At 51.9% G+C, this 102,397-nt stretch carries 81 protein-coding genes and 1 riboswitch (1 of these 82 only partly in view); of the genes, 42 read left to right on the top strand and 39 right to left on the bottom strand.

From position 1 onward, the window contains the following. The coding region (locus tag BN4_RS17885) for a cadherin-like domain-containing protein (protein WP_041720423.1) at nt 1–7,007 on the top strand (7,007 nt) is incomplete at its 5' end. Between the two features lie 131 nt (nt 7,008–7,138). Further along, nucleotides 7,139–8,464: a TolC family outer membrane protein gene (locus BN4_RS14210; RefSeq protein WP_015416103.1), complete on the top strand. Its 1,326-nt coding sequence runs from the start codon at nt 7,139–7,141 to the stop codon at nt 8,462–8,464. 492 nt (nt 8,465–8,956) lie between these two features. Here BN4_RS14210 and BN4_RS14205 read toward each other — a convergent pair whose 3' ends face one another. Genes BN4_RS14205 through BN4_RS14190 form a run of 4 tightly spaced genes read right to left on the bottom strand, consistent with a single transcriptional unit; the run spans nt 8,957 to nt 12,928 of the window. Beyond that, entirely contained in the window at nt 8,957–10,327 is a 1,371-nt protein-coding gene (locus BN4_RS14205; protein ID WP_015416102.1) for an MATE family efflux transporter, read from the bottom strand. 14 nt (nt 10,328–10,341) lie between these two features. Then, on the bottom strand, nt 10,342–11,142 hold the full coding sequence (locus BN4_RS14200; RefSeq protein WP_015416101.1) for a sulfite exporter TauE/SafE family protein: 801 nt from the start codon (nt 11,140–11,142) through the stop codon (nt 10,342–10,344). 46 nt (nt 11,143–11,188) lie between these two features. Continuing rightward, nucleotides 11,189–12,211 carry an alpha-hydroxy-acid oxidizing protein gene (locus tag BN4_RS14195; protein WP_015416100.1) on the bottom strand — a complete coding sequence of 341 codons (1,023 nt, stop codon included), beginning with the start codon at nt 12,209–12,211 and terminating at the stop codon, nt 11,189–11,191. A 21-nt stretch (nt 12,212–12,232) separates the two neighbouring features. Further along, entirely contained in the window at nt 12,233–12,928 is a 696-nt protein-coding gene (locus BN4_RS14190) for a FadR/GntR family transcriptional regulator (protein WP_015416099.1), read from the bottom strand. 302 nt (nt 12,929–13,230) lie between these two features. On the opposite strand from BN4_RS14190, the gene BN4_RS14185 reads away from it, so the two are divergent. Continuing rightward, nucleotides 13,231–15,015: an SLC13 family permease gene (locus tag BN4_RS14185; RefSeq protein WP_015416098.1), complete on the top strand. Its 1,785-nt coding sequence runs from the start codon at nt 13,231–13,233 to the stop codon at nt 15,013–15,015. Between the two features lie 97 nt (nt 15,016–15,112). On the opposite strand, the gene BN4_RS14180 is transcribed toward BN4_RS14185, so the two are convergent. Next, nucleotides 15,113–16,300, bottom strand: coding sequence for a metallophosphoesterase (locus BN4_RS14180; protein WP_015416097.1), 1,188 nt, complete (start codon nt 16,298–16,300; stop codon nt 15,113–15,115). Between the two features lie 767 nt (nt 16,301–17,067). On the opposite strand from BN4_RS14180, the gene BN4_RS14170 reads away from it, so the two are divergent. From BN4_RS14170 to lon, 14 genes are all read left to right on the top strand, one after another. Beyond that, entirely contained in the window at nt 17,068–17,751 is a 684-nt protein-coding gene (locus tag BN4_RS14170; protein ID WP_015416095.1) for an anaerobic ribonucleoside-triphosphate reductase activating protein, read from the top strand. Then, nucleotides 17,699–19,756: a ribonucleoside triphosphate reductase gene (locus tag BN4_RS14165; RefSeq protein ID WP_015416094.1), complete on the top strand. Its 2,058-nt coding sequence runs from the start codon at nt 17,699–17,701 to the stop codon at nt 19,754–19,756. Before BN4_RS14170 ends, BN4_RS14165 begins: the two co-directional genes overlap by 53 nt. 302 nt (nt 19,757–20,058) lie before the next feature. Beyond that, entirely contained in the window at nt 20,059–20,787 is a 729-nt protein-coding gene (locus BN4_RS14160) for a glycosyltransferase family 2 protein (RefSeq protein WP_015416093.1), read from the top strand. A gap of 160 nt (nt 20,788–20,947) precedes the next feature. Beyond that, nucleotides 20,948–22,231, top strand: coding sequence for a diguanylate cyclase (locus tag BN4_RS14155; protein WP_083863111.1), 1,284 nt, complete (start codon nt 20,948–20,950; stop codon nt 22,229–22,231). 243 nt (nt 22,232–22,474) lie between these two features. After that, complete coding sequence (locus BN4_RS14150; RefSeq protein ID WP_015416090.1) at nt 22,475–23,686, top strand: bifunctional 3,4-dihydroxy-2-butanone-4-phosphate synthase/GTP cyclohydrolase II; 1,212 nt, start codon at nt 22,475–22,477, stop codon at nt 23,684–23,686. A gap of 176 nt (nt 23,687–23,862) precedes the next feature. Then, nucleotides 23,863–24,330 (top strand): 6,7-dimethyl-8-ribityllumazine synthase, encoded by a 468-nt coding sequence (gene ribH, locus BN4_RS14145; RefSeq protein WP_041721124.1) that lies wholly within the window; start codon nt 23,863–23,865, stop codon nt 24,328–24,330. Nucleotides 24,331–24,529: 199 nt separating this feature from the next. After that, the gene (nusB, locus tag BN4_RS14140; RefSeq protein ID WP_015416088.1) at nt 24,530–24,976 is read left to right on the top strand and encodes a transcription antitermination factor NusB; all 447 of its coding nucleotides are present in this window, start codon (nt 24,530–24,532) and stop codon (nt 24,974–24,976) included. Nucleotides 24,977–25,002: 26 nt separating this feature from the next. After that, the gene (gene leuS, locus BN4_RS14135; protein ID WP_015416087.1) at nt 25,003–27,504 is read left to right on the top strand and encodes a leucine--tRNA ligase; all 2,502 of its coding nucleotides are present in this window, start codon (nt 25,003–25,005) and stop codon (nt 27,502–27,504) included. A gap of 156 nt (nt 27,505–27,660) precedes the next feature. Further along, entirely contained in the window at nt 27,661–28,635 is a 975-nt protein-coding gene (wtpA, locus tag BN4_RS14130; protein WP_015416086.1) for a tungstate ABC transporter substrate-binding protein WtpA, read from the top strand. Between the two features lie 138 nt (nt 28,636–28,773). Beyond that, nucleotides 28,774–29,268, top strand: a complete 495-nt coding sequence (gene lptE / locus BN4_RS14125) for an LPS assembly lipoprotein LptE (RefSeq protein WP_015416085.1) — start codon at nt 28,774–28,776, stop codon at nt 29,266–29,268. A gap of 15 nt (nt 29,269–29,283) precedes the next feature. Beyond that, nucleotides 29,284–30,282, top strand: coding sequence for a DNA polymerase III subunit delta (locus tag BN4_RS14120; protein WP_015416084.1), 999 nt, complete (start codon nt 29,284–29,286; stop codon nt 30,280–30,282). A 50-nt stretch (nt 30,283–30,332) separates the two neighbouring features. Beyond that, nucleotides 30,333–31,016: a RadC family protein gene (gene radC, locus BN4_RS14115; protein ID WP_015416083.1), complete on the top strand. Its 684-nt coding sequence runs from the start codon at nt 30,333–30,335 to the stop codon at nt 31,014–31,016. After that, entirely contained in the window at nt 31,017–31,298 is a 282-nt protein-coding gene (locus tag BN4_RS14110; RefSeq protein ID WP_015416082.1) for an acylphosphatase, read from the top strand. A gap of 89 nt (nt 31,299–31,387) precedes the next feature. Next, nucleotides 31,388–33,931, top strand: a complete 2,544-nt coding sequence (gene lon / locus BN4_RS14105; RefSeq protein ID WP_015416081.1) for an endopeptidase La — start codon at nt 31,388–31,390, stop codon at nt 33,929–33,931. 125 nt (nt 33,932–34,056) lie between these two features. On the opposite strand, the gene BN4_RS14100 is transcribed toward lon, so the two are convergent. The 4 genes from BN4_RS14100 to BN4_RS17320 form a co-directional block, all read right to left on the bottom strand. Beyond that, the gene (locus tag BN4_RS14100) at nt 34,057–35,088 is read right to left on the bottom strand and encodes a tetratricopeptide repeat protein (RefSeq protein ID WP_015416080.1); all 1,032 of its coding nucleotides are present in this window, start codon (nt 35,086–35,088) and stop codon (nt 34,057–34,059) included. Between the two features lie 73 nt (nt 35,089–35,161). Beyond that, entirely contained in the window at nt 35,162–36,184 is a 1,023-nt protein-coding gene (locus tag BN4_RS14095; protein WP_015416079.1) for a tetratricopeptide repeat protein, read from the bottom strand. 22 nt (nt 36,185–36,206) lie between these two features. Further along, nucleotides 36,207–36,803, bottom strand: a complete 597-nt coding sequence (locus tag BN4_RS14090; RefSeq protein ID WP_015416078.1) for a hypothetical protein — start codon at nt 36,801–36,803, stop codon at nt 36,207–36,209. A gap of 12 nt (nt 36,804–36,815) precedes the next feature. Next, a complete protein-coding gene (locus tag BN4_RS17320; protein ID WP_231856544.1) occupies nt 36,816–37,784 on the bottom strand; it encodes a tetratricopeptide repeat protein in 969 nt (322 codons plus the stop codon). A gap of 275 nt (nt 37,785–38,059) precedes the next feature. On the opposite strand from BN4_RS17320, the gene BN4_RS14080 reads away from it, so the two are divergent. The 3 genes from BN4_RS14080 (at nt 38,060) to BN4_RS14070 (ending at nt 39,750) form a co-directional block, all read left to right on the top strand. Next, complete coding sequence (locus BN4_RS14080; protein ID WP_041720420.1) at nt 38,060–38,305, top strand: FmdB family zinc ribbon protein; 246 nt, start codon at nt 38,060–38,062, stop codon at nt 38,303–38,305. Between the two features lie 36 nt (nt 38,306–38,341). Next, nucleotides 38,342–39,274, top strand: a complete 933-nt coding sequence (gene hemC / locus BN4_RS14075; protein ID WP_015416076.1) for a hydroxymethylbilane synthase — start codon at nt 38,342–38,344, stop codon at nt 39,272–39,274. A gap of 278 nt (nt 39,275–39,552) precedes the next feature. Further along, nucleotides 39,553–39,750: a hypothetical protein gene (locus tag BN4_RS14070; protein WP_015416075.1), complete on the top strand. Its 198-nt coding sequence runs from the start codon at nt 39,553–39,555 to the stop codon at nt 39,748–39,750. A gap of 88 nt (nt 39,751–39,838) precedes the next feature. Here BN4_RS14070 and cobT read toward each other — a convergent pair whose 3' ends face one another. Then, nucleotides 39,839–40,909 (bottom strand): nicotinate-nucleotide--dimethylbenzimidazole phosphoribosyltransferase, encoded by a 1,071-nt coding sequence (cobT, locus tag BN4_RS14065; RefSeq protein ID WP_015416074.1) that lies wholly within the window; start codon nt 40,907–40,909, stop codon nt 39,839–39,841. A 161-nt stretch (nt 40,910–41,070) separates the two neighbouring features. Between cobT and BN4_RS14060 the strand changes: the two genes are divergently transcribed. The 3 genes from BN4_RS14060 to BN4_RS14050 all read left to right on the top strand — a co-directional run bounded on the left by BN4_RS14060 (nt 41,071) and on the right by BN4_RS14050 (nt 45,278). Beyond that, nucleotides 41,071–41,904, top strand: coding sequence for a WcbI family polysaccharide biosynthesis putative acetyltransferase (locus tag BN4_RS14060; protein WP_015416073.1), 834 nt, complete (start codon nt 41,071–41,073; stop codon nt 41,902–41,904). Further along, nucleotides 41,894–42,895 (top strand): glycosyltransferase family protein, encoded by a 1,002-nt coding sequence (locus BN4_RS14055; RefSeq protein WP_015416072.1) that lies wholly within the window; start codon nt 41,894–41,896, stop codon nt 42,893–42,895. The genes BN4_RS14060 and BN4_RS14055 overlap by 11 nt, the downstream gene beginning before the upstream one ends. Nucleotides 42,896–42,989: 94 nt before the next feature. After that, nucleotides 42,990–45,278, top strand: coding sequence for a bacteriohemerythrin (locus BN4_RS14050; protein ID WP_015416071.1), 2,289 nt, complete (start codon nt 42,990–42,992; stop codon nt 45,276–45,278). 121 nt (nt 45,279–45,399) lie between these two features. On the opposite strand, the gene BN4_RS14045 is transcribed toward BN4_RS14050, so the two are convergent. Together BN4_RS14045 and BN4_RS14040 are read right to left on the bottom strand one after the other, a co-directional pair. Then, complete coding sequence (locus tag BN4_RS14045) at nt 45,400–46,782, bottom strand: sigma-54-dependent transcriptional regulator (RefSeq protein ID WP_015416070.1); 1,383 nt, start codon at nt 46,780–46,782, stop codon at nt 45,400–45,402. Then, nucleotides 46,783–49,077, bottom strand: a complete 2,295-nt coding sequence (locus BN4_RS14040; protein ID WP_015416069.1) for an ATP-binding protein — start codon at nt 49,075–49,077, stop codon at nt 46,783–46,785. It abuts the gene before it with no gap. A gap of 335 nt (nt 49,078–49,412) precedes the next feature. Between BN4_RS14040 and BN4_RS14030 the strand changes: the two genes are divergently transcribed. The 3 genes from BN4_RS14030 to BN4_RS14020 all read left to right on the top strand — a co-directional run bounded on the left by BN4_RS14030 (nt 49,413) and on the right by BN4_RS14020 (nt 51,896). After that, nucleotides 49,413–49,982, top strand: a complete 570-nt coding sequence (locus BN4_RS14030) for a cytochrome c3 family protein (protein ID WP_015416067.1) — start codon at nt 49,413–49,415, stop codon at nt 49,980–49,982. Nucleotides 49,983–49,991: 9 nt separating this feature from the next. Continuing rightward, on the top strand, nt 49,992–51,353 hold the full coding sequence (locus BN4_RS14025; protein WP_015416066.1) for a multiheme c-type cytochrome: 1,362 nt from the start codon (nt 49,992–49,994) through the stop codon (nt 51,351–51,353). Between the two features lie 189 nt (nt 51,354–51,542). Continuing rightward, on the top strand, nt 51,543–51,896 hold the full coding sequence (locus BN4_RS14020; RefSeq protein ID WP_015416065.1) for a hypothetical protein: 354 nt from the start codon (nt 51,543–51,545) through the stop codon (nt 51,894–51,896). On the opposite strand, the gene BN4_RS17315 is transcribed toward BN4_RS14020, so the two are convergent. The 4 genes from BN4_RS17315 to pyrR all read right to left on the bottom strand — a co-directional run bounded on the left by BN4_RS17315 (nt 51,893) and on the right by pyrR (nt 55,642). Next, complete coding sequence (locus tag BN4_RS17315; protein WP_162138615.1) at nt 51,893–53,782, bottom strand: ABC transporter substrate-binding protein; 1,890 nt, start codon at nt 53,780–53,782, stop codon at nt 51,893–51,895. The genes BN4_RS14020 and BN4_RS17315 overlap by 4 nt on opposite strands. Nucleotides 53,783–53,949: 167 nt before the next feature. Next, nucleotides 53,950–54,564, bottom strand: coding sequence for a hypothetical protein (locus BN4_RS14010; RefSeq protein WP_015416063.1), 615 nt, complete (start codon nt 54,562–54,564; stop codon nt 53,950–53,952). Further along, nucleotides 54,561–55,097 (bottom strand): homoserine kinase, encoded by a 537-nt coding sequence (gene thrB / locus BN4_RS14005; RefSeq protein ID WP_015416062.1) that lies wholly within the window; start codon nt 55,095–55,097, stop codon nt 54,561–54,563. The genes BN4_RS14010 and thrB overlap by 4 nt, the downstream gene beginning before the upstream one ends. A 2-nt stretch (nt 55,098–55,099) precedes the next feature. Beyond that, a complete protein-coding gene (pyrR, locus tag BN4_RS14000) occupies nt 55,100–55,642 on the bottom strand; it encodes a bifunctional pyr operon transcriptional regulator/uracil phosphoribosyltransferase PyrR (RefSeq protein WP_015416061.1) in 543 nt (180 codons plus the stop codon). 163 nt (nt 55,643–55,805) lie between these two features. Here pyrR and BN4_RS18190 point away from each other — a divergent pair, with 163 nt between their 5' ends. The 3 genes from BN4_RS18190 to BN4_RS13990 are packed head-to-tail and all read left to right on the top strand — an operon-like array spanning nt 55,806 to nt 56,596. Then, a complete protein-coding gene (locus BN4_RS18190; RefSeq protein ID WP_083863108.1) occupies nt 55,806–56,150 on the top strand; it encodes an IscA/HesB family protein in 345 nt (114 codons plus the stop codon). Further along, on the top strand, nt 56,083–56,235 hold the full coding sequence (locus BN4_RS17785; RefSeq protein WP_157871402.1) for a hypothetical protein: 153 nt from the start codon (nt 56,083–56,085) through the stop codon (nt 56,233–56,235). The genes BN4_RS18190 and BN4_RS17785 overlap by 68 nt, the downstream gene beginning before the upstream one ends. A 31-nt stretch (nt 56,236–56,266) precedes the next feature. Next, a complete protein-coding gene (locus BN4_RS13990) occupies nt 56,267–56,596 on the top strand; it encodes an IscA/HesB family protein (RefSeq protein WP_041720417.1) in 330 nt (109 codons plus the stop codon). Nucleotides 56,597–57,035: 439 nt separating this feature from the next. Here BN4_RS13990 and BN4_RS13985 read toward each other — a convergent pair whose 3' ends face one another. From BN4_RS13985 to BN4_RS13970, 4 genes are all read right to left on the bottom strand, one after another. Continuing rightward, complete coding sequence (locus BN4_RS13985) at nt 57,036–57,692, bottom strand: CBS domain-containing protein (RefSeq protein ID WP_015416058.1); 657 nt, start codon at nt 57,690–57,692, stop codon at nt 57,036–57,038. Between the two features lie 142 nt (nt 57,693–57,834). Then, nucleotides 57,835–58,821: a 4Fe-4S binding protein gene (locus BN4_RS13980; RefSeq protein ID WP_015416057.1), complete on the bottom strand. Its 987-nt coding sequence runs from the start codon at nt 58,819–58,821 to the stop codon at nt 57,835–57,837. Nucleotides 58,822–58,937: 116 nt separating this feature from the next. Continuing rightward, nucleotides 58,938–59,150 carry a hypothetical protein gene (locus BN4_RS13975; protein ID WP_015416056.1) on the bottom strand — a complete coding sequence of 71 codons (213 nt, stop codon included), beginning with the start codon at nt 59,148–59,150 and terminating at the stop codon, nt 58,938–58,940. Then, nucleotides 59,143–60,645 carry a hypothetical protein gene (locus BN4_RS13970; RefSeq protein ID WP_157871400.1) on the bottom strand — a complete coding sequence of 501 codons (1,503 nt, stop codon included), beginning with the start codon at nt 60,643–60,645 and terminating at the stop codon, nt 59,143–59,145. Before BN4_RS13970 ends, BN4_RS13975 begins: the two co-directional genes overlap by 8 nt. 151 nt (nt 60,646–60,796) lie before the next feature. Here BN4_RS13970 and BN4_RS13965 point away from each other — a divergent pair, with 151 nt between their 5' ends. The 5 genes from BN4_RS13965 (at nt 60,797) to BN4_RS13945 (ending at nt 65,698) form a co-directional block, all read left to right on the top strand. Continuing rightward, nucleotides 60,797–61,675: a YitT family protein gene (locus BN4_RS13965; RefSeq protein ID WP_015416054.1), complete on the top strand. Its 879-nt coding sequence runs from the start codon at nt 60,797–60,799 to the stop codon at nt 61,673–61,675. A gap of 24 nt (nt 61,676–61,699) precedes the next feature. Continuing rightward, the gene (locus BN4_RS13960; RefSeq protein ID WP_041721110.1) at nt 61,700–62,500 is read left to right on the top strand and encodes an SAM hydrolase/SAM-dependent halogenase family protein; all 801 of its coding nucleotides are present in this window, start codon (nt 61,700–61,702) and stop codon (nt 62,498–62,500) included. Beyond that, nucleotides 62,501–63,238 carry an adenosylcobinamide-GDP ribazoletransferase gene (locus tag BN4_RS13955; protein WP_015416052.1) on the top strand — a complete coding sequence of 246 codons (738 nt, stop codon included), beginning with the start codon at nt 62,501–62,503 and terminating at the stop codon, nt 63,236–63,238. Nucleotides 63,239–63,422: 184 nt separating this feature from the next. Continuing rightward, nucleotides 63,423–64,400, top strand: a complete 978-nt coding sequence (gene sppA / locus BN4_RS13950; RefSeq protein WP_015416051.1) for a signal peptide peptidase SppA — start codon at nt 63,423–63,425, stop codon at nt 64,398–64,400. 101 nt (nt 64,401–64,501) lie between these two features. Continuing rightward, complete coding sequence (locus BN4_RS13945) at nt 64,502–65,698, top strand: pyridoxal phosphate-dependent aminotransferase (protein ID WP_015416050.1); 1,197 nt, start codon at nt 64,502–64,504, stop codon at nt 65,696–65,698. Between the two features lie 196 nt (nt 65,699–65,894). Here BN4_RS13945 and BN4_RS13940 read toward each other — a convergent pair whose 3' ends face one another. The 5 genes from BN4_RS13940 to BN4_RS13920 form a co-directional block, all read right to left on the bottom strand. Continuing rightward, entirely contained in the window at nt 65,895–66,773 is an 879-nt protein-coding gene (locus tag BN4_RS13940) for an Mrp/NBP35 family ATP-binding protein (RefSeq protein WP_015416049.1), read from the bottom strand. A 110-nt stretch (nt 66,774–66,883) separates the two neighbouring features. Further along, nucleotides 66,884–67,348, bottom strand: coding sequence for a NifB/NifX family molybdenum-iron cluster-binding protein (locus BN4_RS18185; protein WP_015416048.1), 465 nt, complete (start codon nt 67,346–67,348; stop codon nt 66,884–66,886). A 145-nt stretch (nt 67,349–67,493) separates the two neighbouring features. Continuing rightward, a complete protein-coding gene (locus BN4_RS13930) occupies nt 67,494–68,828 on the bottom strand; it encodes a sigma-54 interaction domain-containing protein (protein ID WP_015416047.1) in 1,335 nt (444 codons plus the stop codon). Nucleotides 68,829–68,963: 135 nt separating this feature from the next. Beyond that, the gene (gene hypB, locus BN4_RS13925; RefSeq protein ID WP_015416046.1) at nt 68,964–69,626 is read right to left on the bottom strand and encodes a hydrogenase nickel incorporation protein HypB; all 663 of its coding nucleotides are present in this window, start codon (nt 69,624–69,626) and stop codon (nt 68,964–68,966) included. A gap of 19 nt (nt 69,627–69,645) precedes the next feature. Next, complete coding sequence (locus BN4_RS13920) at nt 69,646–70,002, bottom strand: hydrogenase maturation nickel metallochaperone HypA/HybF (RefSeq protein ID WP_015416045.1); 357 nt, start codon at nt 70,000–70,002, stop codon at nt 69,646–69,648. 100 nt (nt 70,003–70,102) lie between these two features. Further along, nucleotides 70,103–70,249, top strand: a riboswitch (FMN riboswitch). Nucleotides 70,250–70,368: 119 nt separating this feature from the next. On the opposite strand from BN4_RS13920, the gene ribB reads away from it, so the two are divergent. The 3 genes from ribB (at nt 70,369) to BN4_RS13905 (ending at nt 73,500) form a co-directional block, all read left to right on the top strand. Further along, nucleotides 70,369–71,034 carry a 3,4-dihydroxy-2-butanone-4-phosphate synthase gene (gene ribB / locus BN4_RS13915; protein ID WP_015416044.1) on the top strand — a complete coding sequence of 222 codons (666 nt, stop codon included), beginning with the start codon at nt 70,369–70,371 and terminating at the stop codon, nt 71,032–71,034. A gap of 251 nt (nt 71,035–71,285) precedes the next feature. Then, the gene (locus BN4_RS17310; RefSeq protein ID WP_015416043.1) at nt 71,286–72,602 is read left to right on the top strand and encodes a DUF697 domain-containing protein; all 1,317 of its coding nucleotides are present in this window, start codon (nt 71,286–71,288) and stop codon (nt 72,600–72,602) included. A 172-nt stretch (nt 72,603–72,774) separates the two neighbouring features. Then, complete coding sequence (locus tag BN4_RS13905) at nt 72,775–73,500, top strand: substrate-binding periplasmic protein (RefSeq protein WP_231856543.1); 726 nt, start codon at nt 72,775–72,777, stop codon at nt 73,498–73,500. Nucleotides 73,501–73,944: 444 nt separating this feature from the next. On the opposite strand, the gene lepB is transcribed toward BN4_RS13905, so the two are convergent. Next, nucleotides 73,945–74,565 (bottom strand): signal peptidase I, encoded by a 621-nt coding sequence (gene lepB / locus BN4_RS13900; RefSeq protein WP_015416041.1) that lies wholly within the window; start codon nt 74,563–74,565, stop codon nt 73,945–73,947. Between the two features lie 123 nt (nt 74,566–74,688). After that, nucleotides 74,689–76,494 carry a translation elongation factor 4 gene (gene lepA / locus BN4_RS13895; RefSeq protein WP_015416040.1) on the bottom strand — a complete coding sequence of 602 codons (1,806 nt, stop codon included), beginning with the start codon at nt 76,492–76,494 and terminating at the stop codon, nt 74,689–74,691. 309 nt (nt 76,495–76,803) lie between these two features. Here lepA and BN4_RS13890 point away from each other — a divergent pair, with 309 nt between their 5' ends. Both BN4_RS13890 and BN4_RS13885 read left to right on the top strand, forming a co-directional pair. Further along, nucleotides 76,804–78,072: an alpha/beta fold hydrolase gene (locus BN4_RS13890; protein ID WP_041720415.1), complete on the top strand. Its 1,269-nt coding sequence runs from the start codon at nt 76,804–76,806 to the stop codon at nt 78,070–78,072. Next, nucleotides 78,069–78,866, top strand: a complete 798-nt coding sequence (locus tag BN4_RS13885) for an MlaA family lipoprotein (protein ID WP_015416038.1) — start codon at nt 78,069–78,071, stop codon at nt 78,864–78,866. Before BN4_RS13890 ends, BN4_RS13885 begins: the two co-directional genes overlap by 4 nt. Before the next feature lie 76 nt (nt 78,867–78,942). Here the strand turns inward: BN4_RS13885 and argC are convergent, their stop codons facing one another. Next, nucleotides 78,943–79,998 carry an N-acetyl-gamma-glutamyl-phosphate reductase gene (argC, locus tag BN4_RS13880; protein WP_015416037.1) on the bottom strand — a complete coding sequence of 352 codons (1,056 nt, stop codon included), beginning with the start codon at nt 79,996–79,998 and terminating at the stop codon, nt 78,943–78,945. A 118-nt stretch (nt 79,999–80,116) separates the two neighbouring features. Next, the gene (locus tag BN4_RS13875) at nt 80,117–80,404 is read right to left on the bottom strand and encodes a DUF1844 domain-containing protein (RefSeq protein ID WP_015416036.1); all 288 of its coding nucleotides are present in this window, start codon (nt 80,402–80,404) and stop codon (nt 80,117–80,119) included. A 236-nt stretch (nt 80,405–80,640) separates the two neighbouring features. On the opposite strand from BN4_RS13875, the gene BN4_RS13870 reads away from it, so the two are divergent. Together BN4_RS13870 and BN4_RS13865 are read left to right on the top strand one after the other, a co-directional pair. After that, the gene (locus tag BN4_RS13870; protein WP_015416035.1) at nt 80,641–81,849 is read left to right on the top strand and encodes an efflux RND transporter periplasmic adaptor subunit; all 1,209 of its coding nucleotides are present in this window, start codon (nt 80,641–80,643) and stop codon (nt 81,847–81,849) included. A 2-nt stretch (nt 81,850–81,851) separates the two neighbouring features. Next, nucleotides 81,852–84,980, top strand: coding sequence for an efflux RND transporter permease subunit (locus tag BN4_RS13865; RefSeq protein WP_015416034.1), 3,129 nt, complete (start codon nt 81,852–81,854; stop codon nt 84,978–84,980). A gap of 126 nt (nt 84,981–85,106) precedes the next feature. Here the strand turns inward: BN4_RS13865 and BN4_RS13860 are convergent, their stop codons facing one another. The 10 genes from BN4_RS13860 to BN4_RS17305 all read right to left on the bottom strand — a co-directional run bounded on the left by BN4_RS13860 (nt 85,107) and on the right by BN4_RS17305 (nt 100,348). Further along, nucleotides 85,107–87,188, bottom strand: coding sequence for an HD domain-containing phosphohydrolase (locus tag BN4_RS13860; protein WP_015416033.1), 2,082 nt, complete (start codon nt 87,186–87,188; stop codon nt 85,107–85,109). Nucleotides 87,189–87,236: 48 nt separating this feature from the next. Continuing rightward, nucleotides 87,237–88,310 carry a transglutaminase-like cysteine peptidase gene (locus tag BN4_RS17565; protein ID WP_015416032.1) on the bottom strand — a complete coding sequence of 358 codons (1,074 nt, stop codon included), beginning with the start codon at nt 88,308–88,310 and terminating at the stop codon, nt 87,237–87,239. A gap of 9 nt (nt 88,311–88,319) precedes the next feature. Continuing rightward, complete coding sequence (locus BN4_RS13850) at nt 88,320–89,648, bottom strand: HlyD family type I secretion periplasmic adaptor subunit (protein ID WP_015416031.1); 1,329 nt, start codon at nt 89,646–89,648, stop codon at nt 88,320–88,322. 7 nt (nt 89,649–89,655) lie between these two features. Beyond that, nucleotides 89,656–92,067 (bottom strand): type I secretion system permease/ATPase, encoded by a 2,412-nt coding sequence (locus BN4_RS13845; RefSeq protein WP_015416030.1) that lies wholly within the window; start codon nt 92,065–92,067, stop codon nt 89,656–89,658. 261 nt (nt 92,068–92,328) lie between these two features. Next, entirely contained in the window at nt 92,329–93,324 is a 996-nt protein-coding gene (locus BN4_RS13840; RefSeq protein WP_015416029.1) for a zinc-binding dehydrogenase, read from the bottom strand. A gap of 51 nt (nt 93,325–93,375) precedes the next feature. Continuing rightward, nucleotides 93,376–94,521 carry a GAK system CofD-like protein gene (locus tag BN4_RS13835; RefSeq protein WP_015416028.1) on the bottom strand — a complete coding sequence of 382 codons (1,146 nt, stop codon included), beginning with the start codon at nt 94,519–94,521 and terminating at the stop codon, nt 93,376–93,378. Nucleotides 94,522–94,528: 7 nt separating this feature from the next. After that, nucleotides 94,529–95,074 (bottom strand): GAK system XXXCH domain-containing protein, encoded by a 546-nt coding sequence (locus BN4_RS13830; RefSeq protein ID WP_015416027.1) that lies wholly within the window; start codon nt 95,072–95,074, stop codon nt 94,529–94,531. Nucleotides 95,075–95,223: 149 nt separating this feature from the next. Beyond that, nucleotides 95,224–96,807, bottom strand: a complete 1,584-nt coding sequence (locus BN4_RS13825) for a sigma 54-interacting transcriptional regulator (RefSeq protein WP_015416026.1) — start codon at nt 96,805–96,807, stop codon at nt 95,224–95,226. 177 nt (nt 96,808–96,984) lie between these two features. Further along, nucleotides 96,985–99,423 carry an acetate--CoA ligase family protein gene (locus BN4_RS13820; RefSeq protein WP_015416025.1) on the bottom strand — a complete coding sequence of 813 codons (2,439 nt, stop codon included), beginning with the start codon at nt 99,421–99,423 and terminating at the stop codon, nt 96,985–96,987. Nucleotides 99,424–99,661: 238 nt separating this feature from the next. Further along, nucleotides 99,662–100,348 (bottom strand): substrate-binding periplasmic protein, encoded by a 687-nt coding sequence (locus tag BN4_RS17305; RefSeq protein WP_157871398.1) that lies wholly within the window; start codon nt 100,346–100,348, stop codon nt 99,662–99,664. Nucleotides 100,349–100,630: 282 nt separating this feature from the next. Between BN4_RS17305 and BN4_RS13810 the strand changes: the two genes are divergently transcribed. Next, nucleotides 100,631–102,397, top strand: partial view of a glutamine--tRNA ligase/YqeY domain fusion protein gene (locus BN4_RS13810; RefSeq protein WP_015416023.1) — the 5' portion only. The gene runs 9 nt beyond the window's last position; the window shows 1,767 of its 1,776 coding nt (coding positions 1–1,767); its start codon is at nt 100,631–100,633; its stop codon lies off the right edge, out of view.

Below are 102,397 nucleotides of genomic sequence, written 5' to 3'. Positions count from 1 at the left end.
CCGTTTCCGATGGCGCGGCTTCAGACGGCGCAACCCTGACAATCACCGTCAACGGAACAAACGATATCGCCCATATCAACGTGGACACGGGAGACTCGGCCGTAGGGTCGGTGACAGAGCTTGGAGCGAATGTTGATCAGGATGTTTCCCTGACGACCTCGGGCACTCTTTCCATCAGTGATGCGGATTCCGGCCAGGCCCTTTTCGACACCAATGTAGATGATTCTGATAATCTGGGACACCTGACCATTACCGAAGACGGGCAATGGACCTACACCATCGACAACACTCTCTCTGAAGTGCAGCAGCTTGGGACCGGCGACTCATTCACGGAGACCTTTACCGTGACTTCGGCCGATGGCACCGACTCACAGACCATCACGGTCACCGTCAATGGGACGAATGATGCACCACAGATTACGGATGTTGTTTCTTATGCAAATGATTTCGAACACGGGGCAACAGGATGGAGCAACAACACAGTCACCGAAACCGATGGAGTCTTTACCGACTTCCTCGGCCGATTCGGGACAGGAGATTCCACGGTCAAGACCTTTGATGTCGTGGACGGTGCTGATTCAGTCACCATTGACTTTGACATGTACGAAATCGATTCATGGACCCAGACCGACAATGCATGGGGGCATGATGATCTCATCATCACGGTAGACGGCAATGATATCACTATCCCGCTGGAACGCAGCAACATGGACTACAGTGATGAAGACAATGCCGTGGTCAGGACCGGAACGGTAGAAACGGAAAGCGGCACGATAACCTGGACCTTCACTGCCACCGAACCAGGGACGACCAACAAGGGATTCGGCAGCTATGAGGATCAAATTCATCATGTCACCCTCACTATCGAAAATCCTGGAGACTCCGTTACTTTGGGGTTGGGGTCAACGCTCAACGAAGCCCTGAACAACGAGTCATTCGGAATAGACAACATCGTCGTCAACGCTTCGGATGATGCAGGCAACCCGGTCTTCAGCGTTCTTGAAAACATCACTGACGATACGACTGTTGCACAGTTGATCTCCACCGATGTCGAAGGGCACGATGTAGTCTATCAAATCGTCAGCGTCATTGACGCCGATGGCAATGATGTCAGCGGTATGTTCACCATCGACGGTGACAAGGTCGTGGCTGTGGGGGATTCCGGGTTTGATTATGAAACCAACGCCAGCTACACCGTCACGGTAGTCCCCACCGACACTCCTGCCGAAGGAGCTTTGTCCGGCGATCCCGTCTCTTTCACCGTCCGTATCGGCGACGTCAATGAAGCCCCTGATCTCGATTTCAGCTCTCTGGATACAAGCACGAATTACATCGTCAACGGCAGCTTCGAAGATGTTGCCATCGATTCCGGCGACTGGGCGCAAGGGCACACCCCAGAGGGGTGGACACTGGTCGAGGGCGACCGATGGGAAGTCATGAGCGGCGACCGCTTCGGTATTGACGGCGCATCTGATGGCAACAACGTCATCGATTTCGGTGTCGGCACCCATGAAGCCCTGGTCATTTCCCAGGAAGTCACCGGTCTGAGCGAAGGTGACTATGTCCTGACTCTGGACATGTTCGACAGAAGTTCCAATCTGGGTGGAGATGATGGCGGGGCCATCAATGTCTACTGGAACGGAGAATTGGTCGGCACTTTCAATCCAGGTGATACCGAGTGGGAAACCGGCACTATCAACATCACCGTTGGCGCAGATGAAACCTCCGGCACACTGGTGCTCGAATCCTCCGACAATGACGGATATGGCAATGTGGTCGACAATATCAGCTTATATGCTGTTTCTGATGATGCAGGATCAGGTGTGACCATTACCGAGAATTCCGCAGCCGGAACCTATGTGGCCACGGCGCTCGGAACCGATGTCGATACCCCGGACGAAGATCTGCGCTTCTCCATCGCAGACGGTACACCTTTCGTCATTGATGCTGTCACCGGTGTCATCACACTGGCCGAGGGCGCGACTCTCGACTATGAGAATCAGGATTCCTACTCCGTGGATATCACGGTTACTGATGGAGACCTCTCCACCACCAAGACCCTGACCATCAATGTCGGGGATGTGAACGAAGCCCCCACTGCGACTGATATCGATCTTGGACATATGAGTGAGGACGGTATCGGTGGAGACGGTTCCATTACCTTCAGTGCAGACCAACTGCTGGCCGGAGCTTCCGATGTGGACGGCGATTCCCTGTCCATTGACAATTTGAGCCTGGCAGATGGGCATGGCACACTGACTGACAACCATGACGGAACATGGACATTTACCCCCGACGCTAACTGGAACGGCGATGTCGAGTTCAATTATTCGGTGACGGATGGAACACTGTCCACGGAGCAAACAGCCAGCCTGACCGTTGACGCGGTGGATGATCCCACGGTCATCGACTTTGCAACCGGCGTCTCAGGCCACAACCTTGTCATCAACGGCAGCTTTGAAGATGTCACCATTGATTCGGGCGACTGGGCACAGGGACACACCCCTGAGGGATGGACTCTGGTCGAAGGCGACCGATGGGAAGCCATGAGCGGCGACCGTTTCGGCATCATAGGCGCATCCGATGGCGACAACGTGATTGACACCGGCGTGGGTGGGAACGAGGCCTTGGTCATCTCACAAGAGATTTCAGGCCTGAGCGAAGGACAGTATATTCTTGAGCTTGACCTCTTCGATCGAGGCTCAAATCTCGGCGAAGCGGACAGCGGCAATATCGAAGTTTACTGGAATGGTGAACTTGTCGCTACGTACAACCCGGACGATGTGAACTGGGAAACCGGTACTGTAGTCATAACAGTAGGAGAAGGCGAAACCTCGGGAGAACTCGTTCTGGCGTCCTACAATAACGACAATTACGCAAACGTCATTGACAATATCTCACTTCATAGCGTCGATTCAATCGAATCCGGGCCGGTGGAAATTAACGAGGGAGTCGCCAACGGCACATATATAGCCACGGCTTTTGCCTCTGATGTGGACTCCACAGACCTCAGTTTCTCCATAACCGATCCTGACTCACCATTTTCGATTGATTCTGAAACCGGAATTATAACCGTCTCCGACTCTGCTGATCTGGATGGAAACAACAATTACGACATCGTGGTGACCGTAACAGACGGCGATGGGCATACTGTCAATGACGTCTTGAATGTGGTCGTCAACGAACCGCCTACCAGCACAGACTTCACGGTCTCCGGTGACACCATGCATGCACCTATTGCCATCGACTTCACGGAAGATGTCAATATCCAGGACATCGACGGCACTGTCACTGACGTGATTATCACCTCCCTGCCGGACGCCGATTCAGGGACTCTGTACTTCAACGGTGAACCGGTGGTGGAAGGCAACACCTACTCACTGTCCGAAGGGTCCTTTTCCTTCCAGGCGGAGGAGACCGACCATTCCACAATCCTGCTTGGGAGCAAGGAAGGGAACGATCCGGGACTCACCAACTGGGGCGCGGACAGCGACGATGTCCGCACAACAACCCTGTCACAAGAAGTTGACGGACACACCGTAACTGTCACCAGCGGCACGGGCGAACTGGTTCAGGACGGCGATGGCAATTATTCCATCGTCAACGCCGGAATAGGGGACGCCCTGCAACAGTACGATGAAAATGATCCCAGTCACATCGGAAGCGGCATCGCTGATAATGATGGAAACGGTATTGAATCGGGAGAAACCATCTCTGTCTCGCTTGGCGGCGTGGTCTCCACGGCCCAAGTCGGTCTTGACGGACTCGGCAGCCACTTTGAAGCAGAGAGCGGAGAACAGGCCAAGGCGGTCTGGATCGCAACTCTTGATGGTGAAGTTGTCGGCTCTGGCGTGGTGGAAAATGCCGTCGACAATGACACACTCTTCGAACAGCTGACCATCACGACTGACATGATCGACGGAGGACTGTTCGATACCATCACCTTTACCACGGACTCGTCGTCCGGTTCCAACTGGGAACTGCGCTATGTTGAGGCTGAATACGGCCTGGACACCTCGTTTACCTATGTCCCCGTCGATAATGACGGTCTGGCTGGAAACGAGTCCTCGGTTTCCATTGAAATTACGCCGGATGTCCTGACAACCAACGAGCCGACAAGTGACAGCTTTGCCACCCATGTTGATCACGGGCAATCCGTTGCAATCGACTTCGGCGGCCATGTGCTCGACGTGGAAGACGGTTCGGTGAACACCGTGGTTATCAAGAGCCTGCCCACTGACGGTTCCCTGGTCGATGATCACGGCAATGCCATCGTGGTTGGACAAGAATATAATGTAAACGACATCAATTATGTCGCTTCCGACAGTACCGACGGACCGGATGCTACGGGAGTTTTCCTCGGCACCCGCCATGAGGGCGACCAGAGCATTGACAACTGGGGAACGGAAGTGGATGCCAACACCCGTGTCCTGCATGTATCTGACACCATCTCCGTGACCGTCTCCAGCAACGATGGAGCCTTGACCCAGTACAATGCTGAGAATCCCAACCACATGGGGGTCGGCATCGGTGACAATGACGGAAACGGCATCAACAGCGGCGAAGTGATCACAGTTGCCTTTGACGGAGCACAGGTCTCTACCGCAGAAGTCACTTTTGACGGTCTCGGCTCTGACTTTGCCGAGGGAGGCAGTGTTGGAGCCACTGCCACATGGGTTGCCTACAACGGAGACACCATCGTGGCCCAGGGCGAAGTATACGCCCCTGAATCGGGGCTGGAAAGCGTCGTCACCATCGGCCAGGATATCCTCAACGGTCAACTCTTTGATCGTATCGAATTCTCCACGGATTCCGACTCTTCTTCAAATTGGGAGCTGCGCTCCGTCGATGCTGAATTCGGCAGCGGGGATTCCTTTGAGTACTATCCTGTTGATTCCGATGGCCTGACAGGGAACGCCTCCACAGTCACGCTCACGTATGATGCACCGGATACCATCACGCATGAAGCCCCGGTCTTGGATCTCGGTGACGGCAGTCAGGTCGTTTACGATGGCGAACATGCCGGCTACACCAATATGCTCGGCATATACTTTGTGGAAGACGGCACTCCGAGCAATCCTGAGATCATTCTCACTGACAGCAAGGATGTGAGCATTCTCAATAATGTGATCGCGACCTTCGAAGGAGACCAGGACGTCCATTTCTTCCTGGTTTCCGATGCAGGCGGAGAATTCTCCGCCGACCAACTCGGATCGGAAATGCATTTTGTGATGGATAACGGGAATTGGGCACTGGCCATGGGCAACGACACCGTGGATGTTCAATTCGACATAGCCCAGTTCAACCCGAACGGCGAAGAAGCCTCCTTCCGGTTCGAAACCAACGCCGACGGCTCCCTGTCGGTGGAAGTTGATGACCAATTGGGCACATGGGACGACGATGATTTCGATGATATCTCAGCCACTGTGAATCTTGTGGATGACGGCACATCCGACTACGCCACCACATGGGTTGAAAATCACGAAGGCGTTTCCATTGCCGGAGACGTGGCCATCAGCGATGAGGACTCCAGCCGGATGTCCAGCGCGACCATTATCCTCACCAACGCCCACGATGGTGACATTCTCAACACGGACGCCCTGCCCGACGGCATCACCGCACAGGTTGTTGACAACGGCGACACCATCACGGTCACGCTGTCCGGAACCATGCCCATCAGCGATTACCAGGAAGCCATTCACTCCATCACCTATGAGAACCATGCCTCATCTGACCCCGACGTGACGGACCGTGTCGTTGAAGTAACCCTCTTCGACGAATCCGGCACTTCCAGCAACGTGGCAACAACGACAATCTCTGTCGTTGACGTGGATGTCTCGAGCCAGATCGTGCTCAACCCGAGCTTTGAATCCTCAGACAGAATTTACGGCAGCTGGACACAGACTGATGGCGTTGACAACTGGAGCAATCCTTCTGACGGCGATATTGAAATCTGGAATAACCATATGGGCAAGAACGCAGCTGACGGGAACCAGTTCATTGAATTGGATTCCGCCAATGACGTGGACTCCCTGTCACAGATCATCGCGACCAAGGCAGGAGAGATGGTCAACCTGAGCTTCGCGTTTGCCCCGCGTCCCGGGACAGCTGGTGAAACCAACGACTTTGATGTCTCATTGGGAGGCGTGCTGGTTGCCACTGTCGCCTGGAATGCCGTTGACCATGTCTTTGAGGTCACACAACCCGGTTCCACAGAGGTCACAACCTTCGATTACGACGGTTCCGACTCCGGCTGGAACACCATAAGCCTGGATGTCCAGGCACCGACCGATCATGCGGAGCTGCTCTTCACCGAACATGGCGATCATAATGACACATTCGGCATTCTGCTAGATGATGTTCAGGTTCACCGCGAATTCGATTCCGAAATCCTCGGCACCCATCATGCGGATACGCTGCTCGGCACCCCCGGAGATGACTTCATCATGGCTGTGGACAATACCAGTGACAGCGGACACCACAATCACTACGGCTCTCATATGACAGGTGATTACATAGATGGTGGAGCCGGACACGACGCCATATACGGCGGAGATGGCAACGACATTCTGATCGGCGGAGAAGGAAACGACTTCATATACGGCGGAGGCGGCAACGACACCATTGACGCTGGCTCCGGCAATGACTTCATCAATGCCGGAAGCGGCCATAATGTCGTCACCACTGGCGATGGAAATGACACACTGTTCATCGACCAGTCTGCTCTCAACCAGTCGCACAGCGAAATCGTGGTCAATGACTTCGTTGTCGGCACCGATGCTCTGGAAATGGGTGACGGAATGTCGGTCAAGGATATTACCACGGTAACGGAAAATTCCATCCAATATACTCAGGTTCTGGTGGGTGACGACCACGATAATAATGTCATCGTCAAGCTCCTGGGTGTGACTCAGACCGATCTTGACAGCCACTCCACCGGGGTTGATGCCGCAACCCATTCAGATGACCTCATTCAGTACATGATCGACTCCGGTCACAACTCATAAACCCGCTCATACCAAAGCCCGGCTCCAAATGGAGTCGGGCTTTTTTTGGGATTGAGGTTGATTTTTCATAGAAATAAAGCTAAAAACCTTTTCAATATTCACGGACACTTTTACAAAACATCGGATAACCTATGAAAAGATTTATATTTGCTGCTCTATGCGCTCTTGTTATAACAACTCCAGCCTTAGCCGATGTTGATGGAACAACCTCCGTCAAGGAGAGTGTTATCGCAGCAGTCAAACATCATCCTCAGATCAAATCCTTGCTTTATAACCGTGAAGCGCTCTCCCGAAATCTTGCAGCCTCACTCGGTCGCTTCTTCCCGTCCCTCAACCTGAGTTCCGACATCGGATACCAGCGTTATGACAGTGCGACCACTCGAGCCAATAGCATCAACAATCAGTTCCGTAGCACTTCGGACACGACTGTCAGTCTCACGCAGAATGTTTTTGATGGAATGGACCGCTACAATGAGTATCAGGGGTCTGAAGCGCGTCTTGATTCTGCCAAATTTCGCCTCATTGACAATGTTGAAAGCGTCGGTCTCGATGCTATCAGAGCGCATATCGATATAGTTCGTGAGCGCAAGCTCATGGAATTGGCCAAAGTCAACATTGCCGCCCACCAGGACGTCCTCGGGTCGATTGTCGAGCGTGTGGAAGGCGGAGCCGGAAGCAAGGCCGACGAAATGCAGGCCAGAGGCCGTGTTGCTCGAGCTGAAACGACGTTGATCACCTACAAAGGAAGCCTGGCAACTGCAGAATCCGAATACTACCGCATCACCGGCCTAACACCGACGGTTCTTGACGATGCCACTTTCAGTCCTGATTTCATTCCCGCAGCCTTTTCCGACGTGTTGGAAAAGACATTGGACAACAACCCCAAGATCAAAACGTACAAAGCAGAAGTCGATGTTTCCGAACGGGACAAGGGAAGAACTGAATCAGATATGCTCCCCAATGTAGACGTTCAACTCAGCTCGCGCCATACTGATCATCTGGACGGTTCGGAGACGCATCTCAGAGACGACAGGGCCATGCTGGCTGTCTCTTGGAATCTTTTCAACGGCGGTACCGACTATAATGAGATCAAGGAAGCCGATGCCCGTGTCAATGAAGCCAAGGCTGATTTGGAAAACATCATCGACGATCTCACCCGTCAGGTGAAGACGGCTTGGTCCGATTATGAAACATCAATCGAAACAATTGAAAAACATACAGAAGCGCTTCAGTACAGCATGGAATCCCGTGATATGTATCTGATGCAATTCAACGTTGGTCAACGCTCATTGCTTGATGTTCTTGACTCCATCAACGAGGTCTTTAGCAACTCTGTCCTGCTTGAAACCGCCAAGTCAAACCGTACTTTTTCCCTCTACAAGTTCCTTGCCCTTGAGGGTGAACTGGTTAAGACACTCGAAGTCGCAGACACGACATACGACACCCTGCCCCAATAAAACGAACTGATAAGAAAACTAAAAGAGATGTGGCTGATGCCACCAAAACGTTTTCCATAATTATTGACGAATAAAACGAATCCCCCGTAGACATCGGTTTCCGGGGGATTGTTTCTGGAAAAATATTTTTCATAATATCTAGCGCTTTCACCGAAAGCGTGAATACAATTCTCAAGAGAATATTTCTTAAGTCGAAAACGAAGTCATCTGACAATCCCGCCCTGACGGTCGCCCCTTCTGTCTTTTCATCATTTATAGAAAACATATTGAGGGCATCCACCACAACCCATTTCCTCTTCCATAGGAAAAGACTTGTGCCCGTATAAAAAGCATTCTGACAGAATCACAAACTTGAGCAGAGACACGCTCACGCATAGATCGTGAACTGAGATGCAACAGCCCCAATGTGTTTTTTCCCCTTATACCATGAGAGCAGATGAGGTTGACAGTCACCCTTCTCTTCAAATCCGGGCTTCACCCATCCCGATCGTGTTACTCTATAACTTCCAGAGTCCGCCACGAACCTTGCCGAAATCGAACCATGAATGTCACAGCCAGAATCAGGACATAGGTGAGCAGGCACAGCCAAGGACCGTGAATGGACTGGATACCCAGCTGGTTCATGACCATAATGGGCAAAACAATACATCCAAACGAAGCGCAGCCCATGGTCAACATAATGAACCGGGTATCACCTGCTCCCTTCAAGGCACCGATATAAACGAGCGCCACGGCATCTATCAAGGTAAAGACAGCGACATACCGCAGAAGGACTGTCCCCATAGTGACAACTTCGGTAAAGTCCGTCCCTGAAGATTCATGGGTTCTGAAAAGCTCCATGAGCATTTCCGGCATGAGAAGAAACAATATTCCCATCCCACCCATGTATGCCAGGGCCAGGTGCAAAACAGAATGTGTCGCAAATGCGGCCTGGTCTGGAGATTTCCTGCCCATGGCCTGCCCCACCATGATGCTTGCGGCAATACTCATTCCTATGGTGGGCAGAAAAGCCAGCGTATCGATGGAGATAGCTATATTGGTTGCGGCAAGTTCTACAGGGCCAATCCGCCCGACCATGAATACAAAAAAGGAAATGCCGAACATATCGAGAAAAAACTGCAATCCTCCAGGCATACCAAACCGCAGGAAGCGGAGGAAAAGACGGCGATCCAGCTTGTAGGCAGACCGAACCCGGTACAGTGATTCATTCTTCTTGGTAAAAACCAAAAAAGCGAAACAGATGGCCGGAAAGGTAAACCCGCAAACAGTCGCTAACCCGGCACCGGCAATACCAAGCTCGGGGAATGGACCAAATCCATTTATCAGACAGTAATCCAAAGGGATATTAATTCCGGCCGCAATCAGGTTGATAAGCATGAGAGGCTTGGTCAACCCTCTCCCGGAAAAGAAACAGGAAAGACATATCCCGATCAGGGCTGGAATATTTCCAAGGATCAGGATTCTAAAATAAATGACCTCCAATCTTCGAATGGGCACCGGGTGCCCGCCGAAATCAAAAAGAGGAACAGCCAAAAACCAGAGAATCACCAACACCAGGCACGCAGGGAGACAAAACCAAAGTCCCTGCCAGAGCGCAGCCCCGACACGCTCCAGTTTCCCTGCCCCCGTGTACTGAGAGACAAAGACACCGGTGTATTCAACCACTCCGATAAAAAAAGACAGAAAAAGGAAAGCAAGAATACTTGCAGGGAGAGAGGCACCAAGTGCTTCAAGGGAATAATTTCCCAAGAATATCCGATCAGTAAAAGTCATCACTGTCGATGACATCATACTGACGACCAAAGGCATACCGAGAGTCAACGACTCTCGGTAGCCGTTACGAGCGTTCCATCGTGTGAGCATCCCGGTGGGATACGCTACATGAAGGCACTCCACAACATCTTCGTGCCTACGACATAGAGCAAAAGAGCAAAAATCCGCTTAAGCTTGTCTACCGGCAGGGAATGAGCCAATTTCGCCCCAAGAGGAGCGGTCAATATACTCGTGGATATGATGCCGAGAAAAGCCGGGATATAAATATATCCGACATGAGGACCGGGAATTCCTTCAACACCAAGACCATTAATTATGAAACCGGTTGTTCCGACCAAGGCAATGGGCAACCCCACCGCCGCCGCCGTGGCAATGGCCGTATGCATGGTTTGGTTGCACCAGGAGAGAAAAGGAACTGTCAGCGTACCACCGCCGATACCGACCAAAGCAGAAAATATCCCGATACCGTTTCCCACACCGAAAATTCCCGCTGCTCCGGGCAATTCCCGAGAAGCTGACGCTTTCTTGCCTGTGAGCATTTGCGTGGCTACGTAGAAAAGGAAAATTCCGAACAATGCCTTCAGAAACATGGTCGATAGAATCGAGGCAAACCACGCGCCAAGGAAGGTTCCGGTGATGATACCGGGCGTCAGCCTCCAAAAGGCCGAATAGTTGATGGCCCCACGTTTGTGATGAGCACGCATACTGGACATGGACGTAAAGATAATAGTTGCCAACGAAGTCCCCAATGCCACGTGCTGGATGTGAACATCCGGGAAATTCTGTAACTCGAAGGCGATATTGAGCATGGGCACAATGACAAGCCCGCCACCAATACCGAGAAGCCCTGCAAAGACACCGGCAAACGCACCAAGGATGATATAGAGGAGATAGGTGGTAATCATGATTCCCCATGGCCCGCTTCAAAACGAAACGGGCCGGATGTTATGGTTATCCGTTGAAAATGACGCGCGGAGTAATGTCCGCAATTGTCTGAGACCCCGTCAGGACCATAGCCTGGAGCAATTGCCCCTTGAGAGTGGCGTAATACTTTTCGACTCCATCCTGAAGCCCGCCAACGGCAGCCACGGATATGGGACGCCCTATCATGACGGCATCAGCTCCCAGAGCAAGCATCTTGAGAACATCCGCACCGTCACGAATACCGCCATCAACAAGAATATCAAGTTTACCGGAAACGGCCTGGGCCACACCGGGTAGAACCGCAGCAGTGCCAGGTGTATGATCAAGCACGCGTCCTCCATGGTTGGAGACGACAATGGCATCAGCGCCTACTTCAACAGCGAGTTTTGCTTCATCCGGCGTCATGATTCCCTTGAGAATAAATTTCGCGTCCCAATCGTGAACCAGATCAATAAGGTTTTTCAGTTCCTGAGGTGATTTGGGTGAGACAGGGCGTCCCATCTGACGCAGGGTGATGAGTCCGGCTGCGTCAACATCCATGCCAAAGGTCGAACAGCCGGTTTTACGAGCCACTTCGAACTTTTCCAGCATTTCATCCCCTTCCCATGGTTTGATGAAAGGAATTCCGTGGCCGTCGTTTTTCACGACAGCAGCGTTACCTGCTTCATGAATGAATGGAGGAACTCCATCCCCGACACAGCCAATGACACCGGCAGCTTTGCTGCCTCCGACCACAGCATCGGCATATTCCTCTTCACTCACCGCTCCACCCATATTGAAAGAAACACCGCCTATAGGCGCTGCAATCACGGGCATGGCAAGGTCATACCCAAGGACCGTACATCGACAGTCCGGCTCACTTGCAGCATGCAACAGGCGCATATTCAATCGAATCTGAGCCAGCGCTTCAATATTGTTCTTGAAGGAGGCTGCCGTATTGAGCCCTCCCATACCTGGAACCTCTCCGGCACACGCTTTGCCGTCGCAGACTTTACAGACCCGACAAAACCCCTTCATCAATTCCCGCGCTTTTTCCTTGATCTCTTTCATGTTTCCTCTCTGAGTGAAGTGTTAATCATGTTTGGCTAAAACTATTTGTTCTACCTCTTCAAGATGTTCCCGCATGGCCTTTTCAGCCTGCATCACATGCCCAAGTCGAACGGCGTCGATAATGGCTCGATGCGCGGCCAGCGAGGCCTCCTGCCTTTCTCTGGACTGAAGAGCCTCCACTCGACTTTCGGAAAGATCATCGTGCAAAGCCACAACCATGGCCAGCATGACTTCGTTTCGCGAAGCCTGTGCCAGCAACTCGTGAAGTCGCTGGTCCAGCCGACCGGCAGGCTTTCCCTCCCGCATGGCTTCTTCCTGTTCAATCAAGACCCCTTCCATCCTGGTCAACTCGTCCTGGGACGCATTCCGTGCGGCAAGGGCGGCAATTTCCGGCTCAAGGAGCTTTCTGACCTCAAAAACATCGGCCAGTCCAGGTTGCTTTCGCAAAATGGCCCCGGCAAAAGTCGTCAGAAAACTCTCCTGTTCCCCTTCGCACACAAATGTTCCAGCACCTTGACGGCTTTCAAGAATATTCTGCTCGGCAAGGGCCTTGATCGCTTCACGAACCGTATTCCGCGACACGGAAAACAACTCTGCGAGTTTGCGCTCGGGTGGCAATTTATCTCCGGGGGCAAGTTCGCCACGATCAATCATAGATCGAATCTGGTGAACGATATCCTCGTAGATGGATTTTCGATTGACAGGTTTGACATCCATAAACAGTTCTGCTCCATGCTTTTTTCTGGCCCGGCCAAGGCGAGGTACTCAAAGGACCTTACCACGAGAATCATCCCCGCCTCGAACCGGACTGGCCCCCTCTCAATATCTCGTGTCCCGACACCTCACGGTTCACGGCTTGATTGGTTGGACCACCTCTCCAATTAGACCTCTCAATACAAAGCGTCAAGCTCCTTTGCGAAAATCCGGGTATTTTACAAACAGCCAGCCTCACACTTGACATTCATAACACTGTGGCAGAGTCTCATATAAGACCCATAATTTCTGTTCGAGGACATGCCATGCCCACAGATATACTCATCGTGACCATCATTCTGGTCATTGCAGTCATCTTATTGATCAGTGAGAAACTGCCCGTCGATTTGACGGGACTCGGTATTATCGTGGTCCTGACCGTCACGTGCGAACTGACTCCCAAAGAAGCCATGGCAGGATTTGCCAATCCCGCTCCCCTGGCCGTCGCCGCCCTTTTTGTGGTCAGCCGAGGTTTGGTTCGCACAGGCGCGCTGACATTTGTAACACAATTGACAATAGCCCTGACAAAGGGAAGCAAGGCCCGACTACTTTTTTTGAGCCTGGTCCTGGTAGGAACACTTTCGGCCTTCCTCAATAATACGCCTGTGGTGGTTCTCTTCATGTCCATCATTATGGCGGTTTGTGTCCGCTACGGATTCGCACCCTCCAAGTTCCTGATTCCCCTCTCCTATATTTCCATCCTGGCCGGAACATGCACCCTGATCGGCACATCCACCAATATTCTTGTCAGCGACGTGGCCACCAATATGGGACATGCGCCAATCGGCATGTTCGAACTTTCAGTCCTCGGCGTTCCCATTGCCCTGGTCGGAGGTGTGTTCATGTTCCTCTTCTCGGATATCTTGATGCCCTCCCATGACAGCATGGCCGCCAGCAGCGAGACCGAGCAGGAAACATATCTGTCAGAACTGGAGGTAACCCCGGAGAGTCAACTCATCGGCATCAACCCGAATGAAGGACTTGGGCCTGACTATCAAAAGATCAAGGCCTATGAAGTCTATCGGAGCGGTCGCATCTATGACCTGTCCAGAAGTCGAGTTCTGCTCAAGGAAGGAGATTACGTTCTGGTTCGGGGCACAGTAGATGAAATATCCAAGATATTGGACAAAGGCGATGCGACTCTCCCCATGTGCAGTGATGCCGAATGCTTTCAGTCTCCCCACCTCAGCGGCACCAAGCTGGTAGAATTGCTCATTCCCGCAGGCTCCAGTGTCAGGGGCGTTCCACTCCACAATCTCTATCTCGCCTATTTCAAGGATGTTTCCATCATCGGCTTCATCCGCCGCCAGGAACACTATTCATGGAAGGTCGCAAAATCCCAGCGGCTCCGCATAGGAGACGTCCTGCTCGCCCAGGTTACGGAAAACTCCCTGGACGCAATCCGCCGCAAGGATGACTTCATCATCCTCAACGACAATGTTGTCAATGATGTCATAAACTGGAAACGAGCGCCCATTGCCCTCGGCCTGTTTCTGTTGATGATTCCGGCCGTGGCCACAGGTATGACAGACATACTGACTGCGGCATTTGCAGCCGCATTCGGCATGATCCTCTCTGGATGCCTAAGTATCCGAGAAGCCTATCGAGCTGTGGATGTCAAGATTCTGATGCTGATCATCGGGACTATCGCTCTGGGTGCCGCCATGCGGAAATCCGGCGCTGACGTCTATTATGCCGGAGCTTTTCTTTCCCTGCTGAGTGGGAGTGGACCGCAAGTGGTTCTGACGGGAATCATCGTGCTGACCAGTGTCCTGTCCCACTTCTTGTCCAACAACTCCACTGCAGTCCTCCTTGTGCCGGTCGCCATAGCCACCGCCGACTCTCTGGGGGTGGACCCACGTCCTTTTATTGTCGGAGTCGCCTTTGGCGCTTCTGCCTGCTTTGCCACGCCCATAGGATACAAGACCAATCTCATCGTCTATGGTCCCGGTGGCTACAAATTTTCCGATTTCCTGAGAATGGGGATTCCCATGGCTCTCATAGCCTGTGGCGGAGCCGCTCTTTTCATCCCGACATTCTGGCCTTTCTGAAAATGATCACCGCCACTCTTCCCAACGCCCATCTTTAAGAGGCACCAGGGAAAGGGCTCCGAAGCGTTCTCCAGACAAGCTGAACCAGACAAGAGCGCTACGCTTTACGCAAGGTATGCAGGGATATTTCCGGCTCGGTACCCAAACGCATGGGGGGGCCCCAATAACCAGTACCGACATTGATATACAACAAGGTGTTCTCATGCTGATTCAACCCGCGAACATAGGGCTGAAAAAGGTGGATGGCCAAAGTCCACGGAAAGAACTGCCCGCCATGAGTATGCCCTGATAATTGAACATCAAATCGAGCCAGACTCGCCTCATAAACCGAAACTGGTTGATGCGCCAAAAGGATGGAGACATCGTGTTCAGGAGCATTTGACTTAGCCTGCCCAGGAGAGGATTGATGCGCCGGATAGCGTTGTGCGCTGCGATAATCAGTCACTCCGGCCAACAAAAGACGTCCTTTTCCAGTGTCAATGATCCGATTCTCGTTGTTCAACGGGGTCATGCCCAGGCGACGAGCCTCTGCCAGCCATTGCTCCACCCCCGAGTAATATTCATGGTTCCCGGTACACATCCAGACACCGTATGGAGCCTTCAAATCCGCGAGAGGCCGAACCGAATCCTTCAACTGAGCCACTGAGCCATCGACCATATCACCAGTATGGACAATCATGTCTGCCCCGAGGGCATTGACGTCGTCCACGACCATACGAACCCAATCCCTCCCTATGGTCGGCCCGATATGGGTGTCTGAAATCTGGGCAATGGTAAATCCATCCAATCCATCTGGAAGCCCTATCACCTTTAATTCATTACGAATAACTGTTGGTTCTCTCCGAGCCTCATAAAAGGCGAAACCGGCCAGAGGCACTGCCGTGGTCAGGATCGCGGCATTTGTGGCATTGAGCAGAAAACGTCGACGCTCTCTGTTCGGCTCGATAAAGTATGGTCGTTTACTGCGCCTGACGGTCAATTTTCGAATGCCGCTCAGAGTTCTTTGTATCAAAATCGGAATGTCCCGGACCACCATCATCACGGCGACCAGGGAAACCAGACCGAGAAAGGTATAGCCTGCCCAATCGAAGAGAGTGAAAAGCACTCCCTCTCGCTGACCGGAGCGAGACAGAACCCAGACGAGGCGTTGTCCATACAGAAGAAGCGCAACGGTCAACCACCCCATCAGTTTCCACCGGAGGGGAAGGGGTGCCGGATTTATCAGCCGCCAGCCGAGATAGACAGTCAACAATGTTGCAACACTGAGGACAATAACAAGCCACATGGATATTCTCTTTTTGTTTCAAGGAAAATTCTTTTTCCCCCATGGTATGGAATCAAAACTTTGTCAAATCAGTGCAGAAAACAGCTTCACAAGGTGACTCACCTTCAGATCACCATTGCAGAACAAGATTCCACGGTCGGCGTATGAAAAAGGGGTAAGATACAGCACTCCCAATCACTCTCTTCCCTCGCGATACTCATGCCCTTGAACACCTCGAAAAGACTCAAAGAGCTTCCCCCCTTCCTCTCTCCCACTCCTTTTTCATGCGATCTCTGACACTTGATTGTAAGAGAAAAAGAGAGCAGCACCCTGCTGTGGAATTCGCCCGAAAATGTTCCCAACCAGCAACCCTTGTCAGAGTTCGCTTTCTGGCCCATGAGCATTCTTTTCCTGTTCTTATTCATCAGCTTCTGTCGAAAACCATTCTCAATTACGCATGAAAAAAAATTTTTCTAAACTTGTTTGAGAAAAAAGGTAGATATTATGGTCATCCTTATTTCTTCATCGATGTGGAAAAAATATTATAACCAATAAAAATCACCTTTAATTACCTCAAACAGCTAAATTCAACCTCTGTTGACAAATATTCACAGAATACCCCCTGTACAAAAAATGACTGGTAAGATATTTCTCAAAGAATGTGCTGCTTCGTTTCAAAGCATGCATATGAAAGTAAAATGACGGGTCATACCACCCGAAAAAACGGGAAACAGCGACCTTACCAACTGGCACGCGAGCCACACCCGACGAACATGGAGAAGCACAGGATGAACGAACCCGCTGGGGTCTGGGAATACGTACGTGGTTTTGAGAACCTCAGCCTCTGCGACTGGCCTGGCCGTGCGACCTGTATAATTTTTCTTGGCGGCTGCAACTTACGCTGCCCCACATGCCACAATCACCAATTGGCGTGGGACATGCAAAGCCTGCCCGTCATTGACCACGCACATATCAAATCATACCTGCGCGACAGAGCCGGATGGCTCGACGGTGTTACGGTGACTGGTGGAGAACCTACACAGATCCATGGTGTAGGAGAACTGTTGTACGAGATTAAAAGATTTGGTCTGCCCGTCAAGGTTGATACCAACGGAATGCGACCGGACATAGTCAAAGATCTTTTGCACTGTAAACTGGCAGATGTCTTTGCCGTTGACGTCAAAGGGCCATACGGCAAGTATCCGGCCCTGACAGGGCAGGCGGTTTCCGAAATCGCCGCCCGGCATAACCTGGAGCGCATCTTTGAAATGGCAGCGTCCCTGCCCGATGCTTTTTACTTCAGAACAACCCGCGTCCCCGGTCTCACTGACGGCGATATGGAAATAGCCCAGAGTTACCTGCCGCCCGAATTTGAACTCAAAATCCAACAGTACGTGCCCCCAAGGAGGACCCCGGAGCATGCCCAGCCAGATAATGAAACGAGACGGCAGATTGGAGACGTGGTCATCTGATCGCATCGCCCATGCAATTTTCAAAGCACTCTCAGCCAGTGGTATCAAAGACCCGATCCTGAGCAAACGGCTTGCAGCCAAGGTGGAAAAGAAACTCGACGGGGTCGAGATTCCCGAGCAGGAGCACGTACAAAATACTGTCGAACAGATTCTCATGGAATCACGGCAGTTCGAAATCGCCAAGAAATATATTCTCTATAGAGAAAAACGCAGGCAACTCCGCTCCCAGAAAGCGGCCTATCTTGATATCAAGGAAGTCATTGACACCTACCTTGATCAAGCAGATTGGCGCGTCAATGAAAACGCCAACATGACCCACTCTTTTCAGGGGTTGATGCTGCACCTGTCCGGCACTGTCCAGGCCCGGTACGCTCTGGAAAAATATCCTGAAGAGATTCGTCTCGCACACGAACACGGATATTTCCACGTCCACGACCTGTCCTTTGGCCTGGCCGGATATTGCGCGGGCTGGTCCCTGAGAGACCTTCTTCTGGAAGGATTCAACCTGGAAGGTCGAGCGTCTGCCGGTCCTGCCAAACATTTCGACACAGCACTGGGACAAATGAACAATTTTCTCGGCACACTCCAAAATGAGTGGGCCGGAGCCCAGGCATTCAATAATGTTGACACCTACCTTGCCCCATTTGTCCGTGAAGACGGATTGAACTACGAGCAGGTACGCCAATGCATGCAGAAGTTCGTCTTCAATCTGAACACCACTTCCCGCTGGGGTGGACAATCTCCCTTTACCAATCTCTCCTTCGATCTCGTCGCGCCCAAGCATATTGCCAATGAACCCATCATCATGGGTGGCAAACTTGATGATGAATTGACTTATGGTGACTTCGAAATCGAGATGGGCATGATCAACAAGGCATACATTGAAGTCATGCTGGAAGGCGATCACCATGATCGAATCTTCTCATTCCCGATCCCGACCTATAATGTCACCGAAGATTTCCCATGGGAATCCGAAATCGGCGAATTGCTCATGAAGCTGACGGCCAAATATGGCGTGCCCTACTTCCAGAATTTCATCAGTTCGGACCTCAAGCCTGAAGATGTACGCTCCATGTGCTGCCGCCTCCAGATGGATCTACGAGAGTTGCGCAACAAGACTGGCGGCCTTTTCGGCGCAGGCGACCTGACCGGCTCTATCGGAGTGGTCACCCTGAACTTGCCCAAGCTCGCCTATCTTGCCCAGAGCGAGGATGACTTTCTGGAGCTGATCACCGAATATGCAGAGTTGGCCAAGGACTCCCTGGAGTACAAGCGCAAGGTTATCAACAACAACCTTGATGCAGGTATGTTCCCATGGTCCAAGCGCTACCTGAAAAATGGCTACAAAGGACACTTCTCCACCATAGGCCTGCTCGGAGGCCATGAAGCATGTCTGAATTTGATAGGGCGCGGCATTGAAACCGAAGGCGGCGTCCGTCTCATGAGACGAGTGCTCAACCACCTTCGCCGTCTGACCTCACGCTTTCAGGAAGAAACCGGCTCCCTCTATAATCTCGAAGCCACCCCGGCGGAAGGGACCAGCTACCGTCTGGCAAAAATCGACAAATCTCTCTACCCGGATATCAAGACCCAGGGCAATGGAACACCGTATTATACCAACTCCACCGCCTTGCCCGTGGGTATCTCCGAGGATGTACTCTACGCTCTTGAGCACCAGAACCAGCTCCAACCGCTCTACACGGGAGGCACTGTGTTCCATACATTTCTCGGCGAAGCTGTGACTGATCCAGCCGCGCTCAGGAACTTCATACTCAAGGCATTCACCAAGACCAAAATCCCCTATATTTCGGTCACACCGACCTTTTCCATCTGCAAAGAGCATGGCTATGTGCTCGGCGAGCATTTCGAATGCCCGACCTGTGGCGAAGAAGCCGAGGTCTATACTCGTATAGTCGGGTACTATCGACCTGTGTCACGGTGGAACAAGGGAAAACAGGCAGAATACACGGACCGGGTCGTTTTCAGCGATTGTCTGTGCAATTAGATAGTTTCTCCTGTCCCGTTTGAGGAAGCGGGATATGAGGATAATGGGAATGTGAGGCCTTTGACGCACATGCGTCAGAGGCCTCGCACATTTTCAATGCCGATAGCTCTTCAGCCCCTCCGGCAGCAATGACGAAGAAACTTTCAATAATACATTGTCACCGACCTAAAGATATCTGTAATCCACGCCGATAACGACAATGAAAAGCAGAGTTCTTTTCATGAAAAGACAGCATAATCAGGGCGTCGCAAAGCGCCCATAGAACCCGCACAACTCGCGGGGAGGGAGAGGAGGTCACGGCCATGGAAGGCATACTCTTTTCGATCATCACCCCCTCCACAGGCCTGAGACCGAAGGCGCTGCAAAAGGCAGTGGATTCTGTCGAGCAAGCGGCACGGTTCGCAGGACTGGAAAAGGGACAACTGGAAATCCTCATAGGCTTTGACGGAGTCAAGGGGCGTGTGCCCACAAGCGTCTACCCAGTTCGAAGCTTCAACCTACCCATTGATAATGATTGGGGAAACGGCATACGCAACATGCTGCTCAAGATAGCGGGCGGTGACAAGCTCATATTCCTAGATGATGACAATGTCCTCAAGCCGCATGCACTGCGTACCTACCTGAAGCATTTCGACGCTGAAATGATCATAGGACGGATTGATACACAACTGGCATTCGACAAGCCTTTTCTGCCGGTGGAAGACGCAGGTTCTCTTGTTCGGCAAGGAAATATTGACCCCTTGTGCCTGTGTGTTTCCCGCCGACTGGTCGTCGACCGTTGCAATGGATGGGACTATCCAGGCAAGTACGAAGCCGATTACCTGAATATTCTGAACTGGCATCGCAAAGCGCACAGCATGACTGTTATTGAAGAGATTGTCGGCATCTACGATGCAGGCCGCAATCTCGATCATAACGCACTCTCGAGACGACAACAGAACCTGCTCGACAGGTTAGCCGGAGAACGAAGCATGGTACCGGCTTCCAAGGATTACAACTCATCTGCTCCCCTACGAGAAGTCACCCCCTGATGCACTTGATATAAAAAAAGCACTCGGCCCGGCATGATAGAATCGTGTCGGGCCGATATTTTATCACATATCGGAAAAGTGTTCTTTTCTTCCGAGGCACAATCTGCTTATATTTCTGACAACACGGTGGAAAATCTGACAGATTCGGGGTTGAAGGAACATGACGACATCACGGGAGACACGTCGTTTCAGGGACAGGATCACATTTATGGTCCAGGCAAGCCTGGTGGCGGTTCTTATCGCCATCGGATTGTATTCGGCAATCTATCAGCTTGACAGACGGCTTATTCAAAATCAATGGCTTGAAAGTTCGAGAGCACACTTCAAACATATCATGCTGACCCGCAAGTGGCATGCAGCTCACGGGAATATTTACGTCGAGCAATCAGCCGGCAACGGCATCCAGACACCCTGGAAAGGCGAAACCGTTACCACCCTCGACGGTCATGTCCTCACACGAAGTGCGCCAGCCTCCATGACCGGTGAAATTTCCAGACTGGCACATGCCAATGATCTTTTCAGCTACCACATGGCAGGCCTGAAACCGCTCAACGCGGCCAATGCCCCGGACTCATTTGAACGTACAGCACTCCTTTCATTTCACAACGGAGCACTGGAATCGACACAGAAAGAGACCAGGGACGGACGAACCCTCTTCCGCTATATGGCACCACTCAAAGCCACGGACGACTGTCTCTTCTGCCATGCCGGACAAGGGATCAAAATCGGTGATGTCCTCGGAGGCATCTCCCTGAATCTTGATATCTCCAATCAGCAGAAAGCCCTTCATGACAATCTGCTCATATTTCTGGCTCTCGGCGGGATGACGGCCGCCCTAATCATTGTCATCATGAACACTATGACCTTGCGGCTACGCCGACAATTGGCTCAAGCAGAACGGCGAATAAGCCGATTGACTGTCACAGATGAACTGACCGGACTCATCAACCGACATGCTTTTTTTGATCGATTGCGAGAGGAAGTAGACCGAGATGCCCGCTACGGAACAAACCTTTCTCTCATATTTATTGATATCGACAATTTGAGCGCATTAAATGAGATTCATGGGCACCCGGCTGGCGATACTGCTCTGACCGAAGTCGCCCGTCTGCTCAGTGCCAACATTCGAACCTCAGACATCATCGCACGATATGGCGGCGAGGAATTTGCGATCATTCTCCCTTCTCAAGGGACGGAAGACGCGGCCATCGCAGCCGAAAAGTTGCGCAATGTCGTTGAAGTCAACGACCTTGCCATGGAAGGGCCACGCCTCAATGTGACGATCAGCGCCGGGGTCGCTTCAGTCGGAGAACTTGAGCCGCACAATGGCAGTACCAAGAACATCCTGATCCAGGCGGCATGGTATGCGCTCAAACAGGCCAAGGAAAGCGGTAAAAACACGGTCAAGGTTTACACTCCCAGGACAGAGTCAACCACACTGTAGAACACGGGACGACTTGCCAAGCCGATTTCAATGCCTATCTCCCCTGAGAGATGAGGACAGAAAGCAGAGACTCCACACGAATAGACATCTCTAGCATACTGTTATGACACGTTTTTTTTGGGGAAAAATTCCCCTTCCTTACTCCAGATATTTACGATAAGTAGTTTGGTTCCGCGTTGACGGGTGGCATTTCGTGTCCTGCCACTGGTTTCGGGGAGAAATTTTTTTTACGAGGTAATGAACATGGGATTGTGCACAATCGAAGAGGCCATTGAAGATATCCGCCAAGGCAAAATGGTCATCATGGTGGACGACGAAGATCGCGAGAACGAAGGCGATCTGGTTTGCGCTGCGGAAGCGGTCACCCCTGAGATCATCAACTTTATGGCGACCTATGGCCGTGGATTGATCTGCCTGCCCATGAGCAACGAGATGGCTGACAATCTGGGCCTGCAACTGATGGCCCAGAAAAACGAATCCGGGTTCGGCACCAACTTCACGGTTTCCATCGAAGCCCGTGAAGGAGTGACCACAGGCATCTCCGCTGCCGACCGCGCGACCACCATCCTGACCGCAGTCGAGGACGGAGCAGATGAAACTTCCATAGTCACGCCGGGACATATTTTTCCCCTACGGGCCAAAGACGGCGGCGTCCTGGTCCGCGCCGGACAAACAGAAGGTGGTTCCGATATCGCCCGGCTGGCCGGGTTCAAGCCCGCAGCCGTTATTTGCGAAATCATGAATGAAGATGGAACCATGGCTCGCTTGCCCGACCTTGAAATTTACGCGAAAAAGCACGATCTCAAAATATGCTCTGTAGCTGACCTTATCGCTTACCGCATGAAATTCAACGGTCACTGCGTTGAAAAAATTGCCGAGGCCACCCTCCCGACCCGCTGGGGTAATTTCAAATCCGTGGCGTTCCACTCCGAGTGCGACGGCAAGACACATATCGCCTTGTACATGGGAGACATTACCCCGGACGAACCGACATTGGTTCGCGTTCACTCCGAGTGCCTGACTGGCGATGTGTTCGGTTCCCTGCGCTGCGATTGCGGCCCTCAGTTGGCCGACGCCATGTGCATGATTCGTAACGAGGGCAAGGGAGTTCTTGTCTACATGCGCCAAGAAGGCAGAGGAATCGGCCTGGGTAACAAAATCAAGGCATACCACCTGCAAGACCTGGGATTTGATACGGTCGAAGCCAACGTCAAGCTCGGCTTCCCGCCGGATATGCGCGAATACGGCACAGGAGCGCAAATTCTGGTTGCTCTCGGCGTCTCCAAGATGAAACTCATGACCAATAATCCTAAAAAGATGGTGGGACTTGAAGGCTACGGGCTGAAAGTTACCGAGCGCGTCCCCATTGAAGTGGACGCATGTGAGATCAATGTAAAATATCTTAAGACCAAGCGTGACAAGATGGATCACATGATCAAAGTTGACGAAAAGTAAAAAGAAAAACTATAGTATATCGCTGTATATCATTAGAGAGAAACACATCAGGATGGTGATGAGCCCAATTCTGAGACTGTGGAGAGAACACCCCCTTAACCAATTCGTGAAAATGAATGGGTCGGGAAGAAGCCACAGCGAAAAAGATTCATCACCTTTCTGGGGGAGACATGACCATGCCCGTAAAGACTATCGAAGGCCAACTGAACGCCCAAGGCGTCAAAATTGCCATTGTGGCTGCCCGGTTCAATGATTTCATTGTCGATCGCCTCATTTCCGGAGCCACGGACTACTTCGTCCGGCACGGTGGAAGCGAAGACAACCTGACTCTGGTCCGTCTGCCAGGTGCTTTCGAACTGCCCATCGCGGCGCAAAAACTGGCTCGTTCCGGTGATTATGACGGTGTCGTGGTCCTCGGTGCAGTCATTCGCGGAGCGACCCCTCATTTTGATTATGTCTGTAACGAATGCGCCAAAGGTGTCGCCCAGGCGAGCATGGAAACAGGCGTTCCCATGGGCTTTGGTCTGCTGACCTGTGACTCTCTGGATCAAGCCATTGAACGTGCAGGCTCCAAGGGCGGAAACAAGGGAGTTGAGGCTGCCTCAGCCCTGCTTGAAACCATCCGCGTACTGGAACAGATCTAGCCTGCTGACACAAGACATCACGGTGCCCGTTTGACAATGCGGGCATCACGAATGTCCCAATGCGCTTTCACAATCTTCGGGAAACGATTCACACGAGCTTTTCTCGATGGAATTGACCATACCCCGAAAACCACCTGTAACTATTGTCTGGAACACTTCATGATATTTTTCACTCAAACCACTCAGGATGCTGACATTCATGTCCGGTAAAAAAAAGGGCAACAGGCCCGGCATCCGCAGGGTTGGACGCACCCTCGCCTTTCAGGTGCTCTATGGTACGCAGTTCGTCGACGCGAAGAACCCCATGAGCATTGAAGACCAGTTCGATATCAACCCCCTTGTGCTGGAAGAAGAATCCGAAACTGCACGTCAGTTTGCACGAGATCTGGTACTGGGCGTTGATGCCAAACGTACCGAGTTGGACGCGACCATCCGTGACAATTCCCAACACTGGAAAATCGAACGAATCGCTCTAGTGGAGTTGTCCATTCTCAGACTCTCCCTTTACGAAATGATCTACACAGACATCCCGGTCAAGGCCGCCATCAATGAAGCCATTGAGCTGTCCAAAACGTTTGGGGATGAAAAATCCCGCTCATTCGTCAATGGTATGCTCGACGGAGCGGCAAAGAACCTCAAAAACTAGTACCCCATTCCCACAAGGACGCAGACATGGCCTTAGGCAAATACGACCCGGAAGCAATTGAGAAAAAATGGCAACAGGAATGGCAGAATTCCTGTTGCTTCGAAGTCGAGGTGGACGAGAGCAAACCCAAGTACTATGTGCTTGAAATGTTTCCCTATCCTTCGGGCAAGATCCATATGGGGCACGTCCGTAATTACTCCATCGGCGACGTGGTTGCCCGCTTCAAGACCATGCAGGGGTTCAATGTCCTGCATCCCATGGGGTGGGATGCCTTTGGTCTGCCTGCTGAGAATGCGGCCATCAAGAATGAAACCCACCCGGCCAAGTGGACCTACCAGAACATTTCCGAGATGCGTGAACAACTCCAGCGCCTCGGGTACTCCTACGACTGGCGACGCGAGATCGCTACCTGCCGCCCGGAATACTATAAATGGGAACAGAAATTCTTCCTCAAATTCCTGGAAAAAGGCCTCGCATATCGCAAAGACTCACCACAGAACTGGTGTCCGGACTGCAATACCGTTCTGGCCAATGAACAGGTCGAGGACGGATTGTGCTGGCGCTGTGATTCTGTTGTCGAGCAAAAAGACATGGAGCAGTGGTTCCTGCGCATCACCGATTATGCAGATGAATTGCTCAAGGATCTGGAAATGCTGGATGGCGGGTGGCCTGAACGTGTCCTGACCATGCAACGGAACTGGATAGGTAAAAGCTACGGAGCCGAACTGACGTTCCAGGTCAAGGACATGGCCGAAACCATCACGGTCTTCACCACCCGTCCCGACACCGTGTACGGGGCCACTTTCATGTCCGTGGCAGCCGAACATCCCATGGTCGAATCACTGATCGCCGAGGCGGAGAATAAGGACGAAATAGAATCTTTTATCAACAACATCAGGAATATGGACCGCATCAAACGCGGAGCCGATGATCTGGAAAAAGAAGGCATTTTCACTGGTAGATACTGTATCAATCCCGTCACAGGTGCAGAAATACCCATATTCATCGCCAACTTCGTGCTGATGGGGTACGGGACCGGAGCAGTCATGGCTGTCCCGGCTCATGATCAGCGTGATTTCGAATTTGCCCGCAAATACAATCTTTCGCTCAAAATCGTCATCAACCCTAAAGAGTTGCACGACAAGGGCGAAATCTTGGCCGAATCCGATCTGGAAGCTGCCTATGCCGCTCCCGGCTATCTCGTCAACTCGGATAAGTTTGACGGCATGCTCAATGAAGATGCCAAACAGGCAATAGTCGAGCACTTGGACTCCTCCGGCAAAGGCACCATGGCCGTCAATTACCGCCTGCGGGATTGGAATATCTCTCGCCAACGCTTCTGGGGCGCACCCATTCCCATTATCTATTGCAAAGAGTGCGGAACGGTCCCGGTCCCTGAAGACCAACTGCCGCTGATGCTTCCTGAAAATGCGCAGGTCAGAAAAGATGGCAAGTCCCCTCTTCCCCAAATGGAAGAGTTCGTCAACTGCGACTGCCCACACTGTGGCAAGCCCGCACGCCGAGAAACGGACACATTTGATACTTTCTTCGAATCGTCCTGGTACTACATGCGGTACTGCGACCCGCGCAATGAAACGGAACCATTCAGCCAGGAAGCCACTGACTACTGGATGAACGTGGATCAGTATATCGGTGGCATCGAACATGCCATTTTACATCTGCTGTACTCACGTTTTTTCACCAAGGCGCTTCGTGACACCGGATTCATTAAGGCAACCGAACCGTTTGCAAACCTGCTGACGCAGGGAATGGTGCTCAAGGATGGCGGCAAGATGTCCAAATCCAAGGGCAACGTAGTCGATCCCAATGCCATGATCAGCCAGTACGGAGCAGATGCAACTCGCCTCTTTATCCTGTTTGCTTCTCCGCCTATCAAGGAATTGGAGTGGTCAGACCAGGGTATCGAGGGCGCATTCCGCTTCCTCAACCGCCTCTGGCGACTTGTGGAAGACCAGCAGGACCGATTGAAACCTGTTGGTCCGGCCTCATTTGACGCGCCCCAGACCGAAGCTGAAAAGCAACTTCGGTTCAAGGAGCATGACACTATTCGCCGGGCCACTCGCGATATTGAAAACGAATTCCAATTCAACACAGTCATCGCGGCCATCATGGAACTGGTCAATGAGATGTACCACCTCAAGGACCAATTGGCCGAAGAGAACCCTGAGGCTCTGTCGTCTGCCGTTGCCACAGCAGTCACCCTGCTTTCTCCGGTTACACCCCATATCTGTGAAGAATTGTGGCAGGCAACAGGACATGCACAGAGCCTGACGAAACAGGCATGGCCGATCTTTGACGAAAAAGCCTTAGTCAAGGATGAAGTCACCATGGTTGTCCAGGTCAACGGCAAAGTTCGCGGCAAGTTCCAGGCTCCCAACAACGCCCCCAAGGACGAGGCGGAAAAGATCGCCCTTGGCATGGAAAACGTGGTCAAATTCATTGAGGACAAGACAGTCCGCAAGGTCATTGTCATCCCCAACAGACTCGTCAATATCGTTGCCAACTAGCAAGAACCATAATGTGTCAAGAAGGCCAGGAGAGTTGCACTCTTCCGGCCTTCTTTTTTTGTGTCAGACTCATACGAAGTATGCTGATGTTGACGCACAGACTTCATCGTGCTCAAGGGAAAAGAGATCATACGACTCTCAACATTGGAGAATTTCATGACTTGTCGCCATTTCTTGTGCTCTTTATACATGATTATCGGATTGATATTCCTGTCAGCGACACACGCTGGAGCCGAACCCTCCGGCACGCTTGTAATATACCATGCCGGAAGCCTCACCGTACCGTTGCAAGCCATGACCAAAGAATTCCAGGCCCGATACCCGGATGTCAAAATCAGGACCAAAGCCGGGGGAAGTACCAAGATGGCCCGCCTCATTTCGGAAACCGGAGAACAGACAGACATCATGGCCTCCGCCGATTATGTCGTCATCGACAAAAATCTGATCCCTGATTTCGCTTCATGGAATATCCAGTTTGCCTCCAACCAAATCGTACTTTGCTATACCAAAACCAGTCGGATGGCTGAAACTATCAATCAGGATAACTGGTATGAAATCCTCCAGAATAAAAATGTCATATGGGGCCACTCGGACCCGGACCTGGACCCGTGCGGCTATAGGAGTCTCATGGTTCTGCAACTGGCGGAAAAGTTTTATGCAAAGAATGGACTCTATGCGGCCTGCATGCAAAACCGACCGCCGGAAAACGTTCGCCCCAAAGCCAAGGAGCTTGTGGCACTGCTCAAACATGGCGAAATGGATTATGCATTCGAATACCTTTCCGTGGCGGTCCAGCACAACCTGGAATATATCGCACTGGATCGGCACATCAATCTTGGAGATGTCGCCATGGATAACTTCTATCGGCAAGCCCGCGTCACCGTGACCGGGAAAAAAACCGGAACAACTCTCGAAAGAGTTGGTAAATCTATCACCTACGGCGTCACCCTGCTCGACAAGGCTCCGAACAGGGAAGCCGCTGAAGCCTTTCTCTCCTATCTCCTGGATCCGGCTGGTGGGCTTGAAGTACTCAAAAAGATGGGGCAACCCCCTTTTATTCCGGCTCGCACACGCGCAACCATGTTCCCACGCTTACCTGAGACGTTCAGAGATCAAGTCGTTGCTCAATAGCCTGCTCCGACAACAACCAACAGCCGGAAAGGATACACCCTTCCGGCTTTTCCTTTCAGCGACTCGGTCATCCATATGGACCTTTGCGCAGTTTCCAAGTATCATCAACAGCTGGAGACCAACATATGGAGACTATGGATGAAATTCCTTCGCTATATCATTTTTCTGCTGCCCCTCATGCTCATGGCGTGCGGATACGGTTTCGGCAATGCCGGACACTCGGTCCTCGCCCGCAACTTTCGTACAATAACCATCACCAAAGTGGAAAACCCAACCATGCAGACATGGCTGGAACCCCGTATCCGCAAATTGCTCAGGGATGAACTGGGCGCACGTTCTAATATCACATGGACCGATGACAGAGAGGAGGCTGACGCCTTCCTCGAATTCAAGATAGTCAAGTATTACCGACCCACTGCCGTGGAAGGTGAAGATGATGACACGCTGCGATCCACAGCGCGATTCGAATTTCAGGCAGTTATCAAATCAGCTGTAGACAGCCATGTCGTCTGGGCATCCGGAACAATCAATCAGAGCTGGCCTTTCTATTCCGGCCAGGAAAGTGAAGCGGATAAAGAGGTCACCCGGCTCGGGATACGTCGCCTGGCAGATCGTCTATCCCAGAACTACTAAGTCAGGAATCTTGGCATGAACCGCCCCCGCTATCTTTTTTTCGTTTGCCCTGACCCGGAGTTGATCCGACTGCACACAGATGAACAACTCAAGGCATCCGGACGTTCCGATTGGGAACACAAAACCTTCTGGGGTGATGATGACGATCCACTTCCTGCCGGTTATTGGACAGACCTGACCATCAAATCACTCTTCCCCCAACCCAAAGCTTTGATCGTACGCCGCGCTCACAGCCTCAAGGCCGAATACTGGGACAAGCTTGATGCCGGGGTCAAAGGCATTGGGTCGGATGTTTTTCCCATTTTTTGTCTGGAAGGCCAATGGAAGGGAAAAAAAGCTCCGGTCCCAGCCACTCTGTCCCGCAGGAATCTTTTCAAAAAGGCCCAACAGGAAGGTTGGATATGGGAATCCCCCGGATTGGACCGCCGAACTTTGGGAGAATTCGTACGGAATTGGGGAGCCACGAACGCGATAACTTTCGAACGGGGAGTCGAACAGGCCTTGACTCAAGCCCTTCCCGTGGATGCCGTAGCCGCCAAACTGGAGTTGGAGAAATTGGACCTGGCAGCCGGAGAGCAACGAATTCTCCGCCGCGATCATGTTGATCTTGTGGCACAAGTCGGCGAAATGGAATTTTTCGAACTCATGGATGCCCTTGGCAAGCGCGGGGCCGAGGCCTCTGTCTGGAAACGGGTCATCAATGATCACTTCAAAGCGGCCAAGGATCAAATGTTATTCAACCTGATCGGATTCCTCGCCAGTCAGGCGCGCATGTACTGGATGCTGATCAGTGGGGAGGAGACCAAAGTCAAAGCTCATCCCTATGTCAAGAAACTCAAGACGGGAGTTGCACAACGGCTGGGTCGAAACGGTATAGCCCACATGCTGGATCTCGCCCTTGAGGCTGAGATGTCCATCAAGACCGGAGAGCGCAAATATGAAGAAGTACTTGATATTCTCATTGCCGGTCTCATTGATCTTTTCCAGCCTCGCGGCCAGGCCACTCGTTTTTAGCTCTGTTATAATAATCCCAAAATACTATTTCTCCTGTTGACTTCCCGGATATGACAGTACCAAAGAAGCCTCACTACCTCGGCCACAGACAACGTCTCAAGGAAAAGCTCGCACACAATCCGCGCGCTTTGGCCGACTATGAAGTGCTGGAGTTGCTCCTTGCGTTGGTTTTGCCACGCAGGGATACAAAACCGCTTGCCAAGGAACTCATCGAGCGGTTCGGTTCTTTGAAAGACGCCATCATGGCCCGACCAGACCAATTGGAAGGTATCAAGGGTATTGGCGACGGAGTTCGGTCGCAATGGATGTTGACACAAGAACTCCATGCCCGCGTGGGGGAAGCTGTCACTCGCAGCGGAACCAGCCTGTCGGACCCGGCAGACGTTGCCAAGGCGGCCATGGCGCGAATCGGCAACAAGGGCGTGGAAGAATTCTGGGCCGCCTATCTCGACTCCAAAAACAGAGTCATCGCCTGGGAGAGAGTGAGCAAAGGGACAGTCAATGCCACACCGGTTTTTCCCAGGGAGATCATGGCTACAGCGCTCAGGCTCGAAGCCGCAAGCATCATCCTGGCGCACAATCATCCTGGTGGTGATCCGTCCCCTTCCAGCGAAGACATTCTCTTGACGGAACGAATCAGGGAGACTGCCCATGGACTGGATATCCGGATTCTGGACCACCTGATAGTCACCGACCATGACTATTACAGTTTTAATGAGCAAGGACGTCTGTAGATGCAGGAACTAAGAGCCATTATCCACGGCAAGGTGCAAAGAGTCTGGTTCAGGAAATGGACCTGTGAGCTGGCAAAGGAATTGGGTGTCACCGGGTGGGTACGAAATCGACCCGATGGTCATGTCGAAGCCCTGGCACAAGGAGAACCGATGGTTCTGAAACTCTTTGCCGCACGGCTGCATGAAGGGCCACTGTTGGCACGGGTCAGCCGAGTCGAATCGACAATCGGAGAACTCCGGGAGCATTTTGACAGCTTTACCACATGGCGTCAGAAACTATGAAATTACATGAAAAACAGGCTTGCCAAGTCGATATGACGACTTAAATGAGGTAAGCAGACCTGTTTTCACTGAAATAAAAGGATGTCATCTTGAGCAGGAAAAAGAAAAATACACCGATCAAGCCTTCGCGCATACAACGCAAGAAGAATATACGGGACAAGAACTCATCTCCCAACAAACCCGCCACCCCCCGTGACAAGGGGACAATCCGTCCCGGAAGCGGTGAAGAGTTGCCTGAAATCATCGAAGCTTTGACCAGTGCCCCCGGCAGTGCAGCCATTTTTGGCGAAGGGGATGATCTTGCGGGTCCCAATCCAGCAGATATTCCACAAGAACTTCCAGTGCTTGCCGTACGCGATATTGTTGTCTTCAACTATATGATACTGCCCCTTTTTGTCGGACGCGAGAAATCTGTCAAGGCCGTGGATGCAGCTCTCGCCGCTGACCGATACATCCTCATTCTCACCCAGAAAGACGAGGCAGTGGAAGACCCGACCGAGGATGAATTGTACGCAACCGGTACTGTCGGCATGATCATGCGAATGTTGAAAATGCCTGATGGTCGCCTCAAGGTGCTGGTGCAGGGACTGGCCCGCGCCAAAGTGAAGCGATTCACCTCCAGTGACCCGTTCCACATTGCCGAACTCGAACCTCTCATGGAACCTGAAGTTCCTGAATTGACCAGTGAGCAGGAAGCATTGATTCGCTCTTCCCGCGAGCAGTCCGAACGCATCCTCTCCCTGCGTGGCATTTCTTCTCAGGACATCATGAGCGTTCTGAATAACGTCAATGAACCCGGCAGGCTGGCCGATCTCATTGCATCCAACCTTCGCATGAAGGTCAGCGCCGCTCAGAAAATCCTTGAGTGCTATGACCCCATTATCCGGCTGGAATTGGTCAACAGCCAACTCCTCAAGGAAGTTGAGGTCGCCAACATGCAAAACCGCATCCAGACCATGGCCAAGGAAGGCATGGACAAGGCGCAACGGGACTTTTATCTGCGAGAACAGATGAAAGCCATCAAACGCGAATTGGGCGATGATGGCGATGAAACCGAGGAGATGGAAGATTTCAAGCAGGGCATCATGAAATCCGGCATGCCCAAGGATGTGATGAAGGAAGCGAACAAGCAGTTGCACCGCCTGGAATCCATGCATGCCGAATCCAGTGAGGCAACCGTCATCAGAACCTATCTGGACTGGATGATCGAACTCCCCTGGAAAAAACTCTCCCGCGATCGGCTTGATATCAAGAAAGCCGAATATATTCTCAATGAGGACCACTACGATCTGGAGAAAGTCAAGGAGCGTATCCTTGAATACCTGAGCGTCCGCAAGCTTAATCCGAAGATGAAGGGACCCATTCTATGCTTTGCCGGGCCTCCCGGTGTTGGCAAGACCTCTCTGGGCCGTTCCATTGCACGCTCTCTGGGCCGTAAATTCCACCGTATGTCTCTTGGAGGAATGCGTGATGAGGCAGAGATCAGAGGCCACAGACGCACGTATATAGGAGCCATGCCCGGTCGTATCATTCAGGCCATCAAGCAGTGCGGTACCCGAAATCCGGTGATCATGCTTGATGAGATAGACAAGCTCGGAAATGACTTCCGTGGCGATCCGTCATCTGCCCTGCTCGAGGTCCTCGATCCGGAGCAGAACTTCTCGTTCACTGACTATTACCTGAATGTTCCTTTTGATCTGTCCAAAGTCATGTTCGTGTGCACAGCCAACATGCTTGATTCCATTCCCGGTCCTCTGCGTGACCGCATGGAAATCATTCGTATTCCCGGATACACAGAGCAGGAAAAAACCGTGATCACCAGACGTTATATCATTCCGCGCCAGGTGTCTGAAAACGGTCTCAAGGAAAAGGAATTGGAGATAAGCGACAAGCTGGTTTCCAAGGTCATCCGGGAATACACCCGCGAAGCCGGGCTTCGTAATGTGGAACGGGAAATAGGCACCCTCTGTCGCAAAATGGCCCGAAAAAAGGCCGAAGGCGAAAAGGGACCGTTCAAGGTCACTGCCAAGAATCTCTACACCCTGCTTGGGCCGCCTCACTTCCTGGAAGACGCCAAGGAAACAGTCCTGCCCGCAGGCGTCGCAGTGGGGCTCGCGTGGACCCCTGTTGGAGGAGAGTTGTTGCATATCGAAGTCTCCACCATGCCAGGGAAAGGAAAGCTGACCCTGACCGGAAAACTGGGCGAGGTAATGAAGGAATCGGCCCAGGCCGCCCTGTCGATCGCCCGTGCCCGAGCGGACAAATATGGCATCAATCCCAAGTTCACCGAAGAGATGGATATCCATGTCCACGTTCCGGCCGGAGCCACTCCCAAGGATGGCCCATCAGCAGGAGTAACCCTGGTTACGGCCCTCATATCCGCACTTACGGATACGCCCATCAACCCGGAAATGGCCATGACCGGAGAAATAAGCCTGCGTGGCCGGGTCCTGCCTGTCGGCGGAATCAAGGAAAAAATTCTCGCTGCCGTATCACGAGGTATGAAGACCGTCCTTATCCCCTCGCAAAACAAGAAGGATTTGAGCGAAATACCCGAAGAGTTGCTCAAACGTATTACGATCAAGCCCATCGAAAAAATTGATGAAGTGTGGCCCTTGGCATCTGCCAAATAAACACGCTTCTCATTCGATAATTCAGAAAAGGCCTGCCGAGTATACTCGGCAGGCCTTTTCTATTGCCAATTTTGAGCGCGGAATTTTAAAAAAAACGAGGATGCGATCCTTATCGACCGATACCCTTAGATATCAAACTCAATCTTGACGGAATCAGAAGGGCCTTTTTGTTCTGACGACTGCTCTTTCTCTGTGAATTGCTTTTCTTCGGAAGATTTCGTTGCCTTACCGCGTGCACGGTCCACAGATTCGGCTTGTCCTGGCGAATAGGAGACAGCTCTGTCTTTTCCAAGAACGTCACCCCCTAAGGCCTCGATGATATTCGCCGGAACAGGCGGTTTTCCCTGTTTCTCGCATAGCAAGGGTTTGTCGTGCATCTCCACGATCAACTTGGCCAGACTCTTTGCCGCCCCAAGCCCAGGATTAAGAAGTCGGCTCTGGGAAAGGGCTGAGACGCATTCCTCCCAGTTCCCGCGCTCATAGTTGGCTCGGGAAAGATTATAGAAAAGATTTTCATCTTCCGGGGCAAACTCCACTGCCTTGGCATAATATTCCACAGATTCATCGTATAGTCCGCTCTTGCGCAAAGCGATACCGAATTCATTGAACAAATGGTGATTTTTTCCTTTGAAAGCCGCTTTGATTTTGAGAATCTCCTGCATCATATCCCGCGCTCTTTCGATGTTGTGGGATTCGAGGTAAATCAAGCCGAGATTAAACAATGCCCTGACATTTTTTTCATCTATGCCAAGGGCATTGGTAAAACAATGCTCTGCACTGTAAAACCGCTCTTCCTCCCGGAGGGATTCTCCAAGGTCAAGATGATCATCAAGATTCTGCATTGCCGGGAGAGTCTGATCCTCGAAATATTCCACTTCAGGCGAATACTCCGCCATCAATTCATCAAGTGAGATAATCTTTTCATCCCCGGATGGAACACTATTCGTATTGATCTGACGAACCGCAAAAAGCTTGTCTTCAATTTCTTCCACATACCAATACAACTTCGTCCGGTGAGAACGCGTGGTCGTTCCTGTTCCCACCTTGATCATCGAAGTGGAAGAAAACACGCAGTTCACCAACCCTTCATCCGAGGTTGCTTCTGCGAGGTAAGATTGCCCGGTATCAAGTTCGAGCCGTCCCGAGTCTTCGGTCATCTCAAGTCTATTCCTTCGATCACGTTACTCTACGAATTGGCATGCGTCTCGCATGAAGCACGCATGCCTTGCCTCAATTTTCCTCATCACCCGAATTGTCCGGTGCTGCCTTTGTCAAAGCTCCCGAGCGAGCCCGGCCACTGGCTCCCGTAAAGGAAGCCTCGACTTCTTCCCTGCGCACCGGGTTTTCATCCAAAGGAAGACCCTCTTCCGCTTCCAACAACCGCCGTGCTCTGTTCCCTATTCCAGAGGGAACTGGCGGCTTGCCGGATTCTTTGGATAACCGTTCACTTTCTGCCAACTTCACTATGACCGTAAGCAGGTCTCGTGTCACCACCAACTCGGGGTTGAGCCGGTATGATAAGGCCAAAGCCTCCACACACTCTGTCCAGTTGTCTGCTTCATAATGCGCTCGGGCAAGATTGTAATACAAATTCTCGTCATCTGTCACGAAATCCAATGCGCGACTATAATATGCCACGGCCTCCTCAAAGAGACGAGTTTTGCGCAGGGCTATCCCGAACTCGTTGAAAAGATGCTGATTTTTTCCATCAAAGGCAGCCTGAATATCGACCAGTTGTTTCAATATTTCTCTGGTTCGTTGTACTTCGTTACGGCTGGCATGGATCAACCCCAGACCAAAAACAGCCCGGACATTCGATTCCTCGATTTCAAGGACTCTCCCGTATTCAAGTTCCGCAGAATAGAGCCGACCTTCTTTGCGAAATGCATCACCCTGCCCCACTGTTTCTTCGAGGGATTCCAGCGCCGGAAGCACCACTTCTTCATAATAGGCAAGTTCCGGAGTATACTCATCAAGCAAGCGATTCAGGGAAATGACAGTCACATCTCCAGCCGGAACATTCTTGTCATTAATACGCCGCATCTCAAACATATTGTCATCAATCTGTTCAACATACCAATATATCTGACTCACATGCTTCCGACTACTACTCCCGACCCCCACCCTGATCGCTTTCACTGTTGAAAAGGCACACCGAATCAAACCGCCATCCGCCAAGAATTCGAAGCCGCTTTCGGAAATCAGAGCATCAAGTCCTGGCTCGGAGCCGGAATCATGCTTATGAGCACTCACGAAACACCACCTGAAAAAAGATTTACTTCGTCATGTGAAAGGCGTGTTTGTGGCCCAAAAACTTTTGTGCGCTGTCCATTCCCCTGCATTTGCCGTTTCTCCCCTTCCATGTCATATCCAAGGCTATTTCGCAGGATCGTTTCCTGCCCAGAAGTTCAGAGACATCATCATAGACAAGAGCAACCTCTTCAGGGTTGACCTCGTCCACATCGTCCCAGCGAAAATTCAACGCGCCCTCTCGCTGTGCGCTGAAAACACCCAGCATATCACCCCGACAGCATTGTCGCATCAACCCCGCCACCTGAATATCTCTGCCTCCTCCCTCCATGAAGGTCATGGGGAGAAATTGGCCGCCATGAAAAAACTCCAGTCCAAATTCGCGCCCTTGCATGGAAATACCCTGCACTTGATACACAGGCTTGAGCGGTTGCCCCACCACCTGTGACACCTGCCTCAGCTTTTTGACGGGAAGTAATCCCAAAGCTATATCCCGAACGAGATCATGCCATTTTCGTTTCCCGTAGGCATTGACACCGGACTGAATCGACTTGCGAAAAAGATAGAGCGCGCCGACCTTCTGAAACATACCGAAAATCGTTATTTCAAGTCTCTTCCCCACCAATGCCTCCGGCTACTTTTCGGATGTGGTATCGCCCGAAACCAACTCCGTTCCGAAGCCGTCTGGATCGATTTCGACCATTGCATGCTCATCGCTCGCATCTATGCCGAGTCGCGCGGAAGCCTGTGCAACGAGGTCTGCCGGGACCGGCGGTTTATCATATTTGGTCCGCAGGTTTTCGTTTCCTGCCAGAGTCATCATGAATCGACACATGGCAATGGCATGCTCATGATAGGCATTGATATCCAGAGCCTTGCTGGCAAAGGTGAAACAATACTCCCAGTCTCCCTTTTCATAGAAAGCGCGTGCCAGATTATAGTACAGGTTCTCATCATTCTTGGTCAATTCCACAGCGCGGGTATAATACTGCACCGACTCATCATACAGGCCATTCTTGCGCAAGGCTATGCCGAATTCGTTAAAAAGGTGTTTGTGATTTTCATGAAAAGCACCTTGAAGCGAAACCAATTGCTCGAAAACTCCACGCGACTTATCCTTGTCTTTGCGATCAAGATAGACCAATCCCAAACCAAAAATGGCCCTGACATTGGTTTCATCCACATCAAGTGCACGGGTGTATTCCATCTCGGCTGACAGCGGTTCACCGTTCTCCCGATGCTTGTCACCTTTGGCAATGGTCTTTTTCAACGCCCTCATGGCAGGCATGACCCGTGCATTGTGAATTTCGACCTCGGGAGTGTAGTCAGTAAGCAATTTTTCCTGATCGATAAGGTCTTCTTCACCCACCGGAACAAAGTTCGGATTGATCTTGCGAATACCGTATTCATCCAGTCCGCATTGGTTCACATACCACAGCAGCTTCGAAATCTGCTTCTTGGCCGTGGTCCCGGTTCCTATCCGAATCTCCGTGGTCGAGGAAAAGACGCACCGGAGCTGCTCATCCGGATTATCCAGGCCGGAACACCCTTCACTCGACTCGACGCGGCTGTCCGCACTGGTATGTATTCGTGCATCTTCCATGGATTTCCGAAGAACCTCCCAAGGCAAATTCATTGGTACAAAGATGAGATCTATCTCATAAAAACAAGCTCCCTCACCATAATCAAAATTCTTATACTGAATGCAAGTTGCCCGCAAGCAACGAGTCATTCATTCTCGACTCACTGGACATTTCTCCCCAATGTCTTACCTCTCTGACACAAGGGCGTGCACCGTTGCCAGCCCTGTTCTTTTGAGCTATTGAGAGCGTCTGCCGACACGGGTCGGTTGCACACACAACATGATCGGAGAAGTCTATGCCGATATTCGAATACTCTTGCGAAGACTGCGGTGGCGAGTTCGAAGAACTCGTCTTTGACCGGGATGAATGTCCCCCATGCCCGAAATGCGGGTCCGGTAAAACAGGAAAACTCATGAGTGCAGTGCGCTCACGAGTCGGCGGAGGAGCACCGGAAACGGCTGCTTCCGAAGCTGCCCCGGCACCGGCCGCACCCAGCGGATGTGCCGGATGTTCCGGCGGAAACTGCTCCAGCTGTCACTAGACACGCTCCCCTGAAGCTCTCACCCGAAGGTTTTCAATGAACACACTCGTCATCGCCACCCGTGGCAGCGCTCTTGCCCTCTGGCAAGCCAATCATATCAAGGACTGTCTGGAAGCCGAACATCCCGGCCTGACCGTGGAACTGCTCAAGATCAAGACGAAGGGCGACAAGATTCTGGATGTCCCGCTGGCCAAGGTTGGCGGCAAAGGACTTTTCGTCAAAGAAATTGAGGAAGCCCTTCTGGATGGGCGCGCCCACATCGCTGTCCATTCCATGAAAGATGTCCCCACCAAGCTGCCCGATGGACTTGAAGTCGGGGTCATGCCTGAACGAGAAGCAGCAACAGACTCCCTCCTCTCGGTCAAATATGATGGGTTGAAAGGCTTACCAGAGGGAGCGTTGGTCGGAACATCCAGCCTGCGTCGTCAATCCCAACTCGCGGCCCTGCGCCCGGACCTCCGCATCGAATCCCTGCGTGGTAACCTTGATACCCGTGTCAGAAAACTCATCGATGGGGAGTTTGATGCAATCGTCGTTGCCACGGCCGGATTGAACCGACTCGAACTCAGCGCACCCAAGCATGAAATTCTCGGACCGCCGGATTTTTTGCCAGCCGTTGCGCAAGGCGCTCTCGGAATAGAATATGACACCAGCAACACCGAAGTCGTCGAAATGCTCCAGTTCCTGAACCATGAACCGACCAAGCAGCAAGTCATGGCCGAACGTGGTTTTCTGACTGGCCTTGACGGTGGGTGTCAGGTTCCTATTGCCGCGTGGTCTGTAATAGAAGGCGACCTGATTCGTCTCACCGGTTTTGTCGCCGATATTGATGGCTCCAATCCCATTCGCCTAATGGTCGAAGGTTCGCTGGAAAATGCCTGGGACATCGGTATGGTTCTGGCGGGAAAGGTCCTCGACGCCGGTGGAAAAGAAATTCTCGACAGAGTCTACGCAGCAACAGCCAAATAACTTTCCGGCTCGCCTCTGCCCTTCCGAAAAAGACGGGGCGAGCCGTATTCGGGTGACGAGTCCTCTCCCTCGCCAATTCTTTATCTTTTTTTATCCCGCACGACTCACACTTCGAATGTTAAGAATATAAAGAAATATTCATGAAAAAAATAAAATCAATCCGGGTTGTTGGCGACAGCAGAACTCGATCTTCCAATATTTTACTAAAGATATTTACGCACCATCCGATAAGAGGAGTAAGACATTCAATTGACACTCCATGGAAGGAGGTACGTATCATGGAAGTTGGTGGTTTTGATCTGCAAGGACCGACTTTGGCGGAACAGATGAAGTCTATCCGCAAGGTTCGACTGCAACGAGAAGTTTTGGAAAACCCCGAGATGGCTCGCCAACTCGTGAAGGTGGAATCAACAGGAACCTATAACGCCAAGGGCGATGTCATCCAGGCGCTAACAGGAGATCTCGGTGACGCATGACGATGCCGTGAGACGCGGCCTTTCAAAAAAATAAGCCGGACGATTTTCGTCCGGCTTATTTTTTTCCCCAAGAACATCCTATGACGGACTAATCGTGAGCTTCGGCAACTCCGGCATCGGCGAATGTCGCCATATTATTGTACATATCCACAGCACTCCTCACCAGATACATAGCACAGGCGGCTCCGGTGCCTTCCCCCAGCCTGAAACCGAGATGAAGCAACGGATCAAGATCCATGGCACTGACGGCCTTGGCATGACCGGGTTCCGCAGAAGCATGACTGATAATGCAATAGTCCTTGACTGCCGGACATATTTTCCAGGCAGCCGCATACGCGGCGGTCGAGATAAAACCATCGACACTGACAAGCTGACGGTTTTTTGCTCCACCGAGAATCAAGCCAGCCAGAGTGGCGATCTCCAGCCCACCCAACGCAGCGAGGATTTCCACAGCATCGCCTGATTCCAGGGCCGAGCGATTGACTTTCAGCCCTCGTGCGACCACTTCAGCCTTCCGTCCCACAGCGTCACTATCCAGACCGGTTCCGGGGCCCGTGACTTCCAGAGGTTTCAATCCCAGAAAAGCGCAATAAAGCGCCGTGGATGGGGTCGTATTGGAAATACCCATATCGCCTGTTCCGAGAATTTTTACTCCGTCCGCATACGCTCGGTCGGCAAGATCTATCCCCAGCATCAAGGCCTGAAGGCATTGGTCACGAGTCATGGCCGGGCCTTGCGCTAGATTGGCCGTACCGGGGGCGATCTTCGCCTGAATCAGATTGGGATGCTCGTCATAGCCACCGCCACAGGAACCGGCGTCCACCACATAGAGTTGCGCTCCGGCGGTCTTGGCCAAGACGTTGATACCGGCACCACCACCGAGAAAATTGAGAATCATCTGCCGAGTGACTTCCTGCGGGAAAAGGCTCACCCCTTCATCGTTAACACCATGGTCACCGGCGACAGTGTAAATGCGCATGGGGTCGGCCTGAAGCGCCTGTCCTTCCTGGATCAGGAATAACTGCAAGGCCAGGTCTTCCAGCCGTCCAAGGCTCCCCTGGGGTTTGGTCAGACTGTCCAGATGAGCTTGCCCTTTGTCTGTCAAGGAACGATCGACCGGCTGGATGGCTGCCACGGCGGTATCAAATTCTTTTTGCATCATATCCTCATGTTCACTTAGGTGTTTATTCAGTGCCGGAGGGATACACCTTGTCTTATCCCCTGTAAATAGTCGCTCTATAAAGAGAGTTGAACGCCTGCGCAGGACGTGTTAATTTCATTGTCGGCTTTCACAGGACATTTCAACCCCTTCCGGTGACTATGGGCAAACGCCTCTGCATCCTCCACGCAAACTGCCAGGGTCCTCCCCTGCTGGACAGACTGATGCTCAGTCCGGATTTTTCCGCGAACTACGAGTGTACCGTTTTCACCAACTATACGCGTGAGCCTGTCCCGGAATCGACTCTTGCCCGGTGCTCTCTTTTTCTCTACCAGCATCTCGGCCCCGGATGGGGACCACTTGCCTCAGAATCACTGCTGCGCCAACTTCCTCCCGACGCAGAGCATCTCTGTATTCCCAACATGTTCTTCAAAGGTTACTGGCCTATGTGGAGCGGAGAATCGGGCTTTGACTACCGATGCACTCATCTGGAAAAATACCTGAGCATGGGATTGCCCCCAGAACAAACGGTCATGCTCTTTCTTCGCTCGGACGTCACCCGTCACTATGATCTTCTGGAGCTGGTCAGTGAAAGCATCGCACTGGAACGAGAACGGGAAAGCCATACGCCTATCCCGTATCTTGAGGTAATAAAAGAGGGGTATCGAGATCAACGGCTCTTCAACACGGTCAACCATCCCGGAAAAGAACTGATGAACCATGTTGCAAAAGGGGTGATGCAACACCTCTCCCTCGCTCTTCCTGAAGAGACACGGCTCGAAGCTCTGGGGGAACCGTTCCCGGAATTCGAGCAGCCGATCAACCCGAAAATCGCCCAGCATTTCGGCTGGGACTTTGCCACGACTGACACACACTATCAAATATACGGCCGCACAATGACCTATGCCCGCTATGTGGCAAACTATGTTCTGGCACGACAGTCAGGCATAACAGACTTCATAGGCTTCCTTCAGGGGGCGTCCAGTGCCATCTAGAACCGTCGCGTGGATCGGAGGGCTCTATTTTCAGGCCCAAATCAAGGAACTCGGCCTCCAGATCACCCACATTCCCATGGAAACTCCCGCGCCTCTGACCTGGGAAAACATTCTCACCGCAACCGGAACTTCTCCGGACGTGGTCGTCTACGCCGATCGAAGTCTGCCCCCACCGCTGATCGGGGTGGAAAATTTCCCCTGCACCACGATTTTCTATGCCGTCGATTCGCATATCCACACATGGTATCCCGCCTATGCCCAAGCATTTGACCTTGCCGCCGTCAGCCTGCGAGACCACATGCCCCGGTTCCGACTTCGCCTTCGCGATGAACAGGTCATATGGCTCCCCCCTTACCCTCTCAGGCATGAGCACCCCCCCTCCGAGGCGGTCGCCAAGAAATGGGATGTCCTTTTTGTTGGCAAGGTGGACAGAGAGACGACCCCTGAACGGTTCCTCTTCCTGAAGGAACTCAAGGCACGCCTGCCCAATCTGGAAATTCGCCAAGGTGATTTCGCCACGCTTTTCCCCCAGGCCCGCATTGTCCTCAATTTTGCCGAGCATGGGGATCTGAACTTCCGTGTTTTTGAAAGTCTGGCCACCGGAGCCTGCCTCGTCACCCCAGAAATAGGACATGGCCAGTCTCGCCTCTTCATTGATGGCAAACACCTGGTAACCTATCCTCAGGATGACATGGACCAACTCATCGACATTCTCTGCTCTCTGCTCGCAGACCCCGATCGCAGAGAAAGCCTCGCCCTTGCCGGAGCCAACATAATAGATGAACATCACCGGGCAACTCACCGTGCACAAACACTGGTCAATGCGCTTAATGCACTCCCGGCCGAGGGCATTTCCTCTCGCCTGCAAAAAGCGGATTTCATCCGTACCAAGTATCTGAGACTGGTCTATCTGCACTGGGCAGAGGCCTATGCAGACTCTCCTCTTGGAGCCCTTTACCTCAAGGCCAGCATGGACATTTTGCGACGATAGACAAATAGGGATTGTATTCCGAAGCCGCTCCCGGTATTCTTCCCGTAGTGATAATCAATGCCATCTCAACGGCAAAAGCATTACAGGATCAATCGTGCATAGCATACGGCTCAAACTGGCTTTCAGCCTTGTCTTCATATGTGTCATTTCGATCATCGTCAGCCTGACAGGAATCTTCTCCGCTTCCAACACGAATCTGACCGTGATTCTGGCAGGGAGTCTCGGCTCCATCCTGATTCTTGTGATCTCCCTGGTAATCTTTCGAAGCGCCCTATTTCCCCTGATGCGTACCATCCGCTACGCTACCCGTATCGCCAACGGTAATTACGGCGCACCTTACGAAGGCGACTGCACCGGGGAATTCCTCCAGCTTAAAAATGCCATCGACATCATTGCCGGAGAAGCGACACTCAAGGCCGACCAGTGCGAAGAGCTGGATAATCAACTCGCCATGTCCCGACACGAACTGACCGCTGCCGGAGATGAACTGGAAACAGCCCGCAAGGAAACGGCCAAATGGAAACAGGGCTTGATCTCCGGCGCAACCAAACTCAGGGAATTAACTGATCTTCTTGATGCAGCCACAGAGGGCTTGTCCGAACAGGTCGCCGTAGTGACCGAAGGAGCCAACACGCAACTCAGCCGGAGCGGAGAAAGCGCGCTTGCCATGGACCAGATGAATGCCAGCATTCTTGATGTGGCACGCAATGCTTCCGAAGCTGCGGCTCAAGCGACCCAAGCCAAGGATCGGGCAACTTCAGGAGCAGCTGTGGTCGACCAGGTTGCCGAGGCTGTGGCGTCTGTCAGCGCATTGACCCAACGCATGAAAGACAGCGTCCATGGGCTGGGAACGCAAGCTGATGATATTGGCAAGATCATGAGTGTCATTACGGATATCGCGGACCAAACAAATCTTCTCGCGCTCAATGCGGCTATTGAGGCGGCTCGTGCAGGTGAGGCTGGACGGGGCTTTGCGGTGGTTGCCGACGAAGTCAGAAAACTGGCAGAGAAGACCATGGACGCCACCAAGGAAGTCGGCTCCACTGTTCAGGCCATCCAAGGAGGCGTTCACAGCTCCATGACTGAGATGACCCAGGCTGCCGAGGCCGTGGAAAAGGCAAGCTCCCTCGCAGCCGAAGCCGAAACATCCCTCAAGGACATCGTCGGCATTGTTGAATTGAGTTCGGACCAGGCCCATGCCATAGCCACCGCTGCCGAGGAACAATCCGCTACCAGCGAAGAAATCAACCGCTCCGTGGATGAGGTCAATGAAACGTCCTCGCTCATAGTCAATGGGATGGAAGAATCCCATGGAATGATTGATAATGTCACATCCTACACCACGATTCTCGCCGAGATAATTCAGGATATGAGCGATGGCAATATATCAGCCATTGAGCAGCGCAATTGGTCCGACATGCAGACAACGACAGGTGACCGGCCTAAATCAGGGAGCAGAGCTCGAAACACCGGACGTTCTCCCCTTCCAGGAACCAGCCGTCACAAGAGCGGCTCTCTCATGGAGTGGAACAGTGATTTCGTCCTCGGCCTGAAAGAGATAGATACTCAACATCACAAGCTTGTTGATCTCGTCAACAAGCTCAATGAAGCCATGAAAGCTGGCAAGGGCAAGGAGATTCTGGGACAAATTTTCGAAGAGTTGAAGGAATACACCGTCCACCATTTTGCCACGGAAGAAGCCTTTTTCGAGGAACACCATTATCCGGGCACCCTTGCCCATGAAGCTGAACACAAGAAATTGGTGGATACCGTGCTCCAACTCGAAAAACAGTTCAAGGAAGGCAAGGCCGCCCTGACCAACGACGTCATGCAGTTCCTCAAGGATTGGCTTGTCAACCACATCCAGGGCACGGACAGAAAATATGTTCCCTTCCTACTCAAAGCGGGAGTCGAACCGGCAACCCCAGTCCCGGGCCGAGCGTTGCGCACCTCTGGAACATCTCCTCGCAGATCATCAAACCTCATGGAATGGAATGATGATTTCGTCATCGGCATCCGTGAAATCGATAGTCAGCACAAAAAGCTCGTCGGCCTGGTCAACGACCTCAACTCCGCGATGAAAAGTGGACGCGGAAGCCAGAAACTCGGACAAATTTTCGAAGAGCTGAAGGAATATACCGTCCATCACTTCGCCACGGAAGAAGCTCTTTTCGAAGAACATCATTACCCCGGCATGATTGCTCATGTCGCCAAGCACAAGAAGCTCGTCAATACCGTTCTCGAACTTGAAGCCCAATTCAAAAACGGCAAGGCTGCCCTGACCAACGATGTCATGGAGTTCCTCAAGGACTGGCTCGTCAACCATATCCAGGGCGATGACAGGAAATATGTCCCTCATCTAAACAAGGCGGGGGTTCATTAGGAGACAATCCCATCACCGCCTCAAACAAATTCGAAGAGCATGCCCTGCCCGCTCCTGGCAGAGAGCCAGTCTCGACCGGTCCATATTCATTTCAGGCAGAACCATGCGCACCTGGAGGGTCTTACCGTTTCACGCCGTGTTTCTTCAGAAGCTCATAGAGATACCCCCGAGAGACTCCGGCAAGGGTAGCCGCCTGTTTCATGTTGCAGCCACTCTTCTCAAGAAGCAATTTCACATATTCCCGCTCGGCCTTATCCCGGTAGTCCTTGAGGCGGGGGAATAATTTCTGCCCAGATCGGAGGAGCGGAGCCGACAATCTTTCGCCTGAATCCAGTGTCTGCTGGACGGCTTTGATACGGACATGCGTTGGAAGATGACGGCTATAGATGACAGGCCCGTCCTTGGCTGCTCCCAATGCCCGGAGAACCGCATGTTTGAGTTCCCGAACATTTCCGGGCCATGAGTACGCGCGAAGAGTTGCCCAGAATTCCTCACTGATTTCCTTGGTACATCCATCAGATGAACCGCAGGCCTTATCAAGGTGAAAACGGACAATGGATTCAAGATCTTCAAGCCGATCCCGAAGCGGAGGAAGCGTCAGTGTTGCTCCCTGAAGTCGATACAGTAAATCATTGCGGAACAAACCAAGCCTGGACATTTCCTCCAGGTCTCTGTTGGTCGCCGTGACCAGCCTGAAATCCGACTCCTGCTCACCCTGACTGCCAACGGGCCGGTATCGTCCGGTTTCCAATACCCGCAAAAAGGATGCCTGCATCTCAAGAGGCAATTCACCTATCTCGTCCATAAAGAGTGTTCCGGTGTGAGCCTGTGCAATGACACCGTTACGCGATCTATCTGCTCCGGTGTAAGCCCCACGGACATGACCGAAAAGTTGTGAGGCGACAAGAGTCGGAGAAAGAGAAGCACAATCGAGCGTCACGAAAGGCCGGGAGGCCCGCCTGCTTCGATCGTGAACCGCACGGGCAATCAGTTCTTTCCCTGTGCCGGTCTCACCATGGATCATGGCCGTCACATCGGTATGGGCAATATCATCCACTTTTGCCAGACACCGGAGAAGCTTGGCGCTTGACCCGGCAATCCCCACCGGGCGTTTCCCTGCACCGGGCAACACGACCCGATGCTCCCGATAGGTGACAACATCTCTGACCGACTGTTCAATCTTGTCGACAGTCAGTGGCTTGGTCAAATACTCCCAACCGCCTTGTTCAAGGACAGATGCGGCCCCCGAGGACTCCCCGTAGCTTGTAATGACAATGACTTCAGGTGCCCATGGCAACGATTTGTACCGATCCAGTTCTTCTATACCATTGCCGTCAGGTAATAAAACATCAAGGAAAATGACGTCATGCTGCAGAGCCTCAAGCAAAGGCCATGCTTCTGCCAATGTTCCTGCAACAGTTAATTCATGCCCTAACTCTGTCACTACATCCGCAAAAAGGACATGCATCATCTGCTCATCATCAATCAGGAGGATACGAGCCATTTACATATCCTCCACAATTTGATGCAAAGCGAACAAAACGTCCTCGGCTGCACGCCCGAGTATGTCATGAAGTTCCGGGATTTCCATGAGACGATCTTCACGCGCCGCCATTTCCAGAGCAAAGGCTGCGTTGGACAATACGGTCGCTTCAATCATGCCTGCAGAATTCTTGATCCCATGGGCCAGCCGCAAGACGTCCTGAATGCGACCGTCCCTGACGGCATCTGACAAATCTGCCAGCTTGGATGGTGCATCATCCTGAAATGCGCAAACCAGCTTTTTGAAAAGTCCTTTTCTCCCGCCCAATCGCTCCAGTGCTCCAGCCATATCGAGAACTGGTTTCACCTTTTTTGTCGTCCTTTTCATTGATCCCGCTATTGCCTTTCCTGTTTTCCCTGCTATTCCGGTATACTTGACCACGGCCTGCAACAGATCTTCACTCGTCAATGGCTTGAGTACAAATCCGTTCATCCCAGCATCCAGACATGCCTGCCTATCGCCCGGCAGAGCAAACGCCGTAGCCGCCACAATCGGGACGCGCTTGGCATGTTCTCCCGCTTCTCCGGCCCGAATGCAACGAGTCGCTTCCAAACCGTCCATCTCCGGCATTTGAATATCCATGAAAACAATATCAAATTCATTGTTCCTGAGAAGTTCCAGGACTTCATACCCGTTCGCAGCCACACTCACCGGATGCCCGGCCTCTTCCAATATTTCCACGGCAAAGGTCTGATTGAGACTGTTATCTTCCGCCATCAGTACTCGTCGGGGCCGGACAGACGAAATCACAGCTGTTTCCGCATCTGATACCTCCGCGGAAAATTCCCCTTTCTCCGGCACTTCGAGGATGACATCAAAAGAGAAGGTCGCTCCTTCGCCAAGGACACTACGGACAGAGATGGAACCACCCATCATGGTCACCAGTTGTCGGCAGATGGCCAAGCCCAGCCCGGACCCCTCATGATGCTTGGCATAAGAATCATCCACCTGCCGAAAACTCTCGAAGATATCCTGCTGCCTCTCTTGCGGAATACCGATACCGGAATCACTGACCTCCACCAAGACGCGAACATTCCTGGAACGGCCGCCATTCACCTCGGAAACTTCCCCACCAGATGAAACCCTGACGGCAACGATGCCGTGCTCGGTAAATTTGACAGCATTGCCTACCAGGTTGGTGATAACTTGTTTGAGGCGGAAAGCATCACCCTTGAGCAGGCGGTGAACATCCGGCGAAACGGTGGCAGAAAGCACCAATCCTTTATTCTCTGATTCAAACCGAAAAATGGCAAGGGCATCATCCAGTAGCTGCTTCATCTCGAAAACCGTTTTTGTCAGCTCCAGACGCCCTGATTCCAGCCGAGAAAAATCTGTTATATCAGTGATTATTTCCAGCAGAGTCCAAGCGGAATGGCGGACCATGTCCGCATATCGGGATTGAGTTTGGCTCAACCCTTTCTTTTGCATCAATTCCGTCAGCCCCATGATGCCATTCAGAGGAGTTCTCATGTCATGACTCATATTCGCCAAAAAAACGGATTTGGTTCGATTGGCCTGTTCGGCCTCCGCCCGTTTCGTCTGCACCAGATATGTGGATCCGCAAATACCGATAAAACCCACGAGAAAAATCAACGAAAAGACCAAATGTGTATGGGCCACGGAACTCTTGCGGGCATTGATGAGAGGATCGGCCAGAAAGGTGACTGAAATACCGCCCAGAAGGCGTTTCCCTTTATGCCCGTATTCGTCATGGCATCGCATACAGCCTTTTTCTGCCAGCAACGGAGCCATATACCGAAAGAAATGTTTTCCACCAGTCTCCACCAAAGAAAATTTTTCTCTGCCTCCCCGTTCGAACTCCCTCAATGCCACGGACTCCCATTCGTCAGCCTTATTCGCGGGACGAACCGGGTCCAGGCTCGTGATATGGAACTGTACATCATGTTCATAGCGAGCAATGGTGGAGAGTTGGCGTGTCATGTAAGCCGGGTTGACCTTGGTCAGTGTAATGCCCTGCATGGTTTCAAGGCTCCGGTCTTCCCTCTTGAAATACGGATTGGGCGGATTGTCGGGAGTCGCGACAACATACACTCCTCCATGAGCGGCGTTCCAGGATCGGGTCACCACCATCTGTTGGAAAAAGGCCTTTGCTTCACGCTCAGCCATGCTCGTCACGTGGGCTCGCTCCGACTGAACTGACCAGATAGCCAGAACCAACAAAAATATCAGCCATGCCACACCCAACCCAAGAGGCCATGCCCACCGATTCATTTTTGATTTCGCCTTCTTGTCCATTTTCTCCTCCCAACCGGGAATCCGAAAGCCCCACATACAATGTCAACTCTATATGACACTCTGTCATTTTTATATGACGTATGTCAGAAAAAAATGACATTTTTCTCTTATCCACTCCCAGTAAACTCCGAGACTCTTCCCAGCCAAAACAACTCGTGGTGCCAATGAAAACAAGAACAGTGCCACTCTCCCCATCATGGCATGGTTATTGTTCTAACAAAAAAGTTTCTCATCGGATTGTGCATCGTTCATCAATCCGGTCAGCGAGGTTGGTAAAGGCGAGCGCCCAAGAGGGGCACTCTTGACACGTTCAACTGCAAATAAGGGATGTATGAATGGCAGACAGTGAGAAGCGTCATAGCCGAAAGCTGTTGCCAGGCGTGCTCATTGGGGTCGTTCTTGCCGTCTCCGTTATTTTGGCCTCGGGGTATATGATTCAGGCTACGAATACGGATGTCTTTTGTGTTTCCTGTCACGTCATGAAGCCTTTCAGAACGGCCTGGCGCAATGAAACACACGGTGGCAACAACGACAAAGGGCTTGAAGCGCAATGTGTGGACTGTCACCTGCCGCATGGCGGTTTTGTGGAGTATGTGGCCACCAAGGCGTACACCGGAACGCGGGATATCATCATGAACATGATTATTGATCCCTCCACGTACGACTGGGCTGGTCGCGCCAAACACCGGCGCGGATTCACTTACGACAATGCCTGCCGCAAATGCCACGTCAACCTCGAGCCGGAAGGCATGAGGACCAGTGGGATTCTCGCGCACAGGCAGTACCTCATCGGCGATCTGGACAAACGTTGCGTGGATTGCCACGAGCATGTCGGCCACAAGAACATGGTCTCGGAAATCAACAACTATTTCAAGAAAAGCCCACAAGTCGCGGGCAAGGAGTAGGAGAGGTTTATGAAAAAAGTTTTCGGTACGATCTTCGTCGCCGGATTCATATGCTGCATGACGTTCATGCTGGCTGGACCGGCACAGGCCGCAGCCGAATTGGAAGGCGTCAATCTCGAGAAGAGGCAGCTCGTGGTGCACCGAGGCTTCACCAAGGAAGCCAAATCGTGCATCGAGTGTCACTCCCAGAAGACACCCGGCATAGTTGAAAACTGGAAAAACGGCAAAATGGGCCATGCCACGGTCTCCTGCTATGACTGTCACGTCGTGGAAAAGGATTCTCCCATGGCCAGCCAGTGCGAGGGCCTTCGCGGCACCAATATTTACACCTCGCCCATGGTTTCCTCAAAAACCTGCTCCAAGTGCCATCCGCGCGAAGTGGAGCAGTTCCTGAAATCGAATCACGCCATGAACTCGGGGCGTCCCCTGTTGGAGGTCCCCAAATTCATCGGCCTGATGTATCATCATGAAGGTGCGGAATTCCTTGGCGTTGAAAAAGGCTCTGCCCCCAATCGTGCAAGCCGTGCCGCCGGGTGTCAGATGTGCCACGGAACACAGGTCGAACTCGGCCCGGACCACAAGCCCATTAATGACACTTGGCCCGGAGGCGTCGGCACCCGCTATCCAGACGGCAGTGTCGGCAACTGCACCGTCTGCCATACACGTCACCAGTTTGCCGTATCCGAGGCCCGCAAGCCCGAAGCCTGTGCTTCCTGCCACCTTGGTCCGGATCATCCGCAGATCGAAATCTACGAAGAGTCCAAGCACGGGCAAATCTACAAGGCCCACAGTGAAAAATGGAACTTTGAAGCCGCTCCCGACACCTGGGAACCTGGAGATTATGACGCACCAACCTGCGCTGTCTGCCACATGTCCGGCATAGGCGAATTGACCACGACGCATAACGTGGCCGAGCGTCTCAAATGGGACCTGGTCCATGCTCGCAGCGAACTTCGCAAAAATGATCGCGGTAATGGCATGGAAGGCGACAAGAAAATGCGCCAGGTCTGCAAGAGCTGCCACTCGACCCTGCATACCAATAGCCAGCGTATGCAGCTTGATAACGCAGTTGCCCTGTATAATACGTATTGGGACAAGGCTGTCGAAATGAAAACCGTGCTTCAGGAAAAAAATCTGCTGGGCAAAGATCCGTGGACTGATGGTTTCCAGGAGCTGATGTACTTCCTGTGGCATCACTGCGGTCGTCGCGCCCGTCACGGGACGGCCATGAACGGCCCGGATTATGCCCACTGGCATGGTTTCTTCCAAGTCTTCCAGGTCTACAAGGATATGAAGGCCATCTATGATTATCGCCTGAAAACCGGCCAGATCGAAGAATTGTCCACAGTCATGTCCACCGCTCCAGACTAAGCCGATGGCTTTCGCCACTCCATAGCGAACCTCGCCCCCTGGCCCTCCCGTACAATCGGGAGGGCCTTTCTTATGATGGAGATTCCGCCGAATCATTCCCCATCGACTCCTTCACTTCCATACCCTCCCTAGAGAAAATTCGTGTGGTGACCGATAAGATAAGGACACAGCCACCATGGAGGGTTGGTTATGCAAGTTGAAGTACGTGAAGCCCGCTCAGAGGATGTCAGCTTTGAGATGCACCTCAAGGAAATGACACAGGAGGAAAATGAACGTCTGCTCGGCGATGTCGTTGAATTTTCGGAAGAAGCCCTGCAAGCGTTCCGGGAAGCAGCCATCGAACCGATCAAGAATGGAACTTTTTCTCTTGAACGATTGGAACAGCGAGTGCAGGTGGTCAAGAGTGAGATTTCCAAAGTCTGGAATTCGGCATTACCAGATGAAGAAAAATATCGGCAGATAGCAGCCAAGGAAAACGAAATAGCCCTACTTCAAGCTGGACAATATACTTTTGCCAAAGCCGGGTTGGCAAAGACGATCTAGTTTTCGGTTTTCGGGACGACTGCGGGAAGCCTCACTGTAAAACGACTGCCCTGGCCGAGAGCGGAGTGTACAAAAATGGAACCACCATAATGTTCCACGATTTCCTTGCAGATAGCCAGCCCAAGTCCGGCTCCCTGCTCGCCGAAACGAACGGTATCACCCCGCCGGACCTGATGAAACATATTAAAGATATCCTCTGCATCTTCCTGAGCGATGCCGATGCCAGTATCGCTGACCACGATCTCGATATGACCGGCTCCATCCGAAGCAAGGGTGAGTCGAACTTCACCGGATGCGGTGAATTTCACGGCATTGGCCAGCAGATTGATCAAAACCTGGATAATACGGTCCGGGTCGGCGTGAACCCGAGGCAGGTTATCCTGGACATCCATGAACAGATTTGTTCCCGGATTCTGGGCAAACAGTTCCTGCACCACTGCCACGGAATTGTAGGCAACCTCTGCCATATCAATATCCTGATCCTGCCAGTGAACGCTCCCTGACTCGATTTTGGAAAGATCAAGAACATCAGAGATAAGTCGAGTGAGTCTTTCTCCCTCGACGGAAATGACATTCAGGTTTTTGCTGATTCTGTCGCGCTTTCTCTCCAGTGAAACATTGCCATGCGCCAGCGGAGCAAAGGTTCTCTTGAACTCCTTGCCAATAAGCTTCACAAATCCCAGCACTGCAGTCATGGGTGTCCTGATCTCATGCGAAACAGACGACAGCAGAGCCGATTTAACTCGATCCAGTTCGGTCAGTCGCTGGTTGGCACGTTCCAGTTCCAGTGCCTTGAGAGTGAGGGCTTCGGTTCTCTGTTGCACCTGAATCTGCAATTTTCGGTTGAAGACTCCGAGGGAAATGGCCCCCAACATCAAGACAAGAGCCACGACTCCCAATATATAGAGAAATTTTTTCAGTGCGGCATGATCTCCCACTGGATTGGGTGAATAGAGAAAGCTTCCCATGTCGAGAGGCGTTGAAGTCAGACCGAGACTTCTGAAGACCTCTCCGATATATGCCCACCTGCCGGGATTCATATGGCCTATGGACACAAGGTCCGGCAGCATCAGCTTCCTGATGGCCGCTGCTTCATACTCCAGATGCGCCTTTGTTTTGCGAGGGGCATAGTCCGCCATGATCAAATCGATAATTTCATCAGGATGCGCCATCGCATACTGCCAGCCTCTCAGACTCGCTTCATGAAATGCCCGGACCCTGTCTGGATGGTTCTGAACCTGATCTTCTGTCGTAAAAAGACAATCTCCATAGAAATCGACGCCATAAGAGGCAGGGTAAAGAACCCCGTAGGCAATCCCCTTCTCTTCAAGATAATATGGCTGATTGGTGATATAGGCGGCAACTGCGTCGAACGAGGGATCAAGATAATCATTTCTGCTCGAAAAACGATCCACGATATCCAGTCGACCGAGGGGGACATGCTCCTTCTGTAACATGCCAAGTAATTCGACATCCATTGTCTTGGTGCTCATGAGCACCCGCTTCCCCATCAGGTCATGGGGTGAAGATATGCGGTCTTTTTTCGTTGTGAGCAGGACAAGCGGCGAGTGCTGAAGAATCGCGGCCATGACGACCACCGGTTCCCCTCGCATCCGGTGCAGCAGGATCTCGGAATTGGTCACACCGAATTGAGCATTTCCCTGCTGCACGGCATGGACCGGGTTCACTTTGAGATCACGCTCGATTATCGTGACATCAAGCCCGACATCACGGTAAAAACCTTTTGATTTTGCAGTGTAGTACCCTGCAAATTGGAACTGGTGAAACCAGCGTAACTGCAAGCTGACCGAATCCAGGGGCGCAGCTGGCGAAACAGCCGGAAAAAGCACCACCCAGGACAGAGCAAACAGAAACAGACTGGTCATCCAACCCATCACACTGCCGCAAGGACGGCTCCGACTCTGTCCCTCGTGTACACACATGGAACAACCTTACGTCAGATTGTTCCATGTTGCCAATTGTATGATAATTTATACCTGCTCGACAATCCCGGCCGGGAAGCAAGGTATTCTCTTCTCCAAGACTCCCCTTTCTACCGAAAGCGCGGAGGGCCAAGGACAATCATTTCCGCAATGGTATGATCCACTTTGGGGAATTGCCTCAGGTTCTTGCCCACAAATTGCATCTCCAGCATGACCAGATCCTTGTAGAGAGAGGTCCGATTCACCACCGGAGCTGATCTGCCATCCGCCTCATAGAGGTCGGTCAATTCCTGACAACGATAGCACCCCGGAAACTGGACCTGCTGTCCGTTGGGCTTGACCAAAAGATTGGGAACACCATGCATACGACAAATCATCAGGCGATGATTGTACAAACCACAGATTCCCTGCTGCTCATCGATATTGAGCGGACACATGAGATGTGGGCGTTCTCCCCTATTCAGGGAGTCCTGAGCACTCTCCACATATATCCGGGCTTTTTCCCTTATTTCTTCGAGTCGCTCTGCGGGCAGTTGATTCAATCCTTCCCACATATAAGCCCATTCCACGTAAGTATGGTGCTGAAAAAAGGAAAGACAACAGTTATCGTGACAACCGTTGCAGGTCATGCCGATCGCTTCTGCTGCATCGGAATACTGATCGACCATGCGATCATAAATGGAAGCCAGTTTGCGGTAGGCGGCCTTTGGAGTCAATTTTTTCATATCAGATCAATGTGTTCGAGAATCTGGGCCACACATGCTTCCGGTGTGTCCCTGTCGGTGCGGACCACGATGTCGGCGGCGGCACGGTACAGTGGCTGCCGCTCGTTGTAAAGGTCACTCATACTGGCACCTGGAGCAATGGCTAAGCCGCGATTCTCGCCATCGCCGACCCGCTTGAGAAATGTTGTCTCGTCAATGTCCAGAAAAACGACTTTGCCAAGCTCCTTCAAACGAGCCATGGCCTGGGTGCCATAGATGACACTTCCTCCAGTGGAAATAACTGTCCTTGTCAGTCCCAATTCGCTGACAAGGTGATCCTCGATGCGCAAAAAGTCATCAAGTCCGTAGGTGTCCATAATAGTTTGAAGCGGCATCCCGTAGTAGGATTCAAGATACAGGTCGGTATCAAGCTGCCCCCAATCGAGTTGTCGGGCCAGCATAGCTCCGAGGGTGGTTTTTCCGGCACCAGCCATCCCTACCAACGTAATACAAGGCTGTGGGACAGGGTCCCGATCAACAGGAGTAAACGCCATACCTAGTCGCCCTCGACCAGACAGACACGGTCCTCATCGTCCCGCTCATTGACCAGTACATTCACATGCTGGCCCATGGAAGTTTCAACCTTCTTGCCCACATAATCGGCCTGAATGGGCAATTCCCTGTTCCCCCTGTCAACCATCACCAGCAGCTCCACACGCCTGGGACGGCCGTAGTCCAGTATAGCTTCCAGCGCCGCCCGGATAGTCCGGCCGGAATACAGTACGTCATCCACCAGAACAATGGACGCACCTTCTATCTCGAACCCTATTTCGGAACAGTTGATAACGGGGGTCAATTCAAGGTTGGTTGTCCAGTCATCCCGATAGAGATTGATATCAAGCTTGCCCAGTGGAACCTTGCGTCCCAACCGATCATCCAGAAGTTTTTTCAACCGCTCAGCCAGATCGGCACCGCGTCGTTGTATGCCGAGAATGGCGAGGGTCTCACATTCACCATGACGCTCGTAGACTTCTATGGCCAGACGTTCAAGTGTCCGGTTCATTTCCTTGTCATTCAGTATGGTACCACATTCTTTCATCGTATCATGCCTCGTCTTCAATTTGGCCGGATGGCAATATCAGGAATTATCCCATCAATCAGAGGGGGTCAACATCAGCACAAGAAATGTACGAATTTCGATTTGACAAAGCCGCATAGAGTTCTTACCTCTTCTTTTCCCGACCATCTATAGGAGGCTATCAATGTTTGAATTGACTGAAGCTGCCGGTAAGCAGCTCGACGGCTATTTCCAGGACAAGGAGCCATCTCCTGTCCGAGTGTACCTCGCAGCCGGAGGTTGAGCAGGCCCTCGCCTGACTCTGGCTCTGGATGAGCCTAATGATAAAGACGAAGTATTCGAGGCTGGTGGATTCACCTTCCTCATCGACAAAGAACTTCAAGCCCAGACCGGTAAAGTGAAAATCGACATGACCTACTACGGTTTTGTTGTTGAATCCGAAAATTCGGTCGGCGGTGAAGGTGGCTGCTCTTCAGGCGGCTGCGGCACCGATAGCGGCGGATGCAGCTCTGGAAGCTGCTCCTGCTAAGGCTGAGTTTACGGTCATCGAAAGCGACGTCTCTTATCAAGGCGTCGCTTTTTTATCAGTCATCCCGATAGGGACTCGTTCATAAATCTTTCATGAACCCCAAAAAAGGAACCAGTATGATCAATGTGACCGAATCAGCACAAAAGGAACTGACCTCTTACTTTGAAGGGAAAACCGTCTCTCCCATCCGTATTCATCTCGCAGGTGGCGGTTGCAGCGGCATGCGGCTTTCCCTGGCCCTCGACGAACCGCGCGACGGTGACAAATCAGTGGAACTTGAAAGCTTTACCTTTCTCATCAATGAGGAACTGGCAGAAGCTACAGGCAAAGTGACCATTGACATGACTCAATACGGATTCACCATTGATTCCGAAAATGAAGTCGGTGGCGGCGGCGGATGCGATTGCTCCAGCGGTGGATGCGGCTCTTCAGGTTGCGGCTGCTAAACTCTCCCTGTGGAAAGCCTGATGAGCCACGGCACATCATGCAATCCGTCAGTCAAAAGAATCCCCCGGAAACATCTGTCTCCGGGGGATTCTTTTGACTGACAAACATCCTTCTCCCAAAAGAGAAGGGCCGGTGAAACCATCACCGACCCGTCCGATCAGGACCGCAACCCCAGCCAATAAGCCGGGTTAATCGAAATTTTCAGAACCGAGAAACCAATCCTCGACACCTTATCGGAGCGCACTAACACAATGAACCGTATTCGTCCATGACGATCTCAAACCCGACACCCTTTGCTGCCGAGAGAAAATGGACACTCTTCTGGAAAAAACTTTGCTATCCGCAGAGACAAGAAGACAGTGAGAGCAGCCATGGTGCGCTGCCGAGGAATGAATCTTCCGCATACCCCCCGGCAGGAAGAAAATGGATGAGAGAAAACTATGCCCACTCTTCGGCAAAGGACTCGGGAGCAACCAGCTTGTATCCACGTTCGGTCAAAGCAGCTCCCACTGCAGAGGTATCGTCACTGTCAATACGAACCACGACGATCCGACGCCCTTTATAGAAGAATGTACCCGTGGAAATAATGGAAATTTTCATATTTGCAATCACACCAGCCACTTCATAGAGGATACCTGAGCGGTCTTCGCATTCCAGAGCCAAACGACTCCCCCCCTCGCGGTATCCCATTTCCTCGGCCAGTACGTCGAGCAGTACACTTCGATTGATATAGCCGATCAGCTGTCCTTCGGTCCCCACCACGGCCAAACCGGCCAGGTTCATCTCATACATCATGTCTGCCGCACCCTCGATCTCGGTCTCCGGGGTCACGGTCTTGATATCAGTGCGATATATCTGGGCAACCGTCAGCTTGCTCAAGAGAAAAGATATCTCGTGTTTCTCCAGTGAGGTAATATGGCTTGGCAGAGCGGCGGAGATATCTTCCTTGCGCACGTAGCCGAGCAGCTTGCCCTCTTCGTCCACCACCAGGAGCATCCACAGCTTATTCTCTTCAAGCTGCTTTTGGGCATCCTTGACCAATGTGTCCGGGGTGACCTTGACGAAGTCGCGAAGCATTTTCAGTCCAACGTACATGGAATATCCTCCTTGGGAAGGGCGATAATGACACCTCAATCCCGCAATGTGTTTCTATCCGGGCTTCCTTACACGCTTTGCCCGGTTCCTGCAATGAATCCCGACCTGGCAGAAACCGGAATCACTGCATGTCTCTTCCTTCCTATCCGGCAGTGAAGAACAGCGAATAAAACCGTTTGATCATGGCCGCAGGCATCTCCGCATTCCAATGCCCTGTCGCCCTAGCCCAGCCCCAGAAGGCAAGCAGAGTAACAACGGCACCAATGCCTATCATCATCCATGGCACCGAGTACCGTCCGCCAACCGTGACATTCAGACACCCATCCACAGGACAATTACCGAGACACTCGGCGCACCCGATACATTCAGGGGATCGCACATGCTTTTTCTGCTGGACCCGAATACCGCCAGGGCAGCCCCGAGTACATTTCCCGCAGTCGATACAGGTCTCTTCATTTCGAGAGACAGTCGTGGGGCTGAAAAAGGCGAGGGCACCGAGCAACGCGCCATACGGGCAGAGGTATCGGCACCATGCGTATCTGAAAATCAACGTAAAAATGATGAGCACGGCGATAATGATCAACGAAAGAAGAGAGGGCGACATAAAAAAAGCGAGCATTTTGGCATCGGCAACAACATTAAAAGGAGTGCCGAGAAAAGACTGGACCGAAGCAAGCCCCATGGAAACAAAAACGGTATAAAGGAAAAACCCTGTCAGCAGATATTTGACGGAAAGGAGTGGATAGTCCACCCATTTGACCGGGATACGGGATAGGCCCATCTTCCGCCCTGCCCTGTCAAGAAGACCGGAAAGGAAACCAATCGGACAGATATATCCGCAAAAGCCTTTACGAAAAAGCAGCGCCATGACCAGCAAAGCCAAAAAGATCGTCAAGCCAGCCGGATGGACAGTATCCCAGAGCCCAGTCGTGATCCATTGCCTGAAACCAAGCAAGGCACTGATTGGCAAGAAACCTTCTACGGCACCGGGCTTGGGGGTAAAGACATCAGTCTTGTTCGTGGCCCAGGCCACAAATGCGGCAAAGCGAATACCAACGTAAATATTAAAAACGACGAAAACGGTTTGAATGACCAAACGGAAACGGGCCGGGGTTATGGTCGACTTCATGAGAGCAACTCCTTGTGAGAGCGGCCCTAACGCAAACTTTCCGGGCTGGCAATGATGTGCAAAACTCCGGCACTCTCAAGAACACCCGGACCGTATCCGAAGCCCCTTTCGAAAACCTACAATTCCAGCCCTTCCGGATCATCGGAAGGTTTGCCGTCTATGCCTCGAGGAGTCTTCAGCCAACGCAGTGCATACCAGACTCCTTCTCTGTCCAGCAGCTCCACCGCGAGGTAACCGTTGTCCTTCCATGTTTCCAATTGCCCCGAGACGAAAACAAACGGTTTATCCTGTTGAAACACTCTGTATTCATACTGTATTCCGTCACTCATAATTCCTCCTGCTCTTCATGCTCTCGCATCGACGCCGGGCCATCCCGAGCGCTCGCACGTATTCCGCCTTGATCGATCGTAAAATCCGGTCGCTTTCTTCCGTTGATGCATTGGCAGCCTCGTTAATCCAGTCATCGGTAACGTCATCGAAATCTTTTTTTGTCGCGTCAAAGAAACTCTCAGTCACTGATCCTTCTTGAGCTTCTGCGACCAATCGATCGAGTAAAGATACGATTGAGCCATAACGATCAGGACTTCTATCCGCCATAATATGCATGAAAAAGACAGCGCACGTCCTGGATAGAGAATTTACTTCGCGATTCAGATCCACGATGCTCAACCGGTTTTCCCTGATTTCCCTGGCCGAGGCCAAGGGCGTTGCCCGGTCAAGGAGAAAGCTTTGTGTGGCAACCGGTGCTCCAAGCCTCCCGCCGTCAAAAACCGGTATATCAACAGCGTGATACCCGAGAACAACAGGACGATCCAACGTCTCTCGCAGGCTCACGGCACTGGATGAACCGGACATGAAAGCCACCTCGCCCTTGGGCATCTGGTCGGCCGCTGCGGTCACGAGGTTTTGCATGACAAGCTCTGTCAAGCGCTCGGTCATGGTTGCATTGTCGGCAGTCGCGTTTCCCTCGGCTGATTCTGTATTGACGTTTACCCTGCCGCCAGTCTGGGAGTTTGAGAGAAGAGCTATGTCGAACTGCTGCGCCAAAAAGACCTTTGTGATAAGCCGAACGTAGAGGACGTTTTCATGGCCATCGACATATTCATCAAGCAATTCGCTTGCCTCCGGCCGCGCTGCCCAAGCTGTCACTTCCGGGTAGAGCACATCCACGGGAAGCCCCACACTATAGCTGTCCTTGATAGTCACCATGGCCAAAGCTTGAGATGCATGCAGGAAGGACAACCCAAGGGGTATCCCCTTGAGGGAAAGCCCCGCTCCCAGCGAAGCATCAGTCCCCACCTTGACCGTATAGGAAGGAAAAACGGCGAGAGGCCATTGCATTGAACGACCGCCCTTTGCGCCGTTCTGTTTTTCGATGAGACACATAAGCCGACCAAATTCGTCAGAAGAGTTCGCGCAGTCTCTCAAGGGTAACGAAGAGTTTGAGGACTGTCCCGAAGAAGCATTCGCCACAGAAACCTCTTTTTTAGGAGGAGCCGGGTACTCATTCAAATATCCTTCCCCGTAGAAATCCACATAATCCTTCTCCAATCCGCTGATTCGATGCAGATGGGTATCCATGGGCAAAAATCCTTTCTCTCTATACAGCGTCACTTCCTTTGCATGAGGCGCTCCGACCAGAAAGACGTCACCGGGCCGGATACTCTCCTCCAGAGGATAGATCGGGATGACCTGAGAGGCCCGGATCGTCATGCACCAATTCCGAGCGACATCCTCCATGCTCCTGTCATATTTATCTTTGGTACACGCACCAAGACAGCACGCGAGAACAACGACACACACGATTCGTCTGACTGCTTTCATGGCATCCCCCAATGCTTTTATGGATATATTCAACGCTACATGAAGAATCATGTATGTCAACACACTTTCATCGAAGATTCGACCAAACAGTCACGTATTTCAGGTTTTCAGCGATGCCAAAACCCGCTAGAACCATGAGCGGAGAGAATACATGGAAACAAATACCTTGAAAAACAATTTGCGCGGCCTGACCTTCGGAATTCCCTGGAATCTCATGCTGCTGACCTTCGGGTCGTTCCTCATCGCATTTTCCGTCAAAGCCGTTGCCGTGCCGCACGGTCTTCTGACCGGAGGCATGTCAGGGATTGCCCTGCTGTGCTATTATGTCTTCGGCGGCCTGACCACCGGGCAATGGTATCTGTTGCTCAACCTTCCGGTATTTGTTCTGGGCTGGGTTTTCGTCAGCAAACGCTTCTTTTTCTATTCACTCTTCGGCATGTTCATGACATCGATTTTCATTGACCTGATTCCATGGACACTCCCCATTGATGATGTCTGGCTGGCTGTGCTGACAGGTGGAGGACTTCTCGGTGCCGGAGTTGGAGTGGCCCTGCGCTCATTGGGGTCCACCGGCGGATCAGACATTCTGGCGGTTATCTGCAAGGAAAAATTCAATATGTCCATGGGGTCATTCGAATTCTGGTTCAACATGATCGGATTCGTAGGCGGCTTCGCCTTCCTCAACATGCACATCGTTCTCTATTCCATTGCCATGACCTTTATCACGGCATTGGCCATTGAATATATTCTTGGCATGTTCAGTGAACGTATGATGTGTGTGATCATCTCTGATCACCATGAAACAATCCGCAGAGCCATCCTTGATGACATGGACCGAGGAGTGACCATCCTCGACGGCACGGGAGGCTGGTCCGGTGACCCCAAAAAGGTTATCCTGACTATGATCTCGGCCATGCAACTCAAAGAACTGGAAGAGCTTGTCTATACCATCGACAATGATGCATTCTTTATTATGGGCTCGGGTTTTCATGTCCTGGGCCAGGGATTTTCAGCAAGAAAGGTCTATTAGATGTTCACCCCGGCAAAAAAAGACATGTCACGCCCAAGGACTATCGGATTGCTGACAGACTTCGGTTTGTCAGACCCCTACGTGGGCCAGATGAAGGCAGTTCTCAATAAAAAGGCTCCTGCGTGCCCTGTCCTTGACATTTCTCATGGTGTTCAACCATTCAATGTGCCTCAAGCCGGTTTCTTTCTGGCTGCCAGCTACTGCCATTTTCCCAAGGACGCCGTGATCCTGAGTGTTGTTGACCCCGGAGTGGGGAGTGACCGCAAGATAGTTGGACTCCAACTTGATGAACGACTCCTCATCGCACCGGACAATGGTTTGCTCTCCCTCGCACTGGAAACGTCATGGGCAAAGGAAATCCACGCCTTTGACTTATCGCAGGCCATGGTTGCGCCCAAAAAAATTTCACATACCTTTCACGGACGGGATGTCTTTTCACCTCTGACTGCTTGGCTCGCCCTGGGAGGCGACCCCAAGGGGCTTGGCGGCGAAATCGATCCGTCCACCCTTGTTTCCTGCGCATGGTCACGCCCTGATGTCGTTCAAGGCAGGGCCATAGCCCATGTCCTGCATACCGACCGCTTCGGCAACTGCGTGCTCAACCTGGAGGCAGGAAGCCTTGGAACGCCGGTGGAGTTGAACATGACCTCGCCATCCATCGGTCCCCTCGCCTACGTTACCACATACGCCGACATGCCCAAAGGTGCCCCCGGACTCCTTGAAGGCAGCCAGGGGTTCCTGGAAATAGCGGTCAATCAGCGATCCGCAGCAAAGGAATTCGGCCTCTCCATCGGCGATAAAGTCACTCTGACCTGGGAGAAGTAAATGCAGTTCATTCGCAATTTTTTCGACACGCTCGGCTTTCTCACCCGCCTTGCCCCGGCCCGCATCATCCCTGAAGAAACAATGAACCGTTGCATGCGTTTCATGCCTGCGGTCGGCCTGGTACTCGGTTTCATTGTCGTACTCCCCTTCTGGCTCGGTCTTTTTTCCGGCTCCCCATGGGTTCAGGCATGGCTCATGGTCATGCTCAATATCACCCTGACCCGCGGGCTGCACTTCGATGGGCTGGGCGATGTCTGCGATGCCGTGACCACTCATACCGATCCAATCCGATTCTGGGTAGTCATCAAAGATAGCCACACAGGTGCATTCGGCGTCATCGGTTTGATTTCCATCATCGGCGGCGAGGGTATCCTATTCCATGAAATGATCACGGCCGGAGCCTTTACCACCATCATCTGGACATTCATGCTCGGCCGAGCCGCCTGCGTGGGACTGGGGTACATGGTGCGCCATCTGACCCGTCCGGGACTCGGCAAACTTTACATCGACGGTGCAACCCTGCCCGTTGCCCTCGTGGCCGGGGCACTCACAACCTTTCTCGGATTCTTTCTCGCTGGCTTCGGGACGACCATTGTCGGCATCTTCTTCGCTTCCTGCGCTCTCTATTTCCTGCATAGGTTAGCCGAACACGTTGGCGGTGCTAATGGAGATTTCCTCGGTTGTGCCGTCCTGCTGGGAGAAGTCGCAGCCGGACTCGGTTTCGCACTGCTCGTCTAATTCTTCTTGGCGAGACAATATGAACAGACGGCTATAGAGCGACTTTCCCCTTGCAGGAGGACAGACCGTCGAGCGACAAGCCTCTCCCAATAAAGTCCTTCGTCTCTTGAATAAGAGATTCGGAGCTTGGCAAGATGCTGTCTACACCGTACCGTGAGACACTCAAAAAAATCACGGAGGTTGCATGCGGCATCATCTCTCCATTCTCTTGGTGACAGTTCTTATTCTCTTTCCGGGTTGCGCTCCCAAGATCAAACTCTTTTCTGCGCAACCCACTGATCCGCTCCGGGAAGTTGTTCTGGAGGGCCATGGGGAAGACAAACTAGCTCTGATTCATCTGACAGGGGTCCTAACTTCACAGCCGAAAACCGGCACATTCCGCCCTTCGCCCAGTCAGGTGCAGGAATTGGTCAGTTCCCTGGAACTGGCCGCATCCGACTCATCTGTTCGAGGTATCGTGATCGCCATCAATTCGCCCGGAGGCACAACAACTGCATCGGATATCCTTTATCACGAGATCACTGAATTCAAGAAACGGACAAAAAAAACTGTTGTTGCCGCGCTGTTCGATGTCGCTGCAAGCGGAGGGTATTATGCAGCCCTCCCTGCGGACTGGATCATAGCCCACCCAACCACCATTACCGGCTCTGTCGGCGTGATATTCATGCGCCCCAAACTGCACGAGCTGTTTGATAAAATCGGCATCGGTGTGGAAGTCTCCAAGTCGGGAGAGGACAAGGACATGGGGTCGCCTTTCCGCCCCTCCACTCCTGAGGAAACCGCTCTGTTTCAAACCATTATCGAGAAATATGCCGATCGATTCCACAGCCTGGTTGTCCAGCATCGCCACCCGACACCGGCTCATATGGCTCTGATCAAGTCTGCAAGAGTCTTCACGGCAGATCAGGCTAGGGAGATCGGCCTCATCGACCAGATCGGATATATTCAAGATGCCTTTGGTAAAACCCGAGAACTCGCACACCTGCCAGTTGATGCCACGATTGTTACATACCGCCGAGACACCTATCCCAACGATAACCCATACAACACCATGACCGCGACCGAAATCGGAAAACTCGACATGCTCGGTCTTGATGTTGGTTTTCTTGCTCCGCCACAAGCCGGATTCTATTATGTCTGGCCTCAGGGAATGACACATTAGATCGCTCATATGACGCGAACCAAAGCCCCCCAGCTTCCATGTTGCGGGGCTTTTCTCTTTACCGTAGGGTAACGGCTTCATTCAGCCCACAAGGAGAGAGCATGCAACTGATTTCATCACAAATGACCGGATATATCGAACGCGCTTCATGGATTCGCAAGATGTTTGAAGAAGGTATCCGCCTGAAAAAAGAATTCGGCGAAGACAACGTTCACGACTTCAGCCTTGGCAACCCGGATCTGCCACCGCCCTCCACCATCAAGGAGGCCCTTGCCGAATTGGCCGAACAGGCCGATCAGCCATTCTTTCTTGGGTATATGCCGAACTTCGGATACCCTGATGTGCGCACCCGCCTGGCAGAGGAAGTGTCCAAAGAACAGGGCGTCAACGTTCCCGCCGAGTGCCTTGTGATCACATGTGGAGCTGCCGGTGCGCTGAATTCAGTCTTTCGTGCCGTACTCGAACCTGGTGACGAAATCCTGACCCCTGCCCCGTTCTTTGTGGAGTATGGCTTTTACGCCGACAACCACAGCGCCACGCTCAAGCCCATCCCATCCAAACCATTGACCTTTGAACTGGATCTTGAGGCCATTGACGCCGCCATTAACGACAAAACCCGCGTGGTCCTCATCAATTCACCGAACAATCCCACCGGAGCAGTCTATAGTCGAGAGCAACTGGACGCCCTGGCTGCCATTCTCGAAAAGCATAATGCACAACGGGAACGCCCGATCTACATTCTCTCCGACGAACCGTATCGATTCCTCGCCTTTGATGATGTGAATGTGCCAAGCCTGCTGGATGTATACACCTACTCCATTGTCTGCTCTTCATTTTCCAAAAATCTGAGCATGGCTGGCGAACGCATCGGCTATGCACTGGTGAATCCGGCCATCAAAGGCAAGGAACCGCTCATCGGTTCTATTATCATGGCAAACCGTATCCTCGGTTTCGTCAATGCACCAGCATTGGCACAGAAACTTCTCGGCAAAGCACTCGGCAGTTCCGTTGATATCTCCATCTATGACGCTCGCCGAAAAGCCATGGCAGCTGTGCTTGATCATGCAGGTTTCAAATACACCATGCCCAAAGGCGCTTTCTACTTTTTCCCCGAAGCACCGGGAGGGGACGACGTCAAGTTTTGCGCCCTTTTGCAGGAAGAAAAGATTCTGGCAGTCCCTGGCTCCGGCTTTGGCTGTCCCGGATACTTCCGGCTCGCCTTCTGCGTGGGAGAAGATATCATCCTGCGGGCCAAAGATGCTTTTGCACGCGCCATGAAAGCCCACAGCGAACGATAGAATCCCCGAGGAATTCCTTCTTCCATTCGCCCCTAGTCATTTGAAAGAAACAAGAAAGCGCCCCTTGAATTAAAATTCAAGGGGCGCTTTCTTATCTTCACACACATCGGCCACCCCGGATCAGGAAAGGCCAACAAACCTATCAAAAACGTTCTGCTCTTGCAGGTACGCAGCATATCTTCAAAATCATACTTTTTTATGCCGTCACCACCGGGTCAGGGAGATCAAGCATGGGGGCAATGATTTCATTCATGGCTTTCCCAGTAGCGGTATCACGATGAACTTTCATGAAGGGAAATCCTTCGTCACCGGAATGGGCAACTGCCGGGTCCATGGGAATCTTGCCCAGAAATCTGACACCCGCTTCCTTGGCAAGATCTTCACCACCGCCGGAATTGAATATGTTATGCACCTTGCCACAATCGGGGCAGGCGAAACCGGACATGTTTTCCACAAGACCGAAGACCCTATTACCAACCTGTCCCACAAAAGAAAGTGAACGGCGAACATCATCAATCGCCACGCCCTGCGGGGTGGTAACGACAACGGCCATGGCCGTGGGTCCGAGTGTCTGCAAAGTGGAAAGAGGTTCATCTCCCGTTCCGGGAGGGCAATCAACCACAAGGTAATCGAGATCGCCCCACATGACATCTTCAACAAACTGCTTGATCAGTCCGACCTTCACCGGGCCACGCCAGATGACAGCTTGCCGATCATCTTCAAGCAAAAAGCCGAGTGACATCACAGAAAGATTCTTGCTCCAGGGCACCGGCTCCATCGTCTGATCCCCCATATGCGGGCGCTGTCCCTTGAGAGAGAGAAGCCGAGGGATACTTGGACCATGGACATCCACATCCAGAAGACCAACTTTTTTCCCGGCCAGGGAAAGGGCTACTGCTATATTGGCAGCAACCGTGGACTTCCCCACTCCGCCTTTGCCTGACATGACCACAATCTTGTGTTTAATGCGGCCAAGTGTTTTCTGAAGCTTCTCGTCACCGGGCTGGTCACACCCGGAAGCGCTGGAACAGCCGCCCTCCGGGGTGGCTGAAGCGCATCCACTGCACTCGCTCATAATTTTTCTCCTGAAATAAGGCGGTGAAAACCGCCGTTGTCTATCATTGGGGTACCGCCAAAAAACGGGTTTCAAGCGATCTGAGAGAGATAAACATCGTTGATGCAATGTCAAATAACTGAACCAAGAGGGGAGAAATAGCCGCCCCACTTTCGCTGAGTCTCCTGAGAGGGGTCCTCTCGGGCTGCGGAAGCTCCCCACTTCTCGCCACATTGCCGCCCAACCGTATCTATGCATCCGGGCATCACCAAAGCGAAAAGCGAATTCTCGGCAAAGCGCATCAGCACCTCATCGATATGCCCGGTTAACCAAGGGACGACAATGACGCCGTTCTCCTCCAGCCGGGTCAGGGTCGTGGAACAGATCGCGCCACAGACAAAGAATAATACCCCGCAGGCCAATATGGCGGATGTCCTGTCCATAGGGTCCTTTGAGGGAAGGGATAGGAGGCCTGCGGGGTAAATTTTATCATTACGAATTTCAAATAACTTGTACTCGTCCGCATTTTCGCAAACAGAGGCCAACCGGTCCTGATAACACGCCAAACAGAGTAATGTCGCGGAGGATGTTTTCATAGCCCACTCCAATCCGGCAGGACCCGCCAGCGGATACACGTTAGCATGGAGTATGCCAATGAACAAATCGTTACATTACAGCACACTACAGAATGATGATATATAATTAATGGCGAATATTGCGCCCGTTTTGCACAAAAAAGACTTATTCTTCGTCTTCTGGGCATCTTGACAACATGCGCCGTAAAGTATCCTTGGAAATCTTGAGTTCGCGGCAAGTGGCCATTTTCCGACCATGGTTCCGCTTGAGCGCCTGAGACGCAGCTCGGCATTTGATCTCTTCCATGGTCCCATGCAACCCCCCTGCCCCCTGTGTCATCCGTGAGGCCGCCTGGAGGTATTCCGGCAGATGTTCCGTCTGAATGAAACCGGACGGACAGAGGATAAAACCATATTCAAGGATATTTTCCAGTTCACGAACGTTGCCGGGGAAATCGTGCCGCATCAGAATGTGTAACACATCCTCACTGACTCCTTCCACAGCCCGCCCCTGAACTGCATTGAATTCGGCCACGAAATGATCAATGAGTATGGGAATATCCTCCCGCCTTTCTGCAAGGGCGGGGAGATCGAGGGTCACAACATTGAGCCGGTAGTACAAATCCTGTCTAAATGTCCCTGCCGCGACCATAGCTTCCAAATTCTGATGCGTCGCGGCCACGATGCGGACATCGGCTGAAATGGTTTCCAACCCGCCAAGAGGTTCAAAAGTCCGCTCCTGAAGGAACCGAAGGAGCTTAACTTGAACAGGAGCCGCCATATCACCGATTTCATCCAAAAAAACCGTGCCCCCTTCAGCCATTTCCAACCGGCCTGGCTTGTCAGTTCGAGCATCGGTAAATGCACCGGCCCTATAGCCGAAGAGTTCCGACTCCAACAAGGTATCGGGTAACGCTCCGCAATTGACAGCAACAAATGGTTTTTCCTTGCGAGGGCTGAGATTGTGTATAGCTCTGGCGAACAATTCTTTGCCAGTGCCGGACTGCCCCAGAACCAGCACTGTGGCCGTACTTTGACTGACCTGCGGTAAAATGCGAAAAATTTTATCCAGCCCTTCGCTGCGTCCGACGATATCTTCAAAGCTATAAAGATCCCTGACCTTTCGCCGCATGACATGAATTTCAGTCAGGTCACGGAAAGTCTCGACTCCACCCACGACTTCTCCATTACCGTTACGCAAGGGCGACGCTGAGATGGAAACCGGGAGCTTGGTCCCGTCACTCTTGATGATAAAAATGGATTTATTGACGATGCGCCCACCTTTTCTGACACATTCATCGATGGCGCATTGCCCGTCGCACAGGCTGGACCGAAAAACATCCCAACACTTATGCCCAAGAGCTTCCTCCGCTCTGATGCCAGTGATGCGCTCGGCGGACTCATTGAAATACGTGACGTTCCAGTCCACATCCACCGTGAACAGGCCATCGGCAATGGAGGCAAAAACATCCTCAAGCGGAAGATTTTCGGGAAATGACATACCCGCACACTACGCCAGGGGTATGGGGATGCCAATGGGGAAAATGCCTAAATCGGGCGGGAATTCCTCCCGGTGGGCGAAAAAAACTCCCGAAAACCTGTTGTTTTCGGGAGCATATCCTTGCACAAGCGAGAGCTAAGACGCTTTTTCCGCCCTCTTTTCGCGTAACCAGGCATACCATGCTTCCATGTTTTCACCGGTCCGGGCTGACATGGGCATCACTTTGATGTCCTTGTTCAACTTGGTTGCGTGTTTCGTCGCTTTCTCCAGATCAAAATCAACATAAGGCATCAGATCGATCTTGTTCAGCAACATGATGGCTGAGATGTGAAACATGAGAGGGTATTTCTCAGGCTTGTCATCACCTTCGGCCACCGACAGTAAAGTCACTTTGTAATCCTCGCCAACCTCGAATTCGGCCGGACAGACAAGATTGCCCACATTTTCCACAAAGAGGATATCAACTCCATCGAGATCAAGGGCCTTGATGGCATCGAGCACCATGCCGGAATCCAGGTGACAACCGCCTTCAGTATTGACCTGCACGGCTTGCGCGCCAGTAGCCGCCACTCTTTGGGCATCGTTGTCTGTCTGCAAATCGCCCTCGATGACCGCCATCTTGAATTCGTCCTTCAAGTCGGTCAATGTACGCTCCAACACAGTGGTTTTTCCTGCCCCTGGAGAACTCATTAAATTCAGGCAAAGAATATTTTTTTCACGAAATATGTTTTTGAGTTCTTCGGCAAGCCTGTCGTTTGCTTCGAGAACATTGCGAACAATGGTGACTTCCTGAGACATGGGGTTCCTCCTCCCGCTCTTATTGCTGATCATCGATTTCTATGGAATCGATAAGCATTTCTTTCCCTTGTAAAACGGTATGACCGATTAACTGATCACATTTCGGACATGGCATACACCGGGTATGCTCTGGCGAAAACTCTTCACCACAGTCTCCGCACGCCACCCGAATGGGAATTTCGATAACCTCTAACTCTGCTCCGTCAAATTCCCCACCCGGTGTGAGCGCCTCCCAGGCAAACTTGAGGGATTCTGTGACAATCCCGGCGAGTGCGCCGTTTTTGATGACCACTTTCTTGAGCCTCTGACCGTCATATTTGACCATTTCCTCGCGCAGGATGCCGAGTATGGACTGAACTATGGACATTTCATGCATGGGACATTCGATTACCCCATAAATCAGGAGGCGGCAAGAGCGTTTGCGGGAGGAACCGCCAACACTTGACAAATCCAGCTGAGAGAATACATTTGCCTCAACTTGTTCTCAGGGCGGGGTGGAAGTCCCCACCGGCGGTAATCTGGTTTGCCAGAAAGCCCGCGAGCGCTCCTTCGGGTGAAGGAGGTCAGCAGACCCGGTGTAACTCCGGGGCCGACGGTAACAGTCCGGATGAAAGAGAATATGACAGTCATACCCCGCCGCGCCATGATGCGCGACAGCGGCTTCGCGCCCCTCCGGGCTGTGTCGTTTACTGTCTTTCCTTGCGCCCTGATTCACTCATCTTCTACATTCAGGAGATTCACGATGAATCAGTCTCTACTCAACCAGTTCGGCACTCCCACCGAACGTGTCGAAAATGCTCTGTGTGCCCTCCGCGAGGGCCGTGGAATCCTTGTTACCGACAACGAGGACCGCGAAAATGAGGGCGACCTCATCTTTGCAGCAGAAACACTCACCAATGAACAAATGGCACTTTTGATACGCGAATGCAGCGGGATTGTCTGCCTCTGCCTGACTGATGACAAGGTTCAGTCACTCGGTTTGCCCATGATGGTCGAAAACAACAGCAGCCAGTATCAAACAGCCTTCACCATCTCCATCGAAGCGGCTTGCGGTGTCACGACTGGAGTTTCAGCTGCTGACAGGGTGACAACCATCAAGGCGGCCATCGCTGCTGAAGCCAGCCCTGCCGACCTTGCCAGCCCCGGTCATGTTTTCCCCTTGCGCGCCCGTGCTGGCGGCGTGTTGGAGCGAGGTGGGCATACAGAAGCCTCCGTGGACATGGCACGGCTTGCTGGATTTGCACCGTGTGGCGTTTTGTGTGAAGTCACCAATCCCGACGGCACCATGGCGCGCCTTCCTGAAATCGTGACCTTTGCCAAACAACACGGCCTGCCCGTATGCACAGTGGACGACATCGTCGCTTATCGTAAAGCTACAGAAGTTTTGAACAAAAATGCGGCTGCATAAATCAGCCCCAGACTTCACGATCAAGAGCCGTGGGAAGCGCTGGATTCTCCCCAGAGAACCACTATTTCCCCGTTCCGAACACACAGAGTAATCTTGATAGGCAACTCTCTGAAAGTCATTTTTCAGAGAGTTGCCTCAGGCTGACCGAAACTCGTAGAAGACAGTTCTGGTGCATGAGGAGGAAAGTCATCAGGCTTTCCCCCCAGGAGCATCCCTCTTTCGCGAACCAGTGAAAACAGGTAGGGTTTGGCATGTCTAAATACATGAAACACTGCCTCTCATTTATCGGACTGCTGGTTATCGGGAGTTTCCTGGCCTTCCTGTACACTTGTATCGAAGGAGTGGCCGGTTTTGCCGGTCGCATTTCACCCGCATTTGAACCATGGGTTTTCTGGTGCCTTTTCGCCATGGTATCCGGTATGATCTTATGGTTGGCCAGCATCGCTTTTTTTCGCCCCAAACCACTGCTTGTCTACGCCAATCCGACACATGAAGATATGCGAGCCTTTCGTGCTGCATTGCTGCGCCGCCTGAGAAAGAATCGCCACCTGAGGGATGCCGAGGTCGTGATCAATGATGAGCACGACCTTGAAGCCGGATTGGCTGTCCTTCGGGAAAAAGCGAACGAAGAGATACGGACCACGGCCAAACAGGTTTTCATCGGGAGTGCGATTTCTCAAAACGGCCGACTGGATACACTCATAGTGCTGTTTCTGATAACGCGAATGACATGGCGGGTGGCCAAGCTTTACCACCAAAGGCCCCATTATCGGGAGTTGATCAACTTATATGCGAATATTGCGGCAACATCATTCCTGGCAGGAAGCCTTGAAGAATTCGGAATCGAAGATTTTATCGGCGAACTGATGGGGCCTTTGGTTGGCGGGTCAGCCATTGGCGCGGTTCCGGGTGCTCAGGCAATTTCGGGGATAATTACCGCCTCGATCCTGACCGGTTCGACCAATTGTTTATTGGCACTACGGTGTGGGATTGTGGCTCGTGAGTATGTCGCATTGAACCTGAACACAAAGGGCGCAATGCGTCGAGCCGCAACAGGTGAGGCCTCACGCATGTTTGTTTCCATGAGTGCTGAAACCGTTACTTTTGTGACCAAAGCGCTGGTTCGTGGTGCGACCGGAGCGGTCAAAACCGGATCGGCAAAAGCGGTCCGAGGCGTGAAAGAGACAGCGACCGGCACCGCAGGAGCCGTTGGAGGCGGAGCTCGCCGGATGGGAAAGAGCGTCAAGGACGCTGCATCAACTTCAGCCAGCATGGTTGGAGTCAGTGCACGAAAGATCGGTGGAGGAACGAAAAAAGCGGTTCGGTCAGTGGGACACGGGGTAGGAAAAGGGACACAAGCTGTCAGGAAAGCCGCTGAAAGAACTGCCAAGAATGCAATTTCCACAGGGCATCGTGTTGCTACCGGGAGTCGACGAGTCGTTGAAAATGGACATCGAATAGGAACTGAGACGGCCAAGGCATGCTGCAACGCAGCCAAGGCCGGGAAAAAATCGGCATCACACATGTCACGCATGTTACAACGTATCAAAGCATGGCGTAAGGAGTAGACAATTCCTCTTCGGATAGTGTCTATTAGGATATTAGAACCTTTGCTCATGGATTTGCGAAGAACCGTATCCACTAAGATTAAAGAGGAACACGCCGATGAGGTGGTGGTATCTCCCCATCCTGCTCTTAATACTGCATGCTCCCCCGACACACGCGGAGTCTATTCGTGTCGTGACCGAAACATGGCCACCATATACGTACAGCAAAAATGGCGAAATATCTGGCGTTGTCACTGAAATAATACGCGCCGCGCTCGATCAAAGCAGGTTGAATTATACCATCGAATTGTACCCGTTTGCCCGAGCCTATACCATGGCGCGCGACGGCGAAAATATCCTCATTTACAGCATCCTGAAACTCCCTTCCCGCAGTAAGAGCTTCAAATGGATCAAGATAGATGGCCTGAGTATCGACATGTATCTTTTCAAACCCCAATACAGGACTGATATCACGATCAGGAACCTCGCCGATGCCAAAAGGTTTCGCGTGGGAGTCACGCGACAGACCTCCACACACCACTACTTGCTTTCCAAAGGGTTTATCGAAGGCGTGAATCTCTTCCCGGTCAACAGCGAACAGCAGAACGCCATGAAATCCCAACCGGAAACCATGCGGATCGACCTGACAACAGGGGACCGGCTCTCACTGGCCTGTTGGCTCAAAAAGGCCCAATTGCACCCCGAATACTGGGTGGAGCAGCTCCCCCTTTTTAAGGAAGATCTCTACATGGCCTTTGGGACCGCCACCTCTGATGAAATTGTCAACCGGGTTCGGCGAGCTTTCAGAGATATTCGTAACTCCGGCAAGTTGGCTGATATCATTGCGCAGTACCATGGCCTCTTTGGTCCAAAGCTCCCTGCCACCAAAACGAGAAAAGCCCCCTTGCGGAGGCCTTGATTTTCTCAGTGCAAATAAAAGGAAGATACTTTCTTATTAGCATCTTCCGTGCCACATCTTCTCAAAAAACCAAAATAAAAATATATCACCTATATATCAGATAGTTACTGAAAATAAACTTCTCATGTCCACTTCCGCCCCATAAAGCGAACAGTACAAAAAATTCAACTTTCTCCGATTGAGTAAGGAGCCAGGCCCATTTTTTGTACCTCCCCGTTGACATGATTTTTCAGCTCGTCCCTAGTTCCGAGCACGAGATTTTCCATCACTGAACAAACCTTTTGGGTTCTGAGAAGAAAAACAGGACAGCCTCTCGGGGTGGCACAAAAAAAGATCAGAACCAAACGCACTTGTAGGACGATTGATTCTGATCTTTCTTTGGAGCACCACCCTCGTGATCCTACCTGCCTCGGAAGAAAATTCAGAGGCACTTTTGAGAGATGCTTACCGGAACATGGTTCCGATACGATCAAGACGGATATCGGTGAGAGATCCCCAAGACCAGTAGATAATAAGTGCTTTACCGACAATCTTCTCTCGCTTCACGGTTCCCCACCAGCGGGAATCGAATGAGCCTTCTCGATTGTCACCCATCATGAAGTAGCGGCCTTCCGGCACAGTTACCGGGCCAAAGTTGTCACGCACAGGCAAATTCTTGGCATCAGTGTGCAGGACATACGGTTCGTCCAGCGGCTGGCCATTGATATAAACGACTTTGTTGCGAACTTCCACGGTTTCACCGGGCAAGCCTATGATACGCTTGATGTAATCCTTGGACTCATCCTGCGGGAATTTGAAAACGATGATGTCACCGCGTTCGGGATCACTGGTTTTGTAAAGGACTTTGCCGTCGGTGGTATCAAGCCATATGTCGGACGGCAAACGGACATCATATGCAAACTTGCTCACCAGCAGGTGATCACCGATTTGAAGGGTTTCCAGCATGGAACCAGATGGAATCTTGAATGCCTGGACCACAAAGGCACGGATGACAAAAGCCAGAAGAAGCGCCACGACGATAGCTTCGAGAGTGTCGCGGAATGATTTCATGGAATCGTTGGTCATTGGTTATTTCCTGGTATGGTGAAATCAGATTCGGAAACCGCCTAGGCGGCAATGTCGGGTGATTTCGTTTCCGACGGCCGAAGGGACTCCCCTTCAGACCTCCTTGTGCATCACATGAATCGATTAATCTTCGTCAGCCTTCAGCACAGAAAGGAAGGCTTCCTGTGGGATTTCGACGTTCCCCATGCGACGCATTCGTTTTTTCCCCTCTTTCTGTTTCTCCAGCAGCTTTCTTTTACGCGAGATATCACCACCATAGCATTTTGCCGTAACATCCTTTCGGAATGGGGCATTACGCTCCTTGGCGATAATCTTGTTGCCGATGGCGGCCTGAATGACCACCTCGAACATCTGTCGCGGTATGGACCGCTTGAGCTTGAGAGCCAGCGAACGACCCGTGCGTGCCGAATTTTCCCTGTGAACAATACAGGAAAAAGTATCGACAGGATCGCCGTTGATCAGGATATCGAGGCGTACCAGATCGGCCTCTCGGTAGTCGATGATCTCGTAGTCAAGGCTGGCATAGCCCTTGGTGGAGGACTTCAGCTTGTCGAAGAAATCGTACATGACTTCGGCAAAAGGCATTTCATAAGTGATGACCACACGGTTTTCCGTGATGTAGGCCATATTCTTCTGAATACCACGTTTCTCCTCGCACAGAGCCAGCACCGCGCCAACAAACTCATTGGGCACATGCACTTCCAAATGCGCATACGGCTCGCGAATGGAGTCGATTTTACTCGGATCGGGCAGCTTACTCGGATTATCGATGCTCAAGATATCGCCAGCGATTGTCTTGACCTCGTAAATAACCGAGGGAGCCGTGGTAATGAGCTTGGCTTCAAATTCCCGTTCCAACCGCTCCTGAATGATCTCAATGTGCAGCAGCCCAAGGAACCCACAGCGAAATCCGAACCCGAGAGCCTGCGATGTCTCCGGCTCATAACTGAACGCGGCATCGTTAAGCTGGAGTTTCTCCAGTGCGGCCTTAAGGGTTTCGTATTCACTTGGCTCGATGGGATACAATCCAGAAAAGACCATGGGCTTGACCGGTTTAAAACCGGGATACGGCTCACTGACAGGCCGCTCTGCGTGAGTGATGGTATCACCCACAGGCGCGTCACCCAATTCTTTCATGGAGGCGCACAAGAATCCGACTTCGCCCGGCCCCATGGCCTTGATGTCCACTGCTTCCGGCATGAATGCACCGAGGCGGGTGACCTCGAAATTCTTGCCAGTGGAGAAAATCTTGATTTGATCACGCTTCTTGATTGTCCCGTCAAGAAGACGAAAAAGGACGACCACGCCCTGATACGAGTCATACCAGGAATCAAAGATAAGAGCTTTGAGCGGAGCGTCAGGGTCCCCCTTGGGGGCAGGCAGCAAGTGAATGACTGCATCCAGAACATCCTGAACATTGAGGCCCGTTTTGGCGGAAACCGCAATGGGATTGGTGCAATCCAGGCCGATCACATCTTCGATCTCACGGCTGATCCGCTCGGGATCGGCACTGGGTAGGTCTATCTTGTTGAGAACAGGAATGACTTCCAGATCATTATCAAGGGCAAGATAGACATTCGCCAAGGTCTGCGCTTCGACACCCTGCGTGGCGTCGACCACCAGGAGGGCTCCTTCGCAGGAGGAAAGAGATCGCGAGACTTCATAACTGAAATCGACGTGACCGGGTGTATCGATGAGATTGAGAATATACTTCTGCCCATCGCTATCGGTGTACGGGATGCGCACAGTTTGCGCCTTGATGGTGATACCACGTTCACGTTCCAGATCCATCTTGTCCAGATACTGATCTTTTTTTTCCCTATCCCCAACCATACCGGTGAGTTCAAGGATGCGATCAGCCAATGTCGACTTACCGTGGTCGATATGGGCGATTATGCTGAAATTACGTATTTTATCGATATTGCTCATAATTCTCATTGTGAGTGAAATTTTTCTCCGGGCATGGGGAAAGACGCCGAATCACGGCGTGTGGGGAAGCTTGTAAGGCATTTGAGAGAGGTTGTCTAATACATATACTATGGGGAAAGAGGAAGTCGTGGACATTGGGGCTCTCTCCAAAACAGGAGCGGCATGGGAAAGATTCCTCACTTCCGACACCCGGCACAACACACCGGGCTTTCCCCAGCGCCCCGATACCCATTGCATCCCTTTTCTGTTCACGATAGGGTCTATTCCGTATATTTTTGCGACCATCCAATCTTTTTCCCTTGCAGGCTTATGCGATTCACCCTTGCTTTTACCTTTTTCGTCCTTTTCCTTCCGATACTCTCGGCTGGAGCGGCGGACTATGATTACCCATTTGACAATCCGTACAAAGCCACTGTCTATGGCACACCGCCAGAGAGTCGCTATAGAGTGAGCAATCCGGTCAAACCGGAAATCCGGTCCCTCCGAATAGAAGGCCGTCAGGTTCCGAATGTCTTCTCGTACAGCCGCGACATGTATTATACAACGGCCCTGCAAGACACGGCTGCCCCACTACTTTTTCTCATTGCCGGAACCGGAGCCGAGCACAATTCTCTGAAAATGGCATTCCTGACTCAAGTCTTCCATGAGGCCGGATTTCATGTGGTGGCTTTGTCGTCTCCAACCCATATGAATTTCATTGTCAGTGCATCCGAGCACGGGGTTCCCGGCTATGTCCCATACGACGTAGCAGATTTATACAAGGTCATGCAGTGGATCAAGACAGATGTGGAAAAGGAATGTGACATAACCGGATACTCCATGGCCGGGTACAGTCTCGGCGCTCTGCATGCCGCCTTCATAGCCCATGCGGATTCCACGCTGAAGGATTTTGGCTTTCAGAAAGTGCTCATGATCAATCCGCCCGTGTCCCTCTACAGTTCGGTCACACGGCTTGATGCATGGCTGACAGACGAAAACCTCGGCGATACAACGGTCCGGGAGCAGATCGAAAAAGTCATTGACCGCTTTTCAGAATACTACAGAACCGCTGATGTTACCGACCTCGATGATGACTTTCTCTACCGCATGGTGACCCGTGTAAATTTCCGGGACAAAGACCTCAAGACACTTATCGGAGGCGCTTTCCGCACCTCATCCGCTTCCATGATCTTTGCCTCAGATGTCTGTCTACGGGCGGAATACCTCGTTCCCCCTCAGGACTATCCGCTCAAAACGGGCACATCATTACTGCCGTATGCCCAGCAGGCATTTGACGTTCGATTTGAAGAGTATCTGGATGAATACCTGCTCCCGTTCATCCAATACATGAAGCCGGGACTGGACAGGAGGACAGTGTTGCGACAGTGCAGTCTCAAGGATATCAGCGAATACCTCAAGACGACCGACAAGATAGTCCTTATCGGCAATCGGGATGATGTCATTCTTGACAGGGATGATTTACGGTTCATCGAAAATACTTTCGGCTCGCGGGCCTTTCTATTCCCCACCGGTGGACACTGCGGCAATATGAGACATCCTGCCTTTGTCGAAACCATGGTTCGGATGGTGCGCCCATGAAACACCTCAAGCCCCATCTTGCCTTCATATTTGCGGTGATGCTCCTGCTCGGGGCATGTGGTCCCAAAACCATGACGACCATTGACCCCATGTCGAATCTGCAACCCACAGGTTTCAAGACACAGGTTCACCGCTGGCCCACTGAAGATTCCCGATCGCTCAGGTTCCTGGATGTTTACGATCCATGGGAGCCGATGAATCGGAATTTATATGAATTCAATGCCAATGTGGATGAATATGTTCTGATTCCTGCGACGAAAGCCTACCGACTGGTTCTTCCCTCCCCGGTCCGGACTGGCGTGAGCAATGTCATCAACAACCTCCACGAGGTGCCTGTTCTGGTCAACTGCCTCCTCCAAGGGAAATTGGAAAAATCTTTCATCACGATTTCCCGAATCCTGATCAACACAACCTTTGGCGTCGCAGGTATATGGGACCAGGCATCCAAGGCAAAATCCCTACCCCGCCAGCAGGAAGACATAGGCCAGACTCTGGGCTTCTGGGGAGTGGGCAACGGTCCCTACTTCGTCATGCCGGTCATCGGGCCATCCAATCTCAGAGATGCCGCAGGCTATGGTGGTGACACGCTCCTCCAATATCTGGAGATGCAGTACATTTACAGAGCCATTGGCGTTGATGACACCACTGCCCGAAGCTTGACTGAACAGCTTGTGCGGGGCATCAATCTTCGAGCCAACACACCGTTCAGATATCACTCGACAGGCTCTCCCTTCGAGTATGAAATGGTCCGCTTCATTTATACGAAAAAACGGGAACTGGATATCAAGCGTTAACACGCACGAGGGCCACATGAAAAATCAGTTCAATCTGTTTTTTCATGTGGCCCTCGTCCGGTTATGACGAAAGAACTTACGGCATCATCGGAGCCATGGGTACCCCTTCATCAATATCGAGACCGCAGATCAGGTTGGCGTTCATCAGAGCCTGTCCCGATGCCCCACGACAGAGGTTGTCGATGGCAGACAGGATGACCAACCGCCCCGTGCGGGGATCGACAACCAGCCCGATATCGCAGAAGACCGTCCCACGGACAAAACGGGTCTCGGGCAACTGCCCTTTGGGCATGACACGGACCAACGGTTTATCCGCATAGTAATCCGTATAGACTGCATGAACCTCATCCAAAGACAGATCAGCAGTCAGCTTCGTGTAAATGGTCGACAAGATGCCGCGATCAACAGGAAGCAGATGGGTATTGAAGGAAACGGTTATGGGCGTGTTTGCAATCTTGGAAATTTCCTGCTCGATTTCCGGTGTATGCCGATGAGTGGGCAGCCCGTAGGCGCGGAAGGAGTCGTGCACTTCACAAAAGAGTGTCCCTATACTCTTGCCGCGCCCTGCACCTGAAGCACCGGACTTGGCGTCAATCACGATATCGTCCGAACGGACAATGCCCCGAGCAAGCGCCGGAGCCAGTCCGAGAATGGATGACGTGGGATAACATCCGGGATTGGCGATAAGACGCGCGCCCATGATTTGATCAAGATAGAGTTCAGGCAGACCGTACACCGCCTCGGACAACAGGCCGGCTCTGGTGTGTTCCGTCGCGTACCATTGCTCATAGGTGTCCTTGTCATTGAGGCGAAAATCAGCCGAAAGGTCAACGACTTTCACGCCTTCTTCAAGTAAGGTCGCAGCAATTTCCATGGCTGTTTTATGCGGAACAGCTAGAAAAACCACATCACATTCCGCAGCAAGATCAGCCGGGTCCGGTTGAGTAATAACCAGATCACCAAGAGGAAGCCTGTTCAGAAACGGATAAATTTCGGCAAGGGATTTACCCGCCTCGGACCGGGAAGTCACCCGAACGAGCTCCATGGATGAATGATGCACCATGAGCCGTGCCAATTCCATACCGGTGTAGCCGGTCACACCGACCAATCCGGCTTTGATAGTCTGAGCCATTATTCTTCCTTCATTTGCAAAGGCCATGGAGCAGGAGAACATACTCCTCGGCAAAGATGTTCCCATGAGTCCGCCGAGATCCATATGACATCAAGGCGTTACGACAGACGAAACGGCGTTATTTGTTTTTGTTCACATATGTCATGCGTAGATTATAGACAATGTCGCACAACAGTTTCCGTTCATCTTCATCCAACCCATTATCAAATTTTTCCTTGAGCATACCGAGCACATCAATCGTGTGCTTGGCCATCTGCGGATGGAACTCAACTTTGCCCGTGGTCGGGTCTGCCGCCTCGCCCAAAGTCACCATGGCGGACGAAGAAAGTGAATAGATAAATGTTGTGAAGTTGATATCAAGCGGAACCCCTTTCATAGGATTCTCTCTGCATGTTTTGTCAGACATCCTCGCCTCCGATAAGAATGACAATTGTTCGTAAAAGTTCAGTACGGTTTCACGCCATTTGAGTCAACATGTGGCTTTGCAGGATCCAGCCCGGCTATAATCATTGCGCCCATACAGACTCTGAGTCATAGATTGATCATGCTCTGCAAAAGAGTGCAAAGATATCATATTGAATTCTCATATAATTCTCAACAAATTCGGACCAGGACATACAACCTCAAACAATGAAGGATACCATGGCCAAGAAAAAAATATTCCACTATCCCGCTCTCATCATGGGAATCTTTCTGTGCATCCAACTCCTGACAGCATGTGACGGCGGGGAAGAAAAAGCTCCCCCAGAGGTACAATTAGCTCCCTCCATGAAAGTGGTCAGAGCCACGACAAGAGATATGCCTTACTGGGGGGAGTTTATCGGTCAGATCAGCGCAGTGGACTCAGTCGATGTGCGCGCCCGTGTCGCCGGATTCTTGCAGGAAAAACGATTCAAGGAAGGACTTCACGTCAAAAAGGGTGATCTGCTTTTCATCATCGACCCCAAACCTTTTGAGGAAGATTTGAACGTGGCTCTCTCAGGGCTGGAATACAATCAGGCACTGCTTGCCAAGGCAAAAAAGGATTTTGACCGGTTCCAGAAACTGCTGGAAGAAGGCGTGGTCAGTCAGGATGAGTTCGAAGGATATCAAACAGATTTTGACACTTACCAGGCAAAGGTTCGTGAAAGTAACGCACAGGTCGAAAATGCCCGGATCCAATTGGGCTATACCAAAATATATTCTCCCATAGACGGTGTTATTGGCCGAGCTCAAGTTGATATTGGTAATTTGGTGGGCCAAAATGAATCCACACTCCTGGCGACAATCTCCACGGTGGACCCGGTTTATGTCAGCTTCAGCGTCAGCGAAAGTGAATATGTCAGGGCCAAAAAAGGCCAACTCGGGGAGAAACCTCCCAAAAACAGTATTAAACTGATCTTGGCCGATGGTGAAGAATATGACCAGAGTGGCTCATTCAGCATGGTTGACCGAGCCATTGATTCCCAGACAGGCACCTTGGGTATACGGGTCTCATTCCCGAACCCCAGTGGGCTGCTCCGCCCCGGACAATATGGGAAAATACGTGTGCTCATGGATATGGCCAAAGAGGCGATTGTCATTCCTGTTCGAGGTATCCTTGACGTCCAGGGGATGAAATCAGTGTACCTCGTGACCAACGAAGGAACGATCGTCAATCAGCCGGTAACCCTCGGATTCGAGGTCAATGGCCTCGTTGTCATCAAGAGCGGCCTCAAGGCTGACGACCAGATCATCGTTGATGGAATCAACCGGGTCAGACCCGGTATGACCGTCACTCCCGAAGTTGTCCCCCTGGACGAAACACCAAAAGACTCGGCCCATGAAGGCGAAACGACAGAGAGGACCGAGACAACACGCAAGGACGGCTAGCCATGTTTGTCCGTTTTTTCATAGACCGTCCCATCTTCGCTTCAGTGGTCGCCATCATCATCCTTCTCGTTGGAGGACTGAGTCTCTTTTCGCTCCCGGTTGCCCAGTATCCGCAGATAGCACCACCATCCGTCAGCGTTCAGGCCAGCTACACTGGTGCCGATGCAAAAACAGTCATGCAATCAGTGGCAACACCCATCGAGGAACAGGTCAACGGTGTGCAAGACATGATGTACATGTCGTCAACCTCCTCCAACGATGGTTCCATGGCACTCAAGGTCACCTTTGAGCTTGGCCGTGACCTGGAACTTGCTACCGTGGATGTACAGAACAGGGTCAACCTCGCAACATCCAAGCTTCCGCAGGAAGTCCGCAACGCAGGGATCTCGGTCAAGAAACAGTCGCCTGACATCGTCATGATTATCAATTTGACATCCAGTCTGCCACAATACGACACGCTTTTTCTCAATAACTACGCACAAATAAACCTTTATGACGCTTTGCGCCGTGTCGAGGGAGTCGGCGATGTGAGCCTCTTTGGCGACAAGGATTATGGCATGCGCCTCTGGCTCAACCCTGACAAGTTGGCGACATACGGGCTGACTGTTTCCGATGTCATCGGAGCTGTCGAAGAACAGAATGTGCAGGCTCCGGCCGGGCAGATCGGTATGCCTCCCGCTCCCAAAGGGCAACAATTCCAGATGTCGGTTCGCGTGAAAGGACGCCTGACCGACCCGGATGAATTTGGAAAAATCATTCTGAAAGCCAATGAAGATGGCAGCGCTGTCAGGATCCAGGATGTCGCTCGAGTGGAATTGGGCGCAAGAAACTATTACACCTTTGCCCGACTCAACGGGCAGGATACGGCCTCTTTGCTGATCTACCAATTGCCGGGAGCCAATGCCCTCGATGTTGCCGAAAGTGTCCGCCATACCATGGATGAACTGACCACCATGTTCCCCAAGGGTATCGAATACTCTATCCCCTATGACACGACCCGCTTTGTCGATTCCTCTATCGAGGAAGTCATGCATACCCTGATCGAAGCGTTGTTTCTCGTCTTCATCGTGGTATTCGTTTTTCTCCAGAATTGGCGCACCACGGTGATTCCGATGGTCTGCGTTCCGGTGTCCTTGATCGGCACCTTTGCGCTCTTCCCACTCATGGATTTTTCCATCAACACCTTGACGCTCTTCGGACTTGTCCTCGCTATCGGCATTGTCGTGGATGATGCCATTGTCGTGGTTGAAGCAACACAGCGCATCATAGATGACGAAGGACTCTCCCCACGAGACGCAACTCGAAAAGCCATGCAGGAAGTCACCGGACCGATCATAGCCTCCACGCTGGTCCTCGTAGCGGTCTTCATTCCCGTCGCCTTCATGGGCGGCATCACCGGGCAGCTCTACAAACAGTTTGCTCTGACTCTTTCGGTGTCGGTAATCATCTCTTCCATCAACGCCCTGACCTTGTCTCCGGCGCTGAGTGCCCTCATCCTGCGTCCCTACAAGCCTGCGAGAGGACCATTGGGATGGTTCTTCGACAAATTCAACCTGATTTTCGATGCAGTCAGCGAGCGCTACAATAATGGCGTCGGAAAACTGGTAAAACGCTCGGTTCTGGGCATTGTCGCGGCAGCTGTTTTCGCGGCTGGATGCAGTGGCCTTTTCTCGATACTCCCGACAGGCTTTGTCCCGGATGAAGATCAGGGCTATTTCATCGTCAACTGCATGCTCCCGGAAGCGTCCTCACTGGAACGCTCGGACCAGGTAGTCCACAAGCTCGAAGACTACCTCAAAACAGCTCCCGGCGTGCACAGCTATGTGACTCTGGGGGGATTCAGTCTGCTCTCAGGAGCCTATTCCTCCTATAGTTCAGCTGTCTTCGTCATACTGGACGATTGGTCCGAGAGAACAACTCCCGAATTGTCTTTGAACACGATCCTCGGTCATGCCCGCAAGGCTTTCGGCAACATTCAGGAAGCCAGTGTCATGGCCTTTGCTTCCCCGCCAATTCGAGGACTGAGTTCCACAGGGGGGCTTCAGTTTGAACTGCAAGACCGCTCAGGCGCATCAATCAATGAGCTGTCTGCCGTGGCTGACAATTTCATGAGTGCATCCAACAAACTGCCACAGGTCGCCAGCACCTTTACGACCTTTTCCAGTAGAGTCCCGCAGTATTACGTTGAAATAGACAGGGATAAAGTCAAAAAGCTCAATGTGCCAATCGATGATGTCTTCACCACCATGCAGACCTATCTTGGCGGATATTACATCAATGATTTCAATAAATATGGCAGAACATACCGAGTCATGGCCCAGGCGGAATCAAACTACCGCACCAGGATTGACGACCTGAGTAAATTCTACATGCGGTCAGGAAAAGGACAGATGGTTCCTCTCACCACCCTTGGATCTGCGACCCGAATGACCGGGCCGGAATACATTCAGCGGTATAACATTTTCCCCACTGTGGAGATCACTGTCACACCGGCCACCGGATATAGTTCTGGCCAGACCATGGCCGCAATAGAGCAGACCGCCGATGAGACTCTTCCCACCGGCTATGGATATGAATGGACCGGGATCGCCTATCAGGAAAAGACTGCTGGTGGTCAGGCTGGCATGATATTCACTCTGGCCATTGTCATGGTCTTCCTGGTGCTGGCGGCTCAGTATGAAAGCTGGGCAACTCCTTTTGCCGTCATCTTCTGCGTTCCCCTCGGCATCTTCGGGGCCATGGCTTCCCAATGGGTGCGAGGGCTGGATAACAATGTCTATGCCCAGATCGGCCTTGTGATGCTGATTGGTCTTGCAGCCAAAAATGCCATCTTGATCGTTGAATTCGCCAAGGAACAACATGAACAGGGGAAAAGCATTGCCGAAGCAGCCGTGGAGGCGGCACGGCTTCGTTTCAGACCCATTCTCATGACCTCCTTCGCCTTTATTCTCGGTGTCATCCCGCTGGTCACTGCTGCCGGGGCAGGCTCAGGAAGCCGCCATGCATTGGGCACCTCGGTCTTTGGCGGCATGATCGCGGCAACAGTGCTCGGTGTCATCGTTGTTCCTGCCTTGTATGTTTTCGTTCAAACAATCGCCGAGAAAATCGGTCACTTCATGCGAAACATATGACCACACAAGGCAAAAGGATCTGCCCTCAATTTACCGCAGTCCTCTGCTCCCTTTCTCCGATTCAAGAAAAAGCCCCCAAAGACGGAGCTTCGGGGACTTTTTTCATACCAGATGGAATATTACGAGCTATGCCCGACCTTCGAGTAACCGCTCACCCGAAGGAGTCTTGAGGACATTCCCCAATGCTTCGACAACAGCAGCATCGAATTTGGTCGCATCTGCTGCCAAAATTCCCAAAGCTTCGCGGGGTGCCTTGGCTCCTCGATAGGAACGCGGACGGATCATCGCGCAAAAGACATTGAGCACCGAAAGAATGCGAGCAGACAGAATAATATCCTCCGCTTCAAGCTGTTTGGGATATCCAGATCCATCATTTCGCTCATTCATCTGATAAATGGCCTTCAACACCCCTTCATCGATGTCTATATCCTTGAGTATCCGATACGCATGTTCCACATGCTCTTCCATGGCTGCCATTTCTTCATCAGTCAATTTGCCCGGCTTGGTCAGGATCTCATTGGCGACAAACATTTTTCCGATCTGCGAAAGGTTGGCGGCTGTTTCTATTTCAGCCATCTCCATTTCCGACAAGTGCATGGTTTTGGAGACTTCCACTGAAAGCCCGGCCATCAGCTTGGTGTGCCCGCCCAAATACGGGTCTGCGGCCTCAATCGTCGAACCGAGGGCCTCCATGGCCCGTTTGATCAGACGCTTGTTCTTTTCCTGCACTGCCACAAATTCCGTCATATCCCTGTAGACCTCGACAATCCCCTGACACATGTTGTCCTTGTCCATGTAGGGAGACTTGGAAATCTGGAACTCATAGCGCTGAGAATGGAGGAAAAATGACTCATTGATGATTTCCTTGCGTCCCGTCTGACAGACAATTCCATCATCCGCCCCCACTCGCTTTGCCGTGTCAAAACCGAAAACAGCAGCGGAATCCATACCTATCAGTTCATCTTTCTTGCGCCCAACCGCTTCGGCGAAGGCATCATTGACATATGTGTATTTCCCCTCAAGGTCCTTGAGAGTAATAAATTCATCGATATTGGCATTGATGGAATCGATAAACCGTTTCTGATCGTCGATCTGAGCAGCAAGAGCTTTGAATTCTTCTGCTATTCTCTGGCTTTGAACTCCGGCAAGAACCCACCAAGCCAAGCCCGCTATCAGCAAGGCCGTAAGAATTCCCAATCCGGCAACCACAGTCACACTGTTTCTGAAAGCGACAAGAGGTCCCATGGCCTCACTATAATCACCTTCCTGAACAACCCACCAATCAGGACCATGGATCATGTGCCCAAGTGAAAAAACTTTCTGTTCAGGCTCGGAGAGGCTTCCCCGTTCACCAAATGGGATATCCCCGTTTTCATCCAATGCGATATCACTATGCACAGGTGTAAAGCCATCCGTGGTCCACGGTGTCACCTGCCGATAGCCTCCAACGCCTTTCTGGATCAAACGAGTCCGTTCGCCCTGAGAAGAAAGCACTGAATTCGCAAGCAGCTCCGTTATTTTACCAGAAACTTGTCGGGTCATCATCAGCGCACCGATTGGTGCTTCCTCATTTTCCGCCCCATCAGGAGAATAAAGAGGCACATAGACATCCATCTCAAGCCCCTGCAAAGTCTTGCGAAGGGGAGAGAATCGAGGTTTGCCGCTCTTCATGGATTCTGTCGCCTGCTCCAACTGCTCCGGCAACATTGGTGGCAGATAGCCATCCGTGGCTATATAGGCATCCCCATGGCGATTGAGAATCCGGGCATTGACAAAGCCGGAGTAAGTAGAAAATTCCCTAAGCATATTCTGCATCATGGGCAACTGTGCCGCGAGTTCGGCTCCCTCTCCCTGAGAATCATCGTCTTCAATGGCGACAGCACCGAAAATACCGGCCAGATCACCATCAAAACTGTCCACTTCAGCGGCGTAGAGCCTGAAAAGATCAGACTTTATCAACCTGTCACCCTGATGAGACAGGTTCTCCAGCCAGGCCGTAAACATTTCACCACGGCCATGAGCCAAAAGTTTATACCGTTTCTCCAGATTCTCCAGTCCTTCGGATTTCTTGATGCCCACTGCCCGGCTCGCCAGGAACAGGATACCTGCGGAAATCACCAGCACGAAAGCGAGGACAACGGTGATCTTAACCCCCTGCCTTGCTCCGCCGATGCTTATCGGTAATTCTGAGTTGGTCTGCTGTGCCATAGTTGACTCCATCTGGTTGTTGACAGGACAGGCAGCATGCCTCTCCCTCTATTTTTTCTTCACGCTTCGACGCACACTCTTCTTCGACCTGGGAACATGCATCCATCGAAAGTGCTCATTCACCGAATACTGGGGAACATAATGCTTATATTTGACATGAGACAGGACCATATTGGTCTGATTATCCAGCACATAGGCATCGTTGCCAAGATAGACCACAAGAACTGCGTGTCCGATATTTCTGATCCGGTCCTTGAGAGCCACTATTCGCATTGAATCACCAGTAAAACCAAGCTCCTGCAACGCATAAAACTTGGCAATGGAATAATCCTCGCAATCTCCTGATTTTCTGAGGAACTCCATGGGGGTCGCCCAGTAATCACTGGCCCCGTAATTCGCCGCATCCAATCGATACGGCCATTTATTGAAAAATTTATTGACCGCTTTGAGTCTTCCCATACGATCAAGCCCCGCGACATCACGCCTGAGCTTCACCCAACCTGACCTGGAAGGAAGCTTCGCGCTCTGCGCATCCTTGAAGTATCCTTTCCAAGCCTTCATTTTGGCAAGCACTCTCGACCACTTGGGAAGTTTTCTTATTTTTCCCTTAAATTCAATGGTGTCGAAAAGCAGAATTTTCTTTGATTGGGGGGTCTCTTTTCCTGCTTTTCGAGGAGCAGGCACCGAACGGACAACCGGGACCTTTTCCTTCCTGGCTACGGGAGAGGTCGGTTGAGATGACTTGAGTACGGGGGACGTTTTTTTGGAAGTGACCGGGGTTGAGGAAAACACTGCTTCAGCCTGGCTGGATGCTGGAACGACCGGAGTTGAGGCACCCCGGTCAGCGTGAATACCCACCTCTTTTGTGACGGCCTGAGTGGAAACGGCCTTCTTCGGGGGTGTCTCTTGCCTGCCCGAAGAGATTACTTCCCGAACCTGAGTCTCTTCTGAACCGCTCTCAACCGAGGGGTTTTCAGCAACTGTATCATCCGCAGCCGCCTCCTTTTCCGTGTTCCCGGCACCTTGCGTCTGCGTCGTCCCACCAACCATCGGATAAATAGCGAAGGCGGCCACCAATAAAGCGACCGCCGCCATCCGACGTATGAGGCTGGCTCGCGTCATCAACGACGATCAGCGCTCCCGGAGCGCGTTTTGTTTGGCTTTGAGAATAGGCTTGAGCAAGTAATCCAAAACAGACTTCTTGCCGGTCAGGACATCAACCTGAGCGGTCATGCCCGGAATGATAGGAAGGCTTTCTCCACGGTATTCCATGACACTCTTCGAGGTTCTGACCTTCACAAGATAATAATTTTCGCCTCGTTCATCGGCAATGGTATCCGCACTGATATGCTCGACAGTCCCATCCAGTCCACCGTAGATAGCTGAGTCATATGCAGTAATTTTAACTTGGGCAGCCTGTCTGGGATGAAGAAAAGCGATATCAGCAGGTTTGATACGGGCTTCGACGAGCAGGGAGTCATCCAAAGGAACGACTTCCATGATCGACTCACCAGGCTGAACAACACCACCCAAGGTATTGATGTGAATCGTTTTGACAATCCCTCTCACCGGAGATCGAACATCGGTCCGTGTCACTCTGTCGCTTCCGGCACTCAAGGATTCCCGAATAGAACTCAGTTCCTGTCGACGCTGGTTGATTTCTTCCAGTGCAGCACTGCGAAACTCGGCTTTGCGCTGCTCGACACGTCCCTTTGCCTCACGAGCCGCAGATTCCACGCGGGGAATACCTAAATTCAAGGCTTGAACATCTCCGTTCAACTCCAGTACTTTTTGCTCAAGCGCCAGATAGTCCAGTTCTGAATGAATATGTTTCTCGACCAATGGTTTGGCAATAGCCCGCTGTTTTTTTGCCACTTTCAGGCTTGAATCGAGCTGGTTGCGGCGCGCTTTCATCTCATTGATTTCCTGGTTCTTCTGCTCATATTGATCTTGGAGCAAACTGACTTCGATATCAAACTGATCCAATTGGGCTTTATAAATACGGCGCTGGTCCTGCACCAACTGCGGCGCTTTTTCCACCAATTCATCATCAAAGACTGGTTCAATCCCTTCAACAATGGCTATCAACCGAGCAATAGCCGCCCGATGCTCAAGCGCTTTTGCAAAGGCATCTCGGTAAAAACTGGCAGCCTGCTCATTATGCAACCGGCACAAGACATCGCCTTTTTTGACCACCTGGCCTTCATCAACATAAATTTCGCTCAGGATGCCGCCTTCGAGATTCTGTATTTCCTGAATTCGTTGGGATGGAATGATCTTGCCAAACCCCCGCGTCACTTCATCCAGAACGGCAAACTTGGCCCAGACCAGAAAACCCACGAACATCAACACAATGGAAACAGACATCAGATACGCAAGCTTTCGCCCGGAACCATGCATGGCCTGATCCACTTCGGACATGAACAGCAGTGTTTCTCTATCAAATTTTTTATTGCTCATCACGGCCTCACATGTTGACCTTGATCTTGCCGGATCGCAACCCGTCGAGAACAGCCTTCTTCGGCCCATCAACAACGATGCGCCCTTTATCCATGATAACCAGCCTGTTCACCAAGTCCAACATGGAATGACGATGTGTAATCACGATGAGAGTCTTCTCCCTGACAAATGGCTCAAGCTTTGACTTGAGCCGATATTCCGACTGATTGTCCATATTGCTGGAAGGTTCATCCATAATCAGAATTTCAGGATCGGGTAAAATGGCCCGAGCCACGGAAACCGCTTGGCGTTGCCCACCTGACAGCGAAGTCCCCCGCTCTCCCACCATCATGCCGAATCCAGCAGGATGATCCTTGACGAAATCATTGACCCCGGCGATATCAGCCGCCTCCTTGATCGTCTGGTCATCTGCTTCCGGCAACCCGAAAGCAAGATTATCCTTGAGTGTCCCGTAAAAAAGCAGGGAATCCTGCGAGACATATCCCACCTTACGCCGTAAATCTGCCACATCCATTTGACGCAGATCGATATTACCAACCTTCACCGCACCACTGAGCGGCTGGTAAAGACCGACTATCAGTTTGCCGAGGGTGGATTTACCTGCCCCGGTTCGGCCGACAATACCGACCTTGTCACCGGGCTTGAGATTCAAATTGATGTCATGAAGAACGGCCTTGTCTGTTCCAGGGTAGCTGAAGGAAACATTCTCAAGTTGCAAGGAACTTTCCACGGCACCATAATGAAACGTTTCCTTTTCGGTCGGCCGCTCACTCGGCATCTCCATGAGCATATCGAGTGCATTGAGTGCCATGCGCGATTGCTGAAAACGGGACAATAATCCCGCGACTGCACTCAGAGGAGCCATTGCCCGCCCAGAGAGAATGTTGCAGGCAATCAGTCCACCCACGGTTAATTCACCCTTGGAAATGAGAAAAACACCGATGATAATAATCGAAACCGAAACCATCTGCGTGACAAAAATGGAGAAGGTAACAGAGATATTCGCCAAAATCTTGGCCCGGCTGTTGGACATGGCCGACATCCCGACGACGTTTTCCCACCGCCCCTGCATCCGGCCCTCGGCCATGGAGGTCTTGATGGTCTCCAGTCCCTGCACTATTTCGAAGAGCAGCGCATGTTTCTGGGTCGATTCCTTGTAGTGATTCTCAATGATGTGCTGAAAGGGAATCTGAAGGCACACCCCGAACAGAATAACCAAAGGCACTGCGATATAGATGGGCCAGGCAATAGGCCCACCGATAAAATGGATGACCAGAATGAACAGGAGCAAAAAAGGCATGTCAATAAGCGCCACCAGCGAACTGGAGCTGAAAAACTCGCGCAATGATTCAAACTCACGCACGTTGTTGGCGACAGCCCCGGCAGACTCGGGCATATGGTCCAACCGAGCTGACATAAGATGCTGCATGATACGGCTCCCGATCAGAACGTCGGCATTCCTCCCCGCCACATCGACAAAATAAGACCGCAGATTTTTGAGCGTAAAATCAAATATATACGCAAGACAGATGCCGATGGCCAGTGCCCAGAGAGTTTCCACGGCATTATTGGGGATAACCCGGTCATACACATTCATGACAAAGAGCGGTGAAGCCACGATAATCATGTTGGTCATGATGGAAGCAGCGATGACATGGCGATATATTGGCCAAAACTGAAGCATGGCCCCCCAGAACCACCGTTTGGTCTTGACGAGTTTCAGTTCACTCGCCCGCTTGTCAAGCTTGGACTCGCGATGACACAAAATGGCGTATCCGGTGTACTCCGATTCCAGAGTCGCCAAATCCATCTCCGTCTCGTCCATTCCCTGTCCGGGGACCATGACTCGGGCCATCTTATCATCCGTATCAATCAGGACACAGGCATTACCCCCTCGCAAGAGCAGAATACATGGCAGTACCAGTTTGGTAATGGAACGAAGATCTCCACGATGCACGGTTTTGGCCCGGATGCCTATACGGCCGGCAGCCCGGACTATGGAAGCGGCCGTGATAACACCATCCTGTTGGGGAATACCTGCTTTGAGCGTTGCCGAAGAAACAGGCTTGCCCATCAGACGGCTGATGATCGACAGGCAGATCACCAAAGGTGGTTGAAAATCGATATCCTTGGGCGACAGACGTTCATCACGTTCAAGGTCAGGCCCGCTTGGCTGTTGTCCCGTCGGGGGAGAAGGTGGTCCGGCCTGAGCCGCTCCTTGCGTCCCTTCGGCGGCAGCGGCAGCTTTCTGCTGGCCTTGTGTGGTGGAACCAGCCCCGATTTTTTTGCCGGGAGGAGGCCCGGAAAAAGCCTCAGCACTTTTGGAAGTGTCTTCCACCCCGCCCCCGGTTCCTTGACGTGTGGAATTCGAGAGCTGAGCCGTTTCGGTTTTGGGAGGTATATTGTTTTCTGAAGACATAATGAGCGCCTGACTCTGGATTGAATGGTAAAACAATTGGGAGACGGGGCACCCTGCATGCGCCGCAACACTGTACCATTTTTAACTTTTTCAGCATTTACTCACGGCCCGTTTTTGTCAAGCCGCAAATTATATTTACACCAACAATCCCGACAGGTTTCGGTGTTTTCCACACCCTTCATAACGGAAATTGTTCGGTATATTAAATGATTTGTACAATTCGTGATTTTTGGCGGAAAGCAAAAAGCCGATGAGGCATCTCTAGTCGGCAACATCGATGACAATCTTACCCATGGCTTCACCTGATGCCCAATACCGATGGGCCTGCCCTATATCCGTGTAGGAAAACCGTTCCTGGTCGAGTAGAATTGCCAGGGCATCTTGTTCGACCAAGGTGGCGATCTGGCCCAGAATCTGGCCGTATGGATGCCTGTCTTCTCCCGTAAACAGGGGAAGAAGCATAAAGACAACATGCAGGGAAAGACTTTTGGCATGCATCAAACTCAGGTCATGGGTCGACCGCGAAACTGTGGTTATGACTCTGCCATTATTGGCTGCTGCCAAGAAAGACGCGTCCAAAGTCTTGCCGCCGACAGTATCAAAGACTACGTTGAAACCTTCCCCTTCCGGTGTATCGGCCACTAATTCAGCCATCTCGACATCATGATAATTCACGGGAATACCACCGAGGCTTTCGACGACTGCCCCTTTGGTATCGCCGGAGACGGTTGCATGAACATGCGCCCCGGCATATCTGCCAAGCTGCACCGCGACATGCCCAACGCCGCCCGCACCACCCTGGACAAGCAGTGTTTCACCAGAAGAAATCCTCGCTTTATTGAACAACCCGAGCCAGGCCGTAATGGAGACCAACGGCAAAGCCGCCGCATCCGCCAAATCCATGCATGTGGGAGCCAAAGCGAGCAAACGTTCGTCCGCAACCATGAATTCGGCAAGAGCGCCTGGAATCGAGCCAAGCCCTCCGGCACAGCCAAAGACAGCATCACCAGGCTGGAACCGGGACATTCCTCCACCAACGTCCTCGACAATCCCGGCCACATCCATGCCGAGTATTGCAGGAAGCGCAGGAGCGAAGCCGAGTTGATCACCAAGCGTCGCTATCTTGTTATCGATAGGATTGAAACTTGATCCGACAACCCGAATGAGCACTTGTCCGGGCATGGGAACCGGACGCGACACATCATGTTGTACGAAATCATACCCGTCCCCATATGTCTCAAGCAGCATGGCTTTCATGGTGAGTCCTCCGATTGAAATAACTCTATCCCGCCCCGCGTCATTTGTAAATTACGGGAGACAAGACAACAACGCTTCCGTTAGCAGAACCGGATCAAAACAGGGAGCACTTTCGGCGGATGCGAGAGATGTGTCAACAACCGTCACACCGAGATGCTCCAAAGCGGAAATATCCAAGCCGCCCGGATAGGGCTGATTCCTGTCAACCAGCACGATTCCCAAAACTTCCGCCGCTTCAGGGGCACCGCTGAGTTGGAGATATCGGCGTAACACGCGGACCTGATCGGTCACGCCATGCCCCAGGAGTTCGGGATCTCCGACCGGATTGGGAACAAAGACCTTCGGACAGGGATTTGCAGCCACACATGCTCCTATGCCCTGCGGCAGAAGATTGGCAACCACGCTACTGTAAAAACTTCCCACTGGGTAGCAGATCAGATCAGCGCTTTCTATATGAGCACAGACGTCCCTCTCCGCCGAAGAGACAACAGGGGCTGCCGAATCCAATGCTTGTGTTTGCCACACCCGCTTAATGGGGCTGGATAAAGGGCCAGTCTCCTTGCCGGTCAGCAGATGCTGTCCCACAACAATATCCCCGTCAGCCAGTTCCGCCGCCAGGTGCAGGTCCCTGTCAACCGCAGGACAAACCGCACCGCGAACCCCGGCCAATCGCGAAAATATTTCGATAACCGGAGCCAGACGGCGGCCATGGGAAAGATATCCCGCAGTCAGCACAATGTTGCCTATACTGGCACCGCGCAGATCAAAATCAGCGGGCATCACTTGCAAAAAATATTGTATATGGTCCTGAATGAGTGGCCGCTTTGTCTCCGGCAACAAATTGACCAGAATATGTTTTCCTTGAGCAATGCGTCGTAATTCCGCAGCAAGGTCAGCATTCGATTCCTTTCTGGAAAAACGATAGGTAAACAAGGCGAAAATCTCACGTCCGCCCTTTTCTGACAAATCCGCAAGAGCCATAAGCCGATTCCTGATATCACCAACCGCCGGCATGCCGAAAGCCCGTCGCAACACGGCCGAGCTTCCCCCGGAATCATAGGGAGTGATAACATGCACCGAATTGGCCGTATGACGCATCAGCTCTCGGGAGACTCCGCGAAGTGCTGTTCCACCACTGAAGAAAAGACAACGAGGACCGTTCTCCGCAATACTCAGGTCAAAACTTTCATCAGGCATTTCCCACCTACTTGTACTTGGCGTGACAGTGTCCTTTTTGATGAACCAACGTATCCACTGTCATATTGAGACGTTTCAAATCCCCGGATTCATATGCTGCTGCAAATTCGTCACACGCGGCCATATAAGCGTCGTAAGCCGGGTCCCCATACCCTGGATATGAGACCATTATTCTTGAATCATTCAAAAATTCTTCCACTGCGGCTGCCGGTGGCATTTTCCCCTGGTGGATCATTTTGAAAAGGACCTTGAAACTCGACCCCATGCGTTTTTTGAGGAACTTGTACTTCGGTTTGGCCGGTGCAGGGGGTGTGTGCAGAGTCTCACTGGGTAACGAGTCCGGTTCTTCGGCCTGACACTCACTGGCGGACTTGACTCTGGCCCTGAGAGACACCTGGCCGTATTCGTCCTTAAGACTGATCTTGATTTTCTTGAACTCACGAGCACAGGCAAGCTCTCCCCCTTCCCCCGTTTCCAAGGCATGGGCCAAGCGGCGAAAAAAATCAGCCAGATCCTCACGGGGCATAAATGTATCTATTTTCAATGATGGCATTGGTTTTCTCCATATGTTTCGAGAGACAAGCCTACACCTGTTTTGGCTCGCTGTTCAACAACAACCTGCTCTGTCACCACAACGAGACAGGCCCCATCAATGCGGTCGATGGGGCCTGTCTGGCTAAGGGTGGAGGTATGCCGAAAATATTACATTTCCACTTCCTTGATTCGCCTGAGCTTGGCGCGGCCTTCCGCGATCATGGATTCCAGTCCGTACTTCTTGACACGATATCCCATCTGACGAGCAGACAGACCTAACGCTTCAGCAGCTTTGTACTGAATCCAACCACTTCTTTCCAATGCGGCAAGCACCTCGTTTCGCTCAAATTCCTTGAGAGAAGAAAACCGTGGTGCCTCCTCCGAGAAATGAACGACTTCCTGCACGGCAGAAGTTTGCCCCGGAGCGAGGTAGGCTTTGAGGAACTCCAGGCTGATGCGCTCGGTGTCCGACATGATGACAAGACGCTCGATGAGGTTTTGCATCTCCCGAACATTCCCCGGCCAGTCATAGCGGATCAGCGCATCCAGAGCTGTGGAGGTAAAATGAATTGTTCTTCCGTAATCATCAGCCATTTTTTGGAGAAAATGGTTGATCAACCCGGTAATATCTTCCTTACGTTCCCTGAGTGCCGGGACACGTACCGGAAAGACGTTTAGACGATAATAAAGGTCCAGTCTAAATTTGCCTCGTTCCACAAGGTCACCAAGGTCACGGTTGGTTGCGGCCAGGATACGAACATCAATGCTGCGTGTCCGGTTCGATCCAAGCCGTTCCAGTTCCTTTTCCTGTAAAACCCGCAAGAGCTTGGCCTGAAGAGCCAACGGCAGTTCACCAATTTCGTCAAGAAAGATAGTTCCACTATCCGCTTCTTCAAATCGACCGGGCCTGGAGCCGTTGGCACCGGTATAGGCTCCTTTTTCATGACCGAACAACTCGGATTCCAAAAGATTTCCGGGAATTGAAGCACAGTTTAGTTTGATGAAAGGATGCCCTTTGCGCTCGGATAATTCGTGGATGATCTGAGCGATAAGAGTCTTGCCGACACCGGATTCTCCAAGCAAAAGCACTGTGGCCCTGGTCGGAGAAACCTTTTCCATCTGGCGCTGTACCTCCACCATGGCTGCGCTGTGCCCGACGATGTATGGTCCTTTGGTGTTCTTTGATATCTGATATTTAAGGGAAGTATTTTCGCGCTTGAGCACGGCTTCCCTCTTCATGATCTTCTCATTCAGGCTGATGAACTGCCCTATGAGCGTAGCCACGACCTTCAAGAAATCCACATCTTCTTCAAAGGCCACGTCATCTGCAAAGAGCCGATCCACATTGAGAACGCCAATGGGATCACCGTGCAGGATGATCGGTACTCCGATAAAGGAAATCATACCCCGCTTGACTCGACGCGACCCGGTCTTGTCGAGAAAAAGTGGCTCCTTATCGATATCCGGGACATAATAAGGTTCACCGGTCTGGAAAATCCGCCCCGTGACACCTTCATCCAGCTTGTACACGCCGCGTTGTTTTTCCTCGACGGTTAAACCATACGAAGCATTGATGGAAAGATGCCCGGTTTCCGGGTCATAAAGGGTCACGGTCGCCCGCTGCATGGAAAGTTGCTCGGATAAAATGCGCAACACTCCATCCAAGGCGGATTCCAAATTGAGAGCTTGGTCTATGGCCTGACATATGGCGAGCAACGCCGAAAGTTTGAGTCCGTGCACTGTGGGTAGCATGGCAGGGACAAAGCAAACACAGTGCCATGCAAGACTATTATCTTTTTAACGAGTATATACAGTGCTTTATCTACATTACTCCAGAAAAGAATATTAACATTTTTGTAATACACACCTGTTAACAATATACATATCTGCTAATAAATTCCCTGAAATAGCCAGCACCTTGCCGAAAGATCAGCACTGACCTTCAGTTTTGTCGATCCGGCGAATACGCTGCGCATTAAGTCTCCCGTCAAGGTATTGTGCGAGGGCCGCCACGGCCTGGTCGGAAGTACGGAAAGTACAGAGCCCAGCCTCCTTGAGTTTGTCAACCAAAGGATCATAGAGACGCCCTCCATCAACCACTCCGATCACAGGAGTATCAAGGGATGGCAGCAGATCTTCCAGAAGCGCGGCGATGGACCGCTCATCTTCGAAATGAAATTCGGCATGGTTCGGGTCTGCCAGGGTACGCATCACAGGTGACATGGGGTCAAGTCCGGCGACGACGGCGTCAACACCAGAGTCCTGAGCCAGAAGACGAATGGCTTCGGCATGGACATGGTCATTGGAACCTGGGGTAATATCCAACGGATTTGTCACGGTGACCAACCCGTCAAGGCGGTTTGCAACAAAAAGGGCTTCAAGCGCAGCCACCGTATTTTTCGCCAGAGGAGCGAGGGTCATGCGATAATCATCAGAATGGATGGAATCAGCCATTCCCACAGCTTCAAATCCCGCCCCTGACATTGCTGCAAGGCGATTCCCGGCAATGGTCTTGGAGTGGAGTCTTTCAGCGAGCATGAACAGATTCTCAAATTGAGTAAAAGATTGCGCCACTACTGCCCCAGCCTGACGAACACAGGATTCGCACACGGTGTAATCCCCGGCCAGTGACGCTGTATGCCCGCTGGTCGCAGACTTGCCTTCAGGTGTCCTGCCCGCCTTGTAAAAAACGACATCCTTGCCAGCCAAAACGGCACGCCGCACGGCTCGGCAAAAAGCAAGCCCATCCATGTCATTGAAGCCTTCGGCATAAATAGCAATGACATCCACATCATCGCAATCGGCAAACCAACTCACCAGATCACCAAGGGTCAGATCCGTCTGATTGCCCACGGAGACCATGTAAGCAGGGTCCAAAAGTGGGCATTGGGATAATCGCGTGAGCATGAACGCGCCGGACTGCGAGATGAATGCCGCCCGATGATGCTTGCCGGAAGAAAATTTGGGCAACTTCTCCTCCGGTATGAACCATGTATCGTAGGCTCCGGGCCGGGAGACGACTCCCATGCAGTTTCCACCGAGGAAGACAGGGCCACCTCCTGTGGCGTGGGCTGCATTGATTCGACTCACCACTTCCCGAGCACGCTCTTCACTTTCGGCAGTCTCTCCCAACCCTCCGGGAATGAGCATGACCGACTCGGCGCACTCTCGCTCAATGACTTCTTCCACCAACCCCGGAACCTGCTCCGCCCCCACGGCCACAACAAACAAATCGAGTGAAGCCTCAAGGGCTCGCAGGCTCTCGACACAGCGGACCCCGTCAATTGACTCAATCCCGGAACGCACGACAACCACGTCCTCAGGATCAAATCCGGCATCAAGGATGTTCTTGAGAATGATTCTGCCAAAATTCATCCGTGTGGAGGAAACGCCAACAATCCCAATGGTTCGAGGATGCAAAAGGTGACCTATTTTTTCCACTGGCCGGGATGCGGGGAGAACACCAGGACGGGAAAAACGGCACATCCCATCAAGCGGAACCATGAGATAATCAGCATACGCAAAAGGATTTATCTCCAGCTCTTCGATAATAAAAGGTGCATCGGAATTTTCCGGCGAATAAAAGTTCGCCATATCAATAAAGGAGGAAAAACATTCAATGAGTTGTTCATCAGTCACAAGACGCCGCTGGCCACGGGTCAATCCTGCCAGCTTTTTATAAGAAAGTGTGTTGCGAAATAATTTGAAAAAAGTTTCACCGTCAGTCAATGCCGTTGAAGAGGCTGCTATAGCTTGTCCTTTTCTAAATCGTTCAGCATAGAGTTCAGTGTCAGTACCACCCAAACCGGCCCCAATAACCATGCCGAATTCTCTTGTTCTCCTGATTCCCACAATTAATTCATTCCCGAACGCCTGGGAATCAGGACGCATAAATTCAACCATGAGCACTCCCCTGATATCAGCTGCAATGGCCGCATTCAAGGCATCTCCTTCAAGACCAGCATAGACTTTCGGGGCAGAGTCCGGCGAGTGTTCAAACATGGCCGCACACCTCTCCGGCACCTCATACACCATGCGCCGCCATGCCGACCTGATTTTGTCCGGCGAATTTTCCACCACGACAACGCCTCCCACTTCAGTCTTGTGCACTATGTTCGGCGAGACGATCTTGAGCACCACACGGTCACCAGGCAGCGCGGCAAGTTCCTTGTCCGAGGGGCGTCCCCCTCGTGTCAACAAAACAGATCGCGGCGGAGTCTCCGCACCAGAATCCCGGAGAAGAGAATAGACCTCATATTCGAACAGCGTCTCACGCCCTTCAGCGGCAGCAGCCTCAAAAATCCCGTTGATGGCGGCGTAGTCGATACAAACCTCGACTGCACCAAAGGCATGATTGGTCATGGGCATCAGAATCCCCCGGTGAAAAGTTCATGAAATGCAGGCAGGTTAAGCCAGCAGCAAGATCGGGTCAATGGGGTGTGCGCAGGACACACTTTGTGACCGTCGGTCACTCTTCGTGGGGGAGTACCCCACACAGCACACTCTTCCTCTCAAAGACCTTCAAGGAAACACAGCCATTCAGGAAGGCGCAACGGAACAGGAAACAGCTATATCAAAGATGGAATTTCGCGTTTCCAAAATTCATTCATGGCTGAATATATTGGTTAATGATACTTTCCAAGCGACCGCTTTTGCGCAGCTCATCAAGGGCTGAATCAAAGGCACTCCGTACTTCAGGCCATGCAAAGGAGACTCTGCGGGGAGATGGCGGAAAGATCTCATGAAAAGCCAGGGGAAGTGACAGCTCCCTTTTCATGGATGGTGAAACTTTTTTCAGATACTCTCTCCACCACAGAAAAATGAATTTATCGGCAATGACAACCTGCGCTCGACGCGCAAATAACATCCGCACCTGAAGCGACTGGTCGTCAAGCTCCCGATAATTCGTATTTAAACGAGCCATGGCTCTGAATTCCGGCCCCAAAAAAAGCCTTGCGTTATTGAAACCAAGGACTGTTTTACCAGCCAAATCATTGATTGAAGCGATATGGAGCCAATCATCCCTGAGAGTTATCGCATAATTCCGATACGCTATTGTTTTCTGAGAAGGAAAAGCGCTTCGCCCCGAGTCTTTGCCCAGATCATAGACTGAATTCGCTGCCACACAATCGAGATTGCCTTTGGCGAATTCCACAGGCAACCGCAGATTCGGCAGATAGATGAAAAGAGATTCATATCCAGCCTCCAGCAAGGCTTGCCTGATGATATCAACTTCCAATCCGGCATCCGACTCCGTTATGACATAAGGGGGAATAGCATACCCGATACCCACATGGAGTTCTCGGGCGCGTGCCGAGCCCCCCAACAAAAGAGCAAAGACTCCCCCAAGACATACGCAAAGAACTTTATGCAAAAAGGAGTTCATACTGATCCATATGCCGCAAATCATAGTTCACGTCCATATTTCTACCCAACAAAGAGACACTTTTGAGCCATTCGTTGACCCTTGACACGTTTTACCGTATTCCCAATTCCCGGCGGGGTGTATCATTTACCCGCTTTCAAAATTCGATATAGCCCCCATCGGGGCTTCACTCAGCAAGGATACGGAGCCATGAGCAACACGCCTGAAGCACCAGAAAAAGGAAAGGATTTCATCCGGACCCTTATAGATAAGGATATTGAAACAGGGAAATACAACGGCAGGGTTCATACGCGTTTCCCCCCCGAACCTAACGGGTACCTGCATATAGGCCATGCCAAGTCCATCTGCCTGAACTTCGGCCTCGCCCGAGACTATGCAGGCAAATGCAACCTGCGTTTCGATGATACGAACCCGGTTAAAGAGGATACTGAATACGTCGACTCCATTCGAGAAGACGTCCAGTGGCTGGGTTTTGAGTGGGATAACAATTTCTACGCCTCGGATTATTTTGAAAAACTGTACCTCATCGCCGAGCTTTTCATCAAGATGGGCAAGGCCTATGTGGACCACCAGACCGCCGAGGAAATCCGTGAGAACCGCGGGACTCTCAAGCAGCCGGGTGTCAATTCACCCTATCGGGACCGCAGCGCGGAAGAAAATCTCTCCCTGTTCCGCTCCATGCGGGCCGGAGAAATGCAGGACGGCGAATGCATCCTCCGTGGCAAAATAGACATGGCTGCCGCTAATGTCATGCTGCGCGACCCAGCTTTGTACCGTATCAAACACGCCACACATCATCGCACTGGTGATGCATGGTGTATTTACCCCATGTATGATTTTACCCATGGATTGTCTGATGCCATCGAAGGAATCACACATTCCATCTGCACACTGGAATTCGAGAACAACCGCCCGCTGTACAATTGGTGTGTCGAGACGCTCATGGAAGGCCTGAGGCAGCCTGAACTTTTTGGCGAAAACGAAGCCGTTTACAGCGAACTGGCAACACTTCCCGGATTCAACCAGCGCCCTTACCAGTATGAATTTGCCAGACTCAACATATCGGGAACCGTCCTGTCCAAGCGTAAGCTTATCCAGTTGGTTCAGGAAGGGCATGTTTCGGGGTGGGATGATCCGCGTATGCCGACAATTTCCGGCTTTCGCCGCCGTGGATACACCCCGGAATCCATCCGCGATTTTTGCGAGAAAATCGGCGTGGCTAAGGCGGCTGGCACCACTGTCGAATATGCCCTGCTCGAACACTGCGTTCGCCAGGACCTCAATGAACGAGCACCGCGATATCTGGGAGTCATGGACCCGGTCAAACTGGTCATAGAAAATTATCCTGAAGGCCAAGTGGATGAATTCTCCATGCCGCTACACCCTGAAGATGAAACCTATGGAGAACGCATCGTCCCGTTTTCCAGGGAACTCTGGATCGAACGAGCCGATTTCATGGAAGAACCACCGAAAAAATTCTTCCGCATGGGACCGGGACGTGAAGTACGCTTGCGCTTTGCCTATTATGTCACCTGCACGGGATACGACACAGATGAAAATGGCACTATAGTCGAAATACGGGCGACCTATGACCCTGAAACCAAGGGAGGCTGGTCAAAGGATGGCCGCAAGGTCAAAGGAACCATGCACTGGGTTTCAGCTCCCCATGCTCTCAAGGCCGAAGTTCGCAACTATTCAAACTTGTTTACCTGCGAAAATCCCAATGCCCCGGAAGAAGGGAAAACCTTTGTCGATTACGTCGATCCGCACTCCCTCGAAGTCCGCGATGAGTGCTGGGTGGAACCAGCTCTGGGAGAGATGGCACCGGGCACGAACTTCCAGTTCGAACGAACAGGATATTTCTGTGCTGATAGCAAAGACCACAAACCAGGAGAAAAACCGGTTTTCAATCGCACGGCAACACTCCGGGATTCGTGGGCCAAGATTCAGAAGAAT

The sequence above is a fragment of the Pseudodesulfovibrio piezophilus C1TLV30 genome, assembly GCF_000341895.1.
Taxonomy (GTDB): domain Bacteria; phylum Desulfobacterota; class Desulfovibrionia; order Desulfovibrionales; family Desulfovibrionaceae; genus Pseudodesulfovibrio; species Pseudodesulfovibrio piezophilus.
This window is presented reverse-complemented; position numbering and strand designations above follow the sequence as displayed.

Bases quoted from the DNA above. Each gene is read 5' to 3' on its own strand.
- BN4_RS14210 (WP_015416103.1), top strand. From the start codon at position 7,139: ATGAAAAGATTTATATTTGCTGCTCTATGCGCTCTTGTTATAACAACT.
- BN4_RS14205 (WP_015416102.1), bottom strand. From the start codon at position 10,327: ATGCTCACACGATGGAACGCTCGTAACGGCTACCGAGAGTCGTTGACT.
- BN4_RS14200 (WP_015416101.1), bottom strand. From the start codon at position 11,142: ATGATTACCACCTATCTCCTCTATATCATCCTTGGTGCGTTTGCCGGT.
- BN4_RS14195 (WP_015416100.1), bottom strand. From the start codon at position 12,211: ATGAAAGAGATCAAGGAAAAAGCGCGGGAATTGATGAAGGGGTTTTGT.
- BN4_RS14190 (WP_015416099.1), bottom strand. From the start codon at position 12,928: ATGGATGTCAAACCTGTCAATCGAAAATCCATCTACGAGGATATCGTT.
- BN4_RS14185 (WP_015416098.1), top strand. From the start codon at position 13,231: ATGCCCACAGATATACTCATCGTGACCATCATTCTGGTCATTGCAGTC.
- BN4_RS14180 (WP_015416097.1), bottom strand. From the start codon at position 16,300: ATGTGGCTTGTTATTGTCCTCAGTGTTGCAACATTGTTGACTGTCTAT.
- BN4_RS14170 (WP_015416095.1), top strand. From the start codon at position 17,068: ATGAACGAACCCGCTGGGGTCTGGGAATACGTACGTGGTTTTGAGAAC.
- BN4_RS14165 (WP_015416094.1), top strand. From the start codon at position 17,699: ATGCCCAGCCAGATAATGAAACGAGACGGCAGATTGGAGACGTGGTCA.
- BN4_RS14160 (WP_015416093.1), top strand. From the start codon at position 20,059: ATGGAAGGCATACTCTTTTCGATCATCACCCCCTCCACAGGCCTGAGA.
- BN4_RS14155 (WP_083863111.1), top strand. From the start codon at position 20,948: ATGACGACATCACGGGAGACACGTCGTTTCAGGGACAGGATCACATTT.
- BN4_RS14150 (WP_015416090.1), top strand. From the start codon at position 22,475: ATGGGATTGTGCACAATCGAAGAGGCCATTGAAGATATCCGCCAAGGC.
- ribH (WP_041721124.1), top strand. From the start codon at position 23,863: ATGCCCGTAAAGACTATCGAAGGCCAACTGAACGCCCAAGGCGTCAAA.
- nusB (WP_015416088.1), top strand. From the start codon at position 24,530: ATGTCCGGTAAAAAAAAGGGCAACAGGCCCGGCATCCGCAGGGTTGGA.
- leuS (WP_015416087.1), top strand. From the start codon at position 25,003: ATGGCCTTAGGCAAATACGACCCGGAAGCAATTGAGAAAAAATGGCAA.
- wtpA (WP_015416086.1), top strand. From the start codon at position 27,661: ATGACTTGTCGCCATTTCTTGTGCTCTTTATACATGATTATCGGATTG.
- lptE (WP_015416085.1), top strand. From the start codon at position 28,774: ATGAAATTCCTTCGCTATATCATTTTTCTGCTGCCCCTCATGCTCATG.
- BN4_RS14120 (WP_015416084.1), top strand. From the start codon at position 29,284: ATGAACCGCCCCCGCTATCTTTTTTTCGTTTGCCCTGACCCGGAGTTG.
- radC (WP_015416083.1), top strand. From the start codon at position 30,333: ATGACAGTACCAAAGAAGCCTCACTACCTCGGCCACAGACAACGTCTC.
- BN4_RS14110 (WP_015416082.1), top strand. From the start codon at position 31,017: ATGCAGGAACTAAGAGCCATTATCCACGGCAAGGTGCAAAGAGTCTGG.
- BN4_RS14100 (WP_015416080.1), bottom strand. From the start codon at position 35,088: ATGACCGAAGACTCGGGACGGCTCGAACTTGATACCGGGCAATCTTAC.
- BN4_RS17320 (WP_231856544.1), bottom strand. From the start codon at position 37,784: ATGGAAGATGCACGAATACATACCAGTGCGGACAGCCGCGTCGAGTCG.
- BN4_RS14080 (WP_041720420.1), top strand. From the start codon at position 38,060: ATGCCGATATTCGAATACTCTTGCGAAGACTGCGGTGGCGAGTTCGAA.
- hemC (WP_015416076.1), top strand. From the start codon at position 38,342: ATGAACACACTCGTCATCGCCACCCGTGGCAGCGCTCTTGCCCTCTGG.
- BN4_RS14070 (WP_015416075.1), top strand. From the start codon at position 39,553: ATGGAAGTTGGTGGTTTTGATCTGCAAGGACCGACTTTGGCGGAACAG.
- cobT (WP_015416074.1), bottom strand. From the start codon at position 40,909: ATGCAAAAAGAATTTGATACCGCCGTGGCAGCCATCCAGCCGGTCGAT.
- BN4_RS14060 (WP_015416073.1), top strand. From the start codon at position 41,071: ATGGGCAAACGCCTCTGCATCCTCCACGCAAACTGCCAGGGTCCTCCC.
- BN4_RS14045 (WP_015416070.1), bottom strand. From the start codon at position 46,782: ATGGCTCGTATCCTCCTGATTGATGATGAGCAGATGATGCATGTCCTT.
- BN4_RS14040 (WP_015416069.1), bottom strand. From the start codon at position 49,077: ATGGACAAGAAGGCGAAATCAAAAATGAATCGGTGGGCATGGCCTCTT.
- BN4_RS14030 (WP_015416067.1), top strand. From the start codon at position 49,413: ATGGCAGACAGTGAGAAGCGTCATAGCCGAAAGCTGTTGCCAGGCGTG.
- BN4_RS14025 (WP_015416066.1), top strand. From the start codon at position 49,992: ATGAAAAAAGTTTTCGGTACGATCTTCGTCGCCGGATTCATATGCTGC.
- BN4_RS14020 (WP_015416065.1), top strand. From the start codon at position 51,543: ATGCAAGTTGAAGTACGTGAAGCCCGCTCAGAGGATGTCAGCTTTGAG.
- BN4_RS17315 (WP_162138615.1), bottom strand. From the start codon at position 53,782: ATGACCAGTCTGTTTCTGTTTGCTCTGTCCTGGGTGGTGCTTTTTCCG.
- BN4_RS14010 (WP_015416063.1), bottom strand. From the start codon at position 54,564: ATGAAAAAATTGACTCCAAAGGCCGCCTACCGCAAACTGGCTTCCATT.
- thrB (WP_015416062.1), bottom strand. From the start codon at position 55,097: ATGGCGTTTACTCCTGTTGATCGGGACCCTGTCCCACAGCCTTGTATT.
- pyrR (WP_015416061.1), bottom strand. From the start codon at position 55,642: ATGAAAGAATGTGGTACCATACTGAATGACAAGGAAATGAACCGGACA.
- BN4_RS13990 (WP_041720417.1), top strand. From the start codon at position 56,267: ATGATCAATGTGACCGAATCAGCACAAAAGGAACTGACCTCTTACTTT.
- BN4_RS13985 (WP_015416058.1), bottom strand. From the start codon at position 57,692: ATGTACGTTGGACTGAAAATGCTTCGCGACTTCGTCAAGGTCACCCCG.
- BN4_RS13980 (WP_015416057.1), bottom strand. From the start codon at position 58,821: ATGAAGTCGACCATAACCCCGGCCCGTTTCCGTTTGGTCATTCAAACC.
- BN4_RS13975 (WP_015416056.1), bottom strand. From the start codon at position 59,150: ATGAGTGACGGAATACAGTATGAATACAGAGTGTTTCAACAGGATAAA.
- BN4_RS13970 (WP_157871400.1), bottom strand. From the start codon at position 60,645: ATGAAAGCAGTCAGACGAATCGTGTGTGTCGTTGTTCTCGCGTGCTGT.
- BN4_RS13965 (WP_015416054.1), top strand. From the start codon at position 60,797: ATGGAAACAAATACCTTGAAAAACAATTTGCGCGGCCTGACCTTCGGA.
- BN4_RS13960 (WP_041721110.1), top strand. From the start codon at position 61,700: ATGTCACGCCCAAGGACTATCGGATTGCTGACAGACTTCGGTTTGTCA.
- BN4_RS13955 (WP_015416052.1), top strand. From the start codon at position 62,501: ATGCAGTTCATTCGCAATTTTTTCGACACGCTCGGCTTTCTCACCCGC.
- sppA (WP_015416051.1), top strand. From the start codon at position 63,423: ATGCGGCATCATCTCTCCATTCTCTTGGTGACAGTTCTTATTCTCTTT.
- BN4_RS13945 (WP_015416050.1), top strand. From the start codon at position 64,502: ATGCAACTGATTTCATCACAAATGACCGGATATATCGAACGCGCTTCA.
- BN4_RS13940 (WP_015416049.1), bottom strand. From the start codon at position 66,773: ATGAGCGAGTGCAGTGGATGCGCTTCAGCCACCCCGGAGGGCGGCTGT.
- BN4_RS18185 (WP_015416048.1), bottom strand. From the start codon at position 67,348: ATGAAAACATCCTCCGCGACATTACTCTGTTTGGCGTGTTATCAGGAC.
- BN4_RS13930 (WP_015416047.1), bottom strand. From the start codon at position 68,828: ATGTCATTTCCCGAAAATCTTCCGCTTGAGGATGTTTTTGCCTCCATT.
- hypB (WP_015416046.1), bottom strand. From the start codon at position 69,626: ATGTCTCAGGAAGTCACCATTGTTCGCAATGTTCTCGAAGCAAACGAC.
- BN4_RS13920 (WP_015416045.1), bottom strand. From the start codon at position 70,002: ATGCATGAAATGTCCATAGTTCAGTCCATACTCGGCATCCTGCGCGAG.
- ribB (WP_015416044.1), top strand. From the start codon at position 70,369: ATGAATCAGTCTCTACTCAACCAGTTCGGCACTCCCACCGAACGTGTC.
- BN4_RS17310 (WP_015416043.1), top strand. From the start codon at position 71,286: ATGTCTAAATACATGAAACACTGCCTCTCATTTATCGGACTGCTGGTT.
- lepB (WP_015416041.1), bottom strand. From the start codon at position 74,565: ATGACCAACGATTCCATGAAATCATTCCGCGACACTCTCGAAGCTATC.
- lepA (WP_015416040.1), bottom strand. From the start codon at position 76,494: ATGAGCAATATCGATAAAATACGTAATTTCAGCATAATCGCCCATATC.
- BN4_RS13890 (WP_041720415.1), top strand. From the start codon at position 76,804: ATGCGATTCACCCTTGCTTTTACCTTTTTCGTCCTTTTCCTTCCGATA.
- BN4_RS13885 (WP_015416038.1), top strand. From the start codon at position 78,069: ATGAAACACCTCAAGCCCCATCTTGCCTTCATATTTGCGGTGATGCTC.
- argC (WP_015416037.1), bottom strand. From the start codon at position 79,998: ATGGCTCAGACTATCAAAGCCGGATTGGTCGGTGTGACCGGCTACACC.
- BN4_RS13875 (WP_015416036.1), bottom strand. From the start codon at position 80,404: ATGTCTGACAAAACATGCAGAGAGAATCCTATGAAAGGGGTTCCGCTT.
- BN4_RS13870 (WP_015416035.1), top strand. From the start codon at position 80,641: ATGGCCAAGAAAAAAATATTCCACTATCCCGCTCTCATCATGGGAATC.
- BN4_RS13865 (WP_015416034.1), top strand. From the start codon at position 81,852: ATGTTTGTCCGTTTTTTCATAGACCGTCCCATCTTCGCTTCAGTGGTC.
- BN4_RS13860 (WP_015416033.1), bottom strand. From the start codon at position 87,188: ATGGCACAGCAGACCAACTCAGAATTACCGATAAGCATCGGCGGAGCA.
- BN4_RS17565 (WP_015416032.1), bottom strand. From the start codon at position 88,310: ATGACGCGAGCCAGCCTCATACGTCGGATGGCGGCGGTCGCTTTATTG.
- BN4_RS13850 (WP_015416031.1), bottom strand. From the start codon at position 89,648: ATGAGCAATAAAAAATTTGATAGAGAAACACTGCTGTTCATGTCCGAA.
- BN4_RS13845 (WP_015416030.1), bottom strand. From the start codon at position 92,067: ATGTCTTCAGAAAACAATATACCTCCCAAAACCGAAACGGCTCAGCTC.
- BN4_RS13840 (WP_015416029.1), bottom strand. From the start codon at position 93,324: ATGAAAGCCATGCTGCTTGAGACATATGGGGACGGGTATGATTTCGTA.
- BN4_RS13835 (WP_015416028.1), bottom strand. From the start codon at position 94,521: ATGCCTGATGAAAGTTTTGACCTGAGTATTGCGGAGAACGGTCCTCGT.
- BN4_RS13830 (WP_015416027.1), bottom strand. From the start codon at position 95,074: ATGCCATCATTGAAAATAGATACATTTATGCCCCGTGAGGATCTGGCT.
- BN4_RS13825 (WP_015416026.1), bottom strand. From the start codon at position 96,807: ATGCTACCCACAGTGCACGGACTCAAACTTTCGGCGTTGCTCGCCATA.
- BN4_RS13820 (WP_015416025.1), bottom strand. From the start codon at position 99,423: ATGCCCATGACCAATCATGCCTTTGGTGCAGTCGAGGTTTGTATCGAC.